General features: G+C 60.3%; 86 protein-coding genes, 3 pseudogenes and 1 riboswitch. Of the genes and pseudogenes, 49 read left to right on the top strand and 40 right to left on the bottom strand.

Translation table 11 applies throughout. The features are described 5' to 3' along the window. Positions 1–120: 120 nt before the first annotated feature. Positions 121–1,140 carry a flagellar biosynthetic protein FliO gene (locus EV130_RS29170; protein ID WP_132662459.1) on the bottom strand — a complete coding sequence of 340 codons (1,020 nt, stop codon included), beginning with the start codon at positions 1,138–1,140 and terminating at the stop codon, positions 121–123. A gap of 279 nt (positions 1,141–1,419) precedes the next feature. On the opposite strand from EV130_RS29170, the gene cckA reads away from it, so the two are divergent. Continuing rightward, a complete protein-coding gene (gene cckA / locus EV130_RS29175) occupies positions 1,420–4,029 on the top strand; it encodes a cell cycle histidine kinase CckA (protein ID WP_132554096.1) in 2,610 nt (869 codons plus the stop codon). Between the two features lie 29 nt (positions 4,030–4,058). On the opposite strand, the gene EV130_RS29180 is transcribed toward cckA, so the two are convergent. Then, entirely contained in the window at positions 4,059–4,985 is a 927-nt protein-coding gene (locus tag EV130_RS29180) for a pseudouridine-5'-phosphate glycosidase (RefSeq protein ID WP_074061414.1), read from the bottom strand. 30 nt (positions 4,986–5,015) lie between these two features. Continuing rightward, positions 5,016–5,957 carry a carbohydrate kinase family protein gene (locus EV130_RS29185; RefSeq protein WP_132662461.1) on the bottom strand — a complete coding sequence of 314 codons (942 nt, stop codon included), beginning with the start codon at positions 5,955–5,957 and terminating at the stop codon, positions 5,016–5,018. Positions 5,958–6,189: 232 nt separating this feature from the next. Between EV130_RS29185 and recA the strand changes: the two genes are divergently transcribed. From recA to EV130_RS33655, 3 genes and pseudogenes are all read left to right on the top strand, one after another. Beyond that, a complete protein-coding gene (gene recA / locus EV130_RS29190; RefSeq protein ID WP_028739637.1) occupies positions 6,190–7,278 on the top strand; it encodes a recombinase RecA in 1,089 nt (362 codons plus the stop codon). A 153-nt stretch (positions 7,279–7,431) separates the two neighbouring features. Continuing rightward, positions 7,432–10,092, top strand: a complete 2,661-nt coding sequence (alaS, locus tag EV130_RS29195) for an alanine--tRNA ligase (protein ID WP_132662463.1) — start codon at positions 7,432–7,434, stop codon at positions 10,090–10,092. Positions 10,093–10,274: 182 nt separating this feature from the next. Next, positions 10,275–10,723 (top strand): annotated as a pseudogene (locus EV130_RS33655) (helix-turn-helix domain-containing protein); the annotation flags it as partial. Positions 10,724–10,786: 63 nt separating this feature from the next. Here the strand turns inward: EV130_RS33655 and EV130_RS29200 are convergent. From EV130_RS29200 to EV130_RS29210, 3 genes are all read right to left on the bottom strand, one after another. After that, a complete protein-coding gene (locus tag EV130_RS29200) occupies positions 10,787–11,416 on the bottom strand; it encodes a glutathione S-transferase family protein (protein ID WP_074061409.1) in 630 nt (209 codons plus the stop codon). 63 nt (positions 11,417–11,479) lie between these two features. Continuing rightward, entirely contained in the window at positions 11,480–11,926 is a 447-nt protein-coding gene (locus tag EV130_RS29205; protein WP_074061408.1) for a GNAT family N-acetyltransferase, read from the bottom strand. A gap of 81 nt (positions 11,927–12,007) precedes the next feature. Further along, entirely contained in the window at positions 12,008–13,222 is a 1,215-nt protein-coding gene (locus EV130_RS29210) for an NADP-dependent isocitrate dehydrogenase (protein WP_074061407.1), read from the bottom strand. Between the two features lie 190 nt (positions 13,223–13,412). Here EV130_RS29210 and EV130_RS29215 point away from each other — a divergent pair, with 190 nt between their 5' ends. From EV130_RS29215 to EV130_RS29255, 9 genes are all read left to right on the top strand, one after another. After that, the gene (locus tag EV130_RS29215; RefSeq protein ID WP_132662465.1) at positions 13,413–13,937 is read left to right on the top strand and encodes a hypothetical protein; all 525 of its coding nucleotides are present in this window, start codon (positions 13,413–13,415) and stop codon (positions 13,935–13,937) included. A 107-nt stretch (positions 13,938–14,044) separates the two neighbouring features. Further along, a complete protein-coding gene (locus tag EV130_RS29220) occupies positions 14,045–14,875 on the top strand; it encodes an RNA methyltransferase (protein WP_074063179.1) in 831 nt (276 codons plus the stop codon). Then, on the top strand, positions 14,856–15,659 hold the full coding sequence (gene murI, locus EV130_RS29225) for a glutamate racemase (RefSeq protein ID WP_132662466.1): 804 nt from the start codon (positions 14,856–14,858) through the stop codon (positions 15,657–15,659). The genes EV130_RS29220 and murI overlap by 20 nt, the downstream gene beginning before the upstream one ends. Positions 15,660–15,725: 66 nt before the next feature. Beyond that, a complete protein-coding gene (locus EV130_RS29230) occupies positions 15,726–16,052 on the top strand; it encodes an MmcQ/YjbR family DNA-binding protein (protein WP_132662467.1) in 327 nt (108 codons plus the stop codon). A gap of 150 nt (positions 16,053–16,202) precedes the next feature. Continuing rightward, on the top strand, positions 16,203–17,711 hold the full coding sequence (locus EV130_RS29235; protein WP_132662468.1) for a helicase HerA domain-containing protein: 1,509 nt from the start codon (positions 16,203–16,205) through the stop codon (positions 17,709–17,711). Positions 17,712–18,191: 480 nt separating this feature from the next. Continuing rightward, the gene (gene rpsD, locus EV130_RS29240) at positions 18,192–18,809 is read left to right on the top strand and encodes a 30S ribosomal protein S4 (protein WP_074061403.1); all 618 of its coding nucleotides are present in this window, start codon (positions 18,192–18,194) and stop codon (positions 18,807–18,809) included. A 71-nt stretch (positions 18,810–18,880) separates the two neighbouring features. Further along, positions 18,881–19,810, top strand: a complete 930-nt coding sequence (locus EV130_RS29245; protein ID WP_074061402.1) for a glutaminase — start codon at positions 18,881–18,883, stop codon at positions 19,808–19,810. Positions 19,811–19,866: 56 nt separating this feature from the next. After that, positions 19,867–20,736, top strand: a complete 870-nt coding sequence (gene ttcA / locus EV130_RS29250) for a tRNA 2-thiocytidine(32) synthetase TtcA (protein WP_132662469.1) — start codon at positions 19,867–19,869, stop codon at positions 20,734–20,736. Positions 20,737–20,780: 44 nt separating this feature from the next. Then, entirely contained in the window at positions 20,781–21,605 is an 825-nt protein-coding gene (locus tag EV130_RS29255) for an inositol monophosphatase family protein (RefSeq protein ID WP_074061400.1), read from the top strand. A 123-nt stretch (positions 21,606–21,728) separates the two neighbouring features. Here the strand turns inward: EV130_RS29255 and EV130_RS33895 are convergent, their stop codons facing one another. After that, a complete protein-coding gene (locus EV130_RS33895; RefSeq protein ID WP_257788081.1) occupies positions 21,729–21,857 on the bottom strand; it encodes a hypothetical protein in 129 nt (42 codons plus the stop codon). 207 nt (positions 21,858–22,064) lie between these two features. Between EV130_RS33895 and EV130_RS29260 the strand changes: the two genes are divergently transcribed. Beyond that, positions 22,065–22,313: a DUF982 domain-containing protein gene (locus EV130_RS29260; RefSeq protein WP_165918591.1), complete on the top strand. Its 249-nt coding sequence runs from the start codon at positions 22,065–22,067 to the stop codon at positions 22,311–22,313. A gap of 128 nt (positions 22,314–22,441) precedes the next feature. Here EV130_RS29260 and EV130_RS29265 read toward each other — a convergent pair whose 3' ends face one another. The 4 genes from EV130_RS29265 to EV130_RS29280 all read right to left on the bottom strand — a co-directional run bounded on the left by EV130_RS29265 (position 22,442) and on the right by EV130_RS29280 (position 25,812). Further along, on the bottom strand, positions 22,442–23,722 hold the full coding sequence (locus EV130_RS29265) for a multidrug effflux MFS transporter (protein WP_074061398.1): 1,281 nt from the start codon (positions 23,720–23,722) through the stop codon (positions 22,442–22,444). A gap of 39 nt (positions 23,723–23,761) precedes the next feature. After that, the gene (locus EV130_RS29270) at positions 23,762–24,967 is read right to left on the bottom strand and encodes a multidrug effflux MFS transporter (protein WP_132662479.1); all 1,206 of its coding nucleotides are present in this window, start codon (positions 24,965–24,967) and stop codon (positions 23,762–23,764) included. 139 nt (positions 24,968–25,106) lie between these two features. Then, positions 25,107–25,439 carry a Grx4 family monothiol glutaredoxin gene (gene grxD, locus EV130_RS29275; protein ID WP_022715234.1) on the bottom strand — a complete coding sequence of 111 codons (333 nt, stop codon included), beginning with the start codon at positions 25,437–25,439 and terminating at the stop codon, positions 25,107–25,109. A 145-nt stretch (positions 25,440–25,584) separates the two neighbouring features. After that, complete coding sequence (locus tag EV130_RS29280; protein ID WP_074061396.1) at positions 25,585–25,812, bottom strand: hypothetical protein; 228 nt, start codon at positions 25,810–25,812, stop codon at positions 25,585–25,587. Between EV130_RS29280 and EV130_RS29285 the strand changes: the two genes are divergently transcribed. Together EV130_RS29285 and EV130_RS29290 are read left to right on the top strand one after the other, a co-directional pair. Beyond that, positions 25,799–26,017 carry a hypothetical protein gene (locus EV130_RS29285; protein ID WP_132554108.1) on the top strand — a complete coding sequence of 73 codons (219 nt, stop codon included), beginning with the start codon at positions 25,799–25,801 and terminating at the stop codon, positions 26,015–26,017. The genes EV130_RS29280 and EV130_RS29285 overlap by 14 nt on opposite strands. Continuing rightward, positions 25,971–27,119: a hypothetical protein gene (locus EV130_RS29290; RefSeq protein WP_132554110.1), complete on the top strand. Its 1,149-nt coding sequence runs from the start codon at positions 25,971–25,973 to the stop codon at positions 27,117–27,119. The genes EV130_RS29285 and EV130_RS29290 overlap by 47 nt, the downstream gene beginning before the upstream one ends. A 25-nt stretch (positions 27,120–27,144) precedes the next feature. Here EV130_RS29290 and EV130_RS29295 read toward each other — a convergent pair whose 3' ends face one another. From EV130_RS29295 to EV130_RS29305, 3 genes are all read right to left on the bottom strand, one after another. Continuing rightward, positions 27,145–27,378 carry a BolA/IbaG family iron-sulfur metabolism protein gene (locus EV130_RS29295; protein WP_039845020.1) on the bottom strand — a complete coding sequence of 78 codons (234 nt, stop codon included), beginning with the start codon at positions 27,376–27,378 and terminating at the stop codon, positions 27,145–27,147. Between the two features lie 19 nt (positions 27,379–27,397). Beyond that, entirely contained in the window at positions 27,398–29,632 is a 2,235-nt protein-coding gene (purL, locus tag EV130_RS29300) for a phosphoribosylformylglycinamidine synthase subunit PurL (RefSeq protein WP_074061395.1), read from the bottom strand. A gap of 374 nt (positions 29,633–30,006) precedes the next feature. Then, complete coding sequence (locus EV130_RS29305) at positions 30,007–31,425, bottom strand: aminotransferase-like domain-containing protein (protein ID WP_132554112.1); 1,419 nt, start codon at positions 31,423–31,425, stop codon at positions 30,007–30,009. A 79-nt stretch (positions 31,426–31,504) separates the two neighbouring features. On the opposite strand from EV130_RS29305, the gene EV130_RS29310 reads away from it, so the two are divergent. Further along, positions 31,505–31,750 (top strand): DUF1127 domain-containing protein, encoded by a 246-nt coding sequence (locus EV130_RS29310; RefSeq protein WP_165918592.1) that lies wholly within the window; start codon positions 31,505–31,507, stop codon positions 31,748–31,750. On the opposite strand, the gene EV130_RS29315 is transcribed toward EV130_RS29310, so the two are convergent. The 7 genes from EV130_RS29315 to EV130_RS29345 form a co-directional block, all read right to left on the bottom strand. Further along, complete coding sequence (locus tag EV130_RS29315; protein ID WP_074061393.1) at positions 31,751–32,149, bottom strand: carbohydrate kinase family protein; 399 nt, start codon at positions 32,147–32,149, stop codon at positions 31,751–31,753. A 48-nt stretch (positions 32,150–32,197) separates the two neighbouring features. Then, positions 32,198–32,869, bottom strand: coding sequence for a phosphoribosylformylglycinamidine synthase subunit PurQ (purQ, locus tag EV130_RS29320; RefSeq protein ID WP_132662472.1), 672 nt, complete (start codon positions 32,867–32,869; stop codon positions 32,198–32,200). Further along, positions 32,866–33,114 carry a hypothetical protein gene (locus EV130_RS29325; protein ID WP_132662473.1) on the bottom strand — a complete coding sequence of 83 codons (249 nt, stop codon included), beginning with the start codon at positions 33,112–33,114 and terminating at the stop codon, positions 32,866–32,868. Before EV130_RS29325 ends, purQ begins: the two co-directional genes overlap by 4 nt. Before the next feature lie 17 nt (positions 33,115–33,131). Continuing rightward, positions 33,132–33,374, bottom strand: coding sequence for a phosphoribosylformylglycinamidine synthase subunit PurS (gene purS, locus EV130_RS29330; protein ID WP_074061390.1), 243 nt, complete (start codon positions 33,372–33,374; stop codon positions 33,132–33,134). A 30-nt stretch (positions 33,375–33,404) separates the two neighbouring features. Continuing rightward, a complete protein-coding gene (gene purC / locus EV130_RS29335; RefSeq protein ID WP_022715264.1) occupies positions 33,405–34,169 on the bottom strand; it encodes a phosphoribosylaminoimidazolesuccinocarboxamide synthase in 765 nt (254 codons plus the stop codon). A 229-nt stretch (positions 34,170–34,398) separates the two neighbouring features. Then, a complete protein-coding gene (locus EV130_RS29340) occupies positions 34,399–36,624 on the bottom strand; it encodes a putative bifunctional diguanylate cyclase/phosphodiesterase (RefSeq protein ID WP_081377140.1) in 2,226 nt (741 codons plus the stop codon). Between the two features lie 153 nt (positions 36,625–36,777). Continuing rightward, complete coding sequence (locus EV130_RS29345; RefSeq protein WP_132662480.1) at positions 36,778–37,332, bottom strand: RBBP9/YdeN family alpha/beta hydrolase; 555 nt, start codon at positions 37,330–37,332, stop codon at positions 36,778–36,780. A gap of 166 nt (positions 37,333–37,498) precedes the next feature. Between EV130_RS29345 and EV130_RS29350 the strand changes: the two genes are divergently transcribed. Continuing rightward, positions 37,499–38,296 carry a DUF2189 domain-containing protein gene (locus tag EV130_RS29350; protein WP_132662474.1) on the top strand — a complete coding sequence of 266 codons (798 nt, stop codon included), beginning with the start codon at positions 37,499–37,501 and terminating at the stop codon, positions 38,294–38,296. Between the two features lie 383 nt (positions 38,297–38,679). Here the strand turns inward: EV130_RS29350 and purB are convergent, their stop codons facing one another. The 4 genes from purB to EV130_RS29370 form a co-directional block, all read right to left on the bottom strand. After that, the gene (purB, locus tag EV130_RS29355) at positions 38,680–39,981 is read right to left on the bottom strand and encodes an adenylosuccinate lyase (RefSeq protein WP_074061388.1); all 1,302 of its coding nucleotides are present in this window, start codon (positions 39,979–39,981) and stop codon (positions 38,680–38,682) included. Between the two features lie 64 nt (positions 39,982–40,045). Beyond that, entirely contained in the window at positions 40,046–40,531 is a 486-nt protein-coding gene (locus tag EV130_RS29360) for a hypothetical protein (protein ID WP_074061387.1), read from the bottom strand. 19 nt (positions 40,532–40,550) lie between these two features. Next, a complete protein-coding gene (gene rpe / locus EV130_RS29365; protein ID WP_074061386.1) occupies positions 40,551–41,228 on the bottom strand; it encodes a ribulose-phosphate 3-epimerase in 678 nt (225 codons plus the stop codon). A gap of 116 nt (positions 41,229–41,344) precedes the next feature. Beyond that, on the bottom strand, positions 41,345–42,427 hold the full coding sequence (locus tag EV130_RS29370) for an ABC transporter substrate-binding protein (protein WP_132662475.1): 1,083 nt from the start codon (positions 42,425–42,427) through the stop codon (positions 41,345–41,347). Between the two features lie 173 nt (positions 42,428–42,600). Here EV130_RS29370 and EV130_RS29375 point away from each other — a divergent pair, with 173 nt between their 5' ends. The 7 genes from EV130_RS29375 to EV130_RS29405 are packed head-to-tail and all read left to right on the top strand — an operon-like array spanning position 42,601 to position 48,288. Beyond that, the gene (locus EV130_RS29375; RefSeq protein ID WP_074061385.1) at positions 42,601–43,095 is read left to right on the top strand and encodes a flavin reductase; all 495 of its coding nucleotides are present in this window, start codon (positions 42,601–42,603) and stop codon (positions 43,093–43,095) included. A 20-nt stretch (positions 43,096–43,115) separates the two neighbouring features. Further along, positions 43,116–44,039, top strand: coding sequence for an AAA family ATPase (locus tag EV130_RS29380; RefSeq protein WP_074061384.1), 924 nt, complete (start codon positions 43,116–43,118; stop codon positions 44,037–44,039). A gap of 17 nt (positions 44,040–44,056) precedes the next feature. Further along, positions 44,057–45,304, top strand: a complete 1,248-nt coding sequence (locus EV130_RS29385; protein WP_132662481.1) for a vWA domain-containing protein — start codon at positions 44,057–44,059, stop codon at positions 45,302–45,304. Further along, entirely contained in the window at positions 45,301–45,630 is a 330-nt protein-coding gene (locus tag EV130_RS29390; RefSeq protein WP_074061383.1) for an XdhC family protein, read from the top strand. Before EV130_RS29385 ends, EV130_RS29390 begins: the two co-directional genes overlap by 4 nt. After that, complete coding sequence (locus tag EV130_RS29395) at positions 45,630–46,337, top strand: XdhC family protein (RefSeq protein ID WP_132662476.1); 708 nt, start codon at positions 45,630–45,632, stop codon at positions 46,335–46,337. The genes EV130_RS29390 and EV130_RS29395 overlap by 1 nt, the downstream gene beginning before the upstream one ends. Then, complete coding sequence (locus EV130_RS29400) at positions 46,334–47,968, top strand: NTP transferase domain-containing protein (RefSeq protein WP_074061381.1); 1,635 nt, start codon at positions 46,334–46,336, stop codon at positions 47,966–47,968. The genes EV130_RS29395 and EV130_RS29400 overlap by 4 nt, the downstream gene beginning before the upstream one ends. Before the next feature lie 2 nt (positions 47,969–47,970). Then, positions 47,971–48,288, top strand: coding sequence for a TfoX/Sxy family protein (locus EV130_RS29405; RefSeq protein WP_074061380.1), 318 nt, complete (start codon positions 47,971–47,973; stop codon positions 48,286–48,288). Here the strand turns inward: EV130_RS29405 and EV130_RS29410 are convergent, their stop codons facing one another. The 5 genes from EV130_RS29410 to EV130_RS29430 form a co-directional block, all read right to left on the bottom strand. Then, on the bottom strand, positions 48,289–48,711 hold the full coding sequence (locus EV130_RS29410) for an NUDIX domain-containing protein (protein WP_074061379.1): 423 nt from the start codon (positions 48,709–48,711) through the stop codon (positions 48,289–48,291). A gap of 7 nt (positions 48,712–48,718) precedes the next feature. Further along, a complete protein-coding gene (locus EV130_RS29415; protein WP_074061378.1) occupies positions 48,719–50,212 on the bottom strand; it encodes a DEAD/DEAH box helicase in 1,494 nt (497 codons plus the stop codon). A gap of 157 nt (positions 50,213–50,369) precedes the next feature. Then, a complete protein-coding gene (locus EV130_RS29420; RefSeq protein WP_074061377.1) occupies positions 50,370–51,677 on the bottom strand; it encodes a M23 family metallopeptidase in 1,308 nt (435 codons plus the stop codon). Between the two features lie 101 nt (positions 51,678–51,778). Then, positions 51,779–52,603 carry a ferritin-like domain-containing protein gene (locus EV130_RS29425; protein WP_132554116.1) on the bottom strand — a complete coding sequence of 275 codons (825 nt, stop codon included), beginning with the start codon at positions 52,601–52,603 and terminating at the stop codon, positions 51,779–51,781. Next, on the bottom strand, positions 52,600–53,073 hold the full coding sequence (locus EV130_RS29430) for a peroxiredoxin (RefSeq protein WP_074061376.1): 474 nt from the start codon (positions 53,071–53,073) through the stop codon (positions 52,600–52,602). The genes EV130_RS29425 and EV130_RS29430 overlap by 4 nt, the downstream gene beginning before the upstream one ends. Positions 53,074–53,195: 122 nt before the next feature. On the opposite strand from EV130_RS29430, the gene EV130_RS29435 reads away from it, so the two are divergent. Continuing rightward, the gene (locus EV130_RS29435) at positions 53,196–56,594 is read left to right on the top strand and encodes a YhdP family protein (RefSeq protein ID WP_074061375.1); all 3,399 of its coding nucleotides are present in this window, start codon (positions 53,196–53,198) and stop codon (positions 56,592–56,594) included. A gap of 51 nt (positions 56,595–56,645) precedes the next feature. Here EV130_RS29435 and tyrS read toward each other — a convergent pair whose 3' ends face one another. After that, complete coding sequence (gene tyrS / locus EV130_RS29440) at positions 56,646–57,902, bottom strand: tyrosine--tRNA ligase (protein WP_074061374.1); 1,257 nt, start codon at positions 57,900–57,902, stop codon at positions 56,646–56,648. Positions 57,903–58,012: 110 nt separating this feature from the next. Between tyrS and EV130_RS29445 the strand changes: the two genes are divergently transcribed. Continuing rightward, entirely contained in the window at positions 58,013–59,131 is a 1,119-nt protein-coding gene (locus EV130_RS29445; protein ID WP_074061373.1) for an anhydro-N-acetylmuramic acid kinase, read from the top strand. Then, the gene (locus EV130_RS29450) at positions 59,131–59,652 is read left to right on the top strand and encodes a GNAT family N-acetyltransferase (protein ID WP_207900913.1); all 522 of its coding nucleotides are present in this window, start codon (positions 59,131–59,133) and stop codon (positions 59,650–59,652) included. Before EV130_RS29445 ends, EV130_RS29450 begins: the two co-directional genes overlap by 1 nt. Before the next feature lie 3 nt (positions 59,653–59,655). On the opposite strand, the gene EV130_RS29455 is transcribed toward EV130_RS29450, so the two are convergent. After that, positions 59,656–60,333 (bottom strand): alpha/beta hydrolase, encoded by a 678-nt coding sequence (locus EV130_RS29455; protein WP_074061371.1) that lies wholly within the window; start codon positions 60,331–60,333, stop codon positions 59,656–59,658. Between the two features lie 201 nt (positions 60,334–60,534). Here EV130_RS29455 and EV130_RS29460 point away from each other — a divergent pair, with 201 nt between their 5' ends. The 12 genes and pseudogenes from EV130_RS29460 (at position 60,535) to EV130_RS29515 (ending at position 71,216) form a co-directional block, all read left to right on the top strand. Beyond that, on the top strand, positions 60,535–61,701 hold the full coding sequence (locus EV130_RS29460) for a cysteine desulfurase family protein (RefSeq protein ID WP_132554120.1): 1,167 nt from the start codon (positions 60,535–60,537) through the stop codon (positions 61,699–61,701). Positions 61,702–61,842: 141 nt separating this feature from the next. Next, positions 61,843–63,312, top strand: coding sequence for a Fe-S cluster assembly protein SufB (gene sufB / locus EV130_RS29465; protein ID WP_132554122.1), 1,470 nt, complete (start codon positions 61,843–61,845; stop codon positions 63,310–63,312). Between the two features lie 72 nt (positions 63,313–63,384). Next, on the top strand, positions 63,385–64,140 hold the full coding sequence (gene sufC, locus EV130_RS29470; protein ID WP_074061368.1) for a Fe-S cluster assembly ATPase SufC: 756 nt from the start codon (positions 63,385–63,387) through the stop codon (positions 64,138–64,140). Between the two features lie 23 nt (positions 64,141–64,163). Continuing rightward, positions 64,164–65,438 (top strand): Fe-S cluster assembly protein SufD, encoded by a 1,275-nt coding sequence (gene sufD, locus EV130_RS29475; RefSeq protein WP_074061367.1) that lies wholly within the window; start codon positions 64,164–64,166, stop codon positions 65,436–65,438. Between the two features lie 13 nt (positions 65,439–65,451). Beyond that, positions 65,452–66,693: a cysteine desulfurase gene (locus EV130_RS29480; protein WP_074061366.1), complete on the top strand. Its 1,242-nt coding sequence runs from the start codon at positions 65,452–65,454 to the stop codon at positions 66,691–66,693. Between the two features lie 11 nt (positions 66,694–66,704). After that, on the top strand, positions 66,705–67,085 hold the full coding sequence (locus EV130_RS29485) for an SUF system Fe-S cluster assembly protein (protein WP_074061365.1): 381 nt from the start codon (positions 66,705–66,707) through the stop codon (positions 67,083–67,085). A 317-nt stretch (positions 67,086–67,402) separates the two neighbouring features. Then, positions 67,403–67,798: a Fe-S cluster assembly scaffold SufA gene (gene sufA, locus EV130_RS29490; protein ID WP_074061364.1), complete on the top strand. Its 396-nt coding sequence runs from the start codon at positions 67,403–67,405 to the stop codon at positions 67,796–67,798. A 91-nt stretch (positions 67,799–67,889) separates the two neighbouring features. Next, positions 67,890–68,525, top strand: coding sequence for a LysE family translocator (locus EV130_RS29495; RefSeq protein ID WP_237358542.1), 636 nt, complete (start codon positions 67,890–67,892; stop codon positions 68,523–68,525). A 376-nt stretch (positions 68,526–68,901) separates the two neighbouring features. After that, on the top strand, positions 68,902–69,489 hold the full coding sequence (locus EV130_RS29500; protein ID WP_132662477.1) for a TetR/AcrR family transcriptional regulator: 588 nt from the start codon (positions 68,902–68,904) through the stop codon (positions 69,487–69,489). Positions 69,490–69,552: 63 nt separating this feature from the next. Then, the gene (locus EV130_RS29505; protein WP_132662482.1) at positions 69,553–69,789 is read left to right on the top strand and encodes a YciI family protein; all 237 of its coding nucleotides are present in this window, start codon (positions 69,553–69,555) and stop codon (positions 69,787–69,789) included. Further along, a pseudogene (locus tag EV130_RS32770) lies at positions 69,786–70,030 on the top strand (DNA-3-methyladenine glycosylase I); the annotation flags it as partial. The gene EV130_RS29505 and the pseudogene EV130_RS32770, both read left to right, overlap by 4 nt. Before the next feature lie 385 nt (positions 70,031–70,415). Then, positions 70,416–71,216, top strand: coding sequence for a class I SAM-dependent methyltransferase (locus tag EV130_RS29515; RefSeq protein ID WP_132554126.1), 801 nt, complete (start codon positions 70,416–70,418; stop codon positions 71,214–71,216). 169 nt (positions 71,217–71,385) lie between these two features. Here EV130_RS29515 and gcvP read toward each other — a convergent pair whose 3' ends face one another. The 3 genes from gcvP to gcvT are packed head-to-tail and all read right to left on the bottom strand — an operon-like array spanning position 71,386 to position 75,774. Next, positions 71,386–74,250 (bottom strand): aminomethyl-transferring glycine dehydrogenase, encoded by a 2,865-nt coding sequence (gcvP, locus tag EV130_RS29520; RefSeq protein WP_074061361.1) that lies wholly within the window; start codon positions 74,248–74,250, stop codon positions 71,386–71,388. Continuing rightward, positions 74,247–74,612, bottom strand: coding sequence for a glycine cleavage system protein GcvH (gcvH, locus tag EV130_RS29525; protein ID WP_074061360.1), 366 nt, complete (start codon positions 74,610–74,612; stop codon positions 74,247–74,249). Before gcvH ends, gcvP begins: the two co-directional genes overlap by 4 nt. A 25-nt stretch (positions 74,613–74,637) precedes the next feature. Further along, a complete protein-coding gene (gene gcvT / locus EV130_RS29530) occupies positions 74,638–75,774 on the bottom strand; it encodes a glycine cleavage system aminomethyltransferase GcvT (protein WP_132554132.1) in 1,137 nt (378 codons plus the stop codon). Positions 75,775–75,926: 152 nt separating this feature from the next. Next, positions 75,927–76,019, bottom strand: a riboswitch (glycine riboswitch). Between the two features lie 157 nt (positions 76,020–76,176). Here gcvT and EV130_RS29535 point away from each other — a divergent pair. Then, positions 76,177–76,560: a hypothetical protein gene (locus EV130_RS29535; protein WP_074063170.1), complete on the top strand. Its 384-nt coding sequence runs from the start codon at positions 76,177–76,179 to the stop codon at positions 76,558–76,560. A gap of 79 nt (positions 76,561–76,639) precedes the next feature. Further along, positions 76,640–77,605 (top strand): DUF1775 domain-containing protein, encoded by a 966-nt coding sequence (locus EV130_RS29540; protein ID WP_132662478.1) that lies wholly within the window; start codon positions 76,640–76,642, stop codon positions 77,603–77,605. Positions 77,606–77,657: 52 nt separating this feature from the next. On the opposite strand, the gene EV130_RS29545 is transcribed toward EV130_RS29540, so the two are convergent. After that, positions 77,658–77,924 carry a hypothetical protein gene (locus EV130_RS29545; protein ID WP_074061357.1) on the bottom strand — a complete coding sequence of 89 codons (267 nt, stop codon included), beginning with the start codon at positions 77,922–77,924 and terminating at the stop codon, positions 77,658–77,660. Positions 77,925–78,045: 121 nt separating this feature from the next. Here EV130_RS29545 and crcB point away from each other — a divergent pair, with 121 nt between their 5' ends. The 7 genes from crcB to EV130_RS29580 all read left to right on the top strand — a co-directional run bounded on the left by crcB (position 78,046) and on the right by EV130_RS29580 (position 83,557). Continuing rightward, positions 78,046–78,423, top strand: a complete 378-nt coding sequence (crcB, locus tag EV130_RS29550; protein WP_074061356.1) for a fluoride efflux transporter CrcB — start codon at positions 78,046–78,048, stop codon at positions 78,421–78,423. 87 nt (positions 78,424–78,510) lie between these two features. Then, complete coding sequence (locus EV130_RS29555) at positions 78,511–79,503, top strand: RluA family pseudouridine synthase (protein ID WP_074061355.1); 993 nt, start codon at positions 78,511–78,513, stop codon at positions 79,501–79,503. Next, a complete protein-coding gene (locus EV130_RS29560) occupies positions 79,500–80,150 on the top strand; it encodes an HAD-IA family hydrolase (protein ID WP_132554134.1) in 651 nt (216 codons plus the stop codon). Before EV130_RS29555 ends, EV130_RS29560 begins: the two co-directional genes overlap by 4 nt. 9 nt (positions 80,151–80,159) lie before the next feature. Then, a complete protein-coding gene (locus EV130_RS29565; RefSeq protein ID WP_074061353.1) occupies positions 80,160–80,945 on the top strand; it encodes an ATP12 family chaperone protein in 786 nt (261 codons plus the stop codon). Positions 80,946–81,013: 68 nt separating this feature from the next. Continuing rightward, a complete protein-coding gene (locus EV130_RS29570) occupies positions 81,014–81,472 on the top strand; it encodes a hypothetical protein (protein ID WP_074061352.1) in 459 nt (152 codons plus the stop codon). 36 nt (positions 81,473–81,508) lie between these two features. Beyond that, positions 81,509–83,041, top strand: a complete 1,533-nt coding sequence (locus EV130_RS29575) for an acyl-CoA carboxylase subunit beta (protein ID WP_074061351.1) — start codon at positions 81,509–81,511, stop codon at positions 83,039–83,041. A 123-nt stretch (positions 83,042–83,164) separates the two neighbouring features. Then, positions 83,165–83,557 (top strand): DoxX family protein, encoded by a 393-nt coding sequence (locus EV130_RS29580; protein WP_074061350.1) that lies wholly within the window; start codon positions 83,165–83,167, stop codon positions 83,555–83,557. 35 nt (positions 83,558–83,592) lie between these two features. On the opposite strand, the gene sugE is transcribed toward EV130_RS29580, so the two are convergent. The 4 genes and pseudogenes from sugE to EV130_RS29600 all read right to left on the bottom strand — a co-directional run. After that, on the bottom strand, positions 83,593–83,907 hold the full coding sequence (gene sugE, locus EV130_RS29585) for a quaternary ammonium compound efflux SMR transporter SugE (RefSeq protein ID WP_074061349.1): 315 nt from the start codon (positions 83,905–83,907) through the stop codon (positions 83,593–83,595). Positions 83,908–84,066: 159 nt separating this feature from the next. Continuing rightward, a complete protein-coding gene (gene fghA / locus EV130_RS29590; protein ID WP_074061348.1) occupies positions 84,067–84,900 on the bottom strand; it encodes an S-formylglutathione hydrolase in 834 nt (277 codons plus the stop codon). Continuing rightward, positions 84,897–85,370: a YaiI/YqxD family protein gene (locus tag EV130_RS29595; RefSeq protein WP_074063169.1), complete on the bottom strand. Its 474-nt coding sequence runs from the start codon at positions 85,368–85,370 to the stop codon at positions 84,897–84,899. The genes fghA and EV130_RS29595 overlap by 4 nt, the downstream gene beginning before the upstream one ends. Positions 85,371–85,614: 244 nt before the next feature. Then, positions 85,615–85,860 (bottom strand): annotated as a pseudogene (locus EV130_RS29600) (S-(hydroxymethyl)glutathione dehydrogenase); the annotation flags it as partial.

Below are 85,860 nucleotides of genomic sequence, written 5' to 3' on the forward strand. Positions count from 1 at the left end.
CAAGGCCGCATAACCAGCCGAACCGCCCTGTACGGACCCGTACGCAGGGTGGTGTGGGAGGGGCGGAACCGCAAGGCTCCCCCCTATCCCGATTGCGATGGCTTTCCCAGGCCCGGCAGCCTACTTTTCGCGATTGACGCTCATTTCGCCAAAGATGCGGGCCACTTCCTTTTGAAGCTCGGCGTCGGCACCGGTGATCGGTGCCATTTCAGGATCGCGGCGCTGCGGGTTGCCGGGCTGTGGCGGAACTGGGCGGGCAGGGGCGTTCGCTGCCGGAACAATGCGCTGCGCTGCAAGCGTATTGTTCATCTCTTCCTGAAGAATGCGCTCGAAGTCGCCAGGCGCTGGTTTCGAGGCGGTGGCCGCGTCGCTTGTCACGACAGGTATGCCTTCGGCAACGGTCGGAAGGCTCTGTGCTGGTGGCGTCGAGACCTGCGGCTCCATCCGCTGCTGCGGCAGAACGCGCTGGCGCGCCGCGTCGAGGATGTCGGCGGCGCTGGCTGGCTCTATCACCGGGCCTGCGGCCCGCTCCGCAGGCCGCGGAATGATCGGCGGCAAAGCAGCAGGGCTTGCGGCCTCCCGCTCGATTTTTTCCGCCACTGCCGATGTTGCCGCATGCAAAGCTGCGGGCGCCCGTTCAGCGGGCGCCGCGGCAGGAGCGCTTGCGACTGGATGCAGACGCGGCTCGACAGCAGGCGCGGGAGCCGGAGCCGGAACATAGGGTTCGTCAGGTTTCGGCGTGACGGGCCTTGCCGAGCCGACGGGCGGCTCTTCGGACGACACGACAGGCTGCGAACGAGACGCCGGCGGGGCAATGGGCGCTATGAAGGCGTGCTCGGAATCCTCATCTGCATCCTGCAGGATTCGGCTTTCGATAACGATGTCGGTCGGACCACCGATCATGATCAGATGCTCAACGTCGTCACGGCGCACGAGCACCAGCCGGCGGCGCGTATCGACGGCTGCGGCATCCAGGACCTGCAATCGCGGCTGACGGTTCTTGCCGCCACGTACAAAGGGGGAGGGCGCTCGGCTGCGGAGGATCCACAAGATCCCGATCAGGAGCAGCAGCGCGATTCCGACGCCGCCAGCTGCGAGGAGGAAACGGCTGCCATAGGCGCCCATTACTTCGTCGAACATGATCTATTACTCCGGTTTGCCGCGATCGCCATAACATGACGGCTTTTCAGCTCCTTAGGCAATAGCCTGACTGATTGTCCAGTCATGTCCCCACGCCAGGGAATGTTTCTGCGGCGCGCTTGGTTGTCGAAAGTGGCGCCGTTCGTTGTGAATTCAAGCATTCTTGGCTCTCACAGTGTTTTTGCGGACGCAGCAACTTGCTAAGAAGGAACGAACGCCTGATTCCTGCTTTGTCTTGAGATTATAAGCGAATGTTGGACAGGCTCATGTGAGGAATAGATGACGACACCACGTCAGGCTGACGACTACAATGCCCCGATCGTGGATCGCGGAGGACGCTCGGGAACGGCTGTTCGCATCATTCTTCTGGCGCTTGTGCTTGTCGCAGCCGCAGGCAGCTTTGTGTACTTCAAGGATTCGCTCGAAAACGAAATGGTCCTCGGCGTGCTGGGCGTGCTGGCCATGGTCGGCATCTTCTTCCTTGTTTCCTCGGTCATCGGCTTCATCGAGGTCATGCCCCAGCGGCAGTCGGATAGCCTCGCCCGGTCATTTCTCAATAGCCATCCGGACGGTTCGCTGATTACCGATGGCAAGGGCCGGATCATTTATGCCAATGCGGCCTATGGCAAGCTGACTGGCGCCCGCAAACCGACCGAAGTGCAGACGCTCGAAGCGCTGCTTTCTCGCCACCGCGAATCGAACGAAGCGCTCTACCGTCTGTCGAACGGGCTGCGCGAGGGCAAGGAGGGCCAGGAGGAATTCCGTCTGCTGCGCTCCCTTGGCCCGGCAACGAACAATTCCGGCGCTCACTGGTACCGTCTCAAGGCGCGAACGCTGCGACCCGAGGAAGGCGCCGGCAAGCCGCTGCATATCTGGCAGATTAGTGACATTACCGCCGAACGAGACGATCAGGAGCGCTTCTTCAAGGAACTGCAGAACGCAATCGACTACCTCGACCATGCGCCGGCAGGTTTCTTCTCGGCAGGGCGCAAGGGCGAGATTTTCTACCTGAACGCAACCCTTGCCGAATGGCTGGGGCTCGATCTTACTAAGTTCGTGCCCGGCTCGATGACGATCGGAGATCTCGTGGCGGGCGGCGGGCTGGCACTGATCCAGTCGGTTCAGGCCGAGCCCGGCCTCAAGAAAACCGATACGCTCGACCTCGACCTCAAGAAGGCGAACGGACAGAGCCTGCCGGTGCAGATCATACACAGCGTGACGTCCATGCGAGATGGGGCGCCGGGCGAGAGCCGGACGATCGTGCTCAGGCGGCAATCGGGCGGCGAAAACGAGCAATCCGCTTCTGCCGCGGCGATGCGCTTCACGCGCTTCTTCAATAACACGCCGATGGCGATCGCATCGGTCGACGGCGACGGTCGGATCCTGCGCACGAATGCACCATTCCTCAAGCTCTTCTCCGGCATCGTTTCGCGCGATGACGTCGAAAATGGCGCAGCGCTCGAAGTGATCCTTCAGGAAAGCGATCGACAGAGGCTGAAGGATGCCCTGGTGGCGGCAAAGGACCGCCAGGGGGATATCCCGCCGATCGACTCGCGCATGCCCAACGACGAAGCGCGCCATTTCCGTTTCTACGTCAACGCCGTCATCGACCAGAGCGACGAGGCGCCGGAAGAGGCAGCGATCGTCTATGCCGTCGAGATGACGGAGCAGAAGGCGCTGGAAGCGCAGATGGCGCAGACTCAAAAGATGAATGCGGTCGGCACGCTTGCCGGCGGAATCGCGCACGACTTCAACAACGTGCTGACGGCGATCCTTCTGTCTTCCGACCACCTGCTGCTGCAAGCGCGCCCATCTGATGCAAGCTTTGCAGACCTGATGGAAATCAAGCGCAATGCGAACCGCGCCGCGGTTCTCGTCCGCCAGCTGCTTGCCTTCTCGCGCAAGCAGACGATGCGTCCGACGGTATTGAACCTCACGGACGTCGTGGGCGACCTGCGCATGCTTGTCGACCGGCTGTTATCCGGCACCAACGTCAAGCTCGATGTCGAATACGGCCGCGATCTCTGGCCGGTAAAGACTGACCTGTCCCAGTTCGAGCAGGTGCTGATCAACCTTTGCGTCAATGCGCGCGACGCGATGCCCGAAGGCGGCAAGCTGACGCTGCGCACCCGCAACGTGACGGCGGCGGAGGTGGCCGCTTTCAATTATTCGTTCATGCCGCATGAGGACATGGTGCTGATCGAGGTGGCCGATACCGGCACCGGCATTGCGCCCGACATCATGGACAAGATTTTCGAGCCCTTCTTCACGACCAAGGAGGTGGGCAAGGGAACGGGTCTCGGGCTGGCGATGGTCTACGGCATCGTCAAACAATCCGGCGGCTATATTCAGCCGGAATCCGAAGTCGGGAAGGGAACGACCTTCCGGGTCTTCCTGCCGCGCCACGTCATCGACGCGGCTGTCGCCGCCGAAGCGGATGCTGTTGCGGCGGCCGAGGCGGGCGCGGCAGCACAAATGCCGGCCGCAGCTCAGCCCGAACAACCGGAAGATCTGACGGGCAACGCCGTCATTCTGCTGGTAGAGGACGAGGAAGCGGTGCGCCGTGGCGGCAAGCGCATGCTGGAAACGCGCGGCTACACTGTGCACGAGGCCGGCTCGGGCGTCGAAGCGCTCGACATCATGGACGAACTGGACGGCAAGGTGGATATCGTCGTTTCTGACGTCGTCATGCCGGAAATGGACGGGCCGTCGCTGCTTCGCGAACTGCGCAAGAAATATCCGGACCTGAAATTCATCTTCGTTTCCGGCTATGCGGAAGACGCTTTCGCCCGCAACCTGCCGCCGGACGCCAAGTTCGGGTTCCTGCCGAAGCCCTTCTCGCTGAAGCAGCTCGCCGTCGTCGTCAAGGAAACCCTGGAAAGCGAATAGGGAGGCGGCGAGCGCCTCCCGTCATGATCTCAATCGTCGAGCGCCACGGCAATTTCTGCTGCCAGGCGTGCATTGTTCTCGACAAGCGCGATATTCGTCTGAAGGCTCCGGCCGTCTGTCAGATCGAATATCGTGCCGAGTAGATAGGGCGTCACGCTCTTGCCGCTGATTTCGTCGCGCTCGGCGCTGTCGAGTGCCCGCTCGATATAGATTTCCATCTCCTCGCGCGGAATTTCATCTTCTTCCGGAACCGGATTGGCAATCAGCATGCCCCCCTCGATGCCGAGCTGTTCGCGGGTGATCTGGAAATTGGCGATGGCGGCCGGGCTGTTCAACGTCAGCGGGCTGCGTAGGCCAGAGGAACGGGACCAGAAGGCGGGGAATTCGGCGCTCTCGTAGGTGACAACGGGAACGCCGCTGGTCTCCAGTACCTCGAGCGTCTTTGGAATATCAAGAATCGCCTTTGCGCCGGCGCACACGACGATGACGCCGGTGCGGGCAAGCTCCTGCAGGTCTGCCGAGATGTCGAAGCTTACTTCGGCACCGCGATGCACGCCGCCGATGCCACCGGTCGCAAAGACCTTGATGCCGGCACGGGCTGCGGCGATCATCGTGGCAGCAACCGTTGTGGCACCGGTGCGGCGCTCGGCGATCGCGAAGGCGAGATCGGCGCGCGAGACCTTCATCACGTCCTTTTCCTTCGCGAGCTTCTCGAGCTCTTGCGGCTCCAGGCCGATATGCAGGACCCCGTGAATGACGGCAATCGTTGCGGGAACGGCACCCTGCTCACGGATAATCGCCTCGACACTGCGAGCCATTTCGATATTGCCGGGATAGGGCATGCCGTGAGTGATGATCGTCGATTCAAGCGCCACCAGCGGTGCGCCGCGCTGCTTTGCGGCGGCAACCTCCTTGGAATAGGAGACGGGCAGGAGGGGGGAGATCGGTTTCGTCATTGTCTCTTCCGTTTCATCGATGTTGCCGCTTCAATGTAGAATTCTGGCACGCTGAACAAGGGCTAGCGTTTCGGCAAGCAGTTCCGACGAGAGTTTTTCGTTGACGGCATAGGGTGACTGGACCGTGAGTGCAGCAGCGGCCACGCCGTGCCGCATGGCCTCCTCGAGCGGCAGGTCCTGCATCAAGGCAGAGAGGATGCCGGCTGCAAGCGAATCCCCGGCGCCCGTTACGTCGGCAATGGTCTCGACCGGTGGTGGCTGCAGGCAGAAGGTACCACCTTTGCCGAAGGCGATCAGTTCGCGCTGTCCGCGCGTGATGACGCAGCTCTTCAGGCCGATGTCACCAAGCAGTGACACCCAATCCTCCGGCTTGTCCGGGCATTGGCCGGTCAGGGCTGCGGCCTCCGCTTCGTTGAGGAAGAGATGGTCGATGCCACTGATGCAGGCCTTGAGCTTGACCACCTTGGCCGGCGATATCGCAATCGCGGCCACAGGTACGCCGAGCCTATTGGCCCGGCTGACAATCGCCACGATCGTCTCTTCGGGCAAGTTCGCATCGAAAAGGATGAGGTCGCTTGAGGCGAAGGCTTCGCGCACCCAGCGGATCGCCAGCCGGCGCGGGACGAAATAACGGTAAAGCTCCATGTCGGCGAGCGCGATCACCAGGTTGCCGTCCCGCTCCAGGATCGCCGTGTAGCTCGGTGTCTGGCGATCGAGAAAGACGAAGGGCCGGTCGGTGATGCCGGCTGCATTTGCAGCCTCCGTCACCATCTCGCCCGCCGGGTCGCCGCCGCGCGGCGAAATCATGGTGACGTCCACGCCGAGACGTGCAAGGTTTCTCGCAGCATTGAAGCCGCCGCCGCCTGGTTCCTCGAACCAGGCGCCCGGGTTGCTGGCGCCTGGCGCGGTCTCGCCGGAAATGCGCCCGCGCCGGTCGATATGGGCGCCGCCGAGAACGAGGATTCTTTTCATCGGCCGGAGTGCCCCCACCCGTTGGAAGAAACGAATCGTACCAGGGCGCCGCATGCGCCATCCTTGGCGTCACGATTCCTAAGGCGTTGCTTTGCAGTGATAAAACATACATAGAACACGGGCTTTTTTACCTTTTTCTTTCAACTGTTTGGGCAGCCATTGCGCGATCGGAACAAATAGGGTACAAACCAGACATTGCTCAAGCGGCTTCAATAACCTAAAGGTGGATCGGATGTCTCAAAATTCATTGCGGCTCGTAGAGGACAAATCGGTGGACAAAAGCAAGGCGCTTGAAGCGGCACTCTCACAGATTGAGCGGTCGTTCGGCAAGGGCTCGATCATGAAACTCGGCTCCAACGAGAACGTTGTCGAGATCGAAACCATTTCGACCGGTTCCCTCAGCCTTGATATCGCGCTCGGCATCGGCGGTTTGCCCAAAGGCCGCATCATCGAGATCTACGGACCGGAAAGCTCCGGCAAGACGACGCTTGCCCTGCAGACGATCGCCGAAGCGCAGAAGAAGGGCGGCATCTGCGCATTCGTCGATGCAGAACATGCGCTCGATCCGGTCTATGCCCGCAAGCTCGGAGTCGATCTCCAGAACCTCCTGATCTCGCAGCCGGATACCGGCGAGCAGGCGCTCGAAATCACCGATACGCTGGTGCGCTCGGGCGCCGTCGACGTTCTCGTCGTCGACTCCGTTGCAGCGCTGACACCGCGCGCCGAAATCGAGGGCGAGATGGGCGACAGCCTTCCTGGCCTGCAGGCCCGCCTGATGAGCCAGGCGCTGCGCAAGCTCACGGCATCGATCTCCAAGTCGAACACCATGGTCATCTTCATCAACCAGATCCGCATGAAGATCGGCGTCATGTTCGGCTCGCCCGAAACGACGACAGGCGGTAACGCGCTGAAGTTCTACGCCTCCGTCCGCCTCGACATCCGCCGCATCGGCGCTGTCAAGGAGCGCGAAGAGGTTGTCGGCAATCAGACCCGCGTCAAGGTCGTCAAGAACAAGATGGCGCCTCCCTTCAAGCAGGTGGAATTCGACATCATGTACGGCGAGGGTGTCTCGAAGACTGGCGAATTGATCGACCTTGGCGTCAAGGCCGGCATCGTCGAGAAGTCCGGGGCCTGGTTCTCCTATAACAGCCAACGTCTCGGCCAGGGCCGGGAGAATGCCAAGCTCTTCATCCGCGACAACCCGGATCTCGGCCGCGAGATCGAGATGGCGCTTCGGCAGAATGCGGGACTGATTGCGGACCGCTTCCTGCAGAATGGCGGGCCAGATGCAAACGATGGCGATACAGACACGGATATGTAATTTGTAGCTTCAGCTTCGATTTATCGAAACCGGCCGCATTCCTTGATCAGAATGCGGCCGGTTCTCTTTGTCTGCTGGACAGTGGTTAATGCGGACGATAAAAGCCACTGGATTTGAGTTTGACCTGCCTTGGGCAGCATTGAAGGGCATAGCATGAGCGGCGTGAACGATATCCGGTCGACCTTCCTCGACTTTTTCAAGACGAACGGCCACGAGATCGTGCCGTCGAGCCCGCTCGTGCCGCGCAACGACCCTACCTTGATGTTCACCAATGCCGGCATGGTGCAGTTCAAGAATGTCTTCACCGGCTTGGAACAGCGCCCCTACAGGACGGCATCGACGGCGCAGAAATGCGTCCGCGCCGGCGGCAAGCACAATGACCTCGACAATGTCGGCTATACCGCGCGACACCATACGTTTTTCGAAATGCTCGGCAATTTCTCCTTCGGCGATTATTTTAAGGAACGGGCGATCGAGCTGGCCTGGAACCTGATCACCAAGGAATTCGGCCTCGACGCAAAGCGCCTGCTGGTGACCGTCTACCATACGGACGACGAAGCCTTTAACCTCTGGAAGAAGATCGCCGGGCTTTCGGACGAAAAGATCATCCGCATTCCAACCAGCGATAATTTCTGGGCGATGGGCGATACCGGCCCGTGCGGTCCGTGTTCGGAAATCTTCTACGATCACGGCGATCACATATGGGGCGGCCCGCCCGGCTCTCCGGAAGAAGACGGGGACCGCTTCATCGAGATCTGGAACCTCGTCTTCATGCAGTATGAGCAGTTGAAGAAGGACGAGCGTGTCGACCTGCCGCGTCCTTCGATCGATACCGGCATGGGATTGGAACGCGTGGCGGCCGTGCTGCAGGGCAAGCACGACAATTACGATATCGATCTGTTTCGCGCGCTGATCGAAGCCTCGGAAGAGGCAACGGGCGTCAAGGCCGAGGGTGAGCGCCGGGCGAGCCACCGGGTCATCGCCGATCATCTGCGCTCCTCCGCGTTCCTCATTGCCGATGGCGTGCTGCCGTCGAACGAGGGCCGTGGCTACGTGCTGCGCCGCATCATGCGCCGGGCAATGCGCCATGCTCAACTCCTGGGTTCCAAGGAACCACTGATCTGGAAGCTGCTGCCGACGCTCGTCCAGCAGATGGGCCGCGCATATCCGGAGCTCGCGCGCGCCGAAGCACTGATTTCGGAGACGCTGAAGCTCGAGGAAACCCGTTTCCGCAAGACGCTGGAGCGCGGTCTGTCGCTGCTTTCCGAGGCGACGACGACGCTTGGCAAGGGCGATATGCTCGACGGCGAGACGGCATTCAAGCTCTATGACACCTACGGCTTTCCGCTCGACCTGACGCAGGATGCGCTGCGCGCCCGCGAAATCGGCGTCGATCTCGCCGGCTTCACCGATGCGATGGAGCGCCAGAAGGCAGAAGCCCGCTCGCACTGGGCCGGCTCAGGCGACAAGGCGACCGAGACCATCTGGTTCGAACTCAAGGAGAAGCATGGCGCGAGCGAATTCCTGGGCTACGACACGGAGACCGCCGAAGGCGTCGTCCAGGCGATCGTCAGGGACGGCGCTGCCGTCCCATCCGCCTCGACCGGCGACAAGGTGCAGATCGTCGTCAACCAGACGCCGTTCTATGGCGAATCAGGCGGCCAGATGGGCGACACAGGGATCATCAGCTCGGACCATGCGAAAGTGGAGATCACCGATACGCAGAAGAAGGGCGAAGGCCTGTTCGTGCATTCAGGGACTGTTGTCGAAGGTTCGCTGAAGGCCGACGATGCCGTCGCGCTGACTGTCGACCATGCCCGCCGGTCGCGCCTGCGCGCCAATCATTCGGCAACGCACTTGCTGCATGAGGCGCTGCGCGAAGTGCTAGGTACGCACGTGGCGCAGAAGGGTTCGCTGGTCGCGCCCGAACGCCTGCGTTTTGATGTTTCGCATCCCAAGCCGATGTCTGCCGAAGAGCTCAAGGTCGTCGAGGAGATGGCAAACGAGATCGTGCTGCAGAACGCGCCGGTAACGACGCGGCTGATGAGCGTCGACGACGCGATTGCCGAAGGGGCGATGGCGCTGTTCGGCGAGAAATACGGCGATGAAGTGCGCGTCGTCGCTATGGGGCAGGGCGTGCGCGGCACGAAGGCCGGAAAGCCCTATTCGATCGAACTTTGCGGCGGCACGCATGTCTCCGCGACCGGTCAGATCGGGCTTGTGCGCATCCTCGGAGAAAGTGCCGTCGGCGCGGGTGTCCGCCGCATCGAGGCTGTCACCGGTGATACCGCCCGCGAATATCTGGCCGAACAGGACGAGCGCGTGAAAGCGCTTGCTCTGTCGCTGAAGGTTCAGCCTGCCGACGTACTCTCGCGCGTCGAAGCGTTGATGGACGAACGCCGCAAGCTCGAGCGGGAACTTGCCGATGCCAAGCGCAAGCTTGCCATGGGCGGCGGGCAGGGCGGCTCGGCGGACGCGACGCGGGAGGTCGCCGGGGTAAAATTCCTCGGCAAGGCGGTTACCGGCGTCGATCCGAAGGATCTCAAGGGCCTTGCCGATGATGGCAAGTCCAGCATCGGCTCGGGCGTCGTGACGCTGATCGGCGTTTCGCACGACGGTAAGGCGAGTGCAGTCGTTGCCGTAACGCCGGACCTGACGGCGCGCTTCAGCGCCGTCGATCTCGTGCGCGTCGCATCTGCTGCCCTTGGCGGCAAGGGCGGCGGCGGTCGGCCGGACATGGCACAGGCGGGCGGTCCAGACGGCTCTAAGGCCGACCTGGCGATCGAGGCGGTGGCGGCAGCGCTCGCAAGCTGATTTCATCTGCCATTCCGGTTCGAATGGCGGAGGCTAACCCTCCGCCTCTGTTTGCCCGGGTGAACGGGACGCAGTTCCGCAGGATTTGTCAAATCGGTTACGGTTTTCTGCAGCCGAACGATTTGCACGAGATGGCGAAACGGCTTGGAAACCAGATCCGCTTGCGGCGGGTCTTGGCCTAGATCCACGGTCATCTCGACGAGGATCTGGATATGGAGCTCCTTGCTGGAATCGCCGGCATGTCGAGCCATCACTGGCACAGGATTTATCACGCAGTTTACGGCAAGACGCTGGCGGCGCCGTCAAGCGGCTGCGGCTGCATTGCGCGGCAGGCGATATCGTCCGCACGGATCTCATTATCAGCGAGATTGCGAAGCGATCCGGCCACCCCAATCACCAATCTTTCAACCGCATCTCAAGTCGGCCTACGGCAAGCCGCCTGGGCGCTACCGGAAAAAGGGAAGTCTAAAAAACCCTTGAAACCTCACCTAACGGAAAGAGAGCTGCCTTGTTCGACATAACCTTACGCAAGACAGTGCCGATCGATTGATCATGCATTCCCCATACAGGTTCCCGTATACAGATCTGCAAGGCCTTCGAGACGCTCTTCTGCGTACTCCATGCCCGCGGCCCTGACAGAACCGGAGATCTGGTTGGTGACGTCGGCGGCGCGCGGTTGCACGAAGCCACGACGTCATGCAGAAGGCGGGGAAGATCTCAACGCTTCGTCGTCCAGCGCGGTGGCTCGCCTGTAGCCGTCGCGGTTGGTCACGCGGCCAAGATAATCCGCAAAGGCCTGGCGCTTTTCGAACGTGCCGAAGCCCATGCCCCAGCCGATATGCGAACCGACGTAGACATCGGCGGCGGTGAAGCGGTCGCCGGCGATATAGGGCGAGGCGCTGACAGCTTTCTCGAGCGTGTCCATGACGTCGCCGAAGCTGCCGTAGCCAGCCATCCTGCTTTTTTCGGCGGGTGTCACAAAGCCGAGTGCACGGTTCGTGGCAGCGGCCTCAAGTGGACCGGCGGCGAAAAACATCCATCGGTAATAGCTGCCGCGTTCATTCGGTCTTGGAGCGAGCTCGTGTTCCGGAAAGGTCTCGGCGAGATAGGCGCAGATCGCGGCGCATTCCGTGACGATCGTATCGCCATGGCGGATCGCCGGCACCTTGCCCATCGGGTTCACGGTCAGGTATTCCGGCGCCTTCATCGTGCCGCCAAAGGTCATGATTTCCGTGCGGTAGGGAACGCCGGTCTCTTCCAGCATCCAGCGGGCGATACGGCCGCGCGACATCGGGTTCGTATAGAATACCAGCTCTTGCGCCATGTTTTCCTCCACTTGTTCTTAAGTCCGGTTTAGCGTGGGCTTAAGCAAAATCAAGCCTTTCGCTCAAAGCGATTTGCGGTACTGGATGAAGCCGGAGCGTTCGGCGATCTGGTCGTAGAGGCGCTGCGCCGTCACATTGGTCTCATGTGTCATCCAGTAGAGGCGCCCGGCGCCATTCTTGCGCGCAAGTTCGGCAACGGCCTCGATCAAGGCCGCCCCTGTTCCAAGGCCGCGCTTGTCGGCTTCGACATAAAGGTCCTGCAGATAGCAGGTCCATTGCGGCAGCCAGCAGGAGCGGTGAAAGATGGCGTGCACGATGCCGGTGAGGCGATCATCGCCGTCGAAGGCGCCAAGTGCGTACATCTCTTCGGCCGGGTCGTGGAAGCGGCTCCAGGTCAGCCCAGTGGTCTCCAGCGGAATAACGACTTGGTAGAATTGCTGATAAGCGGCCCACAGAGCCTCCCAGGCGAGGCGATCAGACGGCTGCAGCGGGCGGATGGTCGTAGACATTGTTGTGCTCCCCATTCTTCTCCCTGAAATGAAAACGGCGGGAAGAACCCGCCGTTTGTTTGTTCGATATCTCAAGGTGCCTCAGGCGCCCATGGCTTTTTGCAGGTTGGAGTCGATCTTGTCGAGGAAGGCAGTGGTTGAGAGCCACGGCTGGTCAGGGCCGATCAGCAGTGCCAGGTCCTTCGTCATGAAACCGGCTTCGACGGTGTCGACGCAGACCTTTTCCAGCGTCGAGGCGAAGCGGGCGAGTTCGGCATTGTCGTCGAGCTTGGCGCGGTGCGCGAGGCCGCGGGTCCAGGCGAAGATCGAGGCGATCGAGTTCGTCGAGGTCTCCTGGCCCTTCTGGTGCTGGCGGTAGTGGCGGGTGACCGTGCCATGAGCGGCTTCGGCTTCGACCGTCTTGCCGTCCGGGGTAAGCAGAACCGAGGTCATCAGGCCGAGCGAACCGAAGCCCTGGGCGACAGTGTCGGACTGGACGTCGCCGTCATAGTTCTTGCACGCCCAGACGTAGCCGCCGGACCACTTCAGCGCCGAAGCGACCATGTCGTCGATCAGGCGGTGCTCGTAGGTGATGCCGGCTTCCTTGAACTGATCCTTGAATTCGCTCTCGTAGACTTCCTCGAAGATATCCTTGAATCGGCCGTCATAGGCCTTGAGGATGGTGTTCTTCGTCGAGAGGTAGACCGGCCACTTGCGCATCAGGCCGTACATCATCGAGGCGCGGGCGAATTCGCGGATCGATTCATCAAGGTTGTACATGGCCATGGCAACGCCTGCGCCCGGCGCGTTGAAGACTTCCCTCTCGATGACCTGACCGTCTTCGCCGACGAACTTGATGGTGAGCTTGCCCTTGCCAGGGAATTTGAAGTCGGTTGCGCGGTACTGGTCGCCGAAGGCGTGACGGCCGACGACGATCGGCTGGGTCCAGCCCGGAACGAGGCGCGGAACGTTCTTGCAGATGATCGGTTCGCGGAAGATGACGCCGCCCAGGATGTTGCGAATCGTGCCGTTCGGGCTCTTCCACATTTCCTTGAGGCTGAATTCCTTCACGCGTGCTTCGTCCGGCGTGATCGTTGCGCACTTGATGCCGACGCCGTATTTCTTGATGGCGTTGGCGGCGTCCACAGTGACCTGATCATTGGTCGCATCCCGGTTTTCGACCGAAAGATCGTAGTAGTCGATGTCGAGGTCGAGATACGGATGGATCAGCTTGTCCTTGATGAGCTGCCAAATGATGCGAGTCATTTCATCGCCGTCGAGATCGGCGACGGGATTGGCGACCTTGATCTTCTTCATGTATCTGCCTCGTAAGCTTGGATGGGGACGCATGTCCCGGTGGGTGATGGAAAATCCCGAGCGCTATAGCATTGCGAGCCGGGAACGCAAAGCCGCAAGCGCCGTTCGAAGCGCATTTTGGCGTGCCTTGCCAAGTTTCGAGACTCGGCTAGTGTCCGTCGAAATTGCCTTTCGGAGCAGATATTTCAACATGAGGAAGATCGCCCTTCTGCTTCTCGCCGTTGCTGGCCTTCCTGCGGTTTGCAACGGAGCGGAGATTACGGCGCCAGTGCAGGAAATCATGGATGCGACCGTCAAGAACTGGTCGGGCAACGACACCGGATGGATCGACATATTCGCCCCCCCAACGCTCGACAAACTCTACAGCAAGGATTTTGTCGCAAAGTATCTGGAGGCTTTGAAGCACCCGGCGATGGAGGAGGGCATCTCGCCCTTCGACCATGACGTGATCGTCAATGCCCAGGACGCATGCCCGCTCCAAGACCTGACGCTGACACCTCAGGGGGCTGCGGAGGGCAGGCAGGAGATCGTCGTGCGCTTCCGCAAGATGGCCTGCGGCATTGGTCCTGAGGCGCAGACGATCTCGACCGTGCGTTTCGAGATGGTCACTGATGGCGGCAAGCCTCTGATCGACGACATCATGATGGAGAGTGCCGGGCCGAAGGAACTGCGGTCGCTGAAGGCGGAAATGGTGACCATCGCCAAGGGCGGGTGAAGACTGCGAGTTGATCGGCGCCGCCTCCCAGAGGTCTATCCTGCGGCAGGGCCTTGCCGTTTCGATCGTGCAAAGCTATTCCCCGCATGAAAGCAAGGACGGCATTCATGGCAGGCACGAACAGCGAGCGTAAACTTTTAGCCGAAGGGCCGGTCATCATTCTGGTCGAGCCGCAGATGGGCGAGAACATCGGCATGGTGGCGCGCGCGATGGCGAATTTCGGCCTTGCCGAACTGCGCCTCGTCAATCCGCGCGACGGTTGGCCGAACGAGAAGGCACAGGCTGCCGCCTCAAAAGCCGATCATGTCATCGAAGGCACGAAGGTTTTCGACACCTTGGAGCAGGCGGTCGCTGACCTCAATTTCGTCTATGCGACGACGGCGCGCGAACGCGATGGCTTCAAGCCGGTGCGTTCCCCGGTGGTGGCGGCTGAAACGCTGCGGGCGAAATTTCGCTCGGGCGAAGGCACGGGCATCCTTTTCGGCCGTGAACGGTGGGGCCTCACCAACGAGGAAGTGGCTCTCGCCGACGAGATCGTGACCTTCCCGGTCAATCCCGCCTTCGCCTCGCTGAACATCGCGCAGGCTGTGCTTTTGATGTCCTACGAGTGGATGAAATCCGGCATGGAGGATGCCGGTGCCGTGCCGTTCCAGGCGATGTCGCAGACGCAATCGACAAAGGAACAGCTCTTCGGCCTTTTCGACCAGTTGGAAGAGGCGCTAGAGGCACGCAATTACTTCCATCCTGCCGGGAAAAAGCCCAAAATGGTGGACAATCTGCGGGCAGTCCTTTCCCGCCGCGCCTTCACGGAACAGGAAATCAGCGTACTGCGCGGTGTGATATCCTCCCTTGACCGCTTTTCGCGCAAGTATCCGCGCGGAAGCCGTCCGCCTGCAGACGCCAAGGAACAGCCAAAAGATGACATCAGCGGCGAATGAGCTGAAACCGGTTTTGATCTTCGATTCCGGCATCGGGGGGCTGACCGTGCTCCGCGAAGCCCGTGTGCTGATGCCGGAACGCGGCTTCATCTACATCGCCGACGATGCGGGATTTCCTTATGGGGGCTGGGAAGAGCAGGCGCTGAAGGAGCGTATCATCACGCTTTTTGGCAGGCTTCTTGGCCAGTATGATCCGGAAGTCTGCGTCATCGCCTGCAATACGGCCTTCACGCTGGTCGGTGCCGATCTACGCGCAGCCTTTCCCCAGACGACCTTCGTCGGTACTGTGCCTGCGATCAAGCCCGCCGCCGAGCGGACGCGATCCGGGCTCGTCTCCGTGCTTGCTACGCACGGTACGGTCAAACGCGCCTATACGCGCGATCTGATCCAGTCCTTCGCACAGCAATGCCATGTACGCCTCGTCGGCTCGGAAAACCTGGCGCGCATGGCGGAGGCCTATATCCGCGGTGATGCCGTCTCGGACGAGGCCGTCATGACGGAGATCGACCAATGCTTTGTCGAAAAGGACGGCCGCAAGACGGACATCGTCGTACTTGCCTGCACGCATTATCCCTTCATGGCGAATCTTTTCCGGAGGCTGGCGCCATGGCCCGTGGATTGGCTTGATCCGGCGGAGGCAATCGCTAGGCGGGCGCGAAGCCTTGTGCCGCAGGTGGCCGATTCCGTTCACCCCGACGATTTCGACTTTGCGGTCTTTACCACCGGCAATCCGGATTTCTCCACGACACGCTTGATGCAGGGTTTCGGGCTGAAAGTCAGGTGACGCTTCCGGTACTCAATCGTGATAGGTACTGGGCACGTGCGGATCAATGTCGAAGGTAGGCGTGACATGGCGACGGGCGAGGACTTGCGGCGCATCGCGCTATCACTGGAAGGCACGGTCGTGGCCCCGCATTTCGATCGAATGGCGTTCAAGGTCGCCCGGATCTACGTCACGCTCAGTGCCGACGGCCGGATGGCGAACTTCAATTTCACGCCCGACGAACAGCAATTCAAGTGCATGATGTTACCAGATGCCTTCTCGCCGGTGCCGAACGCATGGGGCAGGCGGGGCTGGACCGCCGCCGAACTGTCGCGGCTGGGCGGGGAGGATCTCGAAAATGCATTGCGCATGGCATGGGCGCATGCGCAGCCTAGGAAGCCGGCCCGGCGATGAGCGCCAGACCGCGTTGGGGACGATCCGCATTCGCTGTGGGTTTCGCAATCGTGTGGGCGAAATCCGCGGAAATCTTTGATAGACCGAAGTGCGCCGTTTCAAGACAATGGCGCTTCGTATCATTGAGTCTCATCTGAATAGGTCATTGCTTTGCAGGTTGGTATCGATATGGGAATGGCGTCAGGGAACACCCCGGCGACGCTCGATATCGAGGAGCTTCTGGCGACCCGCCTTCTCGTTCAGGGCAATTCTGGCTCCGGTAAGTCGCATCTGCTGCGACGGCTGCTTGAACAGTCCGCGCGGTGGGTCCAACAGGTCATCATCGATCCGGAAGGCGACTTCGTCACGCTCAGCGACCGATTCGGCCATGTCGTCGTCGATGGCGAGCGGACCGAAGCTGAGCTTGCCGGCATTGCCAACCGTATCCGCCAGCATCGCGTTTCCTGCGTCCTGACGCTGGAAGGCCTCGACATCGAGCAGCAGATGCGCGCTGCGGCCGCTTTTCTTAACGGTATGTTCGATGCCGATCGCGAATACTGGTACCCGGTGCTCGTCGTCGTCGACGAGGCTCAGATGTTTGCCCCTTCGGTCGGTGGCGATGTTTCCGAAGACGCCCGCAAGATGTCGCTGGGCGCCATGACGAACCTGATGTGCCGTGGCCGCAAACGGGGGCTGGCGGGCGTGATTGCCACGCAGCGCCTTGCGAAACTTGCGAAGAACGTTGCGGCGGAAGCCTCGAACTTCCTGATGGGCCGTACCTTCCTCGACATCGACATGGCCCGTGCCGCCGATCTTCTCGGCATGGACCGGCGCCAGGCGGAAATGTTCCGCGATCTGAAGCGCGGCAACTTCGTGGCCCTCGGTCCGGCACTCTCGCGCCGTCCGCTGCCGATCCAGATCGGTGCCGTGGAAACGTCGGCGCGTTCGTCGAGCCCGAAGCTGATGCCACTGCCCGATGCCCCGCGGGATGTCGAGGATCTGATCTTTACGCCTGATCCTGAGGAATTCCAAAGACCAATCATGCGCCGGGCGACACCGGCGCCGCGGCCGACGACGGACATTCTGGCAGAACTTTCGCGTTCCGCGCCCGCTGCGACGGCAGTGCCGGCCGAGGCGCGTGCAAACCATCCGGATCTCACCGCCGAGGAGCGCGAGGAACGGCTTACGGCCGTGCTTCGGGAAATCCTCGACGATCCGGCTTCGAGCTTCCGGACGGATTCGGTACTCTATCAGGAATTCCTGGTGCGGCTGCGCATGCGCCGCATGCCCGGGCCACCGATGTCGCTGCCGGAGTTCCGCCGGCACGTGGCAATCTCGCGGTCGGGCGTCGATGCCGCAACGGCCGGGACGGAAACCTGGGCGACGGCGCTGTCGCTTTCAACCGGCGTGACCGACGATCTGCAGGGCGTGTTCCTGATGCTGGCCAAGGCCGCGGTCTGCGGCGAGCCTTGCCCATCCGACGCCCGCATAGCGCGCGCCTACGGCACACATTCGGCTCGCAGGGCCAGGCGCCTCCTTGGCTATTTCGAGGAACAGGGTACGATCGTCGTGCACACGGATTTCGCGGGTAAGCGCATCGTAGCTTTCCCGGATATGAACTGCCAGACTGCGCCGGGCGATGCGAATGCGCCTGATGATGCGCGTCAGGCGGCGGAATAACCCACAGCTGACTTTTTGACAGATAAAGGCCTTGCCATCGCCGGACGGGCTCGGTGATGCGTCGGTCGAACGTTACAAGGTCATATTACCGGCACGGTCAGAACTCATATCTTCGATGAGCTTCTAGTTCGGCTCGCATTGCCAAACATCAGGCGGACAATTCACAATATCGTCCAATTGTCCTGGGAGTTTTCGATCCACCGATGTGACGTTCGCGCTAGCGATCAATGGACTGCTGAATATAGCGATAAACGCGATATCCCTTAACGCGCCTCCGCTGTTGACATTTTTATGGCGAGCCCCTAAAGACCGCGTGCACCGGGCAGCAATGTCCGGTGTTTCATTTGACATGTCCCGTGGATTTGTCCTGTTCGCGTAATGGGATAGTCCTGTCGGGCTTTCGAAAGAAGGCCAAAGGAGGGCGTGTTTCCTTCGCGCGGTTTTGTAAAGAACCGTCCTAACACTCTGAAAGGAAATACGATGAGCAAGCGCGAATCGTCCAAGTACAAGATTGACCGCCGTATGGGCGAAAACATCTGGGGCCGTCCGAAATCCCCGGTGAACCGCCGCGAATACGGCCCGGGCCAGCATGGCCAGCGCCGCAAGGGTAAGCTTTCCGACTTCGGTGTGCAGCTGCGCGCCAAGCAGAAGCTGAAGGGTTACTACGGCGACCTGCGCGAGAAGCAGTTCCGCGCGATCTTCGACGAAGCCAACCGCCGCAAGGGTGACACCTCGGAAAACCTGATCGGTCTTCTGGAGTCCCGTCTCGACGCGATCGTCTATCGCGCCAAGTTCGTTCCGACCGTTTTCGCTGCCCGCCAGTTCGTGAACCACGGCCACGTGACTGTGAACGGGGTTCGCGTCAATATCGGTTCCTACCGTTGCAAGGCCGGCGACGTCATCGAGGTTCGCCAGAAGTCGAAGCAGCTCGTGACCGTCCTGGAATCCGTCGGCCTCGCTGAGCGCGACGTTCCGGAGTACATCGAAGTTGATCACAACAAGATGGTTGCGACTTTCGCCCGCGTTCCTTCGCTCTCCGACGTTCCCTATCCGGTCGTCATGGAGCCGCATCTGGTGGTCGAATTCTATTCGCGTTAATCAACGCGAGGCGTTTTCGCATACGGAAAAGCCGCCTGCTGGGCGGCTTTTTTGTTCTCTGGAGAGAAGCCATGGTAGATTTGCAGGCCGTCCTCGACAGCATCTACAAGGAGCTGGCGCCCCGTATCGGCGAGGGCAAGGTCGCAGACTATATCCCCGAGCTTGCAAAGATCGATCCTAACCAGTTCGGCATGGCGGTCGTGACGGTCGACGGCAAGATCTACCGCGCAGGCGATGCCGACGTGCCATTCTCCATCCAGAGCATTTCCAAGGTCTTCATGCTGACCTTAGCGCTCGGCAAGGTCGGCGAGGGACTCTGGAAGCGCGTCGGGCGCGAGCCTTCCGGTTCAGCCTTCAATTCTATTGTCCAGCTCGAGCATGAGCATGGAATCCCGCGCAATCCCTTCATCAATGCAGGGGCAATCGCTGTCACCGACGTCGTGATGGCAGGTCATGCGCCGCGCGAAGCGATAGGTGAGCTGCTGCGCTTCGTTCGCTATCTCGCCGACGACGAATCGGTAACGATCGACGAGAAGGTGGCGCGCTCAGAGACGCAGACCGGATACCGGAATTTCGCGCTCGCCAATTTCATGCGCGCCTACAAGAACATCGATCATCCGGTCGAACATGTGCTTGGCGTGTATTTCCATCAATGCGCGCTCTCTATGAGTTGCAAGCAACTAGCAAAGGCCGGGCTGTTCCTTGCAGCCCGCGGCAGCAATCCCATGACCGGCCATTCGGTCGTGTCGCCGAAGCGTGCGCGGCGCATCAATGCTCTGATGCTGACCTGTGGCCATTACGACGGCTCGGGCGATTTCGCCTATCATGTCGGCCTTCCCGGCAAGAGCGGCGTCGGCGGCGGCATCTTCGCCGTTGCCCCGGGGGTCGCCTCTATCGCCGCCTGGTCGCCAGGTTTGAACAAGGTGGGCAATTCGCAGCTTGGGGCCGTTGCGCTGGAAATGCTTGCAGCGCGCACAGGCTGGTCGGTTTTCGGCGATTGATGCTTCGTTGACGCCAGGCTTTCTGCTAATGCAGAATTATTGGAGTGGGTAGGACGATGAATATCGCAGCCAACGTCGATGAGGAATTCCGACAGGCCGCCGAAGACGGCGTGACCGGCCATACGCTCTTTGCCGATGCCCCGCATTCCGTCTCGTTCAACAAACTGCGCAAGCGCCTGCTCCGGCAGGTTCGCCAAGCCTTCGACGATTTCGGCATGCTGAAGGGTCAGAAGCGCTGGCTGGTCGGCATTTCCGGTGGCAAGGATTCCTACGGTTTGCTGGCGCTGCTGCTCGACTTGCAATGGCGTGGACTGCTGCCGGTCGAGCTGATCGCCTGCAACCTCGACCAGGGCCAGCCGAACTTTCCGAAGCATGTCCTGCCGGATTATCTGACGAAGATCGGCGTGAAGCACCGCATCGAACACCGGGATACCTATTCGATCGTGAAGGAGAAGGTACCGGAGGGCGGGACATACTGCTCGCTCTGTTCTCGTCTTCGCCGGGGCAACCTTTACCGCATCGCGCGGGAGGAGGGCTGTGATGCCCTGGTGCTCGGGCATCACCGCGAGGATATCCTCGAGACCTTCTTCATGAACTTTTTCCATGGCGGGCGTCTCGCCTCCATGCCGGCGAAGCTGCTCAACGACGAGGGCGACCTCATGGTGCTCAGGCCCCTTGCATATTGCGCCGAGGACGACATGGCGAAATTTGCGGCTGCCATGCAGTTTCCAATCATCCCCTGCGATCTCTGCGGTTCGCAAGACGGCCTGCAGCGCAATGCGATGAAGGATATGATTGCGGATATCGAGCGACGCATGCCGGGCCGCAAGGACACGATGCTGCGGGCGCTCGCGCATGTGAACCCCTCACACCTGCTCGATCCGAAGCTTTTCGATTTCTCCGCCCTGATGGTCACAGAGCCGTAACCGAAGAGCGCGTAACTGGCTTACGCTCAAAATAAGGACATGCGATGACTTCGACAATTGACGTGACGACGCTCTGCGATCTCCTCAGGCGGGCGGCGAAGGCCGAGATACTGCCGCGCTTCCGAAAGCTTGGCAGCGGTGACGTACGGGTCAAGACCGAGGCGACTGACCTGGTAACGGAAGCCGATGAGCAGGCTGAGCGGATGATGAAGGCTGAGGCGGCAAAACGATGGCCGGGTGCAGTCTTCATCGGCGAGGAGTCGGTTGCTGCCGATCCTGCGCTGCTCGGCAAGCTGCAGGGAGCAGATCTTGCGATCGTCGTCGATCCGGTCGACGGCACCTTCAATTTTGCTTCCGGCATTCCCGCCTTCGGCGTCATGGCGTCGGTCGTGTCGAGGGGTGAAACCGTTGCGGGCATCATCTACGACCCCATGGGCGACGACTGGGTGATGGCGGAGAAGGGGAGCGGCGCCTGGCTGCGACGGCCGGAGGGCGAGTCGGAGCGGCTTTCCGTGGCAGCGCCGGTGGCATTGGAACAGATGGTCGGTATGGCGTCGACCGGCTACCTGCCGAAGGAGAAGCGTCCGGAAATCCTCTCGAATCTCGCAAAGGTACGCTTTCTCGTGAACTACCGCTGCGCCGCGCATGAATACAGGACATTCGCGTCGGGGCACGTGCATTACCTGATGTACAACAAGCTGATGCCGTGGGATCATCTGGCGGGAACGCTGATCTGCCAGGAGGCAGGCGCCCATGCGGCGCGTTTCGATGGAACGGCTTACCTGCCGCATCACGTCGACGGCGGGTTGCTGGTCGCTCCGGACAAGGCGTCGTGGGAGTTGCTGCGGCGGGAAGTTTTCACGGTGTGAGACCTTGGGGGGCGTAAGCCTCGATCAATGCCCGACATAGAGGGAGAGACATATTTCCTCCCAAGCTGATTTGATCACGATACCGCCCCGCTTCAAAGCGGGGTGTTTCGCGTCGGGCTGCGTTTAGTTCGTGGAACTCGTCGTCACCTGATCGACCGGGATGCCGGGCGAGTTTTGCGGAAGGGATGCGATTGCGAACATCGCAAAGGCATAAGCGGCAAATACAGAAGCCGCGACGGTGGTCTTGATCATCTCTTGCTCCATCGTTGCCAGGGCAGACTAGCCCGAAAGGGCGATGGCCACAAGAAATATGAACGCCAGATGAACAGAACGTCATAAAGGGCATCCGCATCATTGCGAGCGGCATGCCCGTCAGTTTGCTCGCTGCCCGTGCGATTGCGCTGGAACGAGTCGCCAGGTGATTCGTTGAGTCGAATGTTTTGCGTGGGGTACTGCATCATGGGGAAAAAGGATATCGGCAAATTCCAGCCCGTCAGGATCAAACTCGGCGGGCGCTTTCGCGTTGTCAGAACGGTCCACGATGCCTACAAGCTGATGGTCACCGAATGGCCGATCCACGATGGCCCGGCGCTTTACCGCGCCGAGGTCACATGTCTTGATGCCTTCAACGATGCGACACCGGCCGCTGAGGTGCGCAAGAAGTTTTTGGTCGCCGCCAGCGAGGCGCACCTGGAATATGTTGTATGATCCGCTGTGATCGGTTCCGCTGATATTGGGGATCCGTTCGGTACCGGCAAAGACTGGGGCCTACCGGCCCGCGGCCAGTCATTTTTTAACGCGATGATGTCTCAGCCCGCGTCTGACGCGGCCAGATTTCACAAATGCGCAGCACCCGGCTCGGGTTGCGGGCTGTCGCCCGGGTGGGTGAAGAGTTTGCCCTTTTCGGCAAAGAGCGTGGCGACAATGCTGATCGTGCCGAAGACCGCAAAGCCGGCAAAGAGCGGCTGGACGGTGCCATTGAAAAGCTGGCCGACGCCTCCTCCGAGCAGCGCGCCGACGGAGGTCGAGACGAAGCCGGTGATGGCGGTCGCCGTGCCTGCAAGATTGCCCATCGGTTCGAGGCTGATTGCCGTGAAATTGGTGGCGATGACCGCAAACATCATCAGCAGAATGGAGAACAGAGCGTAATCCAACGCGAAATTGACATTGCCATCGAGCGCCATGACGTAACCGAATGCCGAAATCACCGTAAAGAGGATCATTGCGGTGTGCGAGATGCGGCGCATGCCGAAGGTGCGCACGAAGAAGCCGTTGGCAAAATTGGCGATGGCAATGCCGCCTGCCGTTGCCGCGAAGGCGACCGGCAGCCAATCGCCCAGGCCGTAGACTTCACCGAAAACCTGCTGCACGGAGATCACATAGGCGCTGATTACGCCCGTGAACATCGTGAGCCCGATCATATAGCCGCAGGTGATGCGGTTGGTGAGAACCGTCCTGAAGCCATCGATGATCGAGCCGACAGAGAGCGGGATGCGCTCATCGACCGGCAGCGACTCCTTAAGGCGCAGCAGCGCCCAGAGGAAGAGGATCGCGCCGACGATGCCGAGCAGGATGAAGATCCAGTGCCAGTCGGCGTAGCTGATGATCAGCTGGCCGACGGAAGGCGCGACGATCGGCACGATCATGAAGACGATCATCACGTAGGACATGACGCGAGCCATTTCGCGGCCGCCGAAGCAGTCGCGGACAATCGCCATCGTGGTGATACGCACCGCGGCACCACCAATTCCCTGGACGAAGCGCATGACGAGCAGCATCTCGAAGCTGCCGATCAGTGCCGCGCCGAACATCGCCAGCACGTAGACGGCAAGGCCGCCGAGCAGGATGCGGCGGCGGCCGAAGGTGTCGGAGAGGCTGCCGAAGACGATCTGCGAGACACCAAAGCCGAAGAAGAAGACGCCGATGATCAGTTGTGCGTCGTTGGTGCTCGTCACGCTCAGCGAGCGGCCGATGGCGGGAAGCGCCGGCAGCATGCTGTCGATTGCCATGGCGATGCTGGCAGTCATGATCGCGATGGTTATGACAAATTCCGTAAATCCCATGCCGATGCGGCTGGAGCCCTGGTTTTCAGTGTGCGGTTTATGCTGCAGGACCATTCGTCAAATCCAGTGAATGTAAAATGGAAAGTGGATCGCTCAGAGACGCGGATTGTGAGGCTGAAACAGACGGCCCTTCTCGGCAATCAGGACGAAGACGAGTCCGATGATCGACACTGCGAAATAACCCGAGACCATCGGCAACGCGGTCCCGTCGAAGGCCTGACCGATAGCCGCGCCGATGATTGCGCCGCCGATCGTGCTCATGAAGCCGAGGACGGAGGAGGCAGTACCCGCCACGTGGCCGAGGGGCTCCATGGCGAGCGAGTTGAAGTTCGACCCGATCCAGCCGAACTGGAACATCGCAATGCCGAAGAAGCCGATGAACAGGAAGAAGGGCATGGGCTGCGGGCCAACGACCTGCACGATCATCCACAGCGTGTTGACGGCGACGAAACCGAGCAGCGATCCATGCGACAGCCGACGCATGCCGAACTTGCCGACGAAGCGTGAATTGAGAAACGACGCAATCGACATGAAGACCGCGACAGCGGCGAAGGCGAAGGGGAAATAAACGCCGAGATCGTAGATGCCAACATAGATCTGCTGAGCGGAGTTGATGAATCCGAATAGCGAGCCGAAGATGAAGGTCGTCGCAAGCGTATAGCAAAGTGCAATGCGGTTCGTCAGAACGAGCTGGAAACCACTGAGGATCGAGCGCGCCGTGAAGGGCCGCATGTTGCGCGGATCGAGCGTCTCGGGCAGGCGATAGAAGGTCCATGCGGCGATTGCCGCCCCCATTGCGGCGATGAAGACGAAGATCATGTGCCAGCTCGCAAAGAGCATGATGATCTGGCCGCTGCCGGGCGCGACGACCGGCACGATCATGAACACCATCATGATCAGCGACATGACTTCGGCCATCTGCCGGCCGCCGTAGATGTCGCGGACGATCGAAATGGTGATGACTCGCGTGGCGGCAGATCCGATGCCCTGGATGAAACGCAGAACGAGCAAGCCGGCAAACGAGGGTATGAAAGCAATCCCAATCGCGGACGCGATATAAATTGCCAGGCCGACGAGAAGCGGCAGGCGGCGGCCGAAGCGGTCGGAAATCGGGCCATAGAAGAGCTGAGCGCCACCGAAGCCGAGAAGATAGGACGAGACGACGAATTGCCGGTGGTTTTCGCTTTCCACGCCCAGATTGGAGCCGATCTGCTGCAGAGCCGGCAGCATGATATCGATCGCCAGTGAGTTGGTTGCCATCAAAAAGGCAGCCAGCGCGATGAATTCACGCTTGCCCATGGGCGTCTGGCCCGCGGACACGGCTTGAGATGAATCTGTCACGATGAAAATCCCATAAACAGGTCAAGGCGCTGTTGGCACAGCGCCTTGAACTCGAATTAGAACAGATTTGGAAACCGGACGGACGCCCGGTGACCTGTCAAGCGGCGCGAACCGTCACGCCGTTTTCCTGGAAATGCTGCTGCAACTCGCCCGCCTGGAACATTTCCCGCACGATGTCACAGCCGCCGATAAACTCGCCCTTCACGTAAAGCTGCGGGATTGTCGGCCAATTCGAATAGTCCTTGATGCCCTGGCGGATTTCCGAATCGGCTAGCACGTCAATGCCCTTGTAGTCGACGCCGAGGTAATCGAGGATCTGGACGACCTGGCCGGAGAAACCGCACTGCGGAAACTGCGGCGTGCCCTTCATGAAAAGGACGACGTCGTTGGTCTTGATTTCGTTGTCGATGAATTCGTTTATACCGCTCATAAGGCCTAATCCTTCCAACAGGCAGGTTAAAGGCCTGCCGTTTCAATCGTGAGCCTTAAATAGCATGTGACGGCTCAAATTCCAGCCGCCAAAATCAAAAAAGATAAGCATGCTTACGGTAGATGATGGCACGATGCCGGAACGCCTAGCGGCTGCGCTGCCTGCTGCGGGAAGTGGCGGTACGCCGTTTGCTCACCTGCTTGCGGGCGGGTTTAATGGCTGCTGAGGCAGTGCGGGTGAAGCGGCCGGTCGTGGAAGAGCGTGTCTTTCGCTTCTTTCGCTTGGTGGTGTTTCGAACCGCAGTCTTCTTGAGGATTTCCCTGAGAACGGTCTCGACAACGCCGCTCACGAGTTCCTTCATGATGTCAGCCATTCTGTCCCTCCAGCAACCAAAACGCTTCATGGCTATTGAATTGCGGATGCTTTCGGTTAGCAAGCGCTGCTTCAACAGCAGGCGAACTTTTTCCGCCACATTTCACATGCATGCGCGTTTTGCGATTTGGCGCGCCGAGCTCGCCGGAAAGATATTTTATGAGATTGATCAAGAAAAGGGTGGTGCTTCACTTCCCCGGTTTTGAGCCGCTGGACGGCAAGGCCCACCGGGCGCGCTACGAGCGAACCGCCAGGCAGAGCGGAAAGGCCTGGGGCTTCCAGGCGCAGTTGGGCGAAATTGACAATCGCCACGGATTTGCAAAATTCGACGTGCTCGCCGCCTCCGATTTCTGGCAGACCGAAAGCAGGATTCATGTTTTCGATCACGACGTGCTGGTGGAACAGCTTAGCGCCAAGCCGGCGGCAAAGCGCATAGTCGACGGCTTTGCCGCCTGCGGCAGCATCATCATGGACGGGGGACTGGTCGGCTATTTCCGCCATGCCTGGCGCTTCGGTCTATTCTTTACATTTCCATTCGTGCTGATGCTACTCGGCCTCATGCTGATGGCCGTGATCGCGTTGGCGCCGATGGGTTTCGGTCTCAATGTCCAGCATATGATCTGGAGCCTGCCGGCAGCAGCTGCCTTCTTCTATCTTTTCCTGTCTTTCGCCGAACGCTTCTACACACTGCATCTCTTCGCGGATTGGGAAATGGCGGTTGCGCTCGGGCGCATGGATCGGCCCGAGTTCGACGCATGGCTCGAACGCTGTGCGACTACGGCGCGCGAGGCGCTGTTGGAGGATGCTGACGAATATGTGATCTCGTCGCACAGCATGGGCTCGAGCGTTGCTGCGCATGTCGTCGGTTTGCTGCTTGAGAAGGAGCCGGCACTCTTCGACGGCAAGCAGGTCGTCTTTGCTTCGCTTGGTTCGGCGGTGTTGCAATGCGCGCTGCTGTCATCGGCAAAAGCGCTGCGCGCCCGTGTTGGGCTGATCGCGCGCTGCCGATCCGTCTTCTGGCTCGACGTCCACTGCCTGACCGACGCCATCCATTTCTACAAGGTGCCGGTTGTCGCCGCGGCAGGCCATCCGGACGCCCCACAGGCAAGAATGCAGTTCATCCGCGTCAAGCAGATGCTGACGCCGGAACACTACAAGAAGATCAAGCTGGATTTTCTGCGGGTCCACCGGCAATACGTGCTGGGGCCGGACCTGCGCGCAACCTTCGATTTCACGCTGCTGACGGCCGGACCGGTGCCTGCCGCACTTGTTGCGGATGGAGGACTGCAAAAAATGCCCGGCTTGTGACCGGGCATTTTCAGCTCTCGAACCATTATTCTGGGGCCGATGTCTGCAGCGCCAGTGCGTGCAGGATGCCGCCCATGTTTCCTTTGAGGGCCTCATACACCATCTGGTGCTGCTGGACGCGGCTCTTGCCCCGGAAGGCTTCGGCCACGACTTCGGCGGCGTAATGATCACCGTCGCCAGCAAGGTCGCGGATCGTTACCTTGGCACCGGGTATCCCGGCCCTGATCATGTCTTCGATATCGCCGGGTTTCATGGCCATGATCGTAACTCCTTGCGCATCATTCCGCAGCGACAAGTGCCTCTGCGCTATCCATGAATTCAGGGAACCACGATTCATGGGCGTTGCGCAATTCCTGAATGGGGAGCGACAAAAGATCATCGACAACGAGGTCGCTGCCGGCAAGCGTGCCGAGGCGGCGGAAGGGCACGCCGGCGCCTTCGGCATTGGCGCAGACGAAATCGGCGACGTCGGGTCTGACCGCGACGACGTAGCGTGCCTGGTCTTCCCCGAAGAGGAGGGCATGCGGCGCGCCCTTGCCCTCGGCAAGCGTCACCATCAGGCCCTTGCCCGATGCCATCGCCATTTCCGCGAGCGCCAGGGCGAGGCCGCCGGAAGAGATATCGTGGCAGGCGGTGACCTGGCCGTTGCGGATTGCCGAACGGACGAAATCGCCATTGCGACGCTCGGCGAAGAGATCCACTTCGGGCGCCGGACCATCGCTGCTGCCGAGAATATCGCGCAGATAGATCGAGGAGCCCAGATGGCTGCCGTCCGTGCCGATCAGGATCAACTGATCGCCTTCGGATGCGCCGCCGATGCGTGCCATCGCCTGCCAGTCTGGCAGCAGGCCGACGCCTGCGATCGTCGGGGTGGGCAGGATCGCGATGCCGTTCGTCTCGTTGTAGAGCGAGACGTTGCCGGAAACGATCGGGAAATCCAGTGCACGGCAGGCTTCGCCGATGCCTTTTACTGCTTCGACGAACTGGCCCATAATTTCGGGCTTCTCCGGATTGCCGAAATTGAGGTTGTCGGTCGCAGCCAGCGGCTCGGCTCCGGTGGCGGTGATGTTACGCCAGCATTCGGCGACAGCCTGCTTGCCGCCTTCGAACGGATCGGCCTCGACATAACGCGGCGTGACATCGGAAGAGAATGCGAGCGCCTTGGTCGGATGGCCCTCGATGCGGACAACGCCGGCGTCACCGCCTGGAAGCTGCAGCGAATTGCCCTGAATCAACGTATCATACTGTTCGTAGACCCAGCGGCGGCTGGACTGGTTCGGCGATCCCACGAGCTGCAGCAGCGCCTGACCATAATCGTCCGGTGCTGCTACGAGCTCAGCGGGAAGGGGAGCACGCTTGCCGGATTGCCGCCAGGGGCGGTCGTATTCCGGCGCCTGGTCTCCGAGCTCCTTGATCGGCAGGTTTGCGACTTCCTCACCCTGATGCACGACACGGAAGCGCAGGTCGTCGGTGGTCTTGCCGACGATCGCGAAATCGAGGCCCCACTTGACGAAGATCGCCTTGGCGATCGTTTCCTTGTCCGGCTCGAGGACCATGAGCATACGCTCCTGGCTCTCCGAGAGCATCATCTCGTAGGCGGTCATCTGCTCTTCGCGGACCGGAACCTTGTCAAGCTCAAGCAGGATACCGAGATCGCCCTTGGCTCCCATTTCGACTGCCGAGCAGGTGAGGCCCGCCGCGCCCATGTCCTGGATGGCAATGACGGCGCCGGTCTGCATCAGTTCAAGGCAGGCTTCCAGCAGGCACTTTTCGGTGAAGGGGTCGCCGACCTGGACGGTCGGGCGCTTTTCCTCGATCGACTCGTCGAATTCGGCCGAGGCCATCGTCGCGCCGCCGACGCCGTCGCGGCCGGTCTTGGCGCCCAGATAGACGACCGGCAGGCCGACGCCCTTGGCTTGCGACAGGAAAATGGCATTCGACTTCGCCAGCCCCGCCGCAAAGGCGTTGACGAGGATGTTGCCGTTGTAGCGGGCGTCGAACTCGACCTCGCCGCCGACCGTCGGAACGCCGAAGGAATTGCCATACCCGCCGACGCCGGCGACGACGCCAGAGACGAGATGGCGGGTCTTCGGATGATCAGGCTCGCCGAAACGAAGAGCGTTCATCGCTGCTATCGGGCGGGCGCCCATGGTGAAGACGTCGCGCAAGATGCCGCCGACGCCTGTCGCAGCGCCCTGATAAGGCTCGATATAGGAGGGGTGGTTGTGGCTCTCCATCTTGAAGACCACACAATCGCCGTCGTCGATATCGACAACGCCGGCGTTCTCGCCTGGGCCCTGGATAACACGCGGCCCCTTGGTCGGCAGCGTGCGAAGCCACTTCTTGGAAGACTTGTACGAGCAGTGCTCGTTCCACATGGCCGAAAAGATGCCAAGTTCGGTAAAGGTCGGCTCGCGGCCGATCAGATCCAGTATCCGCTGATATTCATCCGGCTTCAGACCGTGGCTGGCGATGAGTTCGGGGGTGATCGGGCGGGTATTGGATATGGTCATGAGCTCTCGAAAGTCCCTGCCGTTGCGCGTTTTGCGGTGTCTTTAACCTATGTAGCGACGCCAGGCGACAGGAAAATGTCCACCGTCAACAAAGAGAGGACGAAGCGCTTTGGGACCGGGCGTTCAGGTAAATTGGTAGCATGAGTCGCTTCCAAGCCTGAACGAGGTCCTGTGTTGCGCCTTCCCTAGCAGCGTGAACTCATCCAGTCCTTTCAAATCGTCTCGTGCAGAAGGCCGGGATCAACCGCTCGTTGCTTGCGCCGGGCAATCCTGGCCGGACACGGCCATCGAAGGCGTCGAATTCGTCTTAAGATAACGCGCAAGTCCAGCCTGAGCCGCCACCGGAAATTTCATTCTTTTAGGCTGGGAGGACGTTAGATTTCGCCGACATAGGCCGAGCCGCCGCCTTCCAGCAGGCTCCTTAGAATGATCAGCCCGTCTTTGAGCGCGTCCTTGTCCTTCGGCGAGGAGAAGCCTATGCGCACGCGGTGATAGACCTTGTCGGCGCGCGAAGCCTTGAATTCATCCTCGTCATCGACGAGCACGCCATCGCGAAACGCGGCGTTCTTGAAGGTGCCGGACATCCAGGGATCGGGAAGCTTCAGCCAGAGGAAGGGAACATGCGGATGTGATTCGAAATCGAACCCCTCGAGCAATTCGCGAACGAGCCGCTCGCGCGTGGCAAGTTCGGTGATGCTTGCCTTGCGCATGGCATGGGCGGTGCCGCTTTCGACGAGGCGCGCGCAGGTTTCCGCAAGAATGAAGGGCAAGCCGCCGGTGATCATCTTGTGCGTGACCTTGATCCGCTGGGCAAAATGCGGCGGGCAGGCGACCCATCCGCCGCGCACGCCGGCAGCGACGGATTTGGAAAGCCCGTTGACGAGGAAGGTGCGGTCGGGCGCCAGCGACGCCAGCAAAGGGATCTCGTCGCCCGTCATACCGCCATAAAGATCGTCCTCGATCAGCCAGACGCCATGTCTGCGCGCCGTCGCAGCGATCGCTGCGCGGCGTTCATAGGGCATGGTTGCAAGGGTTGGGTTGTGCGCGGTCGGCATCAGAAAGGCGATCTTGGGATGCTGCTGCTGGCATAGCCGCTCGAAATCATCAGGAAGAACGCCGTACTCGTCGGAATCGACGGTTGCCGTCCGCCGGCCCAGCAGGCGGGCGCTGCGGCTCACCTGCGTGTAGCTCAGGTTTTCAAAAACGATCTTGTCACCGGGCGAAGACACGGCCGAGATGATCGACACGGCGGCCGCATGGGCCCCCAGCGTGGGAACGATATTCTCCGTCTCCGGCGTCCAGCCGTTTCGCGCCAGCCACTTCTGCCCGGCCAGGAACCAGTTTCGCGGAAAGTTGCGTGAGTAAGAGGATATCTCCGACATGTTCTGTTCCCCGATTTTGGCGAGGATCTGACCGATAATGCGGCCCTGTCCGAGATCGGGAGCCGCAGTCGTGTCGAAGCGGATCTTGTTCGCCGGCGCGTCGAGAACCCGCGTGCCTCCAAGCGAAATCGTCAGAGGATCGGCCTGTTCTCCCGGCGCCGTCTCTGCGCGATCAAGCACGAAGGTTCCACGCCCGACTTCGCCCGCCACCAGTCCGCGTTCGTGCACCAAAGCATAGGCCCGGCCGATTGTGCCGATCGTCACGCCGATATCGTAGGCAAGATTCCGCTGCGGCGGCAGTTTGCTGCCAGCGGGGAGGGCGCCGCTGGCGATGGCTGACTCTATGCTGTCTGCCAGACGCATGTAGACCGGGCCGGAGCCGCGCGAAAGATCAGGGAGCCAATTTGTCATGGTAACAATTTGATAGATTGTCACGCTTTATGTGTCAAGAGTATGAACAATCATCGGTGATGAAGCGGACTTTATGACAATGTCTATCAACCAGAAGGTCGACCAGCATATTGTATCAATTGTTGCCGTTGGCGAGCGTTGCATTTTGGAACCCGCGTCGGCGCAAGGGCTGTTTTCGCGAATCCTGGAAATGTTGTCTTGCTGGAGCGTGAAACGCCAGGGGCGGCGAGCCTTGCGCGAGATGGCGGATTGGCAGCTGCGCGACATCGGGCTTTCGCGGGCCGATGCTGCGGAAGAAATCAGAAAGTCCCGTTTTTGGGATTGATCAGCGGCAGGTTTTTCCGCCGCCGGACCAGCGGGTCACATCGCTAGCAATGCGAGTGGAGACCGGCTCGGACATCATCGGTCCGAAGGCCTGAAGGCGGGCGGGGTTGCCTTCTGCCTGAACGACGAGCAGCGGGCGGCCTTCCGGGCTGTTCTTGTGGACAACCAGAATTCGCGGGCGGCCGGTGAAGGAGTTGAGTTCCGGCGCAAGGCGGTAGGCCGAAAACGCAGCATCGCCGGACTTGAACCAGCACGAATTGGCCCCGACGGCGACGCGCTCCATGGTGGAAAGCGCGCTGCGATCCGGTCCGGAGGAGGGCGCACTGGACTGGCACGACGCGAGCAAAATGCAAAGCGTGCTTGCCGCCGCAACGGCGGCGATATTCGTGGAAGGGCGCATCAATCTTTGCTCCGGTGGACCTGCTAAAGGCGTCTTGCGCGGCAAGGGTTAGGCAGCGATCAGGTCGAGTGCCGAAGCAAACAGACCGCGTCCATCGGAGCCGCCATGGGCTGCTTCGATCAGGTTTTCCGGATGCGGCATCATGCCGAGAACGTTGCCCCTGGCGTTCATCACCGCGGCAATGTCGTTGATCGATCCGTTCGGGTTGGTGCCGTGCGCATAACGGAAAACCACCTGGCCATTGCCTTCTATCTCAGCCAACGTCTCGGGATCCGCGAAATAGTTGCCGTCGTGGTGGGCAACCGGGCAACGTATGACCTGACCCTTGGCATAAGCGCGGGTGAAAGCTGTATTGGCGTTGGCGACCTCAAGCTTAATCTCGCGGCAGACGAACCTCAGCGAGGCGTTGCGCATCAAAGCACCCGGCAGCAGGCCGGATTCCACGAGGATCTGAAAGCCATTGCAGACGCCAAGCACCTTGACGCCTTTCTGGGCCTTGTCGACGATCGCCTGCATCACCGGCATGCGAGCCGCGATCGCGCCGCAGCGCAGATAATCGCCATAAGAAAAGCCGCCCGGGATAACGATCAGATCGACATCGGGAATATCGGTTTCCGTCTGCCAGATCGTCACCGGCGCGTGGCCGGAGATTTTCGTCAGCGCTGCGATCATGTCGCGATCGCGGTTAAGGCCCGGAAGTTGAACGACGGCTGATTTCATGGGTGCGGTTCAAACCTTGCTTGTGCTTCTGCCAATTGTCGAAGTTCGTGACGATTTTCAATGCGGCCCAGGCGATCAAGGACCTGGCTCATCGTGCCACGCAGGTTCTTCGTGTCGCCCTGCATGGCCCGCATATGGTTGCTGAGGCTGTTGATATCTCGACAATTGTCCCTCTGTCCCTTTTTTCTATCGGACTGGGTTTTTCTCAAGATTTCAAACAGTGATTCCCACGTCAGGTCAGCCATCAAGTCCTCGGCGACCGTCAGTCGAGCGAAATAGTATAATTTTCGATCACAGTGTTCGCGAGGAGTTTTTCGCACATGGCCTTGAGGTCGGCTTCGGCCTTGGCCTTGTCGGCGCTTTCGAGTTCGAGGTCGAAGACCTTCCCTTGGCGGACATGGCCAATGCCCATGAAGCCGAGGCCGCTCAACGCCCCTTCGATTGCCTTGCCCTGCGGATCGAGAACGCCGTTTTTCAGCGTGACGGTTACACGAGCCTTGATCACTTCTTCTTCCCTGTCTTTGACCAGAACGTCTTACTTGACCAAAACCGGGCCTGTGCCGCGCACAGGCTCGTTTTCGTTGATGATGCCGAGGCGACGCGCTACTTCGGAATAGGCTTCGAGAAGCCCGCCCATATCGCGGCGAAAGCGATCCTTGTCCATCTTCTCATGGGTTTCGATGTCCCAGAGGCGGCAAGAATCGGGAGAAATCTCGTCGGCAAGGATGATGCGCATCATGTCGCCTTCAAACAGCCGGCCGCATTCGATCTTGAAATCGACAAGCTGAATGCCGACGCCAAGGAAGAGACCGGTCATGAAGTCGTTGACGCGTATGGCGAGTGCCATGATGTCGTCGAGCTCGGCGGGATTTGCCCAGCCGAAGGCGGTGATGTGTTCTTCCGAGACCATCGGATCGTCGAGAGCATCGGATTTGTAGTAGAATTCGATGATCGAGCGGGGCAGAACCACGCCTTCCTCGATGCCGAGGCGCTTGGCCAGCGAACCGGCAGCGACGTTGCGCACAACGATCTCGAGCGGGATCATCTCCACTTCCCGGATCAGCTGCTCGCGCATGTTGAGCCTGCGGATGAAGTGCGTCGGGATGCCGATCTTGTTCAGATGGCTGAAGATGTATTCCGAAATTCGGTTGTTCAGAACGCCCTTGCCATCGATGACTTCGTGTTTTTTCTTGTTGAAGGCCGTGGCGTCATCCTTGAAGAACTGGATCAAAGTCCCCGGTTCCGGTCCCTCATATAGAATCTTGGCCTTGCCCTCGTAGATACGGCGGCGACGGTTCATTTTAGTTGTTCTCTGTCGTTGGCGCTCTTGGGATAGCGCGAGTGGATGGATCTCGTGGCGTCCCCATAAAGGAAAAGAGAGAGTTTCACAATGCGCCTGTCACTCCTTCCCCGGATTCCAGATATGTAGGCACGCGACCCAAGAGAATCGAAGATTTTCTGGAGATAAGCTTACAGTTTTTTGTGATGCGGTGGAATCAAAGCCGACCGCGCGGCCCCTTATGCAGGCTTTATTTGCTGCGGTTGCTTTTGATCTGCTGGCGAAGAACGCTCTGAAGGGCGTAGGCGTCTGCGTCGTGCCGCCGCCATCCCGCATTGCGTACAAAAGCCGGTATTTGCATGGCCGGCATCGGTCGAGCCAGCGCATAGCCCTGCAGCATGTCGCAGCCAAGATCGCCAAGGATGCGGACATGATCCATGCTTTCGACACCCTCGGCCGTGACAAGGATGTTCAGCGAACGGCCGATATCGATGATGGAACGGACGAGCTTTCTCTGCTCGGCCGACTGCGGCAGCATGCGGATCAGTTCCCGGTCGATCTTCAGCGTGCGCGGACTGAGCTTGAGCAGGCTGACGATCGAGGCGTGGCCGGTACCAAAGTCGTCGATCTCGATATCGATCCCGAGCTTGCGCAATTGCCTGAGATTGGACAGGACTGCATCGTCGCAATCGTCAAGCGATATGGATTCCAGGAGCTCGAAGGACAGGATGCCCGGCTCGATCTTCAGCGCCCGCAGTTTCTTGCCAAGGCCCGGATCGCCCAGGCGCCTAGAAGAGACATTCACCGAGAGCTTCGGAGTGACGAAACCCTCTCTCGCCCATGCGGCGCGATCGGCCAGCCCTCGTTCCAGGATCAGGCCGTCGATCGCTGAGACGACGTCAAGATCTTCGGCAATCGTCAGGAAGTGGCCGGGTGTCAGCAATCCGTGTTCCGGATGCCGCCAGCGCGCCAGCGTCTCCACGCCGGCAACTTCAAGGGTATGGGCATGAAACTGCAGTTGATAGAAGGGAATGAATTCGTTGCGCTCCAGTCCCTGCAGCATTTCGTCCGACAAGCGCTTGGCCGCGATGATGGTGCGGCGGGCGTCCTTGGAGAAGAATTCATGGCGGTTGCGGCCTGCGGCCTTGGCACGGTAAAGCGCGATATCGGCGTTGAGTAACAACTGCTTTGCGTCGAGATCCTTGCCGCTTTCCGCGGCGATGCCGATGCTGGCGCCGAAGCGACAGTCATGGCCCTCGTAGCGGACCGGCTTGCTGAGTTCGCGGATGATTCGGGCTGCCATATTGGAAAGCTTCTTCGGAGAGCTGTCGATCGTGCAAAGCACGACGAACTCGTCGCCACCGATGCGCGCAACGAAATCGCTCGAGCGAACGCAATCCTTCAGCACCCTGGCTGCATGTTTCAACATGGCGTCGCCGGCGCGGTGGCCGAGCGTGTCGTTGATCTGCTTGAAGCGATCGAGGTCGATATGCAGGATCGCGAGCGTCAAGCCACTCTCGCGGCATCCGGCGGAACGCTCGTCGAGGATGCGGTCGAGATAGCGGCGGTTGGGGAGTTCCGTGAGAAAATCGTGAAGCGCCAGATGCTCGATGTTTTCCCTGGCGGCTTCGAGTTCCCGGTTACGGGCTTCCGCCAGATCTTTCGCCTTCTGAAGATCGTTGCGAAGACTGACCTCTTCGGTGACATCCCAATTTGCGCCGATGAGCTTGCGCTTTCCCTCGGCATCCAAGAAGAAAGCCGAACGGGCGCGAATGACGCGTTCGGCGCCGTCGCCGCGGATGATGCGGAACTCCTGCAGCAGGCCGCGGTCTTTTTCCAGGCTTGCTTCTAGGTTCTTCAGCGTGCGCTCGCGGTCGTCTGGGTGCAAGGCCTGCTCCCATGCCTCGCTGAGCTTCACGCGAGGCGTGCCTTCAAGCCCGTACATCGCCAGCAAGCGGTCGTCCCACTCGACTGTTCCAGCGTTAAGATCGGCTTCGAAAACGCCTATGCGCGAGATGTCGAGAGCGAGATCCAGCCTGCGCGACAGGTGCTCGAGCATCTCTTCGGATTGTTTGCGGGCCGTGATGTCCGTGTCCGTGCCGACGATGCGGACAGGAGCGCCGCTTTCGTCCCATTCCACGCAGGCGCCGCGGCATTCGATCCAGACCCAGCGGCCGTCCTTGTGGCGCTCCCGGTACTCGAAGACGTGAAAATCCGGGTCGCCTGCGATCTGCCTCTCGATGGCCATTATGACGAAATCGCGGTCATCGGGATGAAGAAGCTTGAGCCATTCCTCGTAGTCTCCGTCGGCTTGCTCGTGTGGAGCCATGCCGCGGATTTCTTTCCATGTATTGGAGTAGTATTTCGTGCCGGTGAGGTTGTTGTGGTCCCAGACGCCGAGGCCGGAGCCGACGAGCGCATAGTTCCAACGGCTCTCGCGCTCGGCCAGATCGGAGGTGTCCGGTGCCGGTTCCATCGCAAGCTTGTTGCCAGTATTGATCGCGCTGATCTGTTTTCGCTGCTTCACTGTGCGCTCGCTCAATTCGCGTGCCTGCAGTCTGAAGTCATTGAATAAAATAACTGTTAAGCAGTGCCTGGAAGACGTGGAAAACTTTCGGCTTTCCAGAGCCTAAGGCTTCAGGCGGCTCAGGAACTGCGCAAAGACCATCGTTCCCTCGGGCCAGGGGCCATGACCTGACTCCGCGTTGATATGGCCGGATTCACCGGCGTCGATCAAAAGCGAGCCCCAGCTTGCTGCAATGTCATCGGCATGCTCGTAGCTGCCGAAGGGATCGTTGCGACTTGCCACTGTAATCGCAGGAAACGGCAGCGGATCGCGCGGGTAGGGGCCGAACGTCATGAGGTGTTTCGGGCGGATATTCGGGTTGGCGACGTCCGGTGGTGCCACGAAGAAAGCGCCGGCCACCTTCTTCCGGAAATGCGGGATCGCATGGATTGCCGAGGGAATTCCGAGCGAGTGGGCGACAAGGACGACGGGGCGGGACGAGGCGTTCACCTCCTCGGCGATGCGGGCGACCCAATCGTCGCGGACTGGCTTTGACCATTCGGCCTGTTCGACCCGTCGCGCCGTGCTGAGCTTTGCTTCCCAGCGGCTCTGCCAGTGGTCGGGGCCGGAATTCGTGTAGCCAGGTATGATGAGGATATCGACGTCTGAAGCTTTCATGATCCCGCCGATGTGAGAAAGCTTGACGGTTCTGTCAAGGGAAAGCGCGACAAGGGCGGTGAAATTCGTTATGATCGCGCCATTGCCGGTTGCGGTTTCTCGTGTCGGCTGCGTCAATGCCGATGCATTTCCGCCGCCGGCCGATCGGCTTACGGAGGAGAAAGCCATGTCGGCATTTCATGTTATGACAGGATCAGGCGAGCGCTACGCACGTCTCGCTATCAACAAGATCAGCACCGCAGACGTCTTCGACGCTTTACGTCGCGGGCTGGACGATTTTCGCGAAAAGCCCTCCCATTACGTGTTCTTGTGCCTCATGTATCCGATTGCCGGCATTTTCCTTGCCCTTGCGTCATCGGACGCCAACCTTCTGCCGATGATCTTTCCGCTTATGTCCGGATTTGCGCTGATCGGGCCGATTGCCGCCATCGGACTCTACGAAATCAGCCGCCGCCGCGAGGCCGGTCTTGATACGTCGTGGACGCATGCGCTCGACGTCAGACATTCGCCGGCCTTGCCGTCGATCATCGTCGGCGGGCTGCTGCTGTTCGGCTTCTTCATCGTCTGGCTCGTCGCAGCGCAGACGCTCTACACGAACCTGTTCGGCGATGTTTTCCCGCGGTCGATCGAAGTGTTCATTTCCCAGATCTTCGGTACGCCCGAAGGCATGCAACTGATCATCTGGGGCAATCTGCTCGGGCTGGTCTTCGCCATCGTGGTTCTGGCGACGACCGTCGTCACCTTCCCCCTGCTTCTCAATCGCGATGTAGGACTCGTGGCTGCTATGGCAGCTTCGATACGCGCAACTGTCGTCAATCCGGTGCCGATCATGCTGTGGGGCCTGATCATTGCTGCGGCGCTGGTCATCGGCACGATCCCGCTATTTGTCGGGCTGGCACTGGTGATGCCTATCCTCGGCCACGCAACATGGCATCTCTACAGAAAATTGATCACGCCTGCGTAAGGCGCGATGCAGCCTGCGTCACGCAAGCGGAACCTGCAGCCTCCTTCAAAGTTGATCTGAGGATGTCTTTGAATGAGGCTTTCTTGCCAGCAGCACGTCCTTACCCGCTTGGGCGGACGGGCCGGCCATCTGCGTTCTCGCAGTCTCGGCCGTCATTGTCCAGGCGGGTTTGGGGCCGTTATTTGACTGTTGTCAAACCTGCCGGTTGATCAATACAGGCACGAAGAGCTGACTGGGAAGAGCCGGACGGAGGCGGGCAATGCAATCCGGGCGGAGCAATGAAGCCGCAGAGCCGGAAAACAAACGCGCTCGCCATCGAGATCGCGCAAGGCAGAAATGACAACGGCGCCGTTGCTGCGGCGCCGTTTTCGAATAGATCCAGTTCACCCAAAAACGCGCTTGAAGATCGTATCGACGTGCTTGGTATGGTAACCGAGGTCGAACTTTTCTCGGAGATCGTCTTCCGAAAGTGCCGAGCGGACGTCCTCGTCGGCGAGCAGTTCTTCGAGGAAATCCTTGCCCTGTTCCCAGACCTTCATGGCGTTACGCTGCACGAGGCGGTAGGCGTCTTCCCGGGAAACGCCTGCCTGGGTAAGGGCCAGGAGAACACGCTGCGAATGGACAAGGCCGCGGAACTTGTTGAGGTTCTTCTCCATGTTCTCGGGATAGACCACGAGCTTTTCGACGACGCCGGCCAGGCGGTTCAGGGCAAAATCCAGGGTAATCGTCGTATCCGGGCCGATGGCGCGCTCGACGCTCGAGTGGCTGATATCGCGCTCGTGCCACAGCGCTACGTTTTCCAGTGCCGGAACGACCGACATGCGCACCAAGCGGGAAAGTCCGGTTAGGTTTTCGGTCAACACCGGGTTGCGCTTGTGCGGCATGGCAGACGAGCCCTTCTGGCCCGGCGAGAAGAATTCTTCGGCCTCCAGAACCTCGGTGCGCTGCATGTGGCGAATCTCGATTGCGATGTTCTCAATCGACGAAGCGATGACGCCGAGTGTGGCGAAGAACATCGCATGGCGGTCGCGCGGAATGACCTGGGTCGAGACCGGCTCAGGCGTGAGGCCGAGCTTGGCGCAGACATGTTCTTCGACGCGAGGGTCGATATTGGCGAAGGTGCCGACAGCTCCGGAGATCGCACCGGTGGCAATCTCGGCGCGTGCTGCGACGAGGCGGGCGTGGTTGCGGCCCATCTCGGCATAGAAGCGGGCGAGGGTGAGCCCCATGGTGGTCGGCTCTGCGTGGATGCCGTGGCTGCGGCCGATGCGGACCGTGTCCTTGTGCTCGAAGGCGCGCGTCTTGAGTGCTGCGAGTACACGGTCCATATCGGCGAGCAGAATGTCGGCGGCCCGCACCAGCTGGATGTTGAACGTTGTGTCAAGCACGTCGGACGAGGTCATGCCCTGGTGCACGAAACGGCTGTCTGGCCCGACGAATTCAGCTAGATGCGTCAGGAAGGCGATGACGTCATGTTTAGTAACCGCTTCGATCTCGTCGATCCTGGCAACGTCGAACTCTGCCGCGCCTCCCTTTTCCCAGATCGTCTTTGCCGCTTCCTTTGGAATGACGCCGAGTTCGGCCAACGCGTCGCAGGCATGTGCTTCGATCTCGAACCAGATGCGGAACTTGGTTTCGGGCGACCAGATGGCGACCATCTCTGGGCGGGAGTAACGCGGGATCATGGCTCACTGCTTTCGTTGCGAGGAAGACTATCTGGCGCCCCTGTAGCAAAGACGCGCGGTAATCTCAACGCATGCGTTTTGCAAGGACGTAGCTGGTTGCAAGCAGGCAGACGAGACCGAACGGCAGGAAGAGCCGCAGACCGAGCACCAGGAACTGATAGACCGCATTCGCGCCGGTGAAGATGAACTGGTAGGTCCATACGAGGCTGCCAAACGGGGCATGCCAGCGCGAATAGAAAATGCGGTAGTCCATCGAAAAGAGAAATGCCGTCATCAGCATCGTTCCCGCCGTCAGGCAGACGAAGAAGGCGGCAAAGCGTGTCTCGATCCGGCGCCGGTAGGCGAAGAAGCGGCCGATCGGCAGCATGAAGGGCCAGGAGAAAAGGCCGCCGGCGAAATAGAGAAGCGCCAATTCGGCCGCGTGTTCCGTCTCGAAACGGTTGCGCATGTAAAGCGACGCCATCGCCGAGGCCATCATCATGAGGCCCCAAACCGCGGCGCCGCCAAACAGCTCGAAATAGGGTGGTCTGGCAGCGCGTATCCGGTCCATCGTCAACGATACGCCGATTTCATGAGCGCCCGTCGTTTGCAGCGCTTCGCAGATCGCTGATGGCGGTGCGGTAGGCTTCGACGGAGGCACCCTTGAAAATCGCCGAACCGGCGACGAGCACATTGCCGCCGGCCTTGCCGATGATCGGCGCGGTCTCAACCGTGACCCCGCCGTCGACCTGAAGTTCGATCGGCCTGTCACCGATCAGGGATTTCGCGGATGCAATTTTCCCGGCCATCGCGGGAATGAATTTCTGGCCGCCGAAGCCGGGATTTACCGACATGATGAGGATGAGGTCGATGTCGTCGAGAACGCTCTCGATCGCCGACAACGGCGTTGCCGGATTGATCGTCACGCCGACCTTCTTACCGAAATTGCGGATCGTCTGCAGCGAGCGGTGAAGATGCGGTCCTGCCTCAGCATGAACGGTGATGCGGTCGCAGCCAGCATTTGCGAAGGCTTCCAGATAAGGATCGGCCGGCGAGATCATCAGGTGGCAATCGAAAGTCGCGTCCGTATAGGAGCGCAACGACTTGATGACGTCGGCGCCGAAGGAGATGTTCGGCACGAAATGGCCGTCCATGACGTCGAGATGGATCCAGTCTGCGCCTGCCGCCGTCACATCGCGCACCTCCTGTCCTAGCTTGGCAAAGTCCGCAGCCAGAATGGAGGGGGCGATCCGGATCGGCAGGGTCATGACACTCTTCTCTCTCCTTGAGGAACTCGCGGCGGTTTAGCAGGGCTCAGCCGAACGGGCAACAGCATCGTCTCTGCACCTGTGATCTCCGCATAAAACGGCATTTTCGTCTCGGGCTAATCTTTAGGCCCGGCAGGCGCGGCGAAGGTGCCGCGGCGCCATTCCAACAGTCTGTAAGGGTTCTCCGAAAGCTCCTGGCCAGCCGTGAAGGTCAGATCGCCGATTGGCGTAGCGAACGTCGTGCCGACGAGTTTTTCCGCTACCGTCTTTCCTTCTGTCGTGGCGGCCGTTACCGCCTGCTGCGCGACGGCCGCTGCTGCGGCTGCCGGCAGGACATAACCTTCAGGCTCGATGCCTTGGGCGCGCAATGCCGCCGCTGTGGCTTGCGCGGGCTGCAAAGTGTCGTATTCCGGCATGGTGACCGCACGCACGCCGTCGGGAAGCGGCAGCGGCTGGTTTGCCGCGCGCATCGCATCTCCGCCCAAAATAGCGAGCGGAATCCTCTCCGCTGCGGCATCCCGGGCCATGACTGCGACGTCGGCGCGGTCGCCGCCGACGAAAACCTTCGTGGCCCCGGCCTTCTTCAGGCGGCGGACGAGGGCGATCTGCTGGTCCTGACCGGGGCGATAGGTGTCCGTAAAGACGGGCTTCAACCCCTTTTCCTCAAGCGCATTCCGGATAGCTTCGGTCAGTTCGCGGCCATGGATGGTACCGTCTTCGATGAGGGCGATCGGCGCTGCCTCCCAGTCGTTGAGGATCGCTTCGATGATGCGTGCGGCTTCAGCGCCATCAGCTGGCGCCAGCCGAAAGAGCGGCCAGCCGTTCTTCAATGCGTCTTCCATCAGAATGCGTGCGCGTACCGAGACGGTGATCGCCGGAATGTTTGCATCCTTGAGCTTCGGCAGTGCGCTTTCCAGCGTCTCGCTGCAGAGAAAGCCGATTGCGACTTGCACCTTGGCGTTCACCAGTGCATCGGCAATCGCGGCACCACTGTTTTCCTCGCAGGGCTCGTTGATTGTGACGATCGTATTGCCGTCCTTGGTGATCTGATAGTTCGCTCCGGCGAAAATCTGCCCGCCAAGCTGCTGCAGGTCGCCGCCCTGCGGAGCGACGACGCCGATCGTGACGCCCGCGGCATTGCTTTCGGCTGCTGCAAGAAACAGCATCGAAAAAGCCGCTATGCCACGCAGAATATTCATGAAAATCGCCGCTTCCCTGTCGCCCTTCATGCCCTTTTAGCGGCCCGGCGGCAATCGTCAAAGAAAAACAGGCGGAATGCGCGGCATTTCGTCGGCTTCATTGTAGAAAAGGTAACCGATGGCATCCATATTAGCGGCACAAGAACAGGCGGCGTGGCCGCAGGAGACAGCATTTGTTGAACAGGCAGCCGATCGATCCGCAGCTGTATCGCGATGCCATGAGCCGTTTCGGCGGTCATGTGCAGCTCGTGACGACGGTGCTTGGCCAGACACGGCGCGGGGTCACCATCACCGCAGCCTGTTCGGTGTCCGACGATCCGGCTTGCGTCCTTGTCTGCCTCAACAACAGCAATCCGAAGAATGATATCTTCTTCCAGAGCGGCATTTTCGCGCTGAACACGCTCGGCGCGCATCATCAGGCGCTGGCCGACGCCTTTTCCGGACGCAAGCCGATGAGCAACGACGAGCGGTTTGCGACCGGCAAATTCGACAAGCTTGTCACAGGTGCCCCGGTGCTTTGGGATTCGCTTGCCTCCTTTGATTGCAGGGTGATGGAAATCAAGGAGATGTCCACCCATCACATCATTTTCGGTGAGGTCGTGGCCGTGCGTTTCAACGAAACAAAACCGGCCCTGCTCTATATGAACCGGGACTACCACACGCTATAACTCCCCAAAAGGGAGGACAAATGCCCGATCATCCACTGCCACCCGCGTCTATCGACGAGACGATCGCCATGCTGGCAAGAGAGGATTATCTCGCAGGCCGGTCGCTGGCGACGGTGCTCTTTCTCGCCCTGAAGATGAAGCGGCCGCTGTTTCTTGAAGGAGAGGCCGGCGTCGGAAAGACCGAGATCGCGAAGGTGCTGTCGAAGGCGCTCGATCGGCCACTGATCCGGCTGCAATGCTACGAGGGCCTCGATATCGCATCGGCCGTCTACGAGTGGAATTATCCGGCGCAGATGCTGGAGATCCGCCTTGCTGAAGCTTCTGGATTGACCGACCGCAGCCGTATCGAATCCGATATTTTTTCTGAACGCTACCTTATCCGTCGCCCCGTGTTGCAGGCGCTTTCGTCCGTGGAAGGCCGTGCGCCGGTCTTCCTGATCGACGAGCTCGACCGTACCGACGAGGCCTTCGAAGCCTTCCTGCTGGAAGTGCTCTCGGATTTCCAGGTGACGATCCCCGAGCTTGGAACCATCAAGGCCGCCGAGCCGCCGATCGTCATCATCACGACCAACCGGACGCGCGAAGTGCACGATGCGTTGAAGCGCCGGTGCCTCTATCACTGGGTCGATTATCCGGAGGCCGCGCAGGAACTGGAGATCATCCGCCGGAAGGTGCCAGGCTGCAACGAGGCTCTCTCGCAGCAGATTGTCGCCTATGTGCAGAAGCTTCGAACGCTCGATCTCTTCAAGAATCCCGGCGTGGCAGAGACGATCGACTGGGCGACGGCCCTGACCGAACTCGACCGTCTGGCGCTCGATCCGGAGACCATTTCCGACACGATCGGCACGCTCCTGAAATACCAGGACGACATTGCGCGCATTCAGGGCGGCGAGGGCGCTCGTGTGCTGACGGAGGTCAAGGACGTACTGAGGGCAGCGGGTTGAAGACGAAGACGCAAGGGGTGCAGGATGGGTCGGTCGCTCCGCCGCTGCCGCCGGCCGAGGGCCGCTTTGCCGACAATCTCATCTTCTTCGCCAGAGTGCTCCGTAACGCAGGGCTCAAGATCGGCCCGGGATCGATTGCCGATGCTATCGAAGCTGTCGAGGCGATCGGCATGGGTTCGCGCGAGGAATTCCACGCGGCGCTCTTTTCGGTGTTCGTCAAACGGCACGAGGACAAACCGGTTTTCGACGAAGCCTTCCGGCTTTTCTGGCGCTCCCGCGATCTCGTGGAGAAGATGATTGCGATGATGTTGCCGCGGGCGCCGGACAACCGTGAAAGGGAAAAGGCAAAGGCCGGCGAAACGCGCGCCAGCGATGCGCTCCTCGGTGATCGGCGCGACAACAGGCCCACTCGTGATGAGCCGGATGTCGAAATCGACGCGCGGTTCACGACCTCCGGAAACGAAGTCTTTCGGCGGATGGATTTCGCACAGATGTCGGCGGCGGAAATCGCCTTGGCAAGAAAGGAACTCGCGCGGCTGCAACTGCCGCTCGACAGCGTTCCAACGCGGCGTTTCAGGCAATCGCATGTTCACCGGCAGGTCGATCCGCGCGCGACGATGCGCTCGGCGCTGCGCACCGGCGGGTCGCTGATCCTGCCACGTTATCGTGAACACAAAGAAATCCAGCCTCCTTTGGTTGTGCTTGCGGATATTTCGGGCTCCATGAGCCAGTACACCCGTATCTTCCTGCATTTCATGCACGTGCTGACGGAGAGCCGGCGCCGCGTCCATACATTCCTTTTCGGCACGCGGCTTACCAATGTCACCAGGCAGATGCGCCACAAGGATCCGGACGAGGCGCTGAACGAATGTGCCGCCGCCGTCAAGGACTGGTCGGGCGGTACCCGTATCGGCGAAACGGTGAGGGAATTCAATCGGCTGTGGGGACGCCGCGTCCTCGGGCAGGGCGCGTTTGTGCTGCTGATCACCGACGGTCTGGAGCGTGAAGGCATCGAATTGCTGGCAGAAGAAATGGACCGGCTGCACCGATCCTGCCGGCGGCTGATCTGGCTGAACCCGCTTCTGCGCTTCGAGGGCTTCGAGCCGCGGGCTCGCGGGGTTCGCGCCATGCTGCCGCATGTTGACGAATTCCGTCCGGTTCACAATCTATCATCCTTGAGCGACCTCGCTGCGGCGCTCGGCGCGGGCAGATCGCCGGCGCACGATCCGCGGCGCTATCTCGACAGAATGAGAGGTTATGCATGAGCGAGACGTCTTTCGGCCTCGATCCCCTGATGACGGCGGAGGAATGGATGAAAAGCGGCCGCAACGTTGCCATCGCAACGGTCATCGAAACCTGGGGCTCGGCACCCCGTCCTGTCGGCAGCCATCTGGTGATCGATGATGACGGAAATTTCGAGGGCTCGGTCTCCGGCGGCTGCGTCGAAGGTGCGGTGATCGCGGAGGCAATGGACGTCATAGGCGACGGCAAGGCGAGGATGCTGGAATTCGGGGTTGCCGACGAGACCGCCTGGCGCGTCGGGCTATCCTGCGGCGGCCGCATCCGCGTCTTTGTCGAAAGGCTTACCTGATGGACGCCGCCAATCTGGAGCAATTGAACGCCGCCCGGCGGGCACGCAAGGCCGTGATACTGGTCACCAATCTGGAGCATGGGACGGATCGCGTGATCGTCGAAGGCGGGCCGGTAGACAGCGCACTGAGCGATACCGTCGCTGCGGCATTCCGTTCCGGCAAGTCCGGCATCTGCGAGATCGATGGTGGCAGATACTTTCTGAATGTGCACCGGCCGCCAGCCCATATCGTCATCATCGGCGCGGTCCATATCAGCCAGGTTCTGGCGCAGATGGCGGCGCTTGCAGGCTTCGACGTCCACATCATCGATCCGCGAACCGCCTTTGCAACGCCGGAGCGTTTCGCTGGCATAGATCTCACCGCCGACTGGCCGGCCGATGTGCTGAAGGACCGCCCGCTCGATTCCTATACAGCTGTCGTCGCGGTCACGCACGACCCGAAGATCGATGATTTGCCGATCGCCGAGGCTCTTCGTAAGGGATGCTTCTATGTCGGTGCGCTCGGCAGCCGCATGACCCACGTTTCGCGTCTCGAGCGGCTGAAGAAGGAGGGCCTTTCCGAGGGCGAACTTTCGAGGATCAAAGGCCCGATCGGGCTCGATATCGGCGCCTCGAGCCCGGCTGAGATTGCCGTTGCGATCCTTGCGCAGATTATCCAATCCTTGCGCTCGCGCGACGTCGCGTCTCCGAAAGGTGACAAGGCATGATTTTTGGCGAATTTGATGTCGGCGGCGCGGAAGGGCTCGTACTCGCACACTCAATCAAGATGCCGGATGGGACTCTGCCCAAGGGCCACGTGGTTGACGCTGCCGACATCGAGCGGCTGAGGAACTCGGGCATCGAAATGATCGTTGCGGCACGCCTGGAGGACGGCGATCTCGGCGAGGACGAAGCGGCGGCACGGCTGAGTGAGGCAATCGCACCGGATCATCTCCGCTTTTCGGAGGCTGCGACCGGCCGAGTCAACATCTATGCTGCGGCGGATGGGCTTTTCGTGGCTGACCGGGAGACGGTCGATCGGCTGAACCGCATCGATCCGGCGATCACGCTCGCCTGTCTTGCCGATCATACACATGTCAGCGCCGGCGACATGGTGGCGACCTTCAAGATCATTCCCCTGGCGGTTCGGGGCGCGAAGATAGATGCCGCCTGTGCGGCGCTTCGCGCGACCGCGCCATTTCAGGTGAAGCCGTTTGCCGATCATGCCGTTTCGCTGATTGCCACGGAACTGCCTTCGCTGAAAGGGTCGGTGATGGACAAGACGGCGCGCATCCTGGAGCGCCGGTTGGCTGCTTGCGGCAATCGCCTGCTGCGGGAGCGGCGCGTGCCGCATGAGACGAAGGCTCTTGCCGCTTCGATCCAGGACATCATGACGATTCCGGAGAAGGCGCCGAAGCTCGTCATCGTCTTCGGCGCCTCGGCGGTCATCGACGCGGCAGATGTCATTCCGCAGGCAATACGCGAGGCGGGCGGGCGTATCTTGAGCGTCGGCATGCCCGTCGATCCGGGAAATCTGATGGTCCTCGGCAGCATCGGCGATACTTATGTCGTCGGCGCGCCTGGTTGCGCCCGCAGCCCGAAGGAAAACGGTTTTGACTGGGTTCTCGACCGCATTCTGGCCGGTGAAGAGCCGGGTGCGCATGAGGTGAGCGGAATGGGTGTCGGAGGCCTGCTGATGGAGATACAATCGCGGCCGCGGCCGCGCGACGTGCCTGCCAGGAATCGTGCCGACGCGTCGGTTGCGATCGTCCTGCTTGCCGCCGGCAGGGCGCGCCGCATGGGTGAGGGCGGCCAGCACAAGCTGCTGGCGGAATTCGATGGCATGCCGCTGGTGCGCCGCTCGGCATCGATAGCTGTTGCCAGCAGGGCTTCGTCGGTTGCGGTCGTAACGGGCCATCGCCGTGCTGAGATTGAAGCAGCCCTTGATGGCTTGAGCGTGCAGCAGGTCTTCAACGCCGACTATGCTTCCGGCATGGCAAGTTCTCTCGCTGCCGGCTTCGCACATGCCCATGCGAGCGGCGCAGATGGCGTCCTTGTCATGCTTGCGGATATGCCGGGGGTCTCGACGGCAAACCTCGATCAATTGATCAAAGCATTCAAGCAGGCAGAGGGGCAGGCGATCGTTCGGGCGGTCTGCGGAGGTAAACGCGGAAATCCGGTCATTCTGCCGCGATCACTGCATCATTCAGTACTTGCTCTGGAGGGCGATGTCGGCGCGCGCCACATCGTCGAGACGGCGCGGCTGCCAGTCGTCGATGTCGATATCGGCGAGAGTGCGCATCTTGACGTGGATACGCCGGAGGCGATTGCCGCAGCAGGCGGCATATTGAAGGGATAGCAATGGACGCGGCCGGCATAGAGGAAATGTTTCAGGGGCTTGGACCGGTGACGATCAAGCGTATGTTCGGCGGCAAGGGGATCTATCACCTCGGCCGTATCGTCGCGGTCGAAGTCGGCGGCGAGGTGCTCCTCAAGGCCGACGACAAGAGCTCGCCGGAGTTTTCCGCAGCAGGCTCCAGCCAATGGTTCTACGAGGGCAAGAAGGGCAATCCGGTGAAGATGCCTTATTGGTCGATCCCCGACGCGGCCTATGACGATCCGGATGAAATGGCGAAATGGGTGCGCCTTGCCTACGAGGCGGCGCTTAGAGCCGAATGATCAGCGAAAGTCCTCATTGTCGAGGTAATCGATTGCCGCCTTGGCAAAGTCGGAAAGTGGTGTCGGCAGTTCGGATCGCGTGAACCAGCCGAAATCCGACAGTTTTTCCGGTTCCGTCAACTGCGGATCGCCGCTGACTTCTGTAGCGATATAGAGAAACGAGACCCAATGCTGCGCATCGGCGCCTGAGATCACTTCCGCATGGCCCAGAAGTTCGGCTCGAGCAATCGTCAATCCGGTTTCTTCCTCGGCTTCGCGGCGCGCGGCTTCGGCAATGGGCTCCATATGATCGACCTTGCCGCCGACGATACTCCAGTGACCAGCCTCAGGCGCAAGTATGCGCTTGTAAAGCAAAATCTTGCCGTCGCGCAAAATCACCAAGCCGACGCCGAGACCTGGAAAATGAATACCAGGCTTTCCCATCGGAAGATCAGATCTTGGCGTTTGCGGCGATCAACATGAAGGCGGGAATATCGTCGCCGAAGCCGACTGGCGTCGGGCCGTCGTCATGGTCGCGATAGCGGCGGCGCTCGCGATTATCGTCGTTTGCCGGATAGGGCCGTGAGTTGCGCGCGTTGTGTTGCGGCTTGTTTTCTGCTTTGCGCTCGTGCTTCACGCTTTCGGCCTTTGCTGGTGCTGCTGCTTCGATGGCTTCGGCGGCATTATCATCGGCGCCGATATCAGTTTTATGACCGCGACGGTCCTTGACGCGGCCGCGGCCCTTGTCGCGATCCCGGCTGCCTGTGCGGCGCGGGCGATCGTCTTCGCGACCGGGTTCGGGAGGCGGAAGAGCGGAAAGATCACCATTCAGCCACTCAACCTTCTCGCCGATCAGCTTTTGGATCGCGTCGGCATGTTTCTGGTCACGGCCTGTGACAATGGTGAAGGCAGCGCCCGAACGGCCCGCACGGCCGGTGCGGCCGATGCGGTGCACGTAATCCTCGGCATGGATCGGCACGTCGAAGTTGAAGACGTGGCTGACATCGGGAATGTCGAGGCCGCGGGCAGCGACGTCGGAGGCGACGAGTAGTTGCAGCTGTCCATCGCGGAAGCTTTGAAGCATGTTCGTGCGCGAGCGCTGGTCCATGTCGCCGTGGAGCGCGCCGACGGAAAAGCCATGGCGTTCGAGCGAGCGGAAGAGGTCGGCCACGTCCTTCTTGCGGTTGCAGAAGATGATGGCATTCTTCAAGTCTTCCTGCGCGCGAACCAGATCGCGCAGTGCGGCGCGCTTCTCATAGTCCTTGGCGTGGGAAGCAACGAAACGCTGCGTGATGTTCTTGGCGGCGGAGGCCGGCTTTGCGACTTCGATCCGCTCAGGATTTTGCAGGAATCGGTCGGCGAGCTTCTGGATTTCCGGCGGCATGGTCGCCGAGAAGAACAGTGTCTGACGCGTGAACGGGATGAGCTTGGCAATACGCTCGATATCGGGGATGAAGCCCATGTCGAGCATGCGGTCGGCTTCGTCGATGACCAAGATCTCGACGGCGCTCATCAACAGCTTGCCGCGCTCGAAATGGTCCAGCAGACGGCCCGGCGTGCAGATGAGGACGTCGGCACCGCGCTCGAGCTTACGGTCCTGGTCTTCGAATGAGACGCCGCCGATCAGCAGCGCGACGTTCAAGCGGTGGTTCTTGCCGTATTTTTCGAAGTTCTCCGCGACTTGCGCGGCGAGTTCGCGCGTCGGCTCGAGGATGAGCGTTCGTGGCATGCGGGCCCGGGCGCGGCCCTTTTCCAGCAACGACAACATCGGCAATACGAAGGATGCCGTCTTGCCCGTTCCCGTCTGCGCGATCCCGCAAATGTCTCGGCGCTGCAGGGCGAACGGGATTGCTCCTGCCTGAATAGGAGTGGGGATCGTGTAGCCGGCGTCGGTAACGGCGGAAAGCACTTTTTGGCTTAGGCCAAGGTCAGCAAATGTCGTCAAGGGGAAAACTATTTCCGTTCAGGTTCGGCCATACTCTGGTTGAGTCGGCGGGATTGCATGCCGCAATGCAGCGCGACATAGTCCCAAACGGCCCGCAAGTCAAGGAATTCGGGCTCTGCAGCCGTCGAACAGGTAAAACTGTGGTTACTGTAATCGGTTATTTGATATAAGTCGCGAGTTTCAAGCCTGCATTCAAGAAATACACCGGATCGACCGCGCGGCCGTTCTGGCGTACCTCGTAATGCAAATGGGTGCCCGTCGAGCGGCCGGTGCTTCCGGCAAGACCGATCACATCCGAGCGACCGACCGTGTCGCCGGCCCTCACCAGAATCTGCGACATATGGCCGTAACGGGTAGAAATGCCGTTACCGTGGTCGATCTCGACCATGTTGCCATAACCGCCCGTCCAGCCCGCATTGACGACCTTGCCGGGGGCTGTCGGGCGGATCTTTTCACCCGCAGCAAAGCGAAAATCGACGCCGGAATGAAGGGCGAGACGTCCAAGGAAGGGATCACGCCGATTACCGAAGGGGCTGGTGATTTCCTTGCCGATGGCCGGATTGCGGAACGGCAAGGATTCAGCTGTGCTGCGAACCGTTTCGAGCCGGGTCAGTGCGGTATCGAGCTGCGCGAGGGAACTGTTGAAGTTGTCGCCGCTTTCCGGCTCGACATAGGGACCGCCCACAGCGTCACCATCATCGGGGTTGACCGTTGCCTGCTCGGGTAGGGCAATCTTGAAGCGGGAGAGGACTTTCTCGATATTGCTGGCGGCATCGCCCGCATCCACGGTCAGCTGCTCAACGCGGGCGCGCTGCTCCTCCTCGACGCCTTTCAGTGAAAGCGTGACCTTCGAGAACAGACGGTCGGCACGATCGCCGACGGTTTCGGGTGCGGGTACATAGGCAAGCGTGGAGTTGTCGGGCGTTGCCTCGGCAGGTTCGTCGCCGCCTGCCAGGAGCTTGTCGATCGCCCGGGCACCGGCAGAAAGCGACGCACGCTTGTCCTTTGCTTCGGGCACGAGATATTGAGCCGGTATCGTTTCGTCCTTACGCGTCAAGCCGGAATTTTCCGCACGGTCGAGAAGGGAGCCAAACCTGCCGTGGCGCGAGGTCAGCGCCATCTGCTGCTGCATGAGCTTGTCCACCTTGTCTTCCACCAACTGCTGGTCGAGCAGCTGACGCGAGGTGACCCGATCGACCTGCGCACGCAGGGCCGCAATGCGATCTTCATAATCATGCTGCATGCGAGCTTGGCGCGCCATGGTGGCGCCGATCAGATCGTCGCGAAGGACGAGGTAGGAGGTCGCAAGCAGATAGCCGATCACGAAAACGCAGGAAAAGCAGAAGCCCAGGGCCGCCATCCACGGCTTTATGGTTACGTGGCGGACCTTGTCGCCACTGGCGAGAATGAGGATATGTTCCTGCGAACGCTTGCCGAATACGCGATTATGCTGTGCATGCGTCACGGAGAATCTCCCAATTGATGCGCCCGTGCTTCGATCAGGAGTGATTACACATCGTTATGGTTAACAAATGCCTTAGGGTGCATATTGATGCACGTCACGGTTTATAGATTGCTTGTCGATGTCAGCGAACGATAGAAAGAAGGCGTAAGGCCGGCTTCGGCGCGCGCCAAATCGTTGAACGGCGGCTTCAGCGGACCGCGGAAGTTTGCCCGTACCAGCTCCTTGAAGGTCTGGGCCGGGTCGCGCCGCTCGCGGGCGCAGACAAAACGGAACCATTTGGCGCCGATTGCCACATGCCCCTTCTCGTCGTTGTAGATAACATCGAGGACGGCGGCACTTTCGCGATCGCCGGTTTCGCGCATTTTCGCCTGCAGCGAGGGCGTGACATCCAAGCCGCGGGCCTCGAGAATCAGGGGAACGACGGCAAGCCGCGCGGTCAGATCGTTTCTAGTGGCGTGCGCCGCCTGCCAAAGGCCGTCATGCGCGGGCATGTCGCCGTAATCGGCGCCAAGATCCCGCAGCCGCCCGCGCACCAGGCGGAAGTGCTTGGCCTCCTCGAAGGCAACCTGCATCCATCCGTCGAAGAAGGAATTGGGGACTGCTTCGGTGGCAAACCGCGCAACGATATCAAGCGCAAGGTCGACGGCGTTGAGCTCAATGTGAGCGATCGCGTGGAGCAGTGCTATGCGGCCGCTGATGGTGTGCAGCGAGCGCCTCTCGACCTGCGTCGGGGGTACCAGTGCCGGCTTTTCCGGTCGGCCCGGCCTGTCCGGCAGCGAGCCGTCGCGCGGCGAACGCAAGGAAATTCTTCGTGCAAACCAGCGGGTCGCAGCTTCCTGCGCCAGAGCCGTCTTGCGATCGAGATCGGCCGAACGGATGGCCTCGATTGCGCCACCGCGCAGCGATGTCATCGAAAACGTGATCATGCCGTAAGGTTCCTGAGGGCCTTCAATACGTCTTCGGCATGGCCGGGTACCTTGACCTTCTGCCAAATCATCGCAACCGTACCATCGGTGCGGATCAGAAAGGTCGTGCGCTCGACGCCCATGAAATTGCGCCCGTACATGCTCTTTTGCTTCCACACGCCATAGGCCTGCAGCGTTGTTTTCTCCTCGTCCGATGCGAGCGCTACGGAAAGGCCGTGCTTCTTGATGAAGCGTTCGTGGCAACTGACCGAATCAGGAGACATCCCGACGACCGCCGCTCCCGCAGCATCGAATTCGTCGGCCAGAGCGGTAAAGGCCAGCGATTCCGCGGTACAGCCGGTCGTATCGTCTTTCGGATAGAAGAACAGAACCAGCGGCTTCCCGCGGAAATCGGAAAGCGATACCCGCCCGCCGCCGTCGCGGGGAAGGTTGAAATCCGGCGCCGTGGCGCCGATGCCGAGAACTGTCATATGTGGAAACCTTTCTTTCGCCGGGTTTATGGATGACACTATGTCCTGCGGATATATATTGAAGCTGAAATCGTCCAGCCAGACCGGGCGGTTACATTCTAACTCGGGGTTGTCCAAAGCGCATGTCGGTGATCCGCGGCGAAAAGGTTACATTTCGCAAAAAAGACATCGTCGCACTGGATGAGCTTCCCTCCGCACAGGCCGAAGACCCCATCATCGTGCATTGCCCGCCGCCGCGCCGTTCACCTATTCGGCGCGCGGCCCATGTGACGGCTTGTTGCTTTGCCGCCGTTCTGTTTGTCCTTGCGGCGATCATTTTCACCATCGAGAGCGGAATGTTCGACGCGACGCTGTCGCGCCAGGCACAGACCGCCTTGAATTCGGCCATAGGTCCTCGCTACCGGGCAGAGGTGGGCTCGACCGTTATCCGTTTCACGTCCGGTGCACAACTCGCGCTTGAAGCCCGTAACGTCAACATGGTCGATCAGCAAAGCGGGCAGCATCTGTCGACGACCGGCGCGATGCGCATGGCGCTCGATCCGTTCGCGCTCTTTCGCGGCCGTTTGGCCGTGGCGGCGATCGAAGCCGATGATATTGCGCTCGACACGGCCCTCCTGCCGTCCGGCAGCCCGCTGGACTTAAGCAAGCTTCGCATCGACGCAATTCCGCAGGCAATGGAAGCTGCGTTTTATCACCTCGACATCCTGGACGATTTTGTCGAGCGCGGGGGTACGGATACCGTGCGGCTTTCCGGCATCAACATCAAGCTCGCCGATACCGCGAACGGTCCGTTATCGATCGTGGTCGACAATCTGGTCTTTGCACATGCGGGGCCATCTTCGCTGCATTTGACGGGTGAGGTAGCGATCAACGGCGAAGTGGCGATGCTGGACGTCCTTTCTGAAAAGAGCGCCGGGAAAGCGTCGCGGTTCATGGCAAAGCTCACCCACGTCGATCTGAAGCCATTCACCTTGAAGAGGAACGCACTCGGGGAAATTCGGCAGGGCGTGAACAGTTTTGTGGACGTTGCCGTTTCGGCCGTGCGCGGCGCAGGCGATGTTGCACCGTACCTGGCCGCCAGCGCGGATCTTGCGCCGGGGTCGATCTTCGTAGACGCAGACGATCAGCAGCTTTCCGGCGGCCGCATCAATCTCGGCTACGACTTCACGAAGCAGACGCTTGAGATCGCAAGATCACAGGTACAGTTCGGCAACACTGCCATCCCGTTCAACGGCGCAATCATCGACCTCGACAAGCTCGACCCCGCCGTCGGCAAGGGTTTTGGCATCGATCTCCTGATCAGCGGCGGCACGGCCGCGCCGGTGGGGTCGGGAGAACAGCCGCTCCCATTCGATATCCAGACGACGGGCCGCTACCTCGTCGCCTCGCGGGAACTGCAGTTCGCGGGCATGACAGTTTCTAGTCCTCTGGGGCAGCTGTTCGGATCGCTTCATGTCAGGCTCGGCGGCAAATCGCCGGAAATCAGCTTCGTCGGACAGTCGCAGCAGCTTCAGACGGCCGCGATCAAGCAGCTCTGGCCCTTCTGGATGGCGCCCAGGGCGCGCGAATGGGTGCTGGGAAATCTCTTCGGCGGCACGGTCACGAATGCGTCGATCTCCGTATTCATTCCCTCCGGCAAGCTGGACGACGCCGTCGGCAAGGGGCTGAGGCTCGGTGACGAGCAAATCCGTATCAATTTCGATATCGCGAATGCGCGGATGAACGTGGCAGGCGATATTCCGCCGATCCGCGATACGTCCGCCCATTTCGACCTGACCGGCCAGAGAGCCACGATTTCGATCAAGAGCGGCACGTCATATTTCGCCTCGGGCCGTTCCGTCAGCCTCGGAGAGGGTCAGTTCGTACTGCCATCGACTTACCAGAAGCCACTGATGGCGGAAATGAAGCTCGCAATCTCGGGCGATGCCGATGCGGTGGGTGAACTCCTGACCTACAAGCCGGTGCAGGTGCTGCAGCGTGCCGGCCTCGTGCCCGGGGACCTGAAGGGCAAGATCACCGCCAACGTCGAGGCGCGGCTCGGTCTCCTAAGATCGCAGGATCCTCCGCCGCCCGAATGGAAGGCGGCCATGCTGCTCAGCGGAGTCGACGTCGGCAAGCCGGTGTCGGGCAGGATGATTACCAATCTGAACGGCGCGCTCGACGCCGATCCGCAGCAAGTGACGCTCGATGTCGAGGGGCAGATCGACGGGGTGCCCGCCGAGATCGAGCTTGTCGAACCGACCGATAAATCGTCCGGCGTCAAGCCGCAGCGCATCATCACGGCGACGCTAAACAACGCCCAGCGCGCAAAGGCGCTTCCTGGCCTGTCGGGGATCATCGACGGCAGCCTGACGATGCAGCTGACGAAAATCGATGAGGAACGCCAGAATGTTCAGATCGATCTCGACAAGGCGTCGTTGCAGCTTCCCTGGATCGGTTGGGCGAAGGGAAGCGGGATCGGTGCAACGGCGGAATTCGAAGTATCGGGCCCCCCCGAGAATACGCAAATCAGGAATTTCCGTCTGAAGGGCGATGGCTTTGGCGCCACCGGCTCGCTTGCCCTCAGCAAGGGTGATCTCGAGTCTGCCGATTTCGACAGCGTGAGACTTTCCTCCCTCGACGACTTTGCGATATCGATCAGGCGCAGCAGGGGGAATTTCGACGTTTCGGTGTCGGGCAATACCGCAGATGCGCGACCGATCCTTGCGCGACTGAAGAACGGGCAGGGCGACAGCGACGGAGATGGTGGTGGCAGTGCCAGCGTCTCGGTTCGTGCCAAACTCAACAGCGTCGTTGGCTTCAACGATGAAAAGATCGGCAACTTCGAGGCCAAATACGCATCGAGCGGCGGCCGGCTGCAGGCGTTGAACTTTTCCGGCATCACCGGCAGCGGCGAAGCGGTCGTCAGCCAGACGAGGGAAGGCCGTGCCTTGAACATCACGAGCGGCGATGCCGGTGCCGTGTCGCGCTTTGCCGATCTTTATCAGCATATGCAGGGCGGGCTGCTCAATATGTCGATCAGGCTCGGCAACGGCGGCAATTGGGATGGTTCGGTCGATATACGCCGCTTCGCCATCGTCAACGAACAACGCCTGCACTCGATCGTTTCAACACCGGTCGGCGAGAACCAGCGCAGCCTCAATTCCGCCGTCAAACGCAATATCGACACCTCTGCGCAGCGCTTCCAGCGCGGCTTTGCGCGCGTCGTGTCCCGCGGCGGCGTCGTCGGCATCGAAAACGGCGTGGTGCGCGGCGATCAGATCGGGGCCACGTTCCAGGGCGTGATCCGCGATCAGCGCGGCAACATGGATATGACCGGCACCTTCATGCCGGCCTATGGCTTGAACCGGTTGTTTGCCGAGTTGCCGGTCATTGGCATCATTCTCGGCAACGGTTCGGATCGCGGCCTGATCGGCATCACGTTCAAGCTGACCGGCAAGTTCGACCATCCGGCCATGCAGATCAATCCGCTGTCGATCATTGCACCGGGCGTTTTCCGCAACATCTTCGAATTCCAATAAAAAAAGCCGACGCGAGGGCCGGCTTTTCATGGGATTCCGATATCGTGCGGCTCAGGCCGCGCGGCGGACTAAGATGTGCTTCTTCTTGCCGAGCGACAGCTTAATGACGCCATCGGCGGTCATTTCACGGCTGCCGATCACCCTGCGCTCGTCGCTGACCGCTTGGTCGTTGATACGCACGGCGCCGCCCTGAACGTGACGGCGGGCCTCGCCGTTTGAGGCCGCAAGGCCGGCGCGGACCATCAGCGAAAGCAGGCCGATACCGACGTCGAGTTCGGAAGCGGGCACATCGACGGAGGGAAGGTTCTCGGCGATCCCGCCTTCTTCGAAGGTTTTGCGAGCCGTTTCCGCGGCCTCTTCGGCAACGGTGCGGCCATGCAGAATTGCCGTTACCTCGGTTGCGAGTATCTTCTTCACCTCGTTGATTTCCGAGCCACCGAGTGCAGACAAGCGAGCGATCTCATCCATGGGCAGGGTGGTGTAAAGCTTGAGGAAGCGTGGGATGTCTGCATCTTCGGTATTACGCCAGTATTGCCAGAAGTCATAGGCCGGGAACATATCGGCGTTCAGCCAGACGGCACCGGTCGCCGACTTGCCCATCTTGGCGCCGGAAGATGTCGTCAGAAGCGGTGAAGTCAGGGCATGCAGCTGTGTCGTCCCCATACGGTGACCAAGGTCGATGCCGTTGATGATGTTGCCCCACTGGTCGGAACCGCCCATCTGCAGCCGGCAGCCGTAGCGCTTTGCCAGTTCGACGAAGTCGTAGGCCTGCAGGATCATGTAGTTGAATTCGAGGAACGAGAGCGACTGTTCGCGATCGAGGCGCGTCTTAACGCTGTCGAAGGCAAGCATGCGGTTGACCGAGAAGTGACGACCGACATCGCGCAGGAAATCGAGGTAGTTGATCGAGCGTAGCCACTCGGCGTTGTTGATCATCAAGGCGTCTGTCGGACCCTCACCGTAGGTAAGGTAGTTCGAGAAGACACGCTTGATCGAGGCGATGTTGCTTTCGATCGTGTCGACGGTCATCAACTGGCGCGCTTCCTCCTTGAAGGACGGATCGCCTACCATCCCGGTCCCACCACCCATCAGCGAAATCGCGCGGTGACCGGTCTTCTGCAGCCAGTGCAGCATCATGATCTGGATCAGTGAGCCGGCATGAAGGCTCGGCGCCGTGGGATCGAAGCCGATATAGGCCGTCACGGTTTCCTTGGCGAACAGGCTGTCGAGGCCCGCTTCATCGGAGATCTGATGAATGAAGCCGCGCTCTTTCAGGATGCGCAGGAAATCGGATTTGAACTCGGACATGACTTCGTCTCTTCGGGGATGTCGGATTGATACTTGTTGAACTGCCGCGGCGCGTTTAGCACTGTTTTGCCGAAAGTGCACTATTCCGTTCGGATTGTTTTGGAGGATGGATGGGTAAAATAAGAACCGCAATCGGTCTGATGAGCGGAACGTCGATGGACGGGATCGATGTCGCCCTTGTTCGAACGGATGGTGAAGCCCGCGTGGAACGCGGGCCGTTTCTGGGCGTGCCTTATGATCCGGCCTTTCGCGACAGGCTCAAGCTTTCGCTTGAAGACGCGAAATCAATCCTCAGGCGCAACGAACGCCCCGGCGAACTTGCGACAATCGAACGAGAGCTTACGGTGCGTCATGCATCTGCCGTTACGGAGTTTCTCGATCGTTACGCTCTGGATCGAAGCTCGGTCGATGTCGTCGGATTCCACGGCCAGACAGTGCTGCACCGGCCGGACGAGGCGCTGACCGTCCAGCTTGGCGACGGGCGGCTGCTTGCCAGGGAGACCGGCATTCCGATCGTCTACGACATGCGGGCGAACGACATGGTGCATGGCGGGCAGGGTGCGCCGCTCGTACCGGTCTATCATGCGGCACTTTCGGGGACCATTCGAGACGCCAAGCTGCCTGTCTGCTTCGTCAATATCGGCGGCATCTCGAACCTGACCTATATCGGTGGCGACGGCTCGATCGTCGCATATGACAGCGGGCCGGGAAACACCTTGATCGATCAATGGGTCGAGACAAACGCCGGAATACCGTTCGACCAGGGCGGCATGATTGCTTCGGAAGGCAGGATCGTCGCCGAACTGGCCGAACTCTATCTGGAAAACCCCTTCTTTACTGCCGGCAAACGCCGTTCGCTCGATCGCAATGACTTTCTACCGCCGAGCGGAACGGCTGCCGAGCTCGCGGACGGTGCGAGGACGCTAGCCTATGTGGCTGCCGCCTCGATCATCAAATCGGCCGGTCACCTGCCGGTGATGCCGACGCTCTACATCGTCTGCGGCGGCGGACGGCTGAACGGCACGATCATGCGAGATCTTGTGGATCTCGCCGCCCGCCAAGATGCCGACGTGGTCTCCGCCGAGGTTGCGGGCTTCAACGGTGATGCCATGGAAGCCGAGGCCTGGGCCTATCTAGCAGTCCGGTCGCTTGAGGGACTGCCGCTGACTTTTCCGGGCACCACGGGCGTCAAGGAACCAGTCAGCGGCGGCATTCTTGCGAGGCCATGATGGTGGGAACGCTCATTCTGGAAACGTCGCGGCTGCGGCTGGTGATGTGGGACGCAAGCGACGCGGGACTGGTCCTGTCGCTGCATTCGACGATCGGCACAACCCGTTATATGTCGGGCGGCGCGCCTTGGAGCATCGAAAAGTGCGAGGAGCGGCTTGCCAGCTGGTTTAAGGAGAATGCGCAGGACGGCACAACGAAGTACAAGCTTCTGAGCAGAGATGACGGCCGTTTCATCGGCCGCGCTGGGATTTCGATGCATGACCGTGAAGAGCACGAATTCGAACTCGGTTATGCGCTTCGCGAGGAAGAATGGGGGAAGGGCTATGCGACGGAAGTGGCCAGTGCGCTTGCGATGTGGTTCTTCGACAAGGGCTTCGCTACGCGTTTCATCGCTTTCACGCATCCGCAAAACTTCGCCTCGCAGCATGTGCTGAGAAAGATCGGAATGCGGCCGATCGCGCCGCGGCTGATCGACGGCTTTGTGGCGCCGACATTCGAGCTCGGCGCCACCCACATTTGATTGTCAGCGAATGCGCTTCGCTGCCGGTTCCGGTACCAGTTCGCCGTTCAGACGCCGGTCGAGATAGTCCTCGCATTCGGCCATAAGCGCTTCGACCTGGCCGTTGAAGAAGTGATTGGCATTCGGTACCGTACGGTGCGTGATGAGGATGCCCTTCTGCGTCTTCAGCTTTTCGACCAGACCGTTGACATCCTTTTCCGGAGCGACCTTGTCGGCTTCGCCGTTGATGATCAGGCCCGACGACGGGCAGGGCGCCAGGAACGAGAAGTCGTAGGTGTTCGGTTGCGGCGCGATCGACATGAAGCCTTCGATTTCCGGGCGGCGCATCAGCAGTTGCATGCCGATCCAGGCGCCGAAGGAATAGCCGGCAACCCAGCAGGTCTTCGAATCGGGATGCAGGCTCTGCACCCAATCGAGCGCGGAAGCAGCATCCGAAAGCTCGCCGGCGCCGTGGTCGAATTCGCCCTGGCTGCGGCCGATTCCGCGGAAGTTGAAGCGCAATGTCGTGAACCCGCGCTTCTGGAACATGTAGAAGAGCTGGTAGACGATCTGATTGTTCATCGTGCCGCCGAACTGCGGGTGCGGGTGCAGGATAAGGGCGATCGGCGCGCTTTTTTCCTTGGAGGGCTGGTAGCGGCCTTCAAGACGGCCGGCTGGGCCGTTGAAAATGACTTCGGGCATTGGTACTCCGGGTTTTTATTTTCGCGTCCCTGCTGCTTAGACTTGACGAACGTTGTCAGCTTTTCTAAAACGCAGTTTAGAACAATTCGAAACTTGCATGCGATCCACGCATCGTGGACGTGTCATAAGGCAAGCCCGGCGGAAATTTCAAGGAAAATGAACCGTGGCAGCCTAGCAGGATCAAGCGCAGGACAAAAGAGCATGGCGACGCCCCGCCTTTATCTTGACTGGAATGCGACATCGCCGCTGCATCCCGCAGCGCGCGAGGCGGTTCTAAACGCGCTCGCTCTGTTTGGAAATCCGAACTCTGTTCACAGCGAGGGCCGCGCCGTTCGCGCTGCAATCGAAGGTGCGCGCCGCCAGATTGCGACGCTGACCGCGGCCGATCCGGCACATGTGATCTTTACCAGCGGCGCGACGGAAGCGGCCAATATGGTGCTGACGCCGGATTTCCACATGGGGCGCACGCCGCTTGCCATCGACCATCTCTATTATTCGGCCATCGAGCATCCGGCAGTGCGCGAAGGCGGGCGCTTTTTGGCTGAGAAGACGACCGAGATTCCTGTTACGTCCTCAGGTGTCGTGGACCTGGCAGCGCTGGAAAGATTGCTTGCAGGGCACGACAGGGCGATGGGCTTGCCGATGGTGGCCATCATGCTCGTCAACAACGAGACGGGTATCGTCCAGCCGGTCCGCGAAGCCGCCAGGATCATAAAGACGTACGGTGGACTTCTCATCGTGGATGCGGTGCAGGCAGCAGGACGCCTGAAGCTCGACATCAACGAGCTCGGTGCCGATTTTCTGATCGTGTCTTCGCACAAGCTCGGCGGGCCGAAAGGTGCCGGAGCGCTTGTTTCGCGCGGGGAGGCTTTGATGCCGAGGCCGCTAATTCGCGGTGGCGGCCAGGAAAAAGGTCACCGGTCAGGGACAGAGAATTCCGTCGCCATTATTGGCTTCGGTGCCGCCGCAGCCGCGGCGATTGCTGAGTTTGACGAGCGTAACAGCAGATTGGAAAGGCTTCGTGCCCGTCTTGAGGACGGAATGCGACGCGCAGCGCCCGGTTTGCTGATTTATGGCGCGGACGGGCCGCGGGTATCGAATACGAGCTTTTTCACGCTTCCAGGTCTCAAGGCCGAGACCGGCCAGATCGCCTTCGATCTGGAAGGCGTTGCGCTTTCGGCAGGCTCCGCCTGCTCGTCCGGCAAGGTCGGCGAAAGCCATGTTCTTGTGGCCATGGGTCGCGACCCGAAAATGGGCGCGCTGCGCATCTCGCTCGGTTTTGCGACGACGGAAGAGGAAATCGACAGGGCCGTCGCCGCCTTTGCGACGATAGCCGGGCGGTGCAGGCCGGCCGGAGAGGCGGCCTAACGGCCTCACTAAATTGCGGAAACGCAAATTTCCGCTTGCCAATCGGGCTGAAAAGCGCCTTTTGGCCACCTACATACGGGGTAAGGAAAATTGCCCCAAGACAAGCTGCCGGACCTTTAGCCGGCGAGATTGGAGAACGACATGCCCGCCGTCCAAGAAACGGTTGAACGCGTCCGCCAGATCGATGTGGACCAGTACAAATACGGTTTCGAAACGATCATCGAGATGGACAAGGCACCCAAGGGCCTGTCCGAAGAGATCATACGCTTCATCTCCGCCAAGAAGCGTGAACCTGAATGGATGCTCGAATGGCGCCTTGAGGCCTACAAGCGCTGGCTGACGATGGACGAGCCCACCTGGGCTCGCGTTGACTATCCCAAGATCGACTTCAATGATATCCACTACTACGCTGCGCCGAAGAGCACCTCCGGCCCGTCGTCGCTGGCTGAAGTCGATCCGGAGCTCCTGAAGGTCTACGAGAAGCTGGGCATCCCGCTGCGCGAGCAGGAAATTCTTGCCGGCGTTGAAAAGCCGAAGATCGCCGTCGATGCCGTCTTTGATTCCGTTTCGGTCGTGACGACCTTCAAGGAAGAGCTGAAAAAGGCCGGCGTGATCTTCATGTCGATCTCCGAAGCGATCCGAGAACACTCCGATCTAGTGCAGAAGTATCTCGGCTCCGTTGTTCCGCAGACCGACAATTACTATGCAACTCTGAACTCCGCGGTCTTCACGGACGGTTCTTTCGTCTTCGTGCCCAAGGGTGTCCGCTGCCCGATGGAGCTTTCCACCTATTTCCGCATCAACGAGAAGAATACCGGGCAGTTCGAGCGCACGCTGATCATCGCCGAAGAGGGCGCCTATGTTTCCTACCTCGAAGGCTGTACGGCGCCACAGCGTGACGAAAACCAGCTGCACGCCGCCGTCGTCGAACTGATTGCGCTGGACGATGCCGAAATCAAGTATTCCACCGTCCAGAATTGGTATCCAGGCGATGCCCAGGGCAAGGGCGGCATCTATAACTTTGTCACCAAGCGCGGCGATTGCCGGGGCGACCGATCGAAGATCTCGTGGACGCAGGTCGAGACCGGCTCCGCCATCACCTGGAAGTACCCGTCCTGCATCCTGCGCGGCGACGATAGCCGTGGAGAATTCTATTCGATCGCCGTGTCAAACGGCCATCAGCAGGTCGACAGCGGCACCAAGATGATCCATCTCGGCAAAAACACCTCGAGCCGCATCATTTCCAAGGGTATTGCAGCCGGCGTGTCGCAAAACACCTATCGCGGACAGGTTTCGGCCCACCGCAAGGCATCGAACGCGCGCAACTTCACCCAGTGCGACTCGCTGCTGATCGGCGACAAGTGCGGTGCGCATACCGTGCCCTACATTGAAGCGAAAAATTCGACGGCACATTTCGAGCACGAGGCGACGACCTCGAAGATCTCAGAAGATCAACTGTTTTATTGCCTGCAGCGCGGCATTCCGGAAGAAGCGGCGATCGCGCTGATCGTCAACGGCTTCGTCAAGGAAGTCCTGCAGGAGCTGCCGATGGAATTCGCCGTCGAGGCGCAGAAGCTCATCAGCATCTCGCTCGAAGGTAGCGTCGGCTGACGCCAACCGAAACGACTACGCGATGGTGCGCGCGGCGCGCCATTCTACGATTGCTTTTTATGGGACATAACCATGCTTGAAATCAGAAACCTGCACGCCCGCATCGCCGAAGACGGCACCGAAATCATCCGCGGCCTGGACCTTACGGTAAAGGCAGGGGAAGTCGCTGCCATCATGGGCCCGAACGGCTCTGGCAAGTCGACGCTCTCCTATATTCTCGCGGGTCGGGAAGACTATGAAGTGACCGAAGGCGACATTCTTTACAACGGCGACAGCATCCTCGAGCTCGACGCTGCCGAGCGCGCTGCCAAGGGCATTTTCCTGGCCTTCCAGTATCCCGTTGAAATCCCCGGCGTCGCCACCATGCAGTTCTTGAAGGTCGCGATGAACGAGCAGCGCAAGGCGCGCGGCGAAGAAGAGCTGAAGACGCCCGATTTCATGCGCCTCGTCAAGGACGCCGCCGGCAAGCTGCAGATCAATACGGAGATGCTGAAGCGCCCGTTGAACGTCGGCTTCTCAGGCGGCGAAAAGAAGCGCGCCGAAATCCTGCAGATGGCCCTGCTCCAGCCGCAGCTTTGCGTGCTCGACGAGACCGATTCCGGCCTCGACATCGACGCGCTTAAGATCGTTGCCGATGGCGTCAACGCGTTGCGCTCGCCAGACCGCGCGGTGGTCGTCATCACCCACTACCAGCGCCTGCTTGATTACATCGTTCCAGACACCGTTCATGTCCTCTATAGGGGCCAGGTGATCAAGTCCGGTGACAAGACGCTGGCGCATGAGCTCGAAGCCAACGGCTACGCCGACATCATCGGAGCGGCAGCCTGATTCAGGCGGAAAGGACGGGTCTCATGAACATGCAGACGACGAGCCGCCTGACTGCCGCGGAAGCGGCGCTGGTTGAGGCTTTTAACAATCAATTCGGCGAACTGCCAGGCGACGGCGCCGTGACTGCGACCCGCGACCGGCTGCTGGATGACCTGAAGAAGGGTGGCCTGCCCACACGACGGATCGAGGCTTGGCACTATACCGACCTCAAGAACCTGCTGCGCGAGGTGCCGGCCACAGCCGGTGACGCCGCCTCGAAAGCGATCGAGCCCTTGATCGAAGGTTCTTCGGTTCTTTCCATCGTGCAGGGCCATGCGGACCCGAGCGCAAGAGCTCACGACGTAGAAATTTCCAGCTATGCGCAACGCCTGATCGACGGTTCGGCTGCGGCCGCGCTCGGCGCGCTCGGGGCGGACGACGCCATCGGTCGCATCAATGGCAGCTTCGTGCGCGACGGCTATGTCGTCGATATTCCCGCAACGACCGAGCTCGACAAGCCGCTGGAGATCGATGTCGTTCACGCCGGCGGGCAGGTCCATACACGGCTACCCGTGTCCTTCGGCGAGAACGTCAAGGCGACCGTGATCGAGCGTCACCTGTCGGTGACCGGCGATGCTGCACTCGTGTCCCATGTCAGTGACATCACGATCGGCGAGGGCACGGAACTTACCTGGATCATCCTGCAGCAGCAAGGGCGCGAGGACACGCACCTCGGCCAGATCCGTATCGATCTCGGCGCCAATGCCAAGCTGAAGCTCTTTGTCATCAACGCTGGCGGAAAGCTCGTGCGCCAGGAACTGCATATTGCGGTCACGGGCGAGGGTGCGGACCTGACGCTCCGAGGCATCAACCTGCTCGGTGGCGATACGCATACCGACGTGACGATGGTGCTTGGCCACAACGTTCCGCACACCGGTTCGACGGAGGTCATCCGCAATGTCGTCTTCGACCGCGCCAAAGGGGTCTTCCAGGGAATGATACGGGTTGCGCCCGACGCGCAGAAGACCGATGCTAAGATGTCCTGCAACACGCTGCTGATGTCGGACGACGCCGATTTCTCGACAAAGCCGGAGCTTGAGATCTTCGCCGACGACGTCCAGTGTGGCCACGGTGCGACCGTTACCGACATCGATGACAATCATCTCTTCTACATGATGGCGCGCGGCATTCCGGAGAACAAGACGCGCGCCATGCTCGTCAATGCCTTCGTTGCGGAGATCGTCGAAGAACTAGAAGACGAAGCCCTGGTCGAGGCGCTGGAAGGCGTCATATCGGCCTGGCTCGAAAAATACGCCTGATCGGATAAACGCCATGGACAAGATAGCACCGGCAGCCACCTATGACGTCGAAGCCATCCGCAAGGATTTTCCAATCCTTGCGCGGGAGGTCTATGGCAAGCCACTGGTCTATCTCGATAACGGCGCGTCCGCGCAGAAGCCGCAGGCCGTCATCGATGCCATCTCGCGGACCTATTCGACCGAGTATGCGAATGTGCACCGTGGCCTGCATTTTCTCTCCAATGCCGCAACCGAAGCCTACGAAGGGGCGCGCGAGAAGGTGCGCCGTTTTCTGAATGCACCGTCGACCGACGACATTGTCTTCACGAAATCCTCGACGGAGGCGATCAATACGGTCGCGCATGGCTGGGGCATGCCGAAGATCGGCGAGGATGACGAGATCGTCGTCTCGATCATGGAGCACCACTCCAACATCGTCCCTTGGCATTTTATCCGCGAACGGCAGGGTGCCAAGCTGGTCTGGGTGCCGGTGGACGAAGAAGGTGCCTTTCATATCGAGGACTTCGAGAAGAGGCTCACAGAGCGAACCAAGCTCGTCGCGATCACGCATATGTCGAATGCGCTTGGCACGATCGTTCCAGTCAAGGAAGTCTGCCGGATTGCTCATGAACGCGGCATTCCGGTCCTGATCGACGGTTCGCAAGGTGCCGTGCACCTGCCGGTCGATGTCCAGGATATCGACTGCGATTGGTACGTCATGACCGGCCACAAGCTCTACGGTCCTTCGGGCATCGGCGTGCTCTATGGCAAGAAGGACCGGCTTCGCGAGATGCGCCCATTCCAGGGTGGCGGCGAGATGATCTTCGAAGTGACCGAGGATGAGGTCACCTACAATGACCCGCCGCATCGCTTCGAAGCCGGGACGCCGCCGATCGTTCAGGCGATCGGCCTCGGCTATGCGCTGGATTATATGGAGAAAGTTGGCCGCGAGGCGATTTCGCGTCATGAAGCCGACCTGACGGCCTATGCTGCCGAACGGCTGCGGTCGATCAACTCGCTGCGGGTCTTCGGAACGGCGCCCGGCAAAGGCAGCATTTTTGCCTTTGAACTCGCCGGCCTTCACGCTCACGACGTTTCTATGGTCATTGACCGGCAGGGCGTTGCCGTGCGTGCCGGTACGCATTGCGCCATGCCGCTCTTGAAACGCTTCGGCGTCACCGCCACATGCCGTGCATCCTTCGGCATGTACAATACACGTGCCGAGGTCGATGCCTTGGCCGATGCGCTGGAATATGCGCGCAAGTTCTTTGCATGAGGAGTGTCCGTATGAGCCTGGACGAAAGCGAACAGAAGATCGACGTGCGCGACGGCATCGTGCACTCGAGCATTCCTGCCGATGAACTGGCGCGCCTCAGCGACGACGTCATCGGCGCGTTGAAAACCGTCTACGATCCGGAAATTCCTGCCGACATCTTTGAACTCGGACTGATTTACAAGATCGATATCGAAGACGACCGCATGGTGAAGATCGTCATGACGCTGACGGCTCCGGGCTGCCCGGTTGCCGGCGAAATGCCGGGCTGGGTCGAAAATGCTGTAGGCGCCGTCGAAGGCGTATCAGGCGTCGAGGTCGCAATGACATTCGATCCGCCGTGGACGCCAGAGCGCATGTCGGAAGAGGCGCAGGTGGCCGTCGGCTGGTATTGAGGGGCGGGCGGCCGGCTTCAATGAGTGCGATGGGAGAAGGCCGATACCGAGAGCTTTCCTTGCCTCGAGGAAAGTCGCAATTTTCCGACGTACCTTGGCCCGGAGCAAGCAGCGGCTCACTCCTCGCCCGCAAGTTGGCTCCTGTTTCTGGCTCTGCCTCAACGCCCAAACTTCTGGCGCTGAGAGGACATGTGTCAAATGAAATGGCGCAGGACGAATTCGCCCTTGATTAAGGGATTGAAGCATTAGGCACAACTGCCTAGATTAAAAGGACGAAGCGCCGGATCTTGACCCCGGTGTGGAAGGAGAATGAGCCGATGGGCTTTGCAGTGATGAGCATGACCGGCACGGCCGCGGCGCGCGTGAAGGCAATCGTTGAAAATTCGGGGCCGGAGGCCAAGGGCATCCGTGTCGGCATCAAGAAGGGCGGTTGCGCCGGGATGGAGTATACCATCGAGCTGGTGACCGAACCCAATGCCAAGGACGACCTGATCGAACGCGACGGCGCGAAGGTTTGGGTGGAGCCTTCTGCAGTCCTCTATCTGCTTGGAACGGAAATGGACTTCGAGACCACGACGCTGCGCTCGGGCTTCACTTTCACGAATCCGAACCAGACATCGGCCTGCGGCTGCGGCGAATCCGTCGAACTCAAGCCTGCCGATCTCGCAGCACTTGCCGCGCGCGGCGACGCGGTAGTCCCCGCCGCGCACTGAACGCTTCAAGGCCGCGACCGAAAGCCGCCAGCGATGGCGGCTTTGTTGTTTTTGATTTGTCCCTTTCAGGCAGCGAAACAGTTTCTACCTTATGATCATCGAAACGCTGTTTCTGCTCTTTGCCAAAGGCGCGCTCCTCGGCCTCATCATCACAGTGCCGCCGGGACCGATCGCGACGCTCTGCATCAACCGCAGCCTCCATCGAGGTTTCGGATCGGGTGCAGCGATCGGCATTGGGGCCGCTCTTGGCGATGCCTGTTATGGGCTGGTCGCGGCCGCCGGTGTTGCGATGGTTTCGGATATCGTCGATGACTATTCGCTACCGATTGCCGCGGCCGGCGGTGCGCTTTTGATCTTTCTCGGCATCCGCGACCTCATGACGCCGCCCGCCGGCGCCTTGCAGGTCGGTACCCGCGATCTCTTGCGCACGATCGCCTCGACCTTTCTGCTGGCGATTTCGAACCCCGGCGCGCTGCTGTCCTTCGGAGCCCTCTTTGCTGGACTTGGTTTGGTCGATGGCAATACCGTCACCGAGGTGGCATCGATCGTCATCGGCGTGTTTTTCGGGGCCATGGCGTGGTGGATGGCGCTGAGCGCGGCGGTGAATCTCGCCCGCGACAGGATTTCAAGCGATCTCACGCTGCTGATCCGCCGCATTTCCGGGGTGCTGGTCATTGCCTTCGGCGCCGTCGTTCTCGGCTTTGCCGCACGGCTTCTGCTTGCCTGAAGTGTTACGGGCGCCGGTCATACCTGACGGAATGGCGCCTGATCATTGCTCGGCCGAAGCTGTCCATAGGGGGCAAAGTGAAGGCGTGGCACGGCAAGTCGGTTCTGGCAGCTCTGCTGCGTTCTCCCGTGCCTACTTCCGAAAATTCGGTGACCGCCTCCAAGGGCAGGAGGCCATTTAGATAGAGGCTCTCAGCGCTGAATTGCGAGCCGTGGGACCGCAAACCACCCTTGCAAAATGGGTTGATTGAGGTCGCAAGTCCAATTCGGTATGCGAAGGGCGCGGGGGGACAAGGAGCCTCCCCTTACGCTCTCGTCTTGACAGAACTAGGACGATCGTCCTAGTTTTTTCATATCAAACAGGACCTGGAAAATGAATGCCAGCACCCTCAACCCGTGACCTGATTGTCAAAGAGGCGGATGTCCTCTTCTACCAGAGCGGATTCGAGGCTACGTCCTTTGCCGACATTGCCGCAGCCGTAGGCATCTCGCGCGGGAACTTCTATCACCACTTCAAGACCAAGGACGACATACTGGATGCCGTGATTGCCCATCGAATGGAGCGGACACGCGCGATGCTCGACAGATGGCAAACCGAGAACGAAGGTCCGCGCGAGCGCATACTGTCCTTCATTCATATGCTAATCGCCAACCGAAGCCAGATCATGAACTTCGGCTGCCCTGTGGGAACGCTGTGCTCAGAACTCGCCAAGCTGGACCACGCCGCGCAGGTCCACGCGACGGGGATTTTTGGCCTGTTTCGCGACTGGCTCGCCGTACAGATCCGTGCCCTTGGTGCAGTTGATCGGGCAGAGGTGCTGGCGCTGCATCTCTTGGCTTGGTCGCAGGGGGTGGCAGTATTGGCGACCGCCTTCAAGGACGAGGCGTTCATCTGCAACGAAGTCGCTGGGATCGAGCACTGGCTAGAATCCCTGCCAGAAGGTCCCCGCAATTCCAGTAATTAAGGAGCATCGAAGTTCGTCACTTTCTTGAGATTTGCTGAGAACCGCGCCGCCGCGCCGGAATTCATGTCGGCGCATAATGCCTGGATCGCGCGCGGTTTTGCCGATGGCGTGTTTCTCTGCGTCGGTTCGCTCCAGTCCGCCGCGGGAGGCGCAATCATCGCTCATGGGGAAGGTCGTGCTGCGCACGATGCGTGCGTCGCCGCCGACCCTTTCGTCGTGCAAGGGGTCGTGACCGCCGAGACCTATGAAATTGATCCGAAGCGCACTGTTTCCGCCCTCGATTTCGTGAAGGCGGCATGAGCGCGACAACCATTCCCGGCCACTACGACCGCCCTCGTTGTCGCTAGTGCGCGACGGCGCCAGATTACTGCGACTGCCACGACCGCGAGTGGGGCTTCCCGGTCGTGGATGACATAAGGCCATTTGAGAAGCCCTGCCTCGAAAGCTTCCAGTCGGCCTAAGCTTGCGCATATTCCTTGCCAAGCGCGAGAATTTTCGCGCCGCTTTCGCAAAGTTCGATTTCCGCAAGGTGGCGCTGTTCGATAAGGCCGGTGAAGCCTCGTAACGATGACATTAAGAGGTCGCAATTTGCCGTCTACAGGGAGGCGGCCCGAGGCCATTGTTTGGCTAAACCCGCCAAAAATCCCTATCGCGTTTAAATTTGACAGGGTCGCTAGGGTGCCGCCCGAACGCTTGAGGTAAGTATGTCGCCCCCTCCCGCATACGGCGCTTCCAGGGTAGAATTCGAAGCAATAGCGGCAACCAAGGTCGGATATACGCTCTCGAATGGGGAAAGGGCCTCTGGGCGAGGCCTTTACCCTAAAGCTCGCGGGGGGACAATATGGCGGACATCTGTCAATGACCGCTTGGCGCCCTGCTATATGCTCGGTTATGATTTGCCTTTCCTCTGGCTGATGGAGCTTTCGATGTCCTCAAGCTTTAACGTTCACAACGCGGCCGGTTATGAGCAGCTCATGGGACGCTGGAGCCAAAAGCTGGCGTCGCCATTCATAGCGTTTGCGGGTCTTTCCGATGGTGAGAAGATACTTGATGTCGGTTGCGGCACGGGCAGCCTGACATTTGCCCTTGCCAAGGCCGCGGATCTTAGCGAGATCGCTGCCATCGACTATTCGCCAGTCTTCGTTGAGGAAGCAACCCGGCGAAACACCGATGCGCGCATCAAGATCAGGCAGGCGGACGCTTGCTCGTTGCCTTTCGAAGACGGAAAGTTCGACCGCGTGCTCGCGCTGCTCGTGCTTCATTTCGTGCCCGAGGCAGGCCGGGCCATTTCAGAGATGGCCCGGGTCGCGCGTCCGGGCGGGGTAGTCGCCGCAGCTGTCTGGGATCATGTCGGCGGCATGCCCGGTATGCGAATGATGGTCGACACGGTGGCGGCGCTCGGCGAGACCGGGCGACAACTGCGCAATCGCTACTGCTTTCAGCCGATGATGCAGCCTGGCGAAATGAAGCGGACCTTTGTGGAGCAAGGCCTGCTGGAAGTTACCGAAACCCAGCTGATGATCCGCATGGAATACCAAAACTTTAACGATTACTGGGCACCCATTGCTGCAGGCGAAGGACCTCTTGGCAAATATGTCGCGGCGCTCGACGCCGCTGAGCGAGCGCGCATCGATGCTGCCGTGCGCGACGCGTATGAGGCCGGTCGATCCGATGGTCCAAGGTCGTTCGCAAATGTTGCGTGGGCCTGCCGCGGCATCGTTCCCTGACCCGGCGGGCAGAGGTCAGATCGGCCCCCGCAAATTCCTAAACGCGCTCCTTGAACTTCGCCTGAAGGTTCCTCGGACGGGTAGCCTTCAGGCCCCCCGTCAGGTTCAGGGCATGCGTTGCTGCAATCGTTCACCGGATCGACCGGCTCGAACTTGATCCCGCCGACTTCTATTCCGCAGCTTCTGCGTAGCTTTCCACCGGCGGGCAGGTGCAAACGAGATTCCTGTCTCCGTACACATTGTCTACACGGTTGACCGGGGACCAGTATTTGTCGACACGAAAGGCGCCGGGCGGGAAGCAGGCTTGTTCGCGGCTGTAGGGGCGGTCCCATTCGCCGACGAGGTCTTCCACCGTGTGCGGGGCGTTCTTCAGCGGGTTGTTGACCTTGTCCATGCGACCTTCCTCGATAGCACGGGCCTCCTCCCGGATCGCCAGCATTGCCTCGCAGAAGCGGTCGAGCTCGGCCTTGGTTTCGGACTCGGTCGGCTCGATCATCAGCGTGCCGGCGACCGGCCAACTCATGGTCGGGGCATGGAAGCCGCAGTCGATCAGCCGCTTGGCGATGTCGTCGACCGTGATACCTGCGCTATCGGAAAGCGGACGCGTGTCGATGATGCATTCATGCGCGACGCGGCCGCTTTCGGACTTGTAGAGAACCCCGTAGGCGTCCTTCAGGCGGGCGGCTATGTAGTTGGCGTTTAGGATCGCAACCTTGGTTGCCTGCGTCAGGCCTTCGCCGCCCATCATCAGCACATAGCTCCAGGAGATCGGCAGGATCGAGGCCGAGCCGAAGGCCGCTGCCGAGACGGCACCTGAGCGGCCGTCCGTTTCCGGGTGGCCGGGCAGATGAGGCGCCAGATGGGCCTTGACGCCGATCGGGCCCATGCCCGGACCGCCGCCCCCGTGCGGGATGCAGAAGGTCTTGTGAAGATTGAGGTGGCTGACGTCGGAACCGATGTCACCGGGACGCGACAAGCCGACCATGGCGTTCATGTTGGCGCCGTCGAGGTAGACCTGGCCGCCATGCTTATGCACGAGATCGCAGATCTCCTTCACCGTTTCCTCGAATACGCCGTGCGTCGAAGGATAGGTTATCATGCAGCAAGAGAGATGATCCGCATGCTCTTCCGCCTTGGCTCGGAAGTCGTCCATGTCGACGTCGCCGTTTCCGCGAACCTTGACGACGACGACCTTCATGCCGGCCATCTGCGCGGAGGCGGGGTTCGTGCCATGTGCCGAAGTCGGGATCAGGCAGACGTCGCGATGGCCGTTGCCATTGGCTATATGGTAGTTTCGGATCGTGAGCAGGCCGGCATATTCGCCCTGCGCGCCTGAATTTGGCTGCATGGAGAAGGCGTCGTAGCCGGTCACGGCGCAGAGTTTTTCCGTCAGATCGTCGATCATTTCGCGGTAGCCGAGCGCCTGATCGACCGGAGCATAAGGATGGATATCGGAAAATTCCGGCCAGGTGATCGGCAGCATTTCCGCCGTAGCGTTGAGCTTCATGGTGCAGGAGCCGAGCGGGATCATCGCGCGATCGAGCGCGAGGTCCCGGTCGGAGAGCCGGCGGATGTATCGGGTCATCTCGCTTTCGGCGCGGTTCATGTGGAAGATCGGATGCGTCAGGTATTGGCTTGTGCGCAGCAGATCCTTCGGCAGCCGGTAGGACGGCTCGAAATCGGCGACGGCGAAATTGCCGCCGAAGGCGCGCCAGGCGGCTTCGAGCGTCGCGGGACGCGTACGTTCATCGAGGCTCATGCCGATCTTCGTCGTGCCGACCTTGCGCAGATTGATACCCTCGGCGACGGCCGCGCGCAGGATGAGGCCCTGCATGTGGCCGACATCGACAGTGAGCGTGTCGAAGAAAGTCTCAGGCTCTATCCTGTAACCGAGCTTTTCGAGGCCCTTGGCCATCAGCACGGCCTTCTGGTGGATCTGCTGGGCGATCGCCTTGATGCCCTGGGGACCATGGAAAACCGCATACATCGAGGCCATGACGGCGAGCAGCACCTGCGCCGTACAGATGTTCGATGTCGCCTTTTCGCGGCGGATGTGCTGTTCGCGGGTCTGCAGCGACAGCCGATAGGCGCGATTGCCGCGGGCATCGACCGAGACGCCGACGAGACGGCCGGGCATGGAGCGCTTATGCGCATCCTTGACCGACATAAAGGCCGCATGCGGTCCGCCGTAGCCGACCGGAACGCCGAAGCGCTGTGAGGAGCCGATTGCAATATCGGCGCCCATTTCCCCCGGCGACTTCAGAAGCGTCAGCGCGAGAATATCGGCTGCGACGACGGCGATCGCGCCCGTCTGGTGCAGGCGCGAAATCAGGCCCGTGAAATCATGTATGTGCCCATGCGTGCCCGGATACTGGAAGATGGCGCCGAAGACGTCCACAGGATCGAGGTCCTTGAAGGGGTCACCGACGATGACGGTCCAACCGAGCGGTTCGGCGCGGGTTTCGATGAGTGCAATCGTCTGCGGATGGCAGGCGGCATCGACGAAGAAGGCCTTGGCCTTCGACTTCGCGACGCGCTCGGCAATCGCCATGCCTTCGGCAGCAGCAGTCGCCTCGTCGAGAAGCGAAGCGTTGGCGACGTCGAGACCGGTCAGGTCGCAGATCATCGTCTGGTAGTTCAAAAGCGCTTCCAGTCGGCCCTGGCTGATCTCCGGCTGGTAAGGCGTGTAGGCCGTGTACCAGGCCGGGTTTTCGAGAATGGTGCGCTGGATGACCGGCGGCGTGATCGTGCCGTAATAGCCCTGGCCGATCAGGGAAACGAGGACCTTGTTCTTGTTGGCGGTCTCGCGCAGCTTGTCGAGCGCCTCGCGCTCCGTCATCGGCGCGCCCCACGCAAGCGCCGCCTTCTGGCGGATCGAAGAGGGCACGGTCGCGTCGATCAGGCTGTCGAGGCTGTTGTAGCCGACGACTTTCAGCATGTCGTCCATTTCGGCCGGTGACGGGCCGATATGGCGGCGGTTGGCAAAGTCGTAGGGCTGGTAGTCGGTAAACTGGAATTCTGTCGGCGTCGTCATTGCGCAGTGAGCTCCTTATAGGCTGCTTCGTCAAGCAGGCCATCGGCATCGGCCGGATTCTTGAGCTTCAGCTTGAAGAACCATCCGGCGCCCTGCGGGTCGGAATTGACCAGCGACGGATCGGCAGTGATCGCTTCGTTGACTTCGGTGATCTCGCCGTCGAGGGGACAATAGACTTCCGAGGCAGCCTTCACGGATTCGACGGTGGCTGCATCGTCATTCTTGGAGAAGCTTGCGCCCACTTCCGGCAATTCGACGAAAACGAGGTCGCCGAGCTGCTCGACGGCATATTCTGTAATGCCGACCGTTGCCACGCCGTCTTCGAGCTTCAGCCATTCATGTTCTTCGGTAAATTTCAGCATGGTCTAGTTCCTCTCCGGAAAAATCTTAGCGTTTATAGGTCGGCGTGATGAAGGGCAGGGCGGCAACCGTGGCGGGGAGATACTTTCCGCGTACCTCAGCATAAACTTGGGTTCCAACGGAGGCATGCGAAACCGGCACATAGCCCATGGCAACCGGACCTTCGACACTCGGGCCGAAGCCGCCCGAGGTGACTTCGCCGAGCTCGGTCTTGCCTTCGGCATCCGCATAAAGCTTCGAATGGGCGCGCACTGGCGCCTTGCCTTCCGGCTTCAGGCCAACGCGGCGGCGTGCGGCACCATTGTCGAGTTCATTGAGAATGCGTGCTGCACCCGGAAAGTCCCCAGCGCGCGCTCCGCCCGTCCTGCGAGCCTTCTGTATGGCCCATTCGAGCGCTGCCTCGATCGGCGTCGTGGTAGTGTCGATGTCGTTGCCGTAGAGGCAGAGCCCGGCCTCAAGACGCAGCGAATCGCGGGCACCGAGCCCGATCGGCTGTGCATCGGGATGTTCGAGCAACCGCCCGGCGACATCCTCGGCCTTGTCAGCGGGTACGGAGATCTCGAAGCCGTCCTCGCCGCTGTAGCCGGAGCGGGAGACGAGACAGGATATGTCGTGCAGGCGGCAGTGGCGCACGTCCATGAATCTCATCGCCGCCACATCCGCCCACAGTTCAGCCAGCACGTCGACGGCGCGCGGACCTTGCAGCGCGACCAAAGCGCGGTCGAGAAGGGTTATGTCGCAGCGGTCGCCGATGTGCTTCTGCATGTGCGCGACATCGGCCTCCTTGCAGGCGGCGTTGACGACGACGAAGAGATGGTCGTCCAGATGGGTGATCATCAAGTCGTCGAGAATGCCGCCGTTTTCGTCGGTGAAGAAGCCGTAGCGCTGGCGGCCTTCGGCGAGGCCGAGAATGTCGACCGGCACCAGGCTTTCGAGTGCGAGAGCGGCATCTTCATATCTGCCGGATTTCGCTCTTACGACGACCTGGCCCATGTGGGAGACGTCGAAGAGACCGGCGCCGGCGCGTGTCTGCAGGTGTTCCTTCAGCACGCCGGCCGGATACTGCACCGGCATTTCGTAGCCTGCGAAGGGCACCATGCGGGCACCGAGCGAAAGATGCAGCGCGTGCAGCGGAGTTTTCTTGAGGGCAGCAGTATCGTCCAACGACGCCTCCGGGGTTAGCGCGTGGAATTTGACGCGCGGGCTCTATCTGAAGGCGCGGCTCCGCCTTGCTTTCGAGCCCCCTCTGTCCCTGTGCCTGAGATTGTTATCCCTTCGGCGAGCGCTTCGACAACGCTTCTCTCCAGAGTTCCGTCTGCCCCTTGCTGGTCCTTTGGCCTGAGAGTTTCCGGGGCGGTTGCTCCTTCGGCACCGGCCGCCTTCAGACCGGATTCTCCCAACAGGGTGCCGCAATTATCCGGCGGAGAAGGCTCTTGGCAAGGGGGAATGTCGCCGCCGAACAAATTTTTGTCGCGCCGCCATTCGGCAAAGTGTGATCTGCGTCAAATGGGCTTTTGCTTTTTTCGGATAAAGTGCTTAATCGCGAAATCCGCTAGAGAGGATCAGATGGAAAAGACGGGCCAAAACCTTAGCATGCTGACGCGCGTTGTCTGCGCGCTGAGCTTGCTTATGCTTGGCCTTGCGCACCAGGCGCCGCAGGCGGCTGCGGCGGACGCTGACTATAACAGCGCCGCCTACGTGCTGCCGGACGGCACTTACGCCTCGCTTTGCGTGACCGTTAACGACGGCAGCGACAAGACAGTGCCGCTGAAGCCGAGTTGCGAAGTCTGCCGGCTTTGGGCTTTCGTCATCCTGCCGGTGCCGGACTACGGCTCCTGGCTGCATCTCGAATTCGCAACACTCCATAACTCTCCGGCTGTCGCGGACACCCCCATCGGAGGCCACGCCGTCGAACGGCCGAAGTCCAGGGCACCGCCGGTTCAGGCCTGATCTCCAGCCACCACCGATAATGACAGGACAATGCCGGCGCGCTAGCCATTGCGAGCAGCAGCCGGCGAGGAGATACCCGATGAAGACAATCAAGACACTCAGCGCTGCGGCTCTGATTTCCGCAGCCGTATTCACTGCAGCGCAGGCGCATGTCACCTTTCTTGATCCCGAAGCCCCACAGGAAAAGACATTCCTCGCAACTCTGCAGGTGCCGCATGGCTGTGAGGGCAAGCCCACCAACGAAGTGCAGGTGAAGCTGCCGGAAGGCTTCGTATTCGCCAAGCCGCAGCCAAAGGCCGGCTGGGAACTTGAAGTGATCAAGGGCGACTATCAGAAGAACTACGACAATCACGGCACCAAAGTGAAATCCGGCGTCGTCGAAATCCGCTGGAAGGGAGGCAACCTCTCGGACGATTTTTACGATACATTCGTGATCCAGGGAAAGGTTTCGGGGGTGGATGCCGGAACCTCGCTGGCCTTTCCGGTAAAGCAGCTTTGCGGCGATGCGACCGAGGCATGGGACCAGGTCGCAACCGATGGCGGCGATCCCCATAAGCTCAAGGACCCGGCGCCCTTGCTGAAGGTCGTTGCCGGCGGCGGCAATGGCCATGACCATGGCGACATGGCCGGGATGGACGTGAATGCTGCAGCAGGCGGCATTGCAACAGTCGGCGACCTTGAAGTGTCCGACGCCTTTGCAAAGGCAATGCTGGTAGGCCAGCCGGTCGGCGGCGGCTTCTTTACCGTCAAGAACAACGGCAAGACCGACGACAGGCTCGTCGAAGTTTCCTCGCCGACTGCTGGCGAAGTACAGATGCACGAAATGGGCATGCAGAACAACGTCATGAAGATGCGTGAACTGAAGGATGGGATTGCCATTCCGGCGGGCGGGACGGTGAAGCTAGCGCCCGGCGGCCTGCATCTGATGTTCCAGAAGGTGAAGGCGCCTTTCAAGCAGGGCGAGAGCGTGCCGGTGACGCTCATATTTGAGAAGGCGGGCAAGATGGACGTGACGTTTAAGGTGCTTTCGGCCCAGGGCAAATAACCAGAAACAGGCCTGCGGCAGTGCTGCGGGCCGCTTTTCCAAGGTAATGAATTCAAAAATCCTCGTAGGATTTCAATGCCTGCGGCAATCCTGCCTGCGGCTGCTTGTTGCCTTTGGCCATCAAGTCGAGCGCCACTTCGGTGGATTGAATGATGCTGGCCGTTTCGTTCAACTCCTGGTCATGTCGGTCCTTGAGCTGACGCTCTGCGATCCGGCGCGCTTCCTTTGCCGCCATGCTGGTCGGCACGCGAGGAGCAATCCTCAGCGTTTCGAAAGCGGCAGCGGCGGTGCTCGCGGATATGGTGACGACCTGTGTCATGGCACGCTTAATACACATCGCCGGTTGGTGTGCGGCTAAGGAAATCATTCGCATTTGATTGAACGGCAGGATTTCTTGTCATCCGATTGGAATCGATCAATTCGTCAGGTAAACCAGAGTGATGATCCAGGCTCTTCTTGTCGGCGCCGGCGGCGCTATCGGCTCCCTTTTGAGATATTATGTCGGCCAGTGGTCGCTGCGGCTGCTGGGGCCGGGCTTTCCCTGGGGTACGCTGATTGTCAATGTCGTTGGCTGTTTCGCCATTGGCGTCTTTGCCGAAATGATTGCGCGCCGGTTCAACGCCTCCGTCGAGATGCGCCTGCTTCTCATCACCGGCTTCCTGGGCGGCTTTACGACCTTTTCCGCCTTTTCTCTGGATGCGATCTCGCTTTTCGAACGGGGCGAGGCAGTTGCCGGCGGGCTTTATGTCGCCGCAAGCGTCGGGCTTTCGATGGCCTCCGTCATGGCGGGTCTTGCTCTCGTGCGTGCTTTGATCTGAAAGGCAGTTTCCCCGCGGAGAAAAATGCTCTAAAGCCACCGGCAACTGCGCCCGTGGCGCGACCAAGATTTTTCCGAAAGAACAAGAATGGCCGGAATCGAACATATCAAAGTGGATGCCGACGAGGCGGGCATGCGGCTCGACCGGTGGTTCAAGATCCATTTCCCGGGCCTCGGCTTCGGCCAGCTTCAGAAGCTCCTGCGTTCAGGCCAGGTCCGCGTTGACGGTGGACGGGTAAAAACCGATGCGCGCGTGCAGCCCGGCCAGACGGTTCGCGTGCCGCCGCTCGATGTCGATGCGAAGGTCAAGAACGGCCCGATAGCCGGGAAGGATCTGAAGCATTCCAGCGATTACGAACTTCTGCAGCGCATGGTGTTGCACGAGGACGACAAGGTGATCGTCCTCAACAAGCCCGCCGGACTTGCCGTGCAGGGTGGATCCGGTCTGACCCGGCATATCGACCAGATGCTGGAGGCGTGGACGAGTCCGAAGGGCGAGAAGCCGCGGCTCGTGCACCGCCTTGACCGTGACACATCGGGCGTGCTCGTCATTGCCCGCACGCGCGGTGCCGCTCAGAAGCTGACGGCTGCCTTTCGCGAACGTGACACCAAGAAGACCTATTGGTCGCTGGTGAAGGGCGTACCACGCAAGCATGAGGACAAGATCTCCACGTGGCTCGTCAAAGAAGCGACTGCCGATGGCGATCGCATGCGCGTTGCCAAGCACGGCGAGGAGGGCGCCGATCATGCCGTATCCTATTATCGCGTGATCGAGACGGCGGCGCAAAACCTGGCCTGGCTCGAGATGGAGCCATACACCGGCCGTACGCACCAGCTTCGCGTTCATGCGCTGCATATCGGCCATCCGATCATCGGCGACCCGAAATACTTCATCGACGATCCGAACTGGGACTTTCCCGGCGGCATCCAGAAGCGGCTGCACCTGCATGCCCGTCATATCGATATCCCGCATCCTGCAGGCGGACGCCTGCGCATCACGGCGCCGCTGCCACCGCATATGGTGCAGACATGGAACCTTCTCGGCCTTGATCTTGCCGGTGCGGAGAGGATTGACGAATGAGGCTTGTTCTCTTCGATTGCGACGGCACCTTGGTCGACAGTGCCGCGCTGATCCATGAGGTGATGGCCAGAACCTTCGTTCAATTCGGTCATCCACGGCCGGATGTTTCCAAAACAAAATCGATCATCGGTCTGACCCTCGACATCGCGATTGCCCGCATGCAGGGCAAGCTGCATGTCGATGACGAGGCGATTGCAATGACGGCGCACTACAGGTCGATCTACATGGACGTAAGGCACGAGCCCGGCATGGATGTGCCGCTTTTCGCCGGGATTAAGCCGATGATAGACAGGCTCGCAGCAAGGGAGGACATTCTGATCGGCGCCGTTACCGGAAAGTCGCGCCGCGGGCTTGTCAATGTCCTGGAAACACATGGCTTCACGCCGCATTTCATCGTCTCTCGGACGGCCGACGATTGTCCGTCGAAGCCGCATCCGGCCATGGTAACCGAATGCTGCGACGAGGCCGGCATGAAGGCCGCTGATGCCATCGTCATTGGCGACGCTATCTACGATATGCAGATGGCAAAGGCTGCGGGCGCAAGGGCAATTGGTGTATCCTGGGGCTATGCTAGCATTGACGAACTGATTGGCGCTGGAGCCGATATTATCGCTTACCATCCGAATGACGTGCTTGACCATTTTTGAGGTGACGCCATGCGCGACCTGCTGAACGATCTTTCCGAAGGACTGAGCCACCCCGATCCGATCCGCCGCGCGCAGATCCAGATGAAAAGACCGCTGCCGAAACGCTTCTACAAGGATGTTGCGGTTGCCGAGCGGGACGATGGCTTCGCAATCGAGCTTGACGGCAAGGTCGTGCGCACGCCGGCCAAACAGGTTCTGGCAGTGCCGGTAAAGGCGCTGGCCGACCTCATTGCCTCAGAGTGGGATGCACAGGCGGAAAAAATCGATCCGGCGACCATGCCCGTCACGCGCCTCGTCAATACCGCGCTCGACGGCGTCGCGATGGATACGCAAGCCGTCTTCGAAGACATCTTGCGGTTTTCCTCGACTGATCTTCTCTGCTATCGCGCCGAAGGACCGGAACTTCTGGTGCAGCGCCAGACAGAGCAGTGGGACCCGGTTCTCGATTGGGCGGCGAATGATCTCGGTGCGCGCTTCATCCTCATCGAAGGCGTGATGCATCACGAGCAGCCGCGCGAAGCGGTCGCAGCCTTCGACGTCTCGTTGCGCAGACACGACAGTGCGCTGGCACTTGCCTCTCTTCACACTATGACGACACTAACCGGGTCGGCCCTTCTGGCGCTGGCGTTCGCCGAGCGCCGTCTGACCATGGACGAGGTCTGGTCGCTTGCCCATCTCGACGAGGACTGGACAATCGAGCATTGGGGCCGCGACGAGGAGGGCGAACTGCGCCGTGCCAAGCGCTTTGAGGAATTCAAGGCAGCGGCGCAGGTTTTTTTGGCGCTAAAAGCCTGAAACATATTGCTTTGACAGCCATTATGTCGAAGTCTGCGACTCCGAGCGGGAGAGGTGCGGAATTCAGCATGAATTGGTTCAGGTCGCTTTTTTGTCAGCTGGCCCTGGTCTGTACCGTGCTGACGTCCTGCATGGGCCTGACCTCCGATGAGCCCGCCGCTCCTATCTACGATGTCCGCAGTGCCGTGGTTCTCGGCGGTCCCAATACGCCGCCCGAACTTCTTTCAGGCGTCGGCGACCGCATCAATGCCGCCATCAATGCGACGGTTCGAACCGAGGTCTATCCGCGAGTCGTGCTGACGGTTCGCATCGTTTCCCTCCAGAAAGTCACAGGCTTCGACAAGAACAGAAATATCGCCAAGATCAGTATCGATGCGGCGTCCGTCGACGAGGGCTCGGTCGTCGCCGTCAGCTCGTTCGAGGTGACCAGCACTGCCAACGATCGGACTATGGCGGATCAGATTCTGGCGGAGGATATCGCCGCGCGAGTCCGCTCGGCCTTCAAGCTCAATACCGGCCGAGGCTGAAGATCAAGCCGCAATCGAGCGGCGAGGGGAGATTTCATGAAGGAAGTTCTCGACGAGCTGGAGCGGCGCCGGGGGATTGCCCGGCAGGGCGGCGGAAAGGCGCGCATCGAAGCGCAACACAAGCGCGGCAAGCTGACGGCACGCGAACGGATCGACATCTTCCTCGATGAAAACACTTTCGAGGAGTTTGACATGTTCGTGGAGCATCGCTCGACGGACTTCGGCATGGACAAGAGCCGGATTGCCGGCGACGGCGTCGTCACGGGCTGGGGAACTGTCAACGGTCGGCCCGTCTTCGTCTTCGCCAAGGATTTTACCGTGTTTGGCGGCTCGCTTTCCGAGGCGCATGCCGAGAAGATCATGAAGGTGCAGGACATGGCGCTGAAGAATCGCGCTCCCATCGTCGGCATCTATGATGCGGGCGGCGCGCGCATTCAGGAGGGGGTTGCTGCGCTCGGCGGCTATGCCGAAGTCTTCCAGCGCAATGTGCTGGCTTCCGGCGTCATTCCGCAGATTTCCGTGATCATGGGCCCATGTGCCGGCGGCGACGTCTATTCGCCTGCGATGACCGATTTCATCTTCATGGTGCGCGACACCTCCTACATGTTCGTGACCGGTCCGGATGTCGTCAAGACCGTCACCAACGAGGCAGTGACCTCCGAGGAACTCGGCGGCGCCTTTATTCATACGACCCGTTCGTCAATCGCTGACGGCGCTTACGACAACGATGTCGATACATTGCTGCAGGTCCGCCGCCTCGTCGATTTCCTGCCGCTTTCCAATACGTCACCGGTGCCGGAGATCGAATGTTACCAGTCGGTGACGGATGGGGATCAATCGCTGGACACTCTCATCCCGGCCAATGCCAACAAGCCGTATGACATCAAGGAGCTGATCCACAAGGTTGCTGACGACAGCGATTTTTTTGAGATCCAGGCAAGCTTCGCCAAGAACATCGTCTGCGGTTTTGGGCGCGTCGAGGGCTCGACTGTCGGCTTTGTGGCAAACCAGCCGATGGTGCTTGCTGGCGTGCTCGATAGCGATGCATCACGCAAGGCCGCGCGTTTTGTGCGCTTTTGCGATTGCTTCGGTATTCCGATCGTTACCTTCGTCGATGTTCCGGGCTTTCTACCAGGCACGGCGCAGGAATATGGCGGTCTCATCAAGCATGGGGCAAAGCTGCTTTTTGCCTATGCGGAGGCGACCGTGCCGAAGCTGACTGTCATCACCCGCAAGGCGTTCGGCGGGGCTTACGACGTCATGGCCTCCAAGCATTTGCGCGGCGATCTGAACTATGCGTGGCCGACGGCGCAGATCGCAGTGATGGGTGCGAAGGGCGCAGTCGAGATCATCTTCCGCAAGGATATTACCGATCCGGAAAAGATAGCGGCACACACAAAGATGTACGAGGACCGCTTCCTGTCGCCGTTTGTCGCGGCCGAGCGTGGCTATATCGACGAGGTGATCATGCCGCATTCGACGCGCCGCCGCCTGGCGCGCGGTCTGAAGATGCTGCGCAACAAGGATCTCTCGAACCCCTGGAAGAAGCACGACAATATTCCGCTCTAAGACGTGAGCATCGTGAAAATCATGCGAAATCAACAGGAAGTGAATACATGTCAACGATCCGTGTGTTCATTCCTCTCGTTTAGGGACTAACGCTCGACCGTCTTATCTCAAGGGAGAGTCTGAATGTCCGTTTTCGAACGTTTGAGCGTCTATCAACCCTACGCGCTGGCCGCTCTTCGGATCGCCACTGCGCTTCTGTTCATCGAGCACGGCACGATGAAGTTGTTCGCATTCCCGATTCCGCAGGGAGAGGGCGGCCCGCTTCCGCCGCTCATGCTCGTCGCGGCGCTTCTTGAATTCGTCGGCGGCCTGGCCATTCTCGTCGGATTCCTGACACGTCCGGTCGCTTTCATCCTGAGCGGAGAGATGGCTGTTGCCTATTTCATGGCGCATATGCCCCTGGGTTTTTATCCGTCAGTCAATCAGGGAGAATCGGCAATCCTCTACTGCTTCGTCTTCCTGTTCCTGGTTTTTTCCGGTGCAGGCGCCTTTTCGCTCGACAATCGCAACGCCTGAGAAGACTGCCGCGGGTTCTTCCGCGGCAGTCTTGGTCATGCAGCCAGTTTAAGTCCGACAATCCCGGCGATGATCAGTGCGATGCAGCCGAGGCGGGCCGCTGTGACGGGATCGCCGAGCAGCCATATGCCGAGCAGCACGGTTCCGACGGTGCCTATACCCGTCCAGACCGCATAGGCCGTGCCGATCGGCAGCGTCTTGACCGCCAGACCGAGCAGGACAATGCTGATCACCATGGAAATGACGGTCAGGACCGTCGGCATTGGCCGCGTGAAGCCATCGGTGTATTTCAAGCCGATTGCCCAGCCGCATTCAAAAAGACCTGCAAGAATCAGCAGAAACCAGGCCATCTTACTCTCCTTTTTAAAGAGCGAGGCCGTCCCCGCGACGTTTGCGCCCACAGTAGAACGGGCGCCGCAGTCGACTGCGTTGTTGCTCATAGGCTCGGTTTGAGTGCCGTTGCAAGGTTGGAACCGGGATAGCTGCCATGCCACCCGTCCTTGTGTTCCTTATGCGAGCCGCTCGGCGTGCCACGTCAGGTGATCATCCATGAAGGTGGAGATAAAATAGTAGGAGTGGTCGTAGCGCTCATGCATCCGCAGCGTGAGCTTGATGTCCGTGCCCTTGATCGACTCTTCGAAGAGCCACGGCCTCAGGCCATTTTCCAGGAAGCCGTCAGCCTTCCCCTGGTCGATCAGAAATTCCGGGAAGCGTGCGCCGTCGCTTACCAAGGCGCATGCGTCGTAGTTGCGCCAGGCCGCGCGATCGGAACCAAGATACTTTTCGAATGCCGGCGCCGACCAATCGGCAGTCGATGGCTCGACGATCGGCGCAAACGCCGAGCAGCTCCTGAAGCGGTCCGGATTCCTCAGCGCCATCGTCAGCGCTCCATGACCGCCCATCGAATGACCAAAGATTCCCTGGCGGCTCATGTCTACGCGAAATTGCTTGGCGAGGAGGGTCGGCAGCTCCTCGGTGATGTAGGTGTACATCCGATAGTTTTCTGCCCAGGGCTCTTCTGTGGCATCAAGATAGAAGCCCGCGCCTTTGCCCATCTGCCAGTTGGTGAGCTCGTCGGGAATATCGTTGCCGCGCGGGCTCGTGTCCGGGCAGACGATGATCAGGCCGAACTCGGCCGCCATGCGCCGGTACTCGCCTTTTTCCATGACGTTGGCATGCGTGCAGGTGAGACCGGAAAGATACCATAGAACCGGGCAGGGCTCCTTGATGGCCTTCGGCGGCGCAAAGACTGCGAAAGTCATCTCGCATTTGCAGGATTCCGATTCGTGCGAATACACGCCCTGCATGCCTCCGAAGGCGGTCGCTTGGGAAATGATGTTCACTTTTGATCTCCCGTTCCTGTGGCTGCCGCCTTGGAGCGACGGCAAAGCCGATCAAAGGTTTCTAGGAACCGCGAGCGGTCCCTCGGGCTGAAGGCGGCATTATAACCCTTGCTTTCGCCGGTTTCCCGCAGGTGTGCGCCGAGATCGCGCATGGCGCTCGCCATTCCGATATTTGTGTCGTCGAAAACGCGGCCGGTGGGGCCGCAGACCAGCGAACCGCCCGCAACGCACCGCACGGCGAGCGGCACGTCCGCGGTCACCACAACGTCGCTGTTGGTCGCGTGCTCCGCAATCCAGTTGTCGGCAGCATCGAAGGCATTGGAGACGATGACGTTTCGGACCATAGGATCACGTGATGGCCGCAGGCCGGAATTGGCGACGAAGGTTACTTCGATGCCGTGACGTTCGGCAACCTTCAGGATTTCCGGTTTCACGGGGCAGGCGTCTGCATCAACATATATTTGCGGCATGTGTCGTTCGTTTCTAGTCGTCGAAAGAGCGATGGTGGTCTCGTGGCGCACCGCGCTGCAAAAGAGTTCCACGCCAGCGCCATCCGGCAAGCGATCGTAGATGATGACGTAGTTCCGAAACATCCTGGTACTTGGATTTTTCGGCACGCGCGGTACGCCCGGAAGCGGGTTTCAGTGCTGATTGCAGCCGTATCTATCGATCGGCGGGCTGCAATGCCAGATCGATTTGCAATAAGACTCGAGATCAATAGATCACCACGCCGCGGATGCTTTGACCGGAATGCATGAGTTCGAAGCCCTTGTTGATGTCCTCGAGCGGCATCGTATGGGTGATCATCGGATCGATCTCGATCTTGCCTTCCATGTACCAGTCGACGATCTTCGGCACGTCGGTGCGCCCGCGCGCGCCGCCGAAGGCCGTGCCCATCCAGCTGCGGCCGGTCACCAGCTGGAACGGACGCGTCGAGATCTCCTGGCCAGCACCGGCCAC

This window comes from Rhizobium azibense, from assembly GCF_004342325.1.
Taxonomy (GTDB): domain Bacteria; phylum Pseudomonadota; class Alphaproteobacteria; order Rhizobiales; family Rhizobiaceae; genus Rhizobium; species Rhizobium etli_B.

Excerpts from the sequence above, each read along its gene's own strand:
- EV130_RS29535 (WP_074063170.1), top strand. The coding sequence starts at position 76,177 with ATGGAAAAGACGGGCCAAAACCTTAGCATGCTGACGCGCGTTGTCTGC.
- EV130_RS29390 (WP_074061383.1), top strand. The coding sequence starts at position 45,301 with ATGAGCGAGACGTCTTTCGGCCTCGATCCCCTGATGACGGCGGAGGAA.
- EV130_RS29280 (WP_074061396.1), bottom strand. The coding sequence starts at position 25,812 with ATGGCTGACATCATGAAGGAACTCGTGAGCGGCGTTGTCGAGACCGTT.
- EV130_RS29480 (WP_074061366.1), top strand. The coding sequence starts at position 65,452 with ATGGACAAGATAGCACCGGCAGCCACCTATGACGTCGAAGCCATCCGC.
- EV130_RS29215 (WP_132662465.1), top strand. The coding sequence starts at position 13,413 with ATGAGGAAGATCGCCCTTCTGCTTCTCGCCGTTGCTGGCCTTCCTGCG.
- sufB (WP_132554122.1), top strand. The coding sequence starts at position 61,843 with ATGCCCGCCGTCCAAGAAACGGTTGAACGCGTCCGCCAGATCGATGTG.
- EV130_RS29540 (WP_132662478.1), top strand. The coding sequence starts at position 76,640 with ATGAAGACAATCAAGACACTCAGCGCTGCGGCTCTGATTTCCGCAGCC.
- EV130_RS29345 (WP_132662480.1), bottom strand. The coding sequence starts at position 37,332 with ATGAAAGCTTCAGACGTCGATATCCTCATCATACCTGGCTACACGAAT.
- cckA (WP_132554096.1), top strand. The coding sequence starts at position 1,420 with ATGACGACACCACGTCAGGCTGACGACTACAATGCCCCGATCGTGGAT.
- EV130_RS29595 (WP_074063169.1), bottom strand. The coding sequence starts at position 85,370 with ATGCCGCAAATATATGTTGATGCAGACGCCTGCCCCGTGAAACCGGAA.
- EV130_RS29580 (WP_074061350.1), top strand. The coding sequence starts at position 83,165 with ATGTCCGTTTTCGAACGTTTGAGCGTCTATCAACCCTACGCGCTGGCC.
- EV130_RS29245 (WP_074061402.1), top strand. The coding sequence starts at position 18,881 with ATGGTAGATTTGCAGGCCGTCCTCGACAGCATCTACAAGGAGCTGGCG.
- EV130_RS29565 (WP_074061353.1), top strand. The coding sequence starts at position 80,160 with ATGCGCGACCTGCTGAACGATCTTTCCGAAGGACTGAGCCACCCCGAT.
- grxD (WP_022715234.1), bottom strand. The coding sequence starts at position 25,439 with ATGAGCGGTATAAACGAATTCATCGACAACGAAATCAAGACCAACGAC.
- EV130_RS29230 (WP_132662467.1), top strand. The coding sequence starts at position 15,726 with ATGGCGACGGGCGAGGACTTGCGGCGCATCGCGCTATCACTGGAAGGC.
- EV130_RS29500 (WP_132662477.1), top strand. The coding sequence starts at position 68,902 with ATGCCAGCACCCTCAACCCGTGACCTGATTGTCAAAGAGGCGGATGTC.
- sufA (WP_074061364.1), top strand. The coding sequence starts at position 67,403 with ATGGGCTTTGCAGTGATGAGCATGACCGGCACGGCCGCGGCGCGCGTG.
- sufC (WP_074061368.1), top strand. The coding sequence starts at position 63,385 with ATGCTTGAAATCAGAAACCTGCACGCCCGCATCGCCGAAGACGGCACC.
- EV130_RS29185 (WP_132662461.1), bottom strand. The coding sequence starts at position 5,957 with ATGAAAAGAATCCTCGTTCTCGGCGGCGCCCATATCGACCGGCGCGGG.
- EV130_RS29455 (WP_074061371.1), bottom strand. The coding sequence starts at position 60,333 with ATGCCCGAAGTCATTTTCAACGGCCCAGCCGGCCGTCTTGAAGGCCGC.
- EV130_RS29505 (WP_132662482.1), top strand. The coding sequence starts at position 69,553 with ATGTCGGCGCATAATGCCTGGATCGCGCGCGGTTTTGCCGATGGCGTG.
- EV130_RS29350 (WP_132662474.1), top strand. The coding sequence starts at position 37,499 with ATGTCGGCATTTCATGTTATGACAGGATCAGGCGAGCGCTACGCACGT.
- gcvP (WP_074061361.1), bottom strand. The coding sequence starts at position 74,250 with ATGACGACGCCGACAGAATTCCAGTTTACCGACTACCAGCCCTACGAC.
- EV130_RS29265 (WP_074061398.1), bottom strand. The coding sequence starts at position 23,722 with ATGGTCCTGCAGCATAAACCGCACACTGAAAACCAGGGCTCCAGCCGC.
- EV130_RS29450 (WP_207900913.1), top strand. The coding sequence starts at position 59,131 with ATGGTGGGAACGCTCATTCTGGAAACGTCGCGGCTGCGGCTGGTGATG.
- gcvH (WP_074061360.1), bottom strand. The coding sequence starts at position 74,612 with ATGCTGAAATTTACCGAAGAACATGAATGGCTGAAGCTCGAAGACGGC.
- EV130_RS29435 (WP_074061375.1), top strand. The coding sequence starts at position 53,196 with ATGTCGGTGATCCGCGGCGAAAAGGTTACATTTCGCAAAAAAGACATC.
- EV130_RS29360 (WP_074061387.1), bottom strand. The coding sequence starts at position 40,531 with ATGGACCGGATACGCGCTGCCAGACCACCCTATTTCGAGCTGTTTGGC.
- sugE (WP_074061349.1), bottom strand. The coding sequence starts at position 83,907 with ATGGCCTGGTTTCTGCTGATTCTTGCAGGTCTTTTTGAATGCGGCTGG.
- alaS (WP_132662463.1), top strand. The coding sequence starts at position 7,432 with ATGAGCGGCGTGAACGATATCCGGTCGACCTTCCTCGACTTTTTCAAG.
- EV130_RS29325 (WP_132662473.1), bottom strand. The coding sequence starts at position 33,114 with ATGGCTGACCTGACGTGGGAATCACTGTTTGAAATCTTGAGAAAAACC.
- EV130_RS29290 (WP_132554110.1), top strand. The coding sequence starts at position 25,971 with ATGAGATTGATCAAGAAAAGGGTGGTGCTTCACTTCCCCGGTTTTGAG.
- EV130_RS29305 (WP_132554112.1), bottom strand. The coding sequence starts at position 31,425 with ATGACAAATTGGCTCCCTGATCTTTCGCGCGGCTCCGGCCCGGTCTAC.
- EV130_RS29570 (WP_074061352.1), top strand. The coding sequence starts at position 81,014 with ATGAATTGGTTCAGGTCGCTTTTTTGTCAGCTGGCCCTGGTCTGTACC.
- EV130_RS29410 (WP_074061379.1), bottom strand. The coding sequence starts at position 48,711 with ATGGGAAAGCCTGGTATTCATTTTCCAGGTCTCGGCGTCGGCTTGGTG.
- EV130_RS29485 (WP_074061365.1), top strand. The coding sequence starts at position 66,705 with ATGAGCCTGGACGAAAGCGAACAGAAGATCGACGTGCGCGACGGCATC.
- EV130_RS29460 (WP_132554120.1), top strand. The coding sequence starts at position 60,535 with ATGGCGACGCCCCGCCTTTATCTTGACTGGAATGCGACATCGCCGCTG.
- EV130_RS29555 (WP_074061355.1), top strand. The coding sequence starts at position 78,511 with ATGGCCGGAATCGAACATATCAAAGTGGATGCCGACGAGGCGGGCATG.
- EV130_RS29380 (WP_074061384.1), top strand. The coding sequence starts at position 43,116 with ATGCCCGATCATCCACTGCCACCCGCGTCTATCGACGAGACGATCGCC.
- EV130_RS29495 (WP_237358542.1), top strand. The coding sequence starts at position 67,890 with ATGATCATCGAAACGCTGTTTCTGCTCTTTGCCAAAGGCGCGCTCCTC.
- EV130_RS29405 (WP_074061380.1), top strand. The coding sequence starts at position 47,971 with ATGGACGCGGCCGGCATAGAGGAAATGTTTCAGGGGCTTGGACCGGTG.
- EV130_RS29395 (WP_132662476.1), top strand. The coding sequence starts at position 45,630 with ATGGACGCCGCCAATCTGGAGCAATTGAACGCCGCCCGGCGGGCACGC.
- rpsD (WP_074061403.1), top strand. The coding sequence starts at position 18,192 with ATGAGCAAGCGCGAATCGTCCAAGTACAAGATTGACCGCCGTATGGGC.
- EV130_RS29515 (WP_132554126.1), top strand. The coding sequence starts at position 70,416 with ATGTCCTCAAGCTTTAACGTTCACAACGCGGCCGGTTATGAGCAGCTC.
- EV130_RS29370 (WP_132662475.1), bottom strand. The coding sequence starts at position 42,427 with ATGAATATTCTGCGTGGCATAGCGGCTTTTTCGATGCTGTTTCTTGCA.
- EV130_RS29430 (WP_074061376.1), bottom strand. The coding sequence starts at position 53,073 with ATGACAGTTCTCGGCATCGGCGCCACGGCGCCGGATTTCAACCTTCCC.
- EV130_RS29340 (WP_081377140.1), bottom strand. The coding sequence starts at position 36,624 with ATGGAACCGGCACCGGACACCTCCGATCTGGCCGAGCGCGAGAGCCGT.
- EV130_RS29425 (WP_132554116.1), bottom strand. The coding sequence starts at position 52,603 with ATGATCACGTTTTCGATGACATCGCTGCGCGGTGGCGCAATCGAGGCC.
- EV130_RS29315 (WP_074061393.1), bottom strand. The coding sequence starts at position 32,149 with ATGCGCCCTTCCACGAATATCGCCGCCGTTGCGGCGGCAAGCACGCTT.
- EV130_RS29205 (WP_074061408.1), bottom strand. The coding sequence starts at position 11,926 with ATGTCTACGACCATCCGCCCGCTGCAGCCGTCTGATCGCCTCGCCTGG.
- EV130_RS29200 (WP_074061409.1), bottom strand. The coding sequence starts at position 11,416 with ATGGCGCAAGAGCTGGTATTCTATACGAACCCGATGTCGCGCGGCCGT.
- crcB (WP_074061356.1), top strand. The coding sequence starts at position 78,046 with ATGATCCAGGCTCTTCTTGTCGGCGCCGGCGGCGCTATCGGCTCCCTT.
- ttcA (WP_132662469.1), top strand. The coding sequence starts at position 19,867 with ATGAATATCGCAGCCAACGTCGATGAGGAATTCCGACAGGCCGCCGAA.
- murI (WP_132662466.1), top strand. The coding sequence starts at position 14,856 with ATGACATCAGCGGCGAATGAGCTGAAACCGGTTTTGATCTTCGATTCC.
- EV130_RS29310 (WP_165918592.1), top strand. The coding sequence starts at position 31,505 with ATGTCTATCAACCAGAAGGTCGACCAGCATATTGTATCAATTGTTGCC.
- purQ (WP_132662472.1), bottom strand. The coding sequence starts at position 32,869 with ATGAAATCAGCCGTCGTTCAACTTCCGGGCCTTAACCGCGATCGCGAC.
- sufD (WP_074061367.1), top strand. The coding sequence starts at position 64,164 with ATGAACATGCAGACGACGAGCCGCCTGACTGCCGCGGAAGCGGCGCTG.
- EV130_RS29285 (WP_132554108.1), top strand. The coding sequence starts at position 25,799 with ATGATGTCAGCCATTCTGTCCCTCCAGCAACCAAAACGCTTCATGGCT.
- recA (WP_028739637.1), top strand. The coding sequence starts at position 6,190 with ATGTCTCAAAATTCATTGCGGCTCGTAGAGGACAAATCGGTGGACAAA.
- rpe (WP_074061386.1), bottom strand. The coding sequence starts at position 41,228 with ATGACCCTGCCGATCCGGATCGCCCCCTCCATTCTGGCTGCGGACTTT.
- EV130_RS33895 (WP_257788081.1), bottom strand. The coding sequence starts at position 21,857 with ATGATCAAGACCACCGTCGCGGCTTCTGTATTTGCCGCTTATGCCTTT.
- EV130_RS29260 (WP_165918591.1), top strand. The coding sequence starts at position 22,065 with ATGGGGAAAAAGGATATCGGCAAATTCCAGCCCGTCAGGATCAAACTC.
- EV130_RS29255 (WP_074061400.1), top strand. The coding sequence starts at position 20,781 with ATGACTTCGACAATTGACGTGACGACGCTCTGCGATCTCCTCAGGCGG.
- EV130_RS29210 (WP_074061407.1), bottom strand. The coding sequence starts at position 13,222 with ATGAAGAAGATCAAGGTCGCCAATCCCGTCGCCGATCTCGACGGCGAT.
- EV130_RS29445 (WP_074061373.1), top strand. The coding sequence starts at position 58,013 with ATGGGTAAAATAAGAACCGCAATCGGTCTGATGAGCGGAACGTCGATG.
- EV130_RS29560 (WP_132554134.1), top strand. The coding sequence starts at position 79,500 with ATGAGGCTTGTTCTCTTCGATTGCGACGGCACCTTGGTCGACAGTGCC.
- EV130_RS29295 (WP_039845020.1), bottom strand. The coding sequence starts at position 27,378 with ATGGCCATGAAACCCGGCGATATCGAAGACATGATCAGGGCCGGGATA.
- purC (WP_022715264.1), bottom strand. The coding sequence starts at position 34,169 with ATGAACCGTCGCCGCCGTATCTACGAGGGCAAGGCCAAGATTCTATAT.
- EV130_RS29400 (WP_074061381.1), top strand. The coding sequence starts at position 46,334 with ATGATTTTTGGCGAATTTGATGTCGGCGGCGCGGAAGGGCTCGTACTC.
- EV130_RS29545 (WP_074061357.1), bottom strand. The coding sequence starts at position 77,924 with ATGACACAGGTCGTCACCATATCCGCGAGCACCGCCGCTGCCGCTTTC.
- EV130_RS29575 (WP_074061351.1), top strand. The coding sequence starts at position 81,509 with ATGAAGGAAGTTCTCGACGAGCTGGAGCGGCGCCGGGGGATTGCCCGG.
- EV130_RS29220 (WP_074063179.1), top strand. The coding sequence starts at position 14,045 with ATGGCAGGCACGAACAGCGAGCGTAAACTTTTAGCCGAAGGGCCGGTC.
- EV130_RS29270 (WP_132662479.1), bottom strand. The coding sequence starts at position 24,967 with ATGGGCAAGCGTGAATTCATCGCGCTGGCTGCCTTTTTGATGGCAACC.
- EV130_RS29170 (WP_132662459.1), bottom strand. The coding sequence starts at position 1,140 with ATGTTCGACGAAGTAATGGGCGCCTATGGCAGCCGTTTCCTCCTCGCA.
- tyrS (WP_074061374.1), bottom strand. The coding sequence starts at position 57,902 with ATGTCCGAGTTCAAATCCGATTTCCTGCGCATCCTGAAAGAGCGCGGC.
- purB (WP_074061388.1), bottom strand. The coding sequence starts at position 39,981 with ATGATCCCGCGTTACTCCCGCCCAGAGATGGTCGCCATCTGGTCGCCC.
- EV130_RS29180 (WP_074061414.1), bottom strand. The coding sequence starts at position 4,985 with ATGACGAAACCGATCTCCCCCCTCCTGCCCGTCTCCTATTCCAAGGAG.
- purL (WP_074061395.1), bottom strand. The coding sequence starts at position 29,632 with ATGACCATATCCAATACCCGCCCGATCACCCCCGAACTCATCGCCAGC.